Genomic DNA, 113,915 nt, shown 5'->3' with positions numbered 1-113,915 from the left:
GTTCACCCGGATCGTCCTGGCCACCGTCGCCACCGAGCTCGGCGCCAAGGAGCAGGCCATCCTGCTGTACGACGCACGCCTGGGCGATCACGACATCACCGAGAGCGTGCTGCAACTGCGCGCCCGCCGGATCGACGGTGTCATCGTGATCGGCACAGGTACGTCGTACCCGACACCGTCCATCACCGAGCGGTTCGAAGTACCGGTGATCTACGCGTTCACCTTCACCGAGGACCCGACCGACGTCACGATCACCTCCGACGACGCGGCGATCGGGCGACTCGCGGCCAACCACTTGATGTCGAAAGGCCGACGCCGGCTCGCGCACATCACCGCGGAGCCACACGACCACGCCGCCCAGCGTCGAGCCCAGAGCGCCACTCAGGCGCTCACGGACGCCGGACTGGAGTGGGCAACGCCGGTGCGCTTCGGGCGCTGGCGCGAGGACTGGGGTGAGGTCGCGGCGCGTGAGGTGCTGGCCGAGGTGCCCGACGTCGACGGGATCTTCTGCGGCAGTGACGCGATCGCCCGCGGCGCCGAGCGGGTCGTGCGGGCCAGTGGCCGACGGGTGCCCGAGGACGTGTCGATGATCGGCGTGGACAACTGGGAACAGCTGATGCACGACCAACGCGTGACCCGGCACCTGACCACGATCGAGGTCGGGCTCGAGGAGATCGGCCGCCGCGTCGCGGCCCAGCTACTCGACCCCAACCCCGAGCCCGGCATCCAGTACGTCACCCCTCAGTTGGTGATCGCGGAAACGGTCTGATCGTCCTCGTGGATCGAGTAGCGCGGGCTGAACCCGAGGAGGTCGCGCGCGCGGGACGTGTCGACCAGTGCATCCCGTCCGGCGACAGGACGTCGTACCGGGACTGTCGGTGCGTAATCGCGCAACAGCTCTTCTGTTGGGCGGTCGATCAGGACGTCATCCGCGGCCAGCCCGACCACGTGCGCTCCGGTCGCCGGTGACTCCAGTGCGGCGATGATTGCCCGGACGCCGTCGCGGAGATCGAGATAGGCCCAGCCTTCACGCGCCATCGTGGACGGGTCGCGCTCGGCGTTGGCCGCGAATCTGCGCAGCTGTTCGCGAGATTTGACCAGTGGAAAGCGCAGTGCGATCACGTTGACGCCCCACCGCCGCCAGGCCATCCGGGCACTCTGTTCGTCCACACTCTTCGACAACGAGTACGCATCCGCGATGTCCGCACGGATGTCCTCGTCGAGCGGGTAGTACGCCGGCAGGACCGGATGCACGTTCATCGGTACGCCGAACGCGTTGATGCTGCTCGCGATCACCACCCGGCCGACCCCCCGCTGCCCTGCCTGAGCGAGCACGTTGAACGTCGCCGTCACGTTGTTGTCGAACACCTCCTCCGGCGTACCCAGGCTGGGATGCGGAATCGCCGCCAGATGCAGTACGGCGTCCACCCCGTCCAGTGCGGTCCCGACATCGGCCACCGAACGCGCATCGCCGACCAGCGAGCGGTCCGCCGTACTGGCGTGGTCGTAGCGCAGCGACAGGCCGGTCACGCCGTACCCGGCGTGCCGGAGCCCGGCGACCGCCGCCCGGCCGATGGAACCATCCGCACCGGTGACCAGCACCCGCCTCACGCCTTGATCCCTCCGGACAGACCGACGCCACGCAGGAACGCCCGCTGGAAGACCAGGAACAACGCCACCGGGATCAGCAGGGCCAGGAACAGACCCGCCAACTGGATGTTGAGCTCCGTCGCCCTGGCGATCTTCGGCAACGCCACCGAGACCGGCTGCAGATCGGGATTCGTCAGCACCAGCAGAGGCCACAGATAGTCCTTCCAGGACGAGATGATGCTGAGCAGCAGGACCACGCCGAGGATCGGGCGCGACAACGGCAGGACGAGCGAGGTGAAGACCCGCAGTGAGCCGGCGCCGTCGATCCGGGCCGCCTCGAAGTACTCGCGCGGGATGCCGTCGAAGAAGCGCTTCACGATCAGCACGTTGAACGCGCTGGCCGCCGGCGGCAGCCAGACCGCCCAGAACGTGTTCGTCAGGTTGCTGTGCACCACCGGCAGTTTGAGCACGGTCAGGTACAGCGGGACGAGCGAAACGATGTGCGGCACGAAGAGCGTGACCAGGATCGCGGCCGACAACCACGGTCCCCAGCGCGGCCGGAGCACACTCAGCACGTAGCCGGCCGTCGTACAGACGATCAGGGAGGCGAGCGCCGTACCCGCCGCGATGATGCCGGTGTTGCCGAGGTAGTAGCCGATGTGGCCTTGCTGCCAGGCAGTGGCGAGGTTCTGCCACTGCACGTGTCCCGACGGGAAGAACGCGAGTGGTTGCCGGATGCTGTCCTGGGTCGGCGAGATCGCTGCCTTGAGCAACCAAAGGAACGGTCCGAGGCCGGCCACGAGCAGTCCGGCGAACACCAGGACCTGACCGATGAGGAACGGCACCCGGACCCGCGTCTGCCTGCGGTCCGCGTCCGACAGCGCGCCACGCTCGCTCATTCTGTACTCCAGCCACGCGTGGCCAGCTGAAAGACAGCCGACAGTACGCCGAGTGCCACGGCCAGCAAGACGCTGAGCGCCGTCGCGGCACCGTAGTCGCCATTGACGAAGGCGTAGTTGTAGATCAGCAGGAGGATCGTTGTGGTCGATCCCTGCGGCCCTCCGCCCGTGAACAACAAGGGCTCGGTGAAGAGTTGCATCGTCCCGATCACCTGCAGGAGAAGCATCAGCAGCAGCACTCCGCGCAGATGCGGCAGCATCACGTGCCACACCCGCCGGAACACGCCGGCGCCGTCCAGCTCGGCCGCCTCGTACAGATCAGCTCGGACCGAAGTCAATGCAGCGAGGTAGATGATCACTGCGTTGCCGGCACCGGCCCAGGTCGCCTCGAGCACGATCGACGGCATCGCCGACCCCGGACTGTCCAGCCACAGGAACGGTCCGAGGCCGACCCACCCCAGGATGGTGTTGAACATCCCGTTCGGTGACGGGTCGTAGAAGAACCGCCACAGCAGGATGGCCACCACGGGTGGGGTGATCACCGGCAGGTACGCGAGTGTCGTGTACGCCCAGGACCGGCCGCGCAGCTCGGACAGGAACATCGCCAGCAGGACCGGCAGCGGGAAGCCGAAGAGCAACGCCAGCAAGGTGAACCAGACTGTGTTCGCGGCTGCCTGACCGACACCCGGGTCGGTCAGGACGTACCGGAAGTTCTCCAGCCCGACCCAACGCACCGGATCGATCAGGTTGGTCTGCTGCAGGCTCATCACCAGCCCGCGGACGATCGGGCCCCAGGAGAAGACCACGAAGACCACGAGTACCGGCAGCGCGAACACCACTGCCGGCACTCCGTTGCGCAGGCGCCGGATCAACTCAGCGCCCAAGCTTGGCGTTCACCGTGGCAGCGGCCTTGGTCAGCAGCGCCGGGATGTCGGCCTTCGCGTTGCCCAGTACGGTCTGCACAACCGGATCGAGGGCGGCGTACACCTCCTGTGCCTTCACAGGCGGCTCAGGGATGATCTTCTGATCCGCTGCGACCTTCGTGTACGCGGCGAAGTTCTCCAGCGGGACGTTGACGTACGGCTTGATCCAGGAGTTGTACGTCGCGTACTGGTCCGCCGCGACCACCGGTAGACCTGGCACACCGACAGGCAGCTTCCCGGCCACACTGGTCTTGGCACTCGTCACAGCGGCGTCCTGGTTCACGTACTTGTTCAGGTAGTTGTACTTGATCCACTTGATCGCAGCGGCCCGTTCGGCGTCCGTCGTACTCGGACTGACGACCTGCACGCTGCCACCGCTGAGGGTGCCGTGATCGCCGCCCTGCTGGGGCATCGGGCCGATGCCGAACGACGACGCCTTCAGCCCGTTCGTCTGGACCAGCGTGCGATAGGAGTCCGGTGCGGCCATGTACATGCCGATCTTGCCGGCCGAGAAGGCTTTGGAGATGCCGTCGATGTCGTAGAGCACCGCCTGGCCCATCGACTTGTCGACCCACTTCATGTCGTGCAGCGCCTGTAGTGCGGCCTTCGACGGCGCATCGTCGAACGACGCCTTGGTGCCGTCGGCGTTCTCGATCGTGCCGCCGAACGCGTAGGTCTGGGTGGTGAACATCCAGCCGCCGGTGTTGTTCGTGGTCATCTGCGCGTAGCCGGCCTGATCGGTCGCGGCGGTGATCTTCTTCGCGTCCGCGCGGACCTCGTCCCACGTCGTGGGCGGCTTGTCCGGATCCAGGCCGGCCTTGGTGAACAGCTCACGGTTGTAGACCAGCCCCACCGAGTACGCGGCCGTCGGAACGGCGTACACGTTGCCCGCCTGGTCCTGGGCGATCTTCAGCACGGTCGGATTCAGGTCCTTCAGCAGCCCGTCGTCCTTGAGCGCCTTGGTCAGGTCCGCGACCTGCTTGCGCGCGATCATGCCCTGCGGCTCGGTGAACGGCACATTCAGTACGTCGGGGAGCTGGCCGCCGGCCGCCTGGGCCTGGAACGTGGTGGGGTCCCAGAGCGTCTCGACCGGGTTCAGCTTGATGTCTGGGTTCGCCGTCTGGAAGTCGGCCACCCTCTTGTCGAACGCCGCCCGGTTGGCCGGGTCGGAACTACTGGGACGGTCACCGACCGTGATCGTCACCTGTCCACCCCCACCGGAGTCACCGGACGCGGAAGGTGCGCTGGAGCAGGCCACCAGTCCTGCCAGCGCCATCAGGGAAGCGGAAACCACTGCGGTGGAACGGATTGCGGTTCTGGTCATCGGAACTCCTCAGCGGGCCTGCACCAGACGATGGTGCTCAGGGCGATCGGCGAGCCGATCGTTCCGCAGAGTAGCGCAAGCGCTTTCGCAAATACTAGACCTCAGCCCCGGTCGGACGTGTGGTTGTCCAGCGCGGCCGCTACTGCTGGTCGAGGATGACGGAGCGGGTGAGGCTGCGGGGCTGGTCGGGGTTGAGGCCGAGGGCGAGCGACTTCGCGACGGCGACGCGCTGGGCGACGACGAGAGACGCCATCGGGTCGAGGTCCGGGTGGTGGACGACGGTCGCACCGGTGGCGGCAACGTCGTCGAGCAGACCCGCCGGCGGCTCGCCGAAGATCCAGACGCCGCGACCGGGCTGGGCGATCGCGATCGGGCCGTGCCGGTAGTCCATCGCCGGGTAGGCCTCGGTCCACGCCGACGCGGCCTCACGCTGCTTCAGCGCGGCCTCGTGGGCCAGACCGATGGTCCAGCCGGTCCCGACGTACGTGACCTGCTCCAGCTTGGCCAGCTCGTCCACGTCGATGGTCAGGGCGGTCTGAGCGTCCGCGGCGGCCTGCGTGAGGTCCTGACCCAGCGATGCGCGCAGCAGTCCCAGCGTGGTGGTCGCGAACCGGGTTTGCACAACGGACTGCTCATCGGCGAAGTCCAGCATGATCGTCTGATCGGCCAGCTCGACGATCGGCGATCCCGGCGTTGCGGTGATCGCCACGGTCGGGAGGTCGGTCGCGCGGATCAGGTCCAGCACCTCGGTCGTCGTCCCCGAGCGGCTGATCACGACGATGGCGTCGTACTGGCGATCCGCCGGGAACTCGGATCCCGCGAAGGCGTCGGTCTCGCCGTGCCCCAGGCTCTCGCGGAGTACGGCGTACGCCATCGCCATGAACCACGACGTGCCGCAGCCGACCGCGGCAACGCGCTGACCACGCTGCGGAAGTGCTCCGCCGTACTGCGCGAAACCGTCCGAAACCTGCCGCCAGAGGTCAGGCTGGGTGGCGATCTCGGTGGTCACGAAGGGGCTCGCCGCTGGGCTCACCGCTGGGGTCTGGGTCATGGTCGTCTCCACGCTTGTGCTGGGCATGTCCTGGGCTTGTCATGGTCGAAACTGCTCGAACGTGATCGAATGGTGCCAACCAGCCCCACCTCGGCTGACTGATTGTGTGAAGGAGGAGCCCCGGGTGAAGCGTTATGAACGCCTGAACACCTTGCTCGAGTCGCTCGCCGAGAAGGGCGCCATCGACGTCGACGAGCTCGCCGAGCAGTTGCATGTGTCCGCGGCGACGATCCGGCGCGACCTGGACCACCTCGGGAAGCAGCAGCTCCTCACCCGGACCCGCGGCGGCGCGGTCGCCAACGCGGTGTCGTACGACCTGCCGCTGCGCTACAAGACTGCGCGTTTCGCCTCCGAGAAGCAGCGCATCGCGCAGGCGGCGGCCACGCTGGTGCGGCGCGGCATGGTGATCGGGATGAACGGCGGGACCACGATCTCCGAGGTGGCGCGCACGCTGGCGACCCGGCCGGAGTTGTCGGCCGAGCACGGCGAGCCGGCGTTCACCCTCGTCACCAACGCGCTGAACATCGCGAACGAGCTGATCGTGCGGCCGCACGTGAAGATGGTGCTGACCGGCGGCGTCGCGCGGCCGCAGTCCTACGAGATGATCGGGCCGCTGTCGCACCGGATCCTGTCCGACCTGTCCCTGGACATCGCGTTCATCGGCGTGGACGGGATCGACGAGACCGGCGCCACCGCTCATCACGAGGGCGAGGCGAACATCAACCAGCTGATCGTCAGCCGGGCCGCCAAGGTCGTCGTGGTCGCCGACTCCTCCAAGCTCGGGCAGCGCGCGTTCGCCCGGATCTGCGAGCTGAGCGAGATCGACACCCTCGTCACCGACGCGCAGGCCGACGAGTCCCAGCTGACCGTGTTCAAGGAAGCCGGGATCGACGTCATCCGCGCCTGACCGCACTCTCATCGCCCGCACCTCCCGGGATCCTCCGCGCCTCGTTCAGAGGCTCCAAAACCTGCTCAGGTCGATCATATCTGATTCAAGGAAGATAGTTATGAGCAGGAGTGCGCAGTCTCAGCGCGGGAGACACGGAATGCGGACTCGGTGCCGCTAGGCTTCGGACCAGGATGAGGAATGCAGCGGCGCGACACTCGGCAGATCTTTGGGAGGGCATCATCGCCACCGGCATCGACCCGACGTCCTGGGCGTACGCCGAGGACTACACCGGCGAGGACGAAGTCGTCACCGGTGCACGGGCGAGCGCGCAAGAAAGCGGAGTCGCCCCGATCGGCCCCGGCACGGCCGCCGCGCTGAGCCTGCTGGCTGCCGGCGTGGGCGCGAAGGCAGTCGTCGAGATCGGCACCGGCACCGGCGTCTCCGGGCTGGCGCTCCTGCGCGGGATGCGCACCGACGGCAGCCTCACCACCGTCGACATCGACGCCGAGAACCAGCGCCTGGCCCGCAAGACGTTCCTCGACGCCGGCGTCACGTCGAACCGCTTCCGCCTGATCGCCGGCGCCGGCCTGGACGTGGTCACGAGACTCACCGACGGCCACTACGACCTGGTCTTCTGCGACGCCGACCGCCGCGAGAACACGGCGTACCTGCACGAGGCCCTCCGCCTGCTCCGCCCCGGCGGCGTCGTAGCCTTCGCCGGCATCCTCACCGGCGGCCGGGTAGCCGACCCCGCCCACCGCGACCCCGACACCACCGCCCTCCGCGACCTGATCCGAGCAGTCCGCGAAGACGACGACCTGGTCTCAGCCCTCCTCCCCACCTCCGAAGGCCTCCTAACCGCCGCCAAACGCCTCCCCTAAGCCAGCCACACAAAGAGTGACTGCGTCACACCGACGGTGACGGTGCAGGCTGAAGAACATGCTAAAGAAACCAACAAACATACTAAGATGTCCGGTGATTAGTATGTTTATCGGTTTCTTTGGAGGAAGCGCTGCGCCGGCATCAGTTGCCTGCGCGGTGCTGAGCGGCACCAGCGCGGGCGGTTTCGGGTCAGCCGGTGAGGCGGGTTAGTTCGGTGGTTAGTTGGTGCCAGGGGTCGGTTCGGGGGTCTATGAGTTCGTAGTGTCCGCAGTCTTCTACGCGGATGAAGTGGGCGGTGGGGTGTGCGCTGAAGTAGGACTCGGTGACGGCGATCGGGACGACGGTGTCGTTGCGGCCGTGGATCAGAGACACCGGCGCGATGGACGGCGGCAGGTGGACGGGGTCGAGGTCGTTGCGGACGCCGCTGCCGATGAAGTCCTGTACGGCGCCGTCGTCGAGGCCCAGCCGGTCAGCCATCAGGAGGTCGGCGACCGGCGCGAGCGCGATCAGAGCGCGCAGACGGACCGGATTGAGCGTCGCGGCGGCCCACATCGCCAACTGCCCACCGGCGGAGTGACCGATCAGCACATAGCCGGCGTGGACGTCGACCAGGTCGGGCAGCGCGTCGAGCGCCGTACGAACGTCAGACGTCGTGAGGTCGGGGTTACCGGGCTCGCGGCGGTACTCCAGCGACACCACCGGCCAGCCGAGGTCGGAGAGGGCGGCACCGAGCGGCCGCAGATGCGTACGGTCGTAGTCCGGCCGCCAGAAACCACCGTGCACCAGCACAACCAACGGCCGGTAGTCCTTCGCGTGCCAGTGATCCATCACCTGGAGCGCATGGTCGCCGTACCGGAGCTCCTCGTCGGGCTCCCGGGCCTTCCGGGACAACACCGATCGGTCTTCACTCATTCGGACCTCCCGAGATAGCGAAGAGCGTTGGTGGACAGCAGTTTCAGCTGCTGATCCGCGGTCAGGAAACCGGCCTTCCGTACCACCTCCCCGACCGGCCGCTCACCCAATGGATAGGGATAGTCACTGCCGACCAGAACGCGATCTTCCCCCACGGTATCCACAAGAAGCCGTAAAGGCGCTGATTCGAACACCACCGTGTCGACGAAGAACCGGTCGAGGTAGTGCGACGGTGGATGCTCGGAGCAACCACGCACGATGTCCCCGCGCCGGTGCCAGGCGTTCTCCAGGCGCCCCAGCCAGAACGCGAAACTCCCACCGCCATGGGCGAAACAGATCCGCAGGTACGGCGGAAGCGCGTCGAAAGCACCTCCGAGGATCATCGCGATCAGGGACAGATGGGTCTCGGCCGGCATCCCGGTCAGCCAGCGGGCCATCCACCGATCCAGCCGCGGACCGCCCGGCATGTCCCACGGATGCACCAGCACGGGCATCCCGGTCTCGGCGCAATGGTTGAGGAAGGCAACGATACCGGCATCGTCGAGATCCTTGTCGCCGACGTGATTCCCGATCTCGACACCGGCATGTCCGGCGGCCCGGCAGCGATCGAGCTCGGCGCAGGCCGCCTCCGGATCCTGCAGCGGCACCTGGCAGAACGGCACGAACCGGTTGTCCCCGGCAAGCGTCTCCAGGGTCAGATCGTTGAAGATCCTTGCCAGCTTGACCGCCTGCGCGGCCGGCCGGTCGTACCCGAAGAACACCGGCGTCGGCGACACCACCTGGACATCGATGCCGTCGGCATCCATATCCGTCCGACGGGCGCCCGGATCCCAAGCCTGTGGTCCGATCGGGCGGAACTCGGTCTCGCCGATCATGATCATCGCCGCGCGCTCGGAGTCGATCCGCAGCCACGGCCACCCGTCCCCGCCACACGCCGCCGCCAGATCCGGCCACCCGTGCGGGACCAGGTGGGTGTGAACGTCAACCGTCACGCGACACCCCGGCCGGTCGCCACGCCTAGCCCTTTCCCGGGTGCACCGTGCCGCAGTTCGGGCACGTCCGCGCTTCCTCGCTCTCGTAGAACGCCTTGAACACCGGCGGAAGGTCGGCGACGATGTCGTTCACCTGCAACTCGACCTCGTGCACGATCGCGTTGCAGTTGGCGCAGTACCAGCGGAACTTCTCCAGCGTGCCCTGCTCACGGACCCGCTCGATCACCAGGCCGATCGAGTCCGCGTCACGCTGCGGCGAGTGCGGCATGCTCCGCGGCAGCACCCACAGCTCCCCCTCGTTGATGTCGACCCGGGCCGGTCCGTCCTCGGTCATCACGTCGACGTGCATGGTGCCTTTGATCTGGTAGAAGAACTCCTCGTAGGGATCCACGTGGAAGTCGGTGCGCTGGTTCGGCCCACCCACTACCATCGTGATGAAGTCGTCGCCGGTCGGGAACATCTGCTTGTTGCCCACCGGCGGCTTCAGCAGATGCTTGTTGTCCTCGATCCACTCCGGAAAGTTCGTCGACTCCAGCTTCGCCATGCCTACTCCTCCTCCGCACGCCGCGGGATCGCCGCGATGCCGGATATCTCGATCAGCAACTGTGGATGCGGCAACTGATGAACAGCGACGGTCGTCCGAGCGGGACCGGACTCGTCGAAGAATTCCCCATACACCTCGTTGTACCCGCCGAAGTCGTTCATCGACACCAGGTACGTCGTCACGCTGACCAGATCATCGAGGCCCGCCCCGACCGCCGCCAGGATGTCCGCGATGTTCTCCAGCACGGCCCGGGTCTGCACCCCGATATCGAGCGCCACCGTCCCCAACGCATCGACGGAGGCGCCGGCAATCGTGTTGTCCGGCAACCGGCTCGACGTCCCCGAGACGAACGCGAACCCACCCACGACCTTCACATGCGGAAACCGCCCCCGCGGAACCGCCTTCCCCGCCACCACCTTCGCCGCCATCACGTTCGCATCAGCCACGAGAACACCTTGCCCCACGACTTCGCACCCGCCAAGGACCCACGACTCACGCCGCGTCGCCCGGTCCGGCGGCCTCGGCTACCATCGGACCTCCGTGGTCGCGGGACCGCAGGGCATGGACCGGACGAGCTGCCGAGGACGGAACTGGGGGCCTGAGGGTGGGCGAGCGGAGACCTTCCCTGCAGGATCAGATCCGGGCCCGGCGCAACGTCGTCTTCGTCGGGCGCGAGGAGCCGCTGGCCCTGTTCGAGCGCAATCTGGTCCTCCCGGCATCCGACCCGCGGCGCCGCTTCGTCTTCAGCGTGCACGGCACCGCCGGCGTCGGCAAGACGACGCTGGTCCGGCGCTGGCGACAACTCGCCGACGAGCACGGCTGCGCGACCGGAGCCGTCGATCAGGCGTACGACGTACCGTCGGCGCTCGAACAACTTGCGAGCACCCTGGCCGACTCCGGCCACGAGTGTGCCGGGTTCAGCCGGAAGCTGGCGCAGTACCGCAAGGCCCGGCGGGCCGTCGACGCCGATCCGAACGCTCCGACCGGCATCTCGTCGCTGCTGACCCGCTCGGCGACCCGGATCGGTCTGCGCGCGGTGGACGGCATCCCCGTGGTCGGCGCGGTCACCGGCGAGATCGACAAGCAGGAAGCGGCGCTGCTGGTCGACCAGGCCCGTGCCTTCCTCGCGCGCCGGTTCGGCCGCAAGCACGATCCCGACCTCCTGCTCGAGCCGATCGAGATCCTCAGTACGGCCTTCGTCACCGACCTGTGGCAGCTCGGCGAGCGGCCGCTCGTACTGTTCGTCGATACCTTCGAGGAGACCGGGACGTTCCTCGACGACTGGCTCCGGCAGTTGCTGGCCGGCCAGTTCGGTCACCTCCCCGAAGACACCGTCCTGGTGCTGTCGGGCCGGCGGCCGCTGGACGCCAATCTCTGGGCCGACTACCTGGACATCCGCGCCGATGTCGAGCTGCAGGTGTTCACCGACGCCGAGGCGCATGAGCTCCTCGCCGCCCGCGGTGTCGTCGATGCCGCGACGGTGGACCTCGTCCTCGAGCTGTCCGGCCGCCTCCCGGTGCTCGTCGCCATGCTGGCCGCGACCGTGACCGACGGGACGGCGGGTACGACGGATCCCACCGACACCGCGGTCGACCTCGCCCTGAAGGGATTGTCCGATCCCGAACGACGCGCCGCCCTGGACGCCTCGCTGCCCCGCCGGCTGGACCGTGACACCCTCACGCTCGCGGCGGGTCCGACCGCCGACTTCGAGTGGCTGCGCAGGCTTCCGTTCGTCGTCGCCCAGACAGACGGCTACTACTTCCACCCCGTCGTCCGGACGGCGATGATTCGCTCGTTCCGCCGCGCCGGCCCGGGCGACTGGCCGATCCGCCACCGTGCACTGACCGATCACTACCGGACCAGGCAGGAACGGCTCGGGGTTCCGGCCGGGGAGGAGTGGAAGGACAACCGCTGGCAGGACCTGAAGCTCGAGGAGACCTACCACGACCTGTGCGCGAGCGGAGCGCCCGCGCTGCAGAACGCCCTGCACGGGTTGATCCAGGTCTATCGCTGGACCGCCGACCGCACGATCCGCTGGGCCCGCACGATCGCGCAGGCCGGGCACGATTCGGGGGCCGAGGTGATCCAGGCCCGCGGCGAGCAGCTCGGTGCGTGGCTGCTCGGTGGCATCCGCGGCGAGCTCGACCTGCTCGACAACCTTGCCGGCGATCCGACGATGGACAAGTCGCACCGGTGGCTGACGCTGCTCGCCCGCGTCGCACTGCACACCAGGATGGGTGAGCACGAAGCCGCCCTGCGAGATCTCGATCGGGCCGACCTGCTGTACGCCGCCGGCGCGGCGAGCCTGGAAATGCGCGGAGCGACCCTCGGCAAGCTCGGCGATTACGACCAGGCCTTGGTCGCGCTGGACGCGGCAGTGCGGCTGGCGCCGAACTACAGCATCGCCGTCGCCGGCCGGAGCGAGGTCCACCGCCTGCTGAACCAGTACGACGCGGCGCTCGCGGACATCGACCGTGCGATCGCCCTGCGCCCCGCGGATCCGTCGTACGTCTCGTCCAGGGGACTGCTCTACGCGGACCTGCACCGCAACACCGAAGCGAAGGCCGATCTCGACCGGGCCGTGGCGCTGGCACCGACCGAACCGGCCTGGCTGACCCTGCGGGCCGACTTCCTCAGCGAGCTCGGCCGGTTCACCGAGGCCTTGGCCGACCTCGGCCGGGTCCTGGACCTCGAGCCGAACTCACCCGTCGCTCGCCTCAACCGGGCCGTCCTCCTCACGGCCCTGGGACGACGCGACGAAGCACTCGCCGACTTCGACCACCTGTCCGGCCCGGAGTTCGGCGACGAGGTGACGCTCCTCCGAGTCTGGATCCAGTTCTCCGCCCAGGACCCGGCCGACGGGATCGCGGAGCTCTCCCGGTTGATCGACCAGGACCCGAACGACGCCTTTCTGCACGGCAGCAGAGGAGTGATGTATCACGCCGCGGGCCGGCTCGACGACGCCCTGCGAGATTTCGGGCGCGCGCTCGAGCTGGATCCTGACGACACCAGCACGCTCAGCACCCGGGCAGAGGTCTACGCGGAGCTCGAGAGGTTCGCCGAGTCCCTCGCCGATCTCGACCGGGCGCTCGAACTGGAACCGCGGTCGGCTCGGCTCCGCGTCGTCCGCGCGAACGTCCGGCACCAAGCCGGCGATCACCGCGGGGCACTCGCGGACCTGGACCGCGCCGCCGAGCTCGAGCCCGAGTCCGCGGAAGTGTTCAGCGCGCGCGGATCGCTGCTGGCCGACGACGATCGGGCCCTTGCGCTGACCGAGCTGGACCGGGCGATCGCACTCAATCCGGACGATCTTCCCGCCCTGGCCAAGCGAGCCCAGATGCAGATCTATCGGGGCGACTTCCAGGCCGCACTCGAAGACTTCGAGAGCATCCACCGGATCCTCCCGCACGAACACTCGGTCCTTGCGCTCCGTGCCTGGGCGCACAGACTCCTGGGCAACGCGGACGCGGCACGCCGCGATCTCGACCAAGCCGTCCAGCTCGCTCCCACCCACGGGCTCACCCTCGGCATGCGCGGTGACTTCTTCCGCCGACGCGGCGACTACCCTGCCGCGGTCAGCGACCTCACCCGGGCGATCGAGCTCGCCCCCACCCGCGCGTCGCTCTTGATCGGCCGGGGCCAGACCTACCTGGCCATGGGCCACTATCCGGCGGCCACTGCCGACTTCACGCGGGCCGCCGAGCTTGAACCCTCGAACGGCGATGCCTGGTACAGACAGGCCTTGTCGTGGTTGTACCAAGGCGCTGAGGACACTGCCCGGCCGTTGCTCGAGCAGGCGGTTGCGGCATCGGTCACCAAGCTCGGGGCGGATCTGCCCGATGATGTTCCCGGCCGGCTCGACGCACTGCGTGGGCTTCAGGGCGACGAGCGAGATCGCCTCCTGCTCGTGGTCTTCGCGACCGCGCTGGGGTATCCAGACGCCGCCGACAGACTGCTGGCGGACCTGATCGCCGCCGGGGCGCCCGCGAACGTCGTGCCCGACGTGATCACGGATCTGCGCGAGCTCGGCGCTTTCGTCGGTGCCGACACCGTGGCCCCGTTGATCGCCAGACTGACCCGGAGCTGATCAGGTCAGCTCGATGCAGACGTTGGTCAGTTCGGAGTAGAAGTCGAGGGAGTGTCTGCCGCCTTCGCGGCCGACGCCGGAGAGTTTCATGCCGCCGAAGGGGGTGCGGAGGTCTCGGAGGAACCAGGTGTTCACCCAGACGATGCCTACGTCCAACGCGGGTCCGGCGCGGTGGGCGCGGCCGACGTCGCGGGTCCAGATAGTTGCCGCCAGCCCGTAGTCCGAGTCGTTCGCGAGTGCGTACGCCTCGTCCTCGTCGTCGAACGGCGCAATATGGCAGATTGGGCCGAAGACCTCCTCGCGGTTGGTCCGGGCGTCGGCCGGCAGACCGGTCACCACGGTTGGTTGCACGTAGCAACCACCGTCGCGGGCGTCGCCGAACGACGGTACGCCGCCGCCCGCGAGCACGTCGGCGCCTTCGGCCCGGGCGAGGTCGTAGTACGAGAGCACCTTGTCGCGGTGCTGTTTCGAGATCAGCGGCATGTTCATCGTGGCCTCGTCGCTGGGCCACCCGAAGCGCAACTCGTCGGCCCGCGCAGCCAGCCTGGCGGCGAACTCGTGGAAGATCGGGCGCTCGACGTACAGGCGCTCGGTGCACAGGCAGACCTGCCCGCCGTTGGTGAAGACCGAACGGACCGAGCCCTCCACCGCGGCGTCCAGATCGGAGTCGGCGAAGACGATTCCGGCGTTCTTCCCGCCGAGCTCGAAGGAGACCGCCTTGACCCGATCCGCCGCGACCTTGGCGATCGCAGTCCCGGTGGCGGACTCGCCGGTGAACGTGATCGCGTCCACACCGGGATGCCGGGTCAGGTACTCCCCCGCCGACGACGGCCCGAAACCGTGCACGAGGTTGAAGACACCAGGCGGTACGCCGGCCGCCGCCATCACCTCGGCCAGTACGGTCGCCGACGCCGGCGTCTCCTCGGACGGCTTGACCACAACGGCGTTGCCGCAGGCAAGGGCCGGCGCGACCTTCCACGTCAGCAGCAGCAGCGGCAGGTTCCACGGTACGACGATCGCCACCACACCGACCGGCTTCCGGACGGCGTAGTTCAGCGCCCGTCGCCCGTCCGCCAGGACGGTCGGGTACGACTCGTTCGCCGCGGTCGTGGCGAAATCGGCGAAGGCCCGGAAGTTCGCCGCACCCCGCGGGATGTCGAGCGTCCGGGCCTGACTGATCGACTTCCCGGTGTCGCCGACCTCGGCCGCCACCAGGTCTTCGAACCGCCGTTCCAGCTCGTCCGCGACCCGCCGCAGCACGGCGGCTCGTTCTTGCTCGCTCATGGACCCCCACGGGCCCTTCAACGCCGCCCGAGCAGCCCCGACCGCCGCGTCCACGGTCCCGGCGTCGGCCTCACAGACATCGAAGATCTGCTCCCCGGTCACCGGGCTGAGCTTCGCGAACGTCGACGGACTCTCGACGAACTCACCGGCCACGAAATGCCGCAGCAGCCCGACCGAGTCGGGGCGGCCCGTCAGCAGCGACGGCGACCACAGGCTCATCGGCGTCTCCGCATCCGCGCCAGCGTCATCAAGGCCCCGACGGCGGCGAGAGCGCCCGCTCCCAGCAGTTGATGCTGGCGATGCACGCGACGCTGCACCTCGGCGTACGGCGTGTTCGAGAACGACACCAACTCGTACCGCGAGACGTACGTGCCGGGCAGGAGTCGTTCCAGTCCGTGCTCGACCCGCTTGGTCAGCCGGAACACCAGAGAGGCCACCTTGTCGCGCATCTCGACGAAGTTGGCCAGCGCCATCTCCGCGATGGCCTCGGTGTTCTCGCGCCGTCGGGCCTCGAACAACGGCAACGCCCGCGCCCACGACCCACCGGTGTCGTCGAGGCAACGGTTCAGCTCGACGACATCCTCGAACGCACAGTTCGCGCCCTGGCCGTAGAACGGGACGATCGCGTGGGCCGCGTCACCGATCAGCGCCGTACGGCCGTGTGCCTGCCACGGCAACGTGTGGACGGTGCCGAGCACACCGACCGGGTTGTGCAGGTAGTCGTCGACGAGATTCGGTGCCAACGGCAACAGATCCGGGTAGTTGACCCGGAAGTGCTCCTCGATGTCCTTCGAGGCCACCAGCGCATCGAAGGATCCGGACGGCCAGAAGAGCGTGCAGGTGAAGGAACGGTCCGGGTTGGGCAGGGCGATCATCATCGAGGTCCCCCGCGGCCAGATGTGCAGGGCGCCGGGATCGAGGGCGAATTCCCCTTGGGCGGCAGGGATCGAGAGCTCTTTGTAGCCGTAGTCAAGGAAATCGACATCTTCGGCCACGATGCCCTCGGCAAGCAATTGCTCCCGCACCGCGGAGCCCGCACCGTCCGCCCCCAGCACCACATCAGCGCTGACCGAGACCTTCCCCGACGGCGTCGCGAACACCATCCGGCCGGCCTGGGAGTCCAGCTCCACGAGCCGATGCTCGAAGGCGACCGAGACTCCGGGAGCGTCCGCAGCCGCCGACAGCAGCGCGTTGTTCAGCACACCCCGGCTGATCGAGTTGATGGCCCGATCGCCCGCCACCGAATACTGGTGGAAGTCCAACGGTCCTGAGACCGGATGGATCATCCGGCCCCTCATCGGCAGCGCGTCCGCCATCACCTGGTCGACCAGGCCGATCTTCCGCAACGCGTTCAGCCCGCGCTCGGAGATGGCCAGGTTGATCGAGCGGCCGCGTTCGGCCTGGGCGACCCGCGGGTCCGGGCGACGCTCGTACAGGGCAACCGTCAGGCCGCGACGCGCCAGAAAGCACGCCAGCAGACTTCCCGTCAGCCCCGCTCCGACGATCGCGACCTTCATGCCGGCACCACCTCGGCCAGGGCGGACGCGGCCCGCCAGCAGTCGTGATAACTCGAGTACAGCGGCACCGGTGCGAGCCGCAGGACGTCGGGCTCGCGCGCATCCGCGATCACGCCGTACTCGAACCGCAGGCGCCGGGCCAGCTCACCCGCCCGCATCCCGCTGATCCGCAACGACAACTGCGCACCCCTTCGCGCCGGATCGGACGGCGTGATGACCTGCCCGATCGTCACCTCGGTCAAGAGCTTCTCCAGGTACGACGTCAAGCGCAGGCTGCGTTCGCGCAGCGCCCCGATCCCGATCTTGTCGAAGATCTCCAACGACGTCCGCACCGGGCTCATCGAGAAGATCGGCGGGTTCGAGACCTGCCAGGCATCCGCCGACGCCGGCGGCCGGCATTCGGCCGTCATCTCGAACCGCGTGGACGCCTCCGTACTCCACCAACCCTCGAACCGCGGGAGCGAGGCGTCCAGATGCCGTTCATGCACGAAGGCAGCGGCCAGCGCCCCGGGCCCGGCGTTGAGGTACTTGTACGAGCACCACGCGGCGAAGTCCACACCCCAATCGTGCAACGACAACGGCACATTCCCGGCCGCATGGGCCAGATCCCAGCCGACAATCGCCCCAGCGGCCTGGCCGGCCGCGGTGATCGTGGGAATGTCCATCAGCTCACCGGTCAGGTAATTCACCCCGCCGAGCAGGACGAGGGCTACGTCGCCACCCAGTTGCTCGACGACATCCGACGTACGCAGACTGTCTTCGCCGGGCCGTGGCCGCAGCCGGATGATCGCGTCGTCGGCGTCGTACCCGTGAAAGCGGGCTTGCGAGCGGACGGCGTAACTGTCGGACGGGAACGCCGAGTCCTCGATCACGATCCGATGCCGTGACGGGGTCGGACGGTAGAACGAGACCATCAGCAGATGCAGGTTGACGGTCAGCGAGTTCATCACGACCGTCTCCTGGGGCAGCGCACCGACCAGCCGGGACGCGGGGCCGGTGAGCAGCTCGTGGTACGGCAGCCACGGCCGATCCGCGTCGAGATGCCCTTCGACGCCCAGAGCGGCCCAGGCGTCCAGGTCCTCGAGGAGCTCGTCGCGGGTCGCCCGAGGGCGCAGACCTAACGAGTTCCCGGCGAAATACGCGACCTCGGGGTAGTCACCGCCCTGTGCCGGGGGTACGTCGAACAGCTCGCGATGCCCGGGGTCCGTGACATCAAGCTCGCGTGCCTCGCCCTCAGCGCTCACGCCTCGGCAACCTCTTCCGCCGCCACCTCAGAATCCGCCGGCGCAGGCTCGGCCGGCTTCTCCGAAACCACCGGAGGAGCCTCGATCACCTGGCCCTTGCCGAGCACGGTCACGCCACCCTTGGACACGGTGAAGCCTCGCGCCCGGTCGTCGTCGGGATCGACACCGATCTCGACGCCGGCCGGGACGACCACGTTCTTGTCCAGGATCACGTTCTTGAGGACGGCGTTCGCACCGATCTTGCAGTTGTCCATGATCACCGAGCGCTCGACCCGAGCCCCCGAGCTCACGACCACGTTGGACCCGATCACGGAATGGTCCACGCACGCGCCCGAGACGATCGACCCCTGGCAGACGATCGACTCGCCGACGGTCGCGTTGTCGGTGAACTTCGCGCCCGGCAACTGCGGGTGCGAGGTGAAGATCGGCCAGTCCGAGTTGTAGAGGTTGAACACCGGCTGGATCGAGACCAGGTCCATGTGTGCCTCGTGGTACGAGTCCAGCGAACCGACGTCGCGCCAGTACGAGCGATCGCGATCGAGCGCACCCGGTACGTCGTTCTCCTGGAAGTCGTAGACCCCGGCCTTGCCCTCGGCAACCATCATTGGGACGATGTCGCCGCCCATGTCGTGGCGTGACGCCGGGTTCGCCGCGTCCTTCTTGAGCGCCTCGACCAGGACGTCCGCGCTGAAGACGTAGTTCCCCATCGAGGCGAACGTCTCGTCCGGCGAGTCCGGCAGCCCCGGTGGATCGGCCGGCTTCTCCAGGAACTCGTCGATGACATGCCCGTCCGCGCCGGTCTTGATCACGCCGAACTCGGACGCCTCCACCCGCGGCACCCGGATCCCGGCCACGGTCACGCCGTTCCCGCGCTGGATGTGGGCCGCGACCATCGTGGAGGCGTCCATCCGGTAGACGTGGTCGGCGCCGAACACGACGATGATGTCGGGCTGGAAGTCGTCGATCAGGTTCATCGACTGGTAGATCGCGTCCGCGCTGCCCTGGTACCACTGCGGGCCGAGCCGCTGCTGCGCGGGCACACAGCTGACGAAGTTGCCCAGCAGCGTGGACATCCGCCAGGTCACCGTGACATGGCGGTCCAGCGAGTGGGACTTGTACTGCGTCAGGACGAACAGGTTCCGGATGCCGGCGTTCACCAGGTTCGACAGGACGAAATCGATCAGGCGATAACTGCCCCCGAACGGGACGGCCGGTTTGGCCCGGTCCGCCGTCAGCGGCATCAGCCGCTTCCCCTCACCACCGGCCAGCACGATACCGAGAACTCTGGGCGCCTTTGCCATGTCCGCACCTTAGCTCCGAGAGCCCGGAGGCATAAGCGGTTGCGAGTGTCGCGACACTGTAAAGATGCCGATCCTCGTCGTACCGACCGTTGCCGTTCACTCGTCGTTCCTGGCGGCTTGGGACGAGTTCGGGCCGGCGGAGGACCGGTGGATGGGCGCGCGGACGATCCGGGCCGACGAGGAGGAGTGGAGCCGCGAGCAGGCGACCGACCCGGCCGAGTTCGCCCGGATGGTCGAGGCGATCCGGACCGAGGCCGACGAGGAGACCGAGCTGGCGCCCGGACTCGTGCACCAGACCGTGCTCTGGTTCGTCGACGGCGTCGAGTTCCTCGGCCGCCTCTCGATCCGGCACGAGCTCACCCCGCCGCTGCTCGAGCTCGGCGGTCACATCACGTACGGCGTCCGCCCGTCGGCGCGCCGCCAGGGCCACGCCACCCGGATGCTGACCCAGGCCGTCCCGCTCGCCGGTGGTCTCGGCATCGATCCGGTGCTGGTGACCTGCGACCTCGACAACGTGGGCTCGCGGAAGGTGATCCAGGCAGCCGGCGGCGAGCTGGAGGACGAGCGACACGGAAAGCTTCGTTTCTGGGTACCGACACAACTGGCGTGATGTCCTATCGTCAGGCTCATGAAGGTGGCGATCCTGACGCGTGAGTTTCCTCCGGACGTGTACGGCGGGGCGGGGGTGCACGTGGACTTCCTGGTCCGCGAGTTGCGCCGCCTGATCGACGTGGACGTGCACGCCATGGGCGAGCCGAGGCTCGGTGCGACCGCGCACTCCGAGGACGACCCGCGGATTCCGGACGCGAATGCGGCGCTGCGGATCCTGTCCACCGACCTGACCATGACGGCCGCGGTCGGCGACGCGCAACTGGTGCACTCCCACACCTGGTACGCCAACATGGCCGGCCACTGGGCCAAGCTCCTGTACGACGTCCCGCACGTGGTGACTGCGCACTCGCTCGAGCCGCGCCGCCCGTGGAAGGCCGAGCAGCTCGGCGGCGGCTACCGGCTCTCCAGCTGGGCCGAGCGGACGGCGTACGAAGCTGCCGATGCTGTGGTCGCGGTGAGTCGTGGGATGCGGGACGACGTACTGGACTGCTACCCGTCGATCGATCCGGCCAAGGTCCAGGTGATCTCGAACGGGATCGATGCCGACTTCTACCACCCGGACCCGTCGACGACCGTGCTCGAACGGCTCGGAGTCGACCTGGACCGCCCGTACGTGACTTTCGTCGGTCGCATCACCCGGCAGAAGGGCGTCCCGCACCTGCTCCGCGCCGGACTGCGCCTCGACCCGTCGGTCCAACTGGTCCTGCTCGCCGGCGCGGCCGACACGGTCGAGCTGAAGGCGGAGACCGACGCGCTGATCGATGACCTCAAGCTGGCTCGTGACGGCGTGTTCGTGGTGTCCGAGATGCTGCCGCGCGACGAGGTCCGGCAGGTCCTGACGCACGCACTCGCCTTCTGCTGCCCGTCGATCTACGAGCCGCTCGGCATCGTCAACCTGGAGGCGATGGCCTGCGAGACCGCCGTCGTCGCCAGCGCGGTCGGCGGCATCCCCGAGGTGGTCGACGACGGTGTCACCGGCACCCTCGTTCCGTACGACGAGAACGACACCGACACGTTCGAGCGCGCCCTGGCCGCGGGCATCAACGAGCTCGTCGACAACCCCGCCAAGGCCGAAGCGATGGGCAAGGCGGGCCGGGTCCGGGCCGTCTCGGAGTTCGGCTGGGACGCGGTCGCGGATCGCACCGTGCAGCTCTACAACAGCCTGCTGGGGTAGACAAAAGCCCACCTAGGCCCGGGGGTCCTCCCCATTCTTGCGGGCGGTCCGGGACGGTTGAGTTGGGGGCATGACACCTCGACTGACCAAGATCGTTGCAGCCTCGCTCTCCGGCGCTGCCCTGATTGCCATGCCGCTCTCGGCCTTTGCCTCTGTCAGCCGGCCGACGCTGTCGGAGGCTGCCGTCACCAGCGTTCATGCCCAGCGCGGCTCGCTCGTCTCCTCGGTCCCGATTGCCCACCTGACGGCGGCCCAGCTCGACGCCGCCGCGAGTGACTTCGCCAACTCACCGCCGGCTCGGTACGGCGTCACCGTGTACCGGCTGATCTACCGCACGATCGACGTCAACGGACGGCCGACGACCGCCAGCGGGATCGTCGTGCTGCCGGACGGGCGCCGGGGCGCACTGACCGCCGCCGAGTACCTGCACGGGACCAACGCGACCAAGGCGTACGTCGCCTCCGTCAGCGACACCTCGACCGACCGGCTGGTGACCACGCTCTTCGCCGGCGCGGGCCTGGTCGGCGTCGCGCCCGACTACCTCGGGCTCGGGCTCGGGCCGGGACTGCACCCGTACATCGACACCAAGAGCGAGACCACCGCATCTGTCGACATGTTGCTCGCGGCCCGTTCCTTCGCGGCCGAGCACGGCGTCGCGCTGAAGCGGGACGTGCTGGTCACCGGCTTCTCCCAGGGCGGCCGCGCCTCGATCGGGCTCGGCCGGGCGCTGAGCCGCGGCGAGGCCGGGCCGTTCCGGCTCGGCGAGCTCCGGGCCGTCTCCGGACCGTACGACCTGCTCGGCAGCGAGATCCCCGGGATCTTCGACGGCCGGGTCGCGCCGGCGACAGCGGCGTTCTACCTCGCGTACTTCATCACCACCTGGAACCGGACCGTCGGGCTGTACGACGACCCACGCGAGGCTTTCCAGGCGCCGTACGCGACGACGATCGAGGGGTTGTTCGACGGCACCCATCCCGACGAGGAGATCCTGAAGGCACTGCCGGACTCGCCACAGAAGCTGTTCACGCCGCAGTTCCTCCAGCGAATCGAGCACCCGACCGGCCGCTTCCTGCAAGCGCTGCGCCAGGCCGACCAGATCTGCCAGGACTGGACGCCGCGCGTGCCGGTGCACCTCTACAACGGCACCAAGGACACCGACGTCGTCCCCGTCAACGCCGACGTCTGCGCGAACGAGCTCCGATCCCGCGGCGCGCAGGTGACCGTGCACTCGATGGGTCCGGTCGACCACTTCGGTACGGCGTTCGCGGCGTACCCGGAGATCGTCCGCGCCTTCGCTCGCCGCGCCTGAGCCTGTGCCCTCCCAGTACCAGGATCAGCGGGGTACTCCCTGTCCGACCCCGCCGGACCAACAGTGGGAGGTATGACAAATCCAACCATCACCCTCGCCGACGACCTGACCATCACGCGGATGGGGTTCGGCGCTATGCAGCTGGCCGGACCGGGCGTCTTCGGCCCGCCGAAGGACCGGGATACGGCCCTCGCCGTGTTGCGTGAGGTCGTCGAGCTCGGTATCACCCACATCGACACCAGCGACTTCTACGGCCCGACCGTCGTCAACGAACTGATCAAGGAGGCCCTGTACCCGTACCCGGCGGACCTGCACCTTGTCACCAAGGTGGGGGCCCGCCGGGGTGACGACGCCAGTTGGAACCCGTCGCTCGAGCCGGACGACCTCAAGCGCGCCGTGCACGAGAACCTCGAGCACCTCGGTCTGGATGTTCTCGACGTGGTCAACTTCCGGTCGGCCGCGCGCCTGGGCCACAGCGACGACTCGATCGCCGAGCCGTTCACCGCGCTGGTCGAGCTGCAGCAGGAAGGCCTGATCCGGCATCTCGGCCTGAGCGGCGTCACGGTCGCCCAGATCCGTGAGGCCCAGGCGATCGCCCCGATCGTGACCGTGCAGAACCTCTACAACCTGGTCCAGCGCGACGACGACGACGTGGTCGACTACTGCGCCGAGCACAACATCGCGTTCGCGTCGTTCTTCCCGCTCGGTGGCTTCAGCCCGCTGCAGTCCGAGACCCTGGCCAAGGTCGCCGCTCGCCTCGACGCCACACCGCAGCAGGTCGCGCTCGCCTGGCTCCTGCAGCGATCCTCGACCAGCGTCGTCATTCCCGGCACCTCCTCGATCGCCCACCTCCGCGAAAACACCGCCGCAGCGGAGCTCGTCCTCCCAGCAGACGCCATCGCAGAACTCGACACCATCGGCGACCAGGGGTGAGTTAGATGCCGGCGGTGGGGCCGGCGGAGGTCAGCCACGTGGTGAGCAGGCGGGCGCCGGCTCCGGTGGCACCGGTCGAGTACTCGAAGCGGTCGGACGGGGACTCCGCGATCGACGACAGGTCGAGGTGGGCCCAGGGAAGATCGCCCGTGAACGCCTTCAGGAAGAGGGCGGCGGTGATCGACCCCGGGCCCTTCGAGCTGTTCACGGAGTCGGCGATCGGGGTCGCGATCAGCTCCTCGTACTCGCCCGGCAGCGGCATCCGCCACAGCTCCTCGCCGGAGACGCGACCGGCGTCGGCGAGGTTGTCGGCCAGGGCGTCGTCGGTCGCGAACATTCCGCCGTACAGCATCGATCCGAGCGATACCTTGATCGCGCCGGTCAGCGTGGCGATGTCGACGAGGACGTCGGGCTTGAGCTCCTTGACGGCGTATGCGAGCCCGTCGGCCAGCACCAGCCGGCCCTCGGCGTCGGTGTTCTTCACCTCGGTGGTGCGGCCGCCGTAGTGGCGGATCACGTCATCCGGGCGGAACGCCGTACCCGAAGGCATGTTCTCCGCGGCGCAGATCAGGCCGGTCACCTTGACCTGCGCACCGAGCTCGCGCAGCGCGGCCATGGTCGCGATCACCGAGCCGCCGCCGGTCATGTCGCGCTTCATCGAGACCATGCCCTCGCGCGGCTTGATCGACAGGCCACCGGTGTCGTAGGTGATGCCCTTGCCGACCAGGACGACGTACGGCGTGTCCTTCTTGGCACCCTGCGGCACATAGTCGAGCCGGATGAACCGCGGCGGCCGGGTCGAGCCCTTGCCGACGGCGAGGATGCCGCCGAACCCTTCCGCGGCGAGCTTCTTCTCGTCCCAGACCGTCACCGCGAGGCCGGACTCCGCGGCCAGCTCGGTGGCGCGGGCGGCCAGCCAGGCCGGGTCCTTCTCGTTCGACGGGGTGGTCGCGAGCTGCCGCGCCAGCCAGCCGGTCCGCCCGATCACGACGCCGCGATCCAGGGCTGACTGGCGGGTCGCGTCCGAGCCGTCGGTCAGGGTGAGGCGGGTCAGGATCGGCTTGCCCGGATCGATCGTCTTCAGCGTGTAGGTGAACGAGCCCAGCACGACGCCTTCGGCGAACGCCTGCAGCCCGGCATCATCGATGCCCTCAGCAACAACCGTGGTCAGCTCGTCCTTGCCGCGGCCGAACCGGGCGATCGCCGCACCGGCGTGTCGCAGGTCCTTCGCCGTACCGGCGCCGGCCCCGACCAGCAGGACCTCGGCCACGTCTCCGGTCAGCAGCGGGTACGACGCGGTCGCGCCGGCCGATGGCGTGAAGCCGGTCGCCTGCTGAGCCTCGAGCAATCGGTCGAGATCGACACCGAGGCGTTCACCGGCCTCCTTCGCCACGCCCGGCAGGCCGTCCGCACCGACCACGAACACCCAGGTCGGGGCGCCGTGCACCGGCAGGCCAGGCTGCCAGGCGACGGCCGGAAGAGTCGGGAAGGAGGGGGAACTGCTGCGGCGAGCCACTAGGACGACCTCACTGGTGTGATCAAAGGCTGGTTGTGCCCGGATGCTGGATGTGCGGCGCTGGATGTATTGGACGACGTTCTATTTGCGGGATAACCGTAACGACCCCGGCCGGTGCCGGAAAGGGCACCCACCGGGGTCGAAGTGATGTGGCTGAGGTGCGAAGGCACCCCCGGAGGAGTCGGTCAGCCGACGACTGCCTTGAGCGCGTTGCCGAGCTCGGTGGCTTCGTCGGCATTCAGCTCGACGACGAGCCGACCGCCGCCCTCGAGCGGAACCCGCATCACGATCCCCCGGCCCTCCTTGGTGACCTCGAGCGGACCATCGCCCGTCCGCGGCTTCATCGCCGCCATGCGCGCACCCCTTCCCAGTGTCGGTGTTGAGCGACGACACCGCGCCGGGAACCGTCGCCGGCGCCGTTGCGGTGATGCGCCGTCGGCGCGTATCGCAGTGTGTATCGCACCCCATTATTCCCGATCCCAGGCCAAGGCCGTGCACCATACGGCAGACTCAAGTCTTGTGCACGCCCGTTCAGCCCTTTTCGACCTCTACGGCGACCACCTGCGCGCGCGTGGCGCGCAGGCCCCGGTGGCCGCCCTGGTCCGGCTGCTGGCGCCGCTGCGCGTCCATCCACCGGCGGTCCGCACCGCCGTGTCGCGGATGGTTCGCCAGGGGTGGCTGGAGCCGGTCCGCCTCGATGGCCAACCCGGTTATGCCCTGACGTCCCGGGCGCGTCGCCGCCTCGACGACGCGGCCGCCCGGATCTACCGCACGGCTCCCGACGGGACCCCGGTCGCGAGCGGTGCGGAGGGGTCCGGCGACTGGGACCGGCACTGGCACCTGGGCATCCTCCGCGAGGTCCCGAACGCTCGCCGCCGCGACCAACTCGAGAGCCAACTCGCCTTTCTGGGTTGGGCTCCGCTGTCCGGCGGCGCCTGGGTCGGGCTGCGCAACGACGCCGAGGTCGACCAGATCCTCGGCATGGAAGGGATCGCCGCGGACCGCTTCCGGGCACCGATCGACGACGGCGCGGTCGAGTTCGCCCGCCGGGTCTGGCGACTCGACGAGCTCGGTGCGTCGTACGACGCGTGGCTGATCGAGGCGAAGCGGCTGGTGGACGGCGCCGGGCCTGAATCGACGACCGGCACCTCCGACGAGCAGGCGTTCGCCGTACGGTCCGAGCTCGTGCACGAATGGCGCAAGTTCCTGTTCCGGGATCCCGGGTTGCCGGACGAGTTGCTGCCGGACGACTGGGCCGGCACGCGGGCGGCCGAGTTCTTCGATTTTCACGCCGAACGACTGAGCCCCGCGGCCGGGCGTTTCGTCGACAACTGCCTGACACTGCACTGAAATTCTCACCGACTGTCGAGGAGCTGACCACGATGAGTGACTCTGTTGTCTACACCGTCGCCGAGGGCGTAGGCACCATCACACTGAACCGTCCGGACGCGATGAACGCGCTCGACATCGCCACCAAGGTCCTGCTCCGCGACACGATCCAGGCCGCCGCCGAGGACAGCGCCGTACGCGCTGTGGTCCTGACCGGGACCGGGCGGGCGTTCTGCGTCGGGCAGGACCTGAAGGAACACATCGGACTGCTCGAGGCGAACGACACGGACGCGCTGTGGAGCACGGTGCCGGACCACTACGCGCCGATCGCCCTCGCACTGACCGAGATGCCGAAGCCGGTGATCGCGGCCGTCAACGGGGTCGCGGCCGGAGCGGGCGCGTCGATGGCGTTCGCGAGCGACTTCCGGATCGTCGCGGACACGGCCGGCTTCAACCTCGCCTTCACCGGGATCGCGCTGTCCTGCGACACCGGAATCTCCTGGACCCTCCCCCGCCTGATCGGCCGGGCCAAGGCGCTCGAGCTCCTGTACTTCCCGCGCACGATCCCCGCTGCCGAAGCCCTCGACCTCGGCCTCGCCACCTCGGTCGTCCCCGCCGCCGACCTGGCCGGCACCGCAGCCGAGCTGGCCGCGAAGCTCGCCGCTGGCCCAACAGTCGCGTACGGCGCCGTCCGCCAGTCGGTCAACTACTCGGCCACCCACACACTCGCCGAATCCCTCGCCTTCGAAGCCACCCGCATGCAACTCACCGGCGACACCGCCGACCACCACAACGCCGTCGCCTCCTTCGTAGCCAAACAAAAACCAACCTTCCAAGGCCACTGACCCCGTCCCTCACCAACGACCCGCCTCTCCCACCGGCTCGCACCTCCCTGCCAACAACCTGTCTTCCCCCACTCCGCACTGCGAGCAGAACCGGCTGCCCCCACCACAGGCCAGAGGCCTCAGCGGTGAACTGGGGTTTGTCTTTGCTCTTGTAATCGTTTACGTAAGCGATTACAACGTGGGTGTGAGGAAACTGCTGCTGCCTGTCCTGACCGCCGCCACGCTGGTCGGGAGCTTCGTCGTACCCGGCTCGGCCGCTGCGCCCAGCGACCAGCCTGCCGTCGTCCGGCCCGGGACCATCACCGCCGCGAGCCTGCGATCACCCACGCTCGGCGAGAACATCGACTACAACGTCTACCTGCCGGCCGGATACGCCGAGTCGACCCAGCGGTATCCGGTCCTCTACCTCCTGCACGGGCGCGGCGACTCGATGGCGGCCTGGACGCAGGTGAAGAGCCGCCTCGACGAGCTGATCGGATCCGGCGAGATCCCGCCGACGATCGCGATCATGCCGGACGCGCCGTGGAGCAACCGCGCCGGCTGGTACGTCGACTCGGCGTACACGGGCTCAGATCCGGGCCGGCCGGTGGAGACGGCGTTCTTCCGGGACCTGGTGCCGTCGATCGACGCGGCGTACCGGACGATCGCGGACCGGACCGGGCGGGCGATCGCCGGATACTCGATGGGTGGCGCGGGGGCGTTGCGTTACGCGCTGGCACATCCGGAGGTCTTCGGTGCGTCGATCGTGCTGAGCCCGGCGGTGTACTTCCCGTTGCCACCGGCGGATTCGAGCACCCGGGAATTCGGTGCCTTCGGCAAGGGTAAGGATCCGTTCTCGGAGGCGGCGTACCTGCGGCTGAACTGGCCGGCGGCGCTGAAGTCGTTCGCGGCCAAGAAGTTGCCGTCGCACCTGTACATCGCGGTCGGCGACGACGAGTACAAGAACCCGAAGGCGATCGACGCCACCCACGACCTCGACTTCGAGGCACACATCGTCTTCAACCAGGCGGTCCGGGTGCCGAACCTGACCTCGGAGTTCCGGGTCGTCGACGGCGGACACGACTGGGACGTCTGGGGACCGACGTTCGCCGACGGCGCGAAGTACATCTTCCAGTACCTCGGAAAGCCACCGGCCACGCCGATGCAGGCGACCATCACCGGCACGCCGGGCGACGATCGCGCCGGCGGAATCGCAACTGATGCCTCAGGCAACATTTACCAGGCAATGGCGGTCGCCGGACCACTCGACGGGCAGCCCTACGCCGGCGGCACGGACATCGCACTGACCAAGACCCGGCCGGACGGAACCCGCGAGTGGACCCGCTCACTCGGGACCAGTGCGACAGAACGCCCGTACGGCGTTGCCGTCGACGACTCCGGTCGCGTGGTGGTGACTGGGTACACCGGAGGCGATCTCGACGGGACGCATGCCGGGAATGCTTCTGATGATGGGTTTGTGGCTCAGTTCGATGCTGCGGGCAACCGCCGGTGGCTGACGCAGTTCGGCGTACCCGGGGTTGCTGATCGGAGCTACTCGGTGGCCGTCGACGGATCCGACATCTACGTGGCCGGCTACACGAAGGGCTCGTTGGGTAGCGCGAACCAGGGCGACAAGGACGTGTTCGTTGCTCGGCTCGATGGTGACGGCCGGCTGGTGTGGTTGCGGCAGGTCGGGAGTGCGGGCGAGGACAAGGGGATGGCGATCGCGGTCTCCGACGGTGCCGTGTATCTGGCGGGCATGACGGCGGGTGCGCTTGGTACGTCGGCCGGCGGGATCGACGGGTTTGTCGCGCGCTACTCGACGGCCGGCGAGCCTGCCTGGGTGAGGCAGTTCGGGACGGCCGCGTCCGACGAGGTGTGGGGGCTCGCGGGCGACCCCGCCGGCGGTGTCTATCTGACCGGCTACACCGCGGGCGACTTCTCCGGATCACTCATCGGGGACAAGGACTTCATCGTTGCCCGGGCCGATGCCGACGGCGTACTCACCTGGCGGGACCAGTTCGGTACGACGGGGAACGACAAGGGTGCCGCGGTTGCGGTCGACCCGGCCGGCAACGTGTATGTGGGCGGATTCACGGATGGAGCGTTGGGGACGCCACTGGGGAAGTTCGACGCGGTGCTGACCAAGTACGCCGGCGATCACACCCGGGTCTGGACCCGTCAGTTCGGGACCGCCGACGACGATGCCGCCGATCCCTTCGCGGAGGCCAACCTGTACCTCACAGCGACGCCGACGCGAGCTCACCTGTCGGGCTTGACCGGCACCGACGTCTTTCACACGACCTTCGGCCCGACCGGCGAAAACTCTGCCTCTTAAGGAAAGTCAAGGGTTCGTGGAGGTTTGGTGGGCCCCCCGACCGCGTTCCGGCCGGGCGAGTCACGGCCGGACCAACCACCTGACAGCCGGGGGTGCCCGAAGAACACCTCATCACGTTCTGTGCCCCGAATACAACTCGGTCAGCCGTTTGTCTTCACTCATTTTCGAGATTCTTCAGGGCCGCTTGCAGATGCACATGCAGGCTGCACGTGCAGGCGCCGGATGCAGCTGAAACTCAGCGGGCGATGCAGGTGGAGAGGTGATCGTTGACGATGCCCGTTGCCTGCATCAACGCGTAGGCGGTCGTCGGTCCGACGAAGACGAAGCCCTTCTTTTTCAGGCCTTTCGACATCGCGACGGACTCAGGCGTGGTCGCGGGGACGTCGGCGAAGGTCTTCGGAGCCTTGTGGTCGGACGGCTGGAACGACCAGAGGAACTCGCTGAACTCGCCGTCGCCGAGCTCGAGCATCGCGCGCGCGTTGGAGATCGTCGCGTTGATCTTCAACCGGTTGCGGACGATGCCGGCGTCGGCCATCAAACGTTCGAAATCCGCGTCGCCGAACTTCGCGACCGCCTCGGGATCGAAGTGCGCGAACGCGGTCCGGAAGTTCTCCCGCTTGCGCAGGATCGTGATCCACGACAGCCCCGACTGGAACCCCTCCAACGTCATCCGCTCGAACAACGCGATGTCGTCGCGGATCTCCTTGCCCCACTCGTTGTCGTGGTACGCGATGTACTCCGGCGCCGAGGTCGCCCACCCGCACCGCGCCAACCCGTCCGGCCCGATCACCGTCATCCCGCCACCTCCCGCACCAACCGCCGCAACGAAACCCGCATCATCCACTCGAACCCCACCCGAACCACCGGCCAGACGGCCACCCCGACCCGCCCGAACGGCGGCACAACGTCCTCACCCCAGGTAAACCTGGACCGCCCACCACCAGCAGACCCCGCCGGGCCCCCTGCGGACGTTGCATCTGCGGGAGACCTCGCACCTGCCGGGGACGTGGGATCTGCGGGGGACGTCGCACCTGCGGGGGACGTGGGATCTGGGGTTGAGGTGGGCGTGACTGTGAAGGTTCCCGTGCCGCGGACGACCTTGCCCAGGTGTTTCACCGTGCATTCGCGCGGTGGGTCCCAGTGTGTGATGACCATGTCGTCAGTGAACCCCACGGCACCGACAGAAGTCCGGGCCGCGACCCCACCGCCGACACCGCTGCCGCCGTTCTCGGTCGCCCAGACCCGCGTGAGCAGCATCCACCGCGACTGCCGCTCCCAGTCCATCACGACGTCCCACGCGGCCTGCGGATCCATGTCCAGCTCGATCGACGCCTCCGCGTGACACCTGCCCTCGGAATCCATCACCCGAGTAGATCAGTTGGGCCGACGATAAGCATTCTCACCAGGCGCCGCACTGTGCCGCCCCGGTACGCCGTCCCCCTCGCCATCCCCGGACTCCCCGTTCCCCCCAGCCTCGGCCTGCGCCCCGGCAGGCGGCCAGAACTGCCACCCCTCAACCTCACGCTCCCGCCCAAGCTGCCCACCCATCTGAGGCACCCCCTGCTCCTCCCAAGCCTGCTCTTGCTCCCCCCGAGCCCGCCGCCCCTCCCGAGCCTGCTCCTGCGCAGGCTCCTGCTGAGCCTGCGCATGCTGCACCGGCTCCTCCTGCTCCCAGGCCTGCTGCTGCACCGCCTCCTGCTCCACCGGCTCCTGCTGGGCAGGCTCCCGCTGAGCCTGCGCATGCTGCACCGCCTCCTGCTGCTCCCAGGCCTGCTGCTGCACCGGCTCCTGCTGCACCGGCTCCTGCTGAACCGGCGCATGCTGCACCGGCTCCTGCTGAGCCTGCACATGCTGGACGGGCTCCTGTCGACCAGGAGACTGCTGCTGGTTCTCCGCGGAGTACGCGGCCGGCTCTTGCCGAAACGCCACGGGCGGCTGTGAAGTCCAGTGCTGCTGATCAACAGCTTCCTGCTGGGGTGTGGGCTGCGGGTAGTCGGGTTCTGGTGCTGGTGGTTGTGTGGACGGGTCAGACGGCTGCTGCCACTGCGGGGACGGTGAAGGCAGAACCCACTGCGGTGCAGGCTGCGCCTCGGTCGGCGGCTGCACTGCCATCCCCGGCTGCTGGTCAACCGCGAACTCCTGCGTGGTCTCCTCCACCGACTCCGGCTCCTCCACCCGGAACCGCAACGCAGGCTGCTGCGGCGCGACCTGCGCGGCCGACTCCTCGGCCGACTGCTGGTTCCACGGGAACTGCGGTCCAACAGACTCCGGCGCCAGATACTGCTGCTGGTCCACCGTCGGCTGCTCCACCGCGGACTCCTGCCCGTACGGCTGCTCCGCCGGCTGCCCGCCCCGCGGCTCAACTACCGGAACTGGCTGCGGCTGCTCGACACCAACCTCCGACCCCTCAGCCTCCCGAAACCACGGCTCCGGCTGTCCCTCAGCTTGCTCCGTGTACGGCTCAGCCTCCTGCACAGCAGTCTCCGGCTGCTCCGCGTACAACGGGAGCTGCTGCGCAGCAGGCTCGGGCTGCTGTGCGTACGACGTGGGCTGCTGCGCAGCGGACTCGGGCTGCTACGTGTAGGACGTGGCCTGTTGGGAGAAGGACTCCGGCTGTTGCGGGCCCTGCGCAGTGGGCGCAGTGGGCGCGGGTGGCTCGGGTCGCTCGGTGGGTGCGTCGGGGTGCTGGTCGGGTGTCTCGGGCGGAGGGGGTGGGGTCTGGCGGGAGGGGGTGGGGTGGGTTTGGGCTTCTAGGAGGGCTCGGGCTTCGGCCTGGAGGCGTTCGTACTCGTTTGCTGCCTCTGCGTGGGTGCTTTGGGCGACCTCTTGGGTGTCCGGCTCCTCGTCGGTGGGAGCGGCTCGGAGGGCTGCCAGCTGCTCGGCGGTGACCGGGTCTGCGCCGGTCGAAGGGCCGGAGCGGGCGGGTTCGACAGACGTCGCAGCGGCGTCGGCTGCGGCGTTTGCATGAGGCGTGTCGGCGACAGTCTCAGCGGGCTGCGCACCGGACTGCGGTACCGGCTCGGCACTGGGCTGGGCGACAGGTCCAGCAGCTGGGGCGGGCGGCTCAGGCAGGTCGGCGGCTGGGGCGGGCGGCTCAGACCGGTCGGTGGCTGAGACGGGCGAGGCGTCGGGCTCGGGCACCTCGGCGGTGGCGGCTGAGACGGGCAGCTCGGCGGTTGCGGCTGAGACGGGCGCGGCTGAGGTGGGCGCGGCTGAGGTGGGCGCGTCGGCGGGGTCAGGCTCGGGTAGTGCTGCGGCCTCGGCTGGGTGGGTTGGCGGGGGCTCGGGGAAGTCGCCGCCGACGAGGATGGGTTGTTGGGTGCCGGTGTCGTCGAAGTCTGCCGGGTCGTAGCGGCCTCGGGAGGTGAAGCGGGCTCCGTCGGGTGCCTCGACGATGGGGGCGACGGCGCGTTCGAGGTCGGCGATCCGGCGGTCGCGCTCGGCGACCTCGCGGGCGACGCGTTCGAGGAGCGTGTCGACCTCGTCCATCCGGTATCCGCGCAGCCCGACAGCGAACCGCGCCGTCTCGATGTCGTCGGAGGTGAGCGCTTGCCGCGCGGGGACAGTCATGTCGGGCCGGTCGTCGTACGCCGTACTCATGGCACCCCAACGACCCGAGGCGACCACCGCGACAGCCCCGATCAACACCACCACGATCAACCCGAAGAACCACATCACGGGACCGATCGTGCCATGCCGAGGAAGTCACCTGCACAATCGGAGCCCGATTGCGCGTTCAGCGAAGCGTACGACGCAGGCGCACGGCGGAAGGCGATCGGACGAACTCAGCTCCCGTCCGACCCCAACCGGTGGGCTTCCCGCCGGGCTCGCGCCTCCGGGTTGTCCACCTCGGCGATCTCACGGGCCGCCGTCTCGGCAGCCGACGCGGCCGCCGCGTCCGCCGCCTCGCCCGACTTGATCACGTAGCTGATCGCCTCGTCCACATCGTCGGTGATCGTGAACATCTCCAGGTCCGCCTCGGAGATCTTCCCGTCCGCCAGCATCGTGTCCCGCAGCCACGTGGCCAGCCCGCCCCAGTACGACGTACCGAACAGGACGACCGGGAACGACGTGACCTTCCGCGTCTGCGCCAGCGTGAGCGCCTCGAACAGCTCGTCCAGCGTGCCGAACCCACCCGGCATCACCACGAACCCCTGCGCGTACTTCACGAACATGGTCTTGCGGGTGAAGAAGTACCGGAAGTTCATCCCGATGTCGACCCACTCGTTCAGGCCGTTCTCGAAGGGCAGCTCGATACCCAGCCCGACCGACACGCCGCCGGCCTCGGAGGCGCCCTTGTTCGCCGCCTCCATCACGCCCGGTCCACCGCCGGTGATGACGGCGTACCCGGCCTCGACCAGCTTCCGCCCGGTCGCGACCGCGGCCGCGTACATCGGGTCGTCCGGCTTGGTCCGCGCCGACCCGAACACGCTGATCGCCGGCCCGAGCTCGGCCAACATGCCGAACCCCTCGATGAACTCCGACTGGATCCGCAGGACCCGCCACGGGTCGGTGTGCACCCAGTCCGACGGCCCGCGGCTGTCCAGCAGCCGCTGCTCGGAGGTGGAGTGCTGCACCTGATTGCGCCGCATCACGATCGGCCCACGCTGCTGGCTGATCGGACGGTCGGGGTGGATCGCGGGTTGGTCCATGGCTCCAGGTTAGGACTTGACCGGGAGCCGGCGGCTGTCTACGCGCGGGCCGTCAACCAACTCCTCAACCGCTGTTCACACTGCTCGATCTCCGCCTCCGGCACGAATTCGTCCTGCTTGTGCGCGTACAGCGGGTCTCCCGGCCCGTAGTTCACCGCCGGTACGCCGAGCAAAGTGAACCGGGCCACATCCGTCCATCCGAACTTCGGCTGCGGCTCGCCCCCGACCACCTGCAGGAACGCCGCCGCGGCCGGACGCTCCAGCCCGGGGAGCCCACCGGGCGCGGAGTCCGTCACGACCACGTCGTACCCCTCGAACACCTCGCGCAGGTGCGCCTCCGCCTCGGCCTCCGACCGGCTCGGCGCGAACCGGTAGTTCACCTCGACCGTGCACAGATCCGGTACGACGTTCCCGGCGACGCCACCACGGATAGCGACCGCGTTCAGCCCCTCGCGGTACTCGAGTCCGTCGATCGGCACCCGCCGAGGCTCGTACGCCGAGAGTCGCGCGAGCACGTCGCCCGCGGCGTGGATCGCGTTCGACCCCATCCACGAGCGCGCCGAGTGCGCCCGCTCGCCACGGGTGGTGACCTCGATCCGCATGGTCCCCTGACAGCCGGCCTCGACCACCGCGTTCGACGGCTCCATCACGACCGCGAACACGCCCTCAAGCAGCTCAGGATTGGACTGCGTCAGCTTGAACAGCCCGTTCCGCTCGGACTCGACCTCTTCGCAGTCGTAGAACACGTACGTGATGTCGCGGTTCGGCTCGGACAGAGTCGCCGCCAACCGCAGCCCGACCGCGACGCCGCCCTTCATGTCGCAAGCACCGAGCCCGTGGATCACACCGTCCGCGCGGCGGGCCGGGAGGTTGTCGTTCAGCGGGACGGTGTCCAGATGACCCGCGATGACGATCCGCTCGTGCCGGCCGAGGTCTGTGCGCGCGACGACCGTGTTCCCGTGCCGGAAGACCTTCAGATGCGCGTACGCCGACAGCGCAGCCTCGACCGCGTCGGCAAGCGTCTCCTCGGTCCCGCTGACCGAGGAGATGTTGACCAGCGCCTCCGTCAGGTCAGGTCCGGACACGGTCAGGTCGAGCTTGCTCATCAGGCGTCCTCCGCCGGCGGTAGGAATACACAGAATTCGTTGCCCTCGGGATCGGCGCAGACGTGCCAGCCGATCTCGTCGTCCTTGGGCCGCAGCAGTGTCGCACCCGCATCGAGCACCGGCTGCAGCGCGGGCGCGGTGACGTCCCAGTGGATCCGATTCTTGACCGTCTTCGGCTCGGGCACCGGCACAAAGACCCAGTACGGGAACGGCAGGCCCGGCACGTTCTCCAACCACCGGTACGGCGCGCCCGGCCGACTGGACACCGTGCCGCCGACCACCTCCGACCACCAGCGCACCTGTGCCTCCGGATCGACGGAGTCGACCACGAGCTCCATGAGCCGGTACGCCGCAACCGTCTCGCGCACGAATCCGCAGAACTCACCGCCCTCCGGATCCTCCATCACGGTCCACTTCTGCTCGTCCGTCGCGGGCGATTGCACGGTGGCTCCCGCGCGTTCCAGGTCGGCGATCGCGCCGGTGTGTACGTCGAGGTGGACCCGCTGCTTCACAGTTGGCGGCTCGTCGACCTTGTTGATCCAGATGGTCTTCTCCGGCACGTCCCCGACCAGCACGTGCGGGTGGTCGGCCGGCGAGGTCAGACCCAGCGTGCTCCCCCAGAACGCCGTCATCGCGCTCGGGCACGTCACGTCCACACACAAGTCCTTAAACCGCGCGACCGTCATAACACCAAGGCTATAGCCGACCACCGCCGGTTAATCCGAGAGCGGGCACCCGAGCGAACAGGTGACCAAACTTCTAGGGTGGGCTCGTGACCGACCTCCGCAGCAGGCTGCGCGCAGTTCCGACGCTGACCGGGACCCCGCCGTCGTGGGATCCCGAGCAGGCCCCCGAATCCCCGCAACCGCTCTTCGTCGACTGGTTGTTGTATGCCGTCGACCACCAGGTCCCCGAGCCGTGTGCTGCGACGCTGTCCACAGTGCGCGCCGACGGCCGACCGAACGGCCGAGTACTCATCCTGAAGGACCTCACCGCGGACGGCTGGCAGTTCGCGTCCTCCGCGACCAGTCGGAAGGGCGAGGAGCTTGCGGCCTCGCCGTACGCCGCTCTGACGTTCTACTGGATCCCACTGGGTCGGCAGGTCCGCGTACTGGGGACAGTCGAGCCCGCCGATCCGGAAGAGTCGGCGCGGGACTTCCTGGCGCGTCCGGTGCCAGCGAAGGCCGAGGCGTTGGCCGGGCGGCAGAGCGACGTACTGGATGACCCTGCTGACATCGATGCCGCGGTAGCTGAGCAGACCGCGCGGCTGACCGATGAGCCCGGGCTGGTTGCGAAGAACTGGACGCTCTACACGCTGCGTCCCGACGAGGTGGAGTTCTGGCAGGCCGATTCGGACCGTCGGCACCTGCGGCTGCGCTACCACCTGGACACCCCCGATCACTGGACCAAGGAGCGACTGTGGCCCTGACCGACGTCAAGACCATCGCTGCCGAGCTGATCAGCCTGGTGGCAGACATTGACGACCAGACGGCTCGAGCCGACTCAGGACTCCCTGGCTGGTCCCGCGGTCACGTGATGACCCACATCGCCAACTTCTCCGAAGCCATGACCCGTCAGGTCGAGGAGGCCCTCCAAGGCGGCCTGGTCGAGGTGTACGACGGAGGCCGCCCGGCCCGCGACGCCGCCATCGAAGCCGGTGCCGACCGCCCCGCCGCCGAGCTCAGCTCCCACCTGACCCAGGCCGTCACCACACTGCTCGCGTCGTGGGAGAAGGTCAGCCCCACCGACTGGCCCCTCCCGATCCTGCATCGCAACAGCAACCTCTCCGCCGGGCTCCAAGCCACCTGGCGCGAGCTGACGATCCACACTGCAGACCTCAACCTCGGCTACACCCCAGCCGACTGGTCCCCGGACTTCTGCCGGCACCTGCTCGACTTCCTCACGCCACGCACACCGGACGGCATCCACCTGATCCTGGAACCGACCGACAGCACCAGGTGGGAGACCGGATCCGGTGAAGAACGAGTCCTCACCGGCACTCTCACCGATCTCACCGCCTGGTACGCCGGTCGCACCCCTCCCAACCCGATCCACGGCCAGGCCCCCGATCTCCTGTCCTGGCCGTGAACACACTCATCCGACGGTGAAGTCGTCCACCTGGATCCACGTGTCGACATTCGGCGCGTTGAAGCCGGCGTAGACCGTCAGCTCATGGACGCCCGCAGGGACAGTGACCGTGACCTCGTGGTGGACGTAGCCCGTGGACGCTCCGAACGTGGTTGAGGCCAAGTCCGCCGTACCGGATCGCACTCCGAACCGGCCCTGGTTCGCCGGGAGGCCGGCGGACGCGTTCACCCAGGCGCCGAAGGTGTACGTGGCGCCTGGCGTGACGGGCACGGTCTGGTAGAGGTCGCTGAAACCGGTGCAGGTACACCGGATCCACCCGTTGTTGGCACCGGAGTGCGCAAAACCGAGTCCTCGGTCGACACCGTTGGCCGCGACCCCCTCGAACTGCCAGGCAGGCTTACCGCCACCCGTCCCCTCGAAACCACCGTCAGCCAACTGGGCGACGTACCGAACCGCCACCTCGGCGACTGTGCTGTACGAGCGCGTCCCACCAGGCAGTCCGATCACCCGCACGCCGTCTGCCGTCACAGCCGGGAACGTGAGTGTGTACGTCGTATTCGCGCCGGCCGACGCATCACCCGGGTACGCCGGTGACACCGTCTGCGAACCCACCTCAACCCATGCACCGTCCTGGCGAACCTGTACGCGCGGACGCCCGGTGAAGAAGCCGCCCTCCGCCGACACCGCCCCGGACGTGAACTCGACCCGGTTCACCTTGTGCTTGGTGGGCCAGGTGTAGCCCCACCACGACGCGCCCTTGACCTCGTCGTCGAAGTCGCTCTCGCTCCCGGTCGCCGCACCGTCGTCCATCAGGGCAAGGCTGCCCGATTGTGTCGACTTGGAGATCGCCACCGCGCCAGAAGCCGGCGCCGCGAGGTTGTCAGCGCCCGGCAGGTTGTCGGCGGGTGCGTTCGACGACGGCGTCAGGACGAGCTTGCGCAGGTTGAAGTTGTAGACCGACGTCCCGATCCCTCCCCCACCGCACGGACACACGTTCGCCTGCAGGTACATCGTCTTGCCGTCCGGCTGGATGAACTTCGAGGGGATCGTCACGCCGTACCCGCCGTACTTCGAGGTCGACCACGGATACCCGCCGAAGTCCTGGCTCAGGAAGTGCTTCCACGGCCCCCACGGTGTCGGCGACTCGTAGAACTCGAAGGTGTACTCGGTCCAGGACGTGTAGACATATCGCTTCTGCTGCGGGAGGTAGGTGACTCCGCCCTGGCTGATCACGCTGAGGTTCGACGCGTTCGTCCCGTACGTCTGGGCGTACAGCCGACGTGTGTCCGTCAGCACAGGCTTCTTGTCGCGCACCCGAGACGACCAGCCCGAGCCGGTGTAGAACTTCCATGCGCCGCGATCCTGCACCTTGTTGTTCGGCACCCGAGCGAGGAAGACGCTCTGCGGATCCGCGACCGTGTCGTCGAACGAGTCCCGCCAGTTCCCGTCCAGCCCGTAGGCATAGACGTAACCGTCGGGCGCCAGTGCACCACCACGACCGAAGTCCGCGAACCAGATCGTCGTGAACACATGGTCGGAGAACATCGGCTTGCGCTTGTCCCACGTCCAGGTCCGGCCATGATCGGTCGACTTCAGAATCGTCGCCGCCGGTACGTCGTTGAAGTCCAGCGCGAGATCTTGTACGGCCAGGTACAGCGTGTCCCCGACACACACCATCCCGGTCGGCTTGCGGTTGTAGCCGGCGCCACTCCAGACCGACCCGACGCTGCGCGCGATCGTTGCCCCGGACAACTTCCCGGGCGTGTTCCCGCTGATCTCGCTGACCGCGATGTCGGCGAAGTCCTGGTCCAGGCTGAATCCCTTGCCGTCGCCGTTGGCGGCGTACAGCTTGTCGTTGCCGGCCCAGCAGGACGGCCAGAGGTCGCCGTCGCTCGGGCTCGGCGTGCCCGTGGTCGCGACCTGGACCGTGCCGACCGGGGTGGTCGACGGGACCGGCGGCGAGGAATGGTTCAGGAACGACGCCGCACCGAAGATCAGCGGAAGTACGGCAAGCAAAGCCCCACGCTTCATAGCACCTCTCTTGAGTGAGTCCGGTCCTACTTGAGACCGGTCGTCTTCATCGCGTCGACCAGGCGGCGCTGGCCGGCGACGAAGACCACGACCGTCGGGACGGCCGCGATCACGGCAGCCGCGAGGATGAGGTTCCAGGCCGAGGCGTACTGCCCCTGCATGCCGGACACGCCGAGCTGGATCACCCGCAGGTCCGGGTTCCGGGTGATGGTGAGCGGCCAGAGGAACGCGTTCCAGTTGGCCAGGAAGAACAGCACCGACAGCGACGCGAGCACCGGGCGACTGAGCGGGAGGATGACACTCCAGTACCGCCGCCAGTAGCCGCAGCCGTCCAGGTCGGCCGCTTCCTCCAGCTCGCGCGGGATGTTCAGGTAGTACTGGCGGAGCAGGAAGATGCCGAAGGCATGGAAAATACTCGGCACGATCAGCCCGGCGTAGCTGTCCAGCAGCCCGAGCTGCTTGGCTACCAGGAACAGCGGCACCAGGATCACCGGCAGTGAGACCAGCAGCGTCGACATGATCCCCGAGAAGATGATGCCGCGGCCGGGGAACCGCAACCGGGCCAGCGCGTACGCCGCCATCGAATGGAAGAACAACGCGATCACCGTGACCGAGACGGCCACGATCGCGGAGTTCAGCATGAACCGCGGCAACGGGATCTTCAGCAACACGTACTGCAGGTTGTCCAGCGTCCACGTCGACGGCCACCCGAAGTTGAAGACGTCCTCGGCCGGCTTCAACGCGCTGATCAGGATCCACACCAACGGCGCGACCGCGACGATGGCCAGGACGTGAGCGAGGATCGGGAAGAACGCCCTAGTCTTCATCGAAGCGACCTCCGCGGGTGAAGGCGAACATCAGACCGGTCAGGATCACGAGCAGTGCGACGACCACGGTGGTCAGGGCGGCGGCGTACCCCATGTTGTTGAAGGTGAACGCCTGCTCGTAGATGTAGAGCACAACCGTGCTGGTCGCGCGGGCCGGACCACCCTTGGTGAGCACGTAGACGAGGTCGAACGCCTGCAGGCCGGTGACCGCACCGATCGTCGAGTTCACCACGACGAAGAAACTGGTTGGTCGCAGCAACGGCCAGATCACGTACCTGAATCGTTGCCAGGAGCCCGCACCATCGATCTCCGCGGCATCCTCGAGCTCCTTCGGCACATCCTTCAGGCCGGCCAGGAAGACCAGCATCTGATAGCCCATCAGGAACCAGACGCTGATCACCACATAGGTGCCGAGGGCAAGAGACGGCGTACCGAGGAACGACACGTCGCTCAGGCCGAACGGCGCCAGCAGTTTCGACAACGCACCCCGCTTGTCGACCAGGAGGAACTGCCAGATCAGTCCGACCACGACCAGGCTGACCACGTTCGGCAGGAAGAACGCCGACCGGACCCAGCCGATGCCCTTGAAGTGGTTGCGGACCAGCATCGCCAGCGCGAAACTCACCACGAAGGCGATCGGCACGAACGCGACCACGTACGTCGCGGTCACCTTGAGCGAAGCCCAGAGTTGGTCGTCACCGGCCATCAGCCGGTAGTTGTCGACGCCGACGTACTGATAGTTGCCGAAGCCATCGACCTTGAAGAACGCGACGCCGAACGCGAGCACCATCGGCAGCGCGACGAAGATGATCAGGCCGATCGTGTCCGGCGCGAGGAAGGCGTACGCCGCCAGCGCCTCGCGCCGCTTCCTGGTCATCCCCGCCTTGGGCTTGGCCCGGGAGCGAGCCATCGGCTTGGACGGTGGGGCTGTCGTGGTCACCATCAGCTGATCGGTGCGCCCTGGTAGGTCTTCAGGAACGTGTCGATCTTGGCGGCCGCATCAGCCGCCGCCTTGCCCGGATCGGTCCCGTTCAGCTGGCAGGCCTGGATCGCGTCCGCGATCGGCTGGTACACCTCCGGTGGGAACCGCGGCTCCGGCTTGCCGGTCGGCGCGATCTCGCCGACGAACTTCTTCAGCACACCCTCGCCGAACGCGCCCTTCGCGTCGGCCGCGGCCTGGACGGACTTGCGGGGCGGCACGTTGGTCTTCACGACCGTGTTCCACTGCCGTTGCCGTTCGATGCCCGCGGCATCGGTCGAGCCGAGTGCCCAGGTGATGAACTTCGCGGCCGCCTCGGGATTCTTGCCCTTGGAATTGGCCACGAAGGCCCAGCCACCCAGGTCGGTGGCCGGCTTGCCGCCGTCCGGGGTCGGGTGCGGAATGATCCCGTACTTGACGTTCTTCGCCTTCGACCGCAGGTCTGCGACCGCCCAGATCCCGCTCTGCTGCATCGCGGCCGCACCGGACCCGAGGTTGGACACGACGTCACCGCCGCCGTCACCGAGCGCCTTGCGCGGAGCGACCTTGTGCTTGATCGTGTCCTGCCAGAACTTGAGTGCCTGGACTGCGGCCGATGAGTCGAACGCGACCTTGCCGTCCTTGATCGGCGAACCGTCGCCCTGCCAGAGGAACGGATACCAGGTGAAGTTCTGGTAGTAGCCCGGCGTCGTCTCGAACATCACGCCGTACCGGTCCTTGCCGGTCAGCTTCGCCGCGATCGCGAGCGTCTGGTCCCAGGTCGTCGGCAGGTCGGCCTCCGACAGGCCCGCCTTCTCGAACGCGGGCTCGCTGTAGTACATCGCGAGCGGCTCGATCTCCATCGGGAGGCCGTACACCTTGCCGTCCACGCTGCGGGCCTCGAGCAGGCCCGGGAGGTAGTCGGCCTTCGCGTCCGCGGACAGCACCGGACCGAGGTCCTGCAGGACACCGCCGTTGTAGTAGCGGAGGAAGTCACCCGGACTGATCAGGAAGATGTCCGGGCCTTGGCCGGACTGGAACGCGGTCTGCAGCGTGCTCCCGTTCAGGTAGTCCTTGCCGGGGATGTAGCGCAGCTTGACCTTGACGTCGTTGTTCTTGTTCCACTCGTCGACCGTCGACACGAACCACTTGCTCTGCGGTCCTTGGTCGTCGGACGGCCCGTAGAAGTTCCAGAACGACATCTCCTTGCCGTCACCGCCGGACGAGTCGCCACCGCAGGCCGACAGCAGCGGGACGCCGGCGGTGGACACGGCGAGGGTGCCGAGGCCGCCGCGAAGAACGGAGCGGCGGCTGAGTTTTCGGGCAGGGGAGGGTAATGCGGCCATCGGAGTGCTCCAGGGGTGTGGTCGAGCGGGCAGTTCTCACGGCTCAGCGGGCAAGAAAAGGGGCAATCGATTTCTCGCAATGTACGAGCGAGGTCGTGGCCGGTCAAGAGTTGAGCCGCCGCCGATGTGGTGACGGGGACGAGTTCTTGACTGCAGGCAAGGGTTTCGCCGCTGATTTCAGCCGTTGACACCGCCGTACGGGACTGCCTACTCTGCGTCTACTTCCTGGAAATCGATTTCTGACCAATCCTCAGCTGAGAGGCGCCGGGATGCCAGTTGTGCCGAACCGTGCGATCGCCCACCGCACGGCCGACGAGCTGCCCAAGGACCTGGTGGCGCGCGGATTAGAGGCGGCGCGCCACGCGATCGAGACCGAGGCCGCGGCCGTGTCGGCCCTGGCCGATCGACTCGACGGCGTTTTCCTGGAGGTTCTGACCGCGGTCGCTCGCTGCGAAGGTCATCTGGTGGTGACCGGGTTGGGCAAGTCGGGACTGGTCGGCCGCAAGATCGCCGCCACCTTGGCGAGTACAGGTACGCCGGCCACCTTCATCCACTCCAGCGACGCCCTCCACGGAGACTCTGGTGCGGTCACGGCTCACGATCTTGTCCTGGCACTGTCCGCATCCGGTGAGACCGCGGAGGTGTGTGCGTTCGCGCGGATGCTGAGGGATCGCGAGATCCCGGTGATCGCGATGACGGGCAGCGAGCACTCCACGCTGGCCGGGTTGGCGACATACACACTGGACACGATGGTTCTGCGGGAGGCGGATCCGCTGAACCTCGCGCCGACCGCGTCGACGACGGCCTCGCTGGCGATGGGTGACGCGCTGGCGTGTGCGCTCGTCGTACTGCGGGAGTTCAGTCATCACGACTTCGCGCGGTTCCATCCGTCCGGTGCCTTGGGCAAGCGTCTGCTGGGAGACGAGGCATGAGCCGGTACGATGTGTGTGTACTGGGATCGTTTATGAAGGACCTGGTGGCCTCGGCGGAGCGCCGGCCGTTGCCGGGAGAGACCTTGCACGGCACGGGATTCGCGGAGTTCCTCGGTGGCAAGGGCGTGAACCAGGCGATCGCGGCCGCGCGGATGGGCGCGCGAACGGCGATCGTCGGGACCATCGGCGCGGACCGATACGGCGAGGAGTTCCTGGAGTTACTCGCATCCGACGGGGTCGACACGTCGTGGGTCGTCCGGCATCCGTCCTTGGGCACCGGAGTCGGACTGCCGCTCGTGCTGCCGGACGGCGGGAACTCGATCATCATCGTCTCCCGGGCGAACGCGGCGATCACGCCCGCCGACGTCGAGGCGGCGGCGGAGGTTCTCACTGCGAGCAAGGTCCTCAGCGTGCAACTGGAGCTCCCGGTCGAGGCGAGTCATACCGCCCTGCGACTCGCCTCGGACGCGGGCGTGACGACGATCCTGACCCCAGCGCCGGTCCGCGGGGTCGACTCGACGGTGGCGTCGTACGTCGACATCCTGGTCCCGAACGAGATCGAGGCGGCCGCGCTGACCGGACTCGACTGCGACGACTCGACCCAGGTGCCGGTGATCGCCCGCCGGCTCGCCGACTCGTGGGACCTGCGGGGGTGTGTGGTCACGCTCGGGGCGCGTGGTGCGTTCGTCGTCGACCGGGCGACCGAGGTCGAGGTCTGGGTCGATGCTCACGCGGTCGCGACGGTCGACACGGTCGGCGCGGGTGACGCGTTCTGCGGTTCGCTCGCCGCGTCCCTCGCCTCGGGCGCGGGTTTGGTGGACGCGGTTCGACTGGCGAACGCCGCCGGCGCCCTGTCGACAACCGTCAACGGCGCCGCCGACTCGGCCCCGGCTCGAGCCGCGGCCCTCGCGCTGCTGGACGGCACTGTCGTGGACGGCGCGGCCTTCAGCCTGGGCTCACAGTCGCCGTGAGATCCTTTGCTCTGGATCGGGGTTAGAGTGCGATCCAGACGACCAACGGACCTCCAGCGGGGAGCGGGCATGACCACGATCTACGACGTCGCGCGTAGGTCAGGTGTGTCGCCGGCGACCGTCTCGCGGGTGCTGAGCGGCCGTCGCAACGTCGATCCGGAGCTGTCCGAGAAGGTCCGCGCCGCGGTGGCCGAGCTCGGCTACCGTCCGAACGGCGTTGCCCGCAACCTGCGCAAGTCCAGTACGAACCTGTGGGCCGTGGTCATCTCCGACATCGAGAACCCGTTCTTCACCTCGCTCGTGCGCGGACTCGAGGATGTCGCCCAGACCGAGGGTTACCACGTTGTCCTGTGCAACTCCGATGAGGATCCGGCGAAGGAGGCGGCGTACGCGTCCGCTGTTCTGACCGACCAGATGGCCGGGGTCGTCATCTCCCCGACGAGTACAGCCGAGGGCGTGCAGCTGCTCGCGGAGGCGAAGCTCCCGATGGTGCTCATCGACCGTCGGGTCGAGGGCGTCGAGGCCGACACCGTGCTGGTCGACAACGAGCATGGTGCGCACGAGGGCGTCAAGCACTTGATCGATGGCGGCTACCGGCGGATTGCCTGCATCACCGGGCCGCGCAAGGTCAGTACGGCGATGGACCGGCTGGCCGGTTACCGATCAGCGCTGCGGGCCGGCGGGCTCCGCTACGACAAGGACCTGGTCCGGCACGCCGACTTCCGCGAAGCCGGCGGGTACGCCGCGATGGAGAGCCTGCTCGCGCTGCCCGAACCGCCCGAGGCGCTGTTCGCCACCAACAACCTGATGACGGTCGGCGCACTGGAATGCCTTGCCAAGAAGGGCCTCCGGGCACCCGACGACATCGCCGTCGTCGGCTTCGACGACATCCCGTGGGCGGACCTGGTCGTTCCCAGCCTCACCACCGTCGCCCAGCCGACCTACGAGCTCGGCCGGACCGCCGGCCTCCTCCTCAAAGACCGAACCGCCTCCCCCGGCCGCCCGCCCTCCACAGTCACCCTCCGCACCGAACTCCACATCCGAGCCACCTCAGCCCCCCGAGCCACGTAGCAACACAGGGTGACCTTCGGAGCCGGTATTTTCCGAGGCGTGAGCAACGAGCGGATAGAGCAGGTTCAGGCGGTACTCGACGGCGTCCTCGGGATGACCGCTCCGCCGCACGACCTGCTGGCCGCTGCCCAGCGTGGGATCGACAAGATCGACCAGATCGCTTCGACCGCCCCGGAGGTAGCCGAGGAGATCGAGTTGCTGGATCTCTGCGAGCCACTGGAGCAGCTGGTCGAGGAGCTCCAGGACGTCATCGGCGAAGCATCCTGAGACGGAGTTGACCTTGACCGAGAACACCACGCCCGCTGCCGGCGGCACCTCCCGTTCCCAGTTTCCTGGCCTCTTCGGACTGCTCGACGACCTGCACCGGGAGGTGGCCGCGCGGTTGCCGGAGGCGGCGCCGTCCGACACGAAGTACCGAATGACCAGGTTCGGCCGGACCCGTGTCACCAAGGACGGGCAGGTACAGGTCGGCCGTCGCGACGCCGAGGTGCTACGGCAGTTGGCCGAGCGGACCGGACCGATCGACGACCCGAAGCAGTACGCACGAACCACTGCGGCCCTCGAGAACGTGATCGCCGCGCAGGCGCAGCTCATCGCGAACCCGACCGGCCGTTCGCACGACCGCTTCCACCCCCGGATCTTCGTGCAGGAGGCTGCCGACGGTACCGCGGGCGCGGCGGTCGCCGGCGCCGCCTTCGGAGTCGGCGACGCGATGCCGAGCGAGCCGTTGACCGGGAACCTTACCGACGTGCCTCAGATGCTGTCGTTGATCAGCAAGCCCATCGCGGACGCCATGCACCTGCAGTCACCGTGGCAGGTCGGCGTCGCGGTCGGCGGGGCCGTGGCCACGCTCGCGGTCGCCAATGCCTGGAACGAGGCTCGGAGCAACGAAGTCCTGGAACGCGGCGTCGAGCGAGCCTGGGCGCAGACGCAGGGCCCGGCTATCTGCAAGGGCCTCGGCGTGGCCGATCGACTCCCTGGCGTGGCCGCGAAGTTCAGCGGAGCACGGCTCGACGGGCCGACGGCGACCGCACATCAGCTCGGTGGCCAGCTCGGCGCCTACACCGAGCAGGACAAGGCGGCCGCGCTGACGGCGGTCGTCCAGGCTCAGCCGGCCGACCGAGCCGCCGCCGTGGTCAACACGCTGATTCAGGCAAGCACCCTTGAGGACGTGGCACCCCAGACTCGGGCACAGGCGGCCGAGCGGGTGTACGACGCCATCCGCGATCAGGGAACCTGGTCGGGTAAGGGCAGGTCGATGGTCAACGGCGCCATCATGGCAATCATGCGAGACGCCCCGGAAGGCGCGTCCTTGGTGACGGTGCTACCGAAAGCCGCCGGCCTGCACGCCGCCGCCGACCCAGCCCAGTCTCGGACGATACAAGTTGCCCTGGGCGACTACCCGCAGCCCGGGAGCGTGCCGGCCGAGCAGACCGGCAGCGGACCGCAGCCGGCTGACGGCACCCGGACAAACCTCACCCAAGCCACTCGAGACACGACGAGCGAGCGCTAGTGGAGGAGCTCCACCTGCGCGAGGGTCGCGGGCTCGGTGAGGGTCAGGCGGTAGTGCTGGTAGCTGTCTGGGGTGGGGATGGTGAAGGGGCGGGTTTGGCGGCGCCAGGGGAAGGTTTGCCCGGTTCGCTCGTCCAGGACGGACCAGGTGGTGCCGTCGGGGGATGCCTCGAGGAGCCAGTCGGTGGGATCTCCGGCGGAGTGGCCGGACGTCAGCGTGTAGGAGGTCGCGGTTGCCGCTTCGGGAAGCGACCAGGTGATGGGCGACTCGACCAGGGTTTCGGTGGCCGAGGTGTCGTCGAAGAGCGGGTTGGCCGGGTCGGTCGGGATCAGATCCACCAGCGGTTTGGCGACCGCGTCATCCGTGGTGAGCGCCGGCGGTAGGTCGAGAGTTCCCCAGTCGGACGGCTCCGGGCCCAGGACGAAGTCGATCTGACCGGCGGCGCGGAGTTCGGCGTCGGTGATGGATGCCACCGGCAACTGCTTGCCGTCGACCCGGACCTCTTGGACGTAAGGGTGTTCGTGGTTGGCGGCGGTGATCACGATCGGCTCGCCGCCTTGCGGGGTGACCACGGTCCGCGCGAAGAGCGGGGCGCCGATCGCGTACTCGGGGGCACCCACACGCAACGGATAGATGCCTAGGGCACTGAAGAGGTACCACGCGGACATCTCGCCGTTGTCCTCGTCGCCCGGGTAGCCCTGGCCGATCTGTTCGCCGACGAACAGCCGGTCCAGGACCTCACGGACGATCGCCTGCGTCTTGTACGGCGTACCGGCGTAGTTGTAGATGTACGCGATGTGGTGCGCCGGCTGGTTGCTGAAGCCGAACTGGCCCATCCGGACCGCCTGCGCTTCGAGCATCTCGTGGATGACGATCGAGTAGGTGCCCTTCTTCACCGCGAGCTCCGGCGTCGCGAAGAACTCGTCGAGCTTCGCCTCCAGGCCGCGCGGTCCGCCGTACAGGTTGGCCAGACCGCGGCCGTCGTGCGCGACGTGGAACGCGAAGTTCCAGCCGTCGGTCTCGGTGAAGTCGCCACCCCACTCGCACGGGTCGAACTCCTCCGGCGTCTTCGCGAACCGCCCGTCCGCGCGACGCCCCTGGAAGAAGTTGATCGCGGGGTCGAAGAGCAGGACGTAGTTCAGCGAACGACGACGCAGGTACTCCGCTTCCTCCCGCAACTGTGCGCGCCGCTCGACCGGCACCGACGGATCGTCCGCCAACCGCGAAGCCATCAGGGCCAGCCCGAAGTCGTTGAGATACGCCTCGAGCGCCCACGACACGCTCTCCTCGGTGTCGGTGCTGACGTAGCTGGCGAAGAACCCCGTCTCGACTCCCTTCCGCCCGACCTCCGTCGCCTCCGGTGCGACGGTCGCGTTGCGCAGACCCGCGTCGTACGTCGCCAACGGGTCCGGCAGCGGAACACCCTTCAGATAGGCGTCCGCGAACGCGACATCGGAGCTCGTCCCGGTCATGCAGTCGGCGTAACCGGGCGACGACCACCGGGCGATCCATCCACCGTCGCGGTACTGCTGCACGAAGCCGTCCACCAGCTCAGCGGTCAACTCCGGGTACAGGAACGCGTACGCCGGCCATGCGGTCCGGTAGGTGTCCCAGAAGCCGCTGTTGACATACATCTTGCCGGGTTTGACGACCGCGTTGCCGTCGGCATCGATCGGGACGACCGGGCTCGCGTAGCGGTACTCGGGCTCGTCCGCTGTCCCGGCGTTCTCGAACTGTGAGTTCGGGTAGAGGTTGAGGCGGTAGAGGTTGCCGTAGACCGTGCGCAGCTGCGGCTCGGTCGCGCCTTCGGGGCGGATCACCTGCAGGCGCTCGTTCCACGCCTGGTTGGCCGCCTGCTGGATCTCGTCGAAGCTGCGGCCTTCGAGCTCGAGCTCGAGGTTGTGGCGGGCCTGGTCGACGCTGATGAACGACGTCGCAATTCTGAGTACGACGTCATCCGCCGCGAATGTCGCCGCGCGTGCGTTCTTCCGGCCGCCGGCAGCCGGCCCGAAGGTCGCATCGACGGAGAAGACGCCGTAGCAGTACATCTGGGTGCGGCCGGTCTCGGCGCCGTTCTCGACCCAGCCGGTCAGCGCGGTCCCGTCGTACTCGAAGCCGTTGTTGTCGTCGATCCCGTCGAAGACGAGGTGCCGCCCGGCCGCCTCGGCGGGGAACGCGAACCGGAAGATCGCGCCATGATCGGTGGGTGCCAGTTCGGCGCGTACGCCGTTCGCGAGCTGGACCGAAAACAGATCCGGCCGGGCGATCTCGTCATCGTGGCTGAAGGCAACAGCTCGTTCGACCGGGTCACCGAGCGGCTCGGCCGCGGCGACCGGCATGATCGTGAGCTGGTCGCGGTCCCCCATCCACGGGCTCGGCTGATGCGAGAACGTCAGGCCTTGGAGCTCGGGACGGTTGTCCGCGTTGTTCGTGCGCTGGTACTCGTACGGCCAGCGATGGGTCGAGGCGTCGGTCACCGGAGTGAGGAAGTTGAACCCGTTCGGCCAGGCCGTGATCGGCAGCGTGTTGCCGCGGGAGAAGTCGTGGCTGGCGTTGGTCCCCCGGCGGGTGTCGACGTACGCCGCCAGGTCCGACCCGTCGAGCCTCGCCGGAGCCGGGCCGATCTCGACGTCATCGATCCAGCCCTGGAAGTCTGCGGGAGCGTCGACGACGAGCAGCACCTGCGCGACGGCCTTACCGGCGGCCGCGGACAGATCGACCTGCACGTCGTTCCACTGGTCGGCGTACAGAATCTTCGCCGCACCCTGCCCGGCGGCCGTGAGCGACACCCCGTACTGATCCGCAACACCCAGCTTGGACAACCGCGACCCGTCGGCGAACACCAGCTCCACCGCCGCGTACGTCGCCGCATAGCTCAGCTGCTCGTCCAGCTCGGGATAGATCTTGTACCGCAACCGATCCCCCGCAGCAATCGTCACCCCCGCGAGCGGCCACTCGAGCCCGGCTTCAGCCCGCCCGGCCGACCCCGCGTATCGAGTCGCCTCCACACTGCTGAATCCGCCCTCGACACTCGTCCGCCCACCCGGCCCGCCACCCACCTCAATATCCACCCGCGCAATGCTACGTTTCCCCACCACCCGCCACGCCGAGGTCCGGAAGCCGAACCATTCCCCGCTGACGATGCCCCCGGCGACGGTACCGGTGTCCTGCAGCAGGAACATGCCGTGCTGTCGCTCATGGTTGAGTGCCTTTCCGGGGAGCAGGTTCAGGTGGAATGGAAGAGGCGGAAGTGGTGGCCGAGGAATCGGTTGGTTTCTGGTGGGGTGGGCGCGGCGTGGTACTGGGTGGCTTCGGCGAGGAGTGGGGCGTCGGAGACGACGCCGCGGGTGGCCAGCCGTTCGTACTCGGCCCACGAGGACAGCAAGTAGTTCTCGATGTGGACGCCAGGCTCACGCAGGCTCTGGAAGATTCCCCAGTGCATCGCGCCGTCGCGCTCGCGGATCTCGCGGACGCGGCGCATCGCCGTACGGAACGCGTCGAGATTCTCGGGCGCGATCTGGTACTCGACGGTCACGAAGACGGGACCGTCGTCCGGGTCCAGCCGGGCATCGACGTACGGCGTCTCCGTGTGCAGCGGGCCGCTGTCCACGGCCTCGACCGCGCTCAACCGCAGGACGCGCGCCAATCCGATGTTGACGAGCATCCCCACCCCCGCCGCGATCAGCGTCGTGGTCACACCGAACCGTCCGGCCACGAAACCCCACCCGGCTGCGCCCGCGGCCATCGAGACCGCGAACACGAGCTGATAAACGGCCAGCCCCCGACCACGCACCCAGTTGGGTAGGACGGTCTGCGCCGCGATGTTGAACGTCGACGTGGTCGTCAGCCCCGCGAACCCCGCCACCAGCAGGACCGGGAACGCGGCCCACAGCACGTGCAGCTGAGACAGCACGAACAACGCCAGCGCATACAGCGCCAAGGCAACCATCACCAGATGCTCGTGGTTGAACCGCTTCCGGAGTCGGGGCAACAACATCGATCCGGCCACCCCACCGACCCCGAGACTGCCGAGGAGCAAACCGTACTGCCCGGCACCGGCTCCCAACCGAGTCCGGCTGACGACCGCGAGCAGGGCAGGCACCACGGTGAAGCAGAGCGCGTACCCGGCCGCCCGCGCGAGTACGACGTTCAGCTCCGGCGCATGCCGCACGTAACGCGCCCCGGACCGCATCGCGCCCAGCACATGCTCGGCCGGCAGTTGCGCCACCGACGCCGGACGCCGCCAGAAGAACGCGACCGCCACCAACCCGAGGAACGACACCGCGTTGAAGGCGAACGCCGCACCCGGACCGGCGATCGCAACCAGCCCGCCACCAATCGCCGGGCCGACCGCCTGCGTCAGCGTGAACGACGTCGAGTTCAACGCGATCGCATCCGGCAGTCGATCGCGATCGACCAGCTCCGGCGTGACCGCCTGCAGCACTGGCGCGCCGAGCGAAGCCCCGACCGACAAGAGCAGCGTGAGCAGCAACAACCCACTCGGCCTGGCGCCGCCGGTGAATGCGAGCCCAGCGAGTACAGCGGCGACCACGGCCTGCATCGCCTGGGTCACCACGATCAGGCAGCGCCGGTCCACGACATCGGCCAGCGCGCCCGCCGGCAACGCCAGCAGGAACGTCGGCACCGACGCCGCCGTCAGCAACAACGCCACCGGCGCGGCCGAGGTGGTCAGCGAAGTCATCAACCATCCGGCCGCGACGAGATGGATCCACGATCCGAGGTTGGAGAAGAGCCCCGCGATCCAGAACGCCCGGAATGTGGGCAGGCCGAGCGCCGACGGCTTCGGTGGTGCGGCCGCCGGCGATTCGGTGTCAGCAGACATACGGCGCGCCCCTCGGTCAGATGATCGTCGTGGGCACGATAGGCACGCCCGAACGGCGTCGTAATGTACGTTCTTGCGCCGCCTGGGCCAGCAGTTTTGCTCTCTGCCGGAAAGCTTCGGAGTCTGCTCCGCCGCCGGGTTACCGTCGCAAGTGACGCGGCCGGGCGGGAGGACATGGATGATCGCGAACGGCGAACTTCTCGACGATCTGATCCTGGAGTCGTACATCTATCCGGCCGGCCCCGCCGGGACCACTCCCAGCCATGCGCACGAGGGCTACCAGATCTCCTTCGGTGACGGCCCCGCCTGCAGGTACAGGTACCGCGGTGGCTGGCATGTCGTCCCACCCCACACGCTGTCGGTTCTGATGCCCGGCGAGGTCCACCTGGCCGTGGAGTTGGAGGACCGCCCGGAAGAAAGCAGCTACCAAGTGCTGTACGTCGATCCACGCAGGGTGGCGGACTTCGCCGCCGAGCTCGGCGGCCGGCCGAGCGGCACTCCGACGTTCGACGACGTCGTTCTGGCCGATCGCGACCTCATCACGAACTTCCAGCACCTGCACCTGCCGTCGACGCGGCTGGGGCTGGATAGCGGTGTGCGTTCGCTCCTCGCGGGTCTGATCGCGCGACACACCGATCACCCGGTCGATCCGCCCCCGGTGGCCGGGCCGCGGCACGCCGTTCGGATCGTCCGGGAGTATCTCGAGGAGAACTTCGCGGCGAACGTCTCGCTCGAGAAGTTGGCCGGAGTGGTCAACCTCAGCCCGTTTCACCTGGCGAGACTGTTCCGCCAAGAGGTCGGCATGCCGCCGCACGCCTATCAGCTGCAGCTTCGCGTGACCCGCGCCAAGCGTTTACTGCTGGAAGGTGTGCCGGTGAGCGACGTCGCCACCGAGACCGGATTCTTCGATCTCAGTCACTTCACCAGGCACTTCAAACGACACGTCGGAGTGACACCGGGCAACTACATGATCGAGAAAGTGACGTGATGGGTGCGACCCGAGAACAGCTGACCACGTTGTACGACGCCGCCCTTGCCCTCCGTGATGCCCCGGGCAACGAACCTGTCTCCGCCGTACTGACCCGATCGGTGCTCCGCCCGTTGGCCGAGCTCCTGCCCGACTACCAAGGCACGCCGACCGGCCAGGCCACGGTGTGGGACCTCACCCTCATCGCGACCAAGCTCCGTCTGCTCCCGGATCCGGAGCCGCAGTTGCTCGAGGCAACTGCCGCCTTGCAAGGGCTCGTCGGCGACGACCAGCTGGAGGAGCTGCGCGGCCTCGAAGCCGACCTGCCCGGTGAGATCCGGACCGCGCCGAACGGCCCGTACCTGCTGACCAACGTGGACGAGCTCAACGACTACCTCGGCTGTCCGGTCGCGGCCCGCCCGCAGCTCGCGTTGTGCCGCTGCGGTGGATCCAAGTCCAAGCCGTACTGCGACGGCACCCACGCCGAGATCGGCTTCACCGATGCGAAGAGTCCAGATCGAGTGCCCGACCAGCGGGACACGTACGTCGGCTTGCAGGTCGACGTGTTCGACAACCGCGGCATCTGCCAGCACTCCGGACTCTGCACCGACCGGTTGGCCACGACGTTCCGGCAAGGGCAGGAGCCGTTCGTCGCGGCCAGCGGCGGCCGGATGGACGAGATCATCCGCGCGGTCCGGGACTGTCCGTCCGGTGCCCTCAGCTACGGCATCGACGGTGTCGAGGCACGCGCCGAGGTCGACCGGCACGGCAGCCGCCAACCCGCGGTCGAGATCACCAAGGACGGACCGTACCGAATCACCGGCGGCATCCCGCTGCACGACGGCGACGGTCAGGACGTGCCGCGCGCCATCGGCTCCTCGCGCGAGCACTACGCGTTGTGCCGCTGCGGCCACTCGCAGAACAAGCCGTTCTGCAGCGGCATGCACTGGTACGTCGACTTCCACGACCCGGCGCCGTCCGAAGAGCCGACCATCTTCGAGTGGTGTGGCGGCCTGCCGGCGTTCACGCGGATGACCAGACTCTTCTACGAGAAGCACATCCCGGCCGATCCGGTACTGGCGCCGGTCTTCGCGTCGATGTCCGCGGACCATCCACAACGCGTCGCTGCCTGGCTCGCCGAGGTCTTCGGCGGCCCGAAGGCCTACAGCGGCGAGTACGGCGGGTACTCGCGGATGATCGGTGAACACATCGGCAAGGGCATCACCGAGGAGCAGCGGACCCGGTGGGTGCAGCTGTTGTTGCTGTCGGCAAAGGAATCCGGCATGCCGAACGACGCCGAGTTCCGCTCGGCCTTCGGCTCGTACATCGAGTGGGGCTCCCGCCTGGCCGTGGAGAACTCGCAGACCGAGTCGAAGCCGCCGATGAACATGCCGATGCCGCACTGGGACTGGACCACCGCCGCCGGCCCACCCGGCAGCCGCATCTCGGCGCTCGCTCCGGCTGAGCAGAGCGACGAGCCGGCACCGGTCCTCCCCGGCGCGGACGAGGCCGTCAGCTTCGCCCAGCACATCAAGCCGTTGTTCCGCAGCTCGGATCGCAAGTCGATGAGCTTCGCCTTCGACCTGTGGTCGTACGACGATGTCCGCCGGCACGGCGAGGCCATCCTCGACCGGGTCCGAGCCGGCAGCATGCCCTGCGACGGCGCCTGGCCCGCGGAGTACGTCACCACCTTCGAACGATGGCTCCGTACCGACACACTCCCTTAGCCCGACGGCGCGGGGCGGCCGTAACCACCGCTCCAGCTCGCAAGTGCGGTGGTGACGGGACGTTCGCACTCCGCCATCGTCACGAGAGTTGCTCGACCAGGTCTTCGAGTTCGGCCCGCAGCGGGGCGATCCAGTCCTCCGAGCCGGGGATCGTGCGCACGCCTTCGGTGACCACGAACGCGAGCGCGCGCAGGCAGAAGCAGGCGCCACCGACGAGCAGTTGGCGGTCGACCAGGAACGGGTCGGCGCCGGCGGCCTCGACGTACCGGGCGACGATCGGGCCGCGATCGTGGCCGAGGGCAACGGCATCGCGGATCAGCGTGTAGAGGTCGCTCAGCTGCGGCGCGACGTACGCGAGCGGCCAGTCGACGACCGTCCAGGTAGTGCCGTCCGTGACCAGGTTCTTCGGTACGAAGTCGCCGTGCACCACCCGCAGCGGCGCATCGCGGTGAAGCCCGGCGAGCGCCTCCGTCAGCGGGTCGAGGTCGACCTCGATCCGGCCGATGCGTGCCCCGAGCTCCTTCACCAGCTCCGGCGGGAACTCACTTCTTCCGTCGACCTCGGCACCTCGGATCCTTGCCACCAGCGACGCCGCCGCCAGGAACCCCTCCGCCGACGGCTCCTGTTCCAGGGTCACCCGCCCTACATCCGCAAGCACGAGTACGTCGCCGTCGGCGTAGATCAGCTCCGGTCCCGGCAATCCCAGCGGAACCACGAACCGTTCGTACGACCTGCCCTCACCGGATTGCGCGTCCGTGCCGCGTTTCACGATCACGCTGCGCAGCCCGTACGACAGCCGCCACACCTCGGACGATCCCCACTGCCGCAGCAACTCTCCGTGCACAGACGAGATCGCCGGCGCCTCGGTTGCCCGAAGGACTGGAACCCGCGGAAGCCAGTCAGGAAGCACCGAACGAGTAGATCACGGCGATCACCGCACGAAAACTCAAATACCGATCGGGGTGCGGGGCGTACACGTGCATCTGGCAGGCTTGAGGGTATGACCGAGAACGACACGCACGCCTGGGGCTTCGGCCTCGCCACCGTCACCGCCGCGGGCAACGTCCTGGACGTCTGGTACCCGGCGCCCGAGCTCGGTTCGCAGCCGGCCGACTCCAAAGCTCCGGCCGAGCTGATCGCGGCCGAAGGCAACGACGGGCTCCGGCAGGTTCGGCACGAAGTCGTCGCCACGCAGATCGTGCTGGACCAGGCTCCTGTCGGCACCGCGGACGCGTACCTGCGGCTGCACCTGCTCTCGCACCGCCTGGTCAAGCCGCACGGCGTGAACCTCGACGGCATCTTCGCCGCCCTGCCGAACAACGCCTGGACGTCGCTCGGCCCGGTCCCGGTCGACGAGATCGAATCCGTCCGGCTCCGGGCACGCGCGGCCGGTCAGCACCTGGCGGTGACGAGCGTCGACAAGTTCCCGCGGATGACGGACTATGTCGTACCGTCCGGGGTCCGGATCGGTGACGCGGACCGGGTCCGGCTCGGCGCGCACCTCGCCGAGGGGACGACGGTCATGCACGAGGGCTTCGTGAACTACAACGCCGGCACGCTCGGGACGTCGATGGTCGAGGGCCGGATCGTGGCCGGGGTCGTGGTCGACGACGGCAGCGACATCGGTGCGGGCGCGTCGATCATGGGCACCCTGTCGGGCGGCGGCAAGCACGTCATCTCGATCGGCAAGCGCTGCCTGCTCGGCGCGAACGGCGGTACCGGCATCTCGCTCGGCGACGACTGCGTGGTCGAGGCCGGCCTGTACGTGACCGCCGGCACCAAGGTCACCCTCCCCGACGGCAGCGTGGTGAAGGCCCGCGACCTGTCCGGGCAGCCGGGTCTGCTGTTCATCCGGAACTCGGTCACCGGCGCGGTCGAGGCGCGGCCGCGCAAGGGTGAGGGCATCACGCTCAACGAGGCCCTCCACGCGAACGCGTGATCGTCGGTACAACTTGCGAACGCCTGGTCGTTCGAAAGTATGAGTCTGCCAACCAACGTGAGACAGCACACGTCAACCAGTTCGTGATCAGTCGATCGGAACCTCGTGCGCGTGCTCACACGTTGGGAGCGATATGTCGGTGAAGCGTGGTGCTGTGGTCGCGGTGAGCGCCGTTGGCGTGCTCGCGCTGGCTGTCGGCGCCGGCATCGCGTGGATCGGCGGCAAGAACCTCGGCTCGATCATCCCACCGCCCGAGCAGTGTGAGGCGACGGTTGGCGGGCAGACCGTCGTACTGGATCTGGAGCAGGCCGAGTCGGCGGCGATCATCGCGGGTGTCGCCGTACGGCGTGGTCTGCCGGCGCGGGCGGCCACGATCGCTTTGGCGACGGCGTACCAGGAATCCGGAATGCGGAATCTGCAGCACGGGGACCGGGATTCGCTCGGGCTGTTCCAGCAGCGGCCGTCGCAGGGTTGGGGCACGGTGTCGCAGGTGCGGGATCCGCACTACGCGGCCGGCAAGTTCTACGACGCCTTGGTGAAGGTGAAGAACTACCAGAAGCTCGCGATCACCGTCGCGGCCGATGCGGTGCAGCACAGCGCCTTTCCGAACGCGTACGCCGATCACGAGGCGGACGCGCGGGTTCTGGCGTCGGCGTTGACCGGGCAGGCGCAGAGTGTGTTCGCCTGCACGGTGAACCCGGAGGACGTACCGGTGCAGACGATCGGCAAGAACGGGCTGACGCCGCGCGCAGACCTCGTCCGGAAGGACCTCCTCGCAACCTTCGGCAAGCTGTCGACCGGCGGCTACGAGCCCGGTGGGGTGTCGACCGGCCACATGGAGGGCTCGGCCCATTACGACGGCCGGGCCGTTGACGTCTTCGTCCGCCCGATCACGAAGGCCAACACCACCAAGGGCTGGGCCATGGCGCAGTACCTGGTGGCCCGCGCGAAGCTCCTGAACATCCAGACCGTCATCTTCAGCGACAAGATCTGGACCGCCGGCTCGAAGTCCGACAACGGCTGGCGCGACTACACCCCACCCGAACGCTCCGGAGACCCCAAAATCCTCCGCCACCTCGACCACGTCCACGTAGACGTCACCAAGCAGTAACTCCGCGGCGACCGACCTACTGCCGCCTCCGACGGTCCGCGCGAACTGCCGTCCCAGCCTCCCGTCGTTCGCGCGAAGGATACGAACGATGCCCAAATCGGTCGCCGCTTCGCGGCGGCTGATTCTTACCGCCTCCGGCGGGCTGCGCGAACTGATGGCCCGCCGCTCAACTCGTTTGCGCGACGGGGATGTGGGTGCCGCGGTCTCCGGGCTGCGTGATCGTGCCAGTCGGCGCGGCGTGCGTCAAGGGCGCCTTCGGCGTCGCTGCGCGATCTTCGACCCTTGACCCACACCACCCCGACCAGGAAAGACCGCAGCTATGCCGGAGCCGCTGACCAGAGCGGTCGCGCGCGGGATGTGATCACGGCGCCCGACTGTGGAGAAGCTGACGAGCCGGGTCCGGGTGGGGCGCCGCACGTATTCACGGTGGTGGACTGTGGTGAGGCCGACGAGCCGGGTCTGGGTGGGGCGCTGGCGTGTTCACGGTGGTGGACTGTGGTGAGGCCGATGGGCCGGATCTGGGTGCGGTGCCGGCGTGTTCACGGTGGTGGATCGTGGTGAGGCCGACGGCCAAGGGTCCGGCTGGGTGCGGGGTGATCACCGCCGGGGATCGCGGTTCGGCTGACGGCGCCAGTGCGACCGGCGCCGACCCGGTCGCACCGGCCGGCGTTGTGTGCGCCCGGCTCGCCCCCAACACGAGCGGATAACCCTCCGACTTGAGGGTTCTCACGTGGTGCTAGAGCAGACAACCCACCACTCACGGGGTTATCCGCTCGTGTTGGGCCGCGGGGTGCCTGGTGCTGGATGCCTGGTGCTGGATGCCTGGTGCTGGGTGTATCGAGTCGTGGCGTTTGGTTCGGGCGGGATATTCGAGTCGTGGATTTCGGCGCTGGATTTCGCGTGTCGATGACCCGGATCCACGACTCGATGCCCGGGCAGGGGCGGGTCTCGTGATGTGACCGGGATTGTCCAGGTGGCGGGATTCGGGGCCCGGAGCGGCCGGTCCGCGGGAGATGGGCACACCTTGTGGCGGGTGTGAACACGATATTTCCTGTGTCAGCCCACCAGTAGTTGTGTCACCATCCGACACCCGTCCCGCCGGCGGACCAGGATCAGCCAGTACACCGGCTGCCGCCCCCAACCACACCGAACCAGACCAGCCCGGGTCCACACCGAACCAGACCAGCCCGGGGCCACGCCGACATCACGGATTCACATCACCTGGCTCATAGCTCCCCGCGGGATCCGCGTAGCTGCGTCCTTCCCTGATCGCGGCGGTGTGGGTCAAGGGTCGAAGATCGCGCAGCGACGCCGAAGGCGCCCTTGACGCACACCGCCGCGATCAGCACCATCACGCAGCGGAGCCCGCGAACCACAGTCCCTCCGCAAGACCCCGACACCACAGTCCGCTCGGCGCACACCACATGAGCGGGCGGATCCGGGATCCGCGCCCCCGCCGAAGGCGGCAACAGTCAGCGGCCGCGTAGCGGTGTCCGATCCCGCACCCGCCGGAGGCAAGCAGCCGCCGCGAAGCGGAGGCAAGACGGCCGCCGGACGCGGAGGCAAGACAGCTGCCGCGAAGCGGTGACGGCGGCACCTGAGACAGCGCGAGCGTGGGATCGGTTGGCCGGGTGTTATGGCGAAGCGGGACGTCCCGGAGGACGTCCCGCTTCGTAGCTCAGTGGATGGTGCGTGCTTGCTTACTCGTCGTGCTCTTGGGGCGGCAGGGCGGCGATGAAGGGGTGGTCCTTGTCGATCTTGCCCATCTTGGATGCGCCGCCTGGGGAGCCCAGGTCGTTGAAGAAGTCGACGTTCGCGGTGTAGTAGTCCTTCCACTGCTCCGGGGTGTCGTCTTCGTAGTAGATGGCCTCGACCGGGCAGACCGGCTCGCACGCTCCGCAGTCGACACATTCGTCAGGGTGGATGTACAGCATCCGGTTGCCCTCGTAGATGCAGTCGACGGGGCACTCCTCGACACACGCGAGGTCCTTCAGGTCAACACACGGCTGCGCGATGACGTAGGTCACTGCTACTCCTCCTATATGGCAGGCAAGCGCAGCTGATCCTGGGGTGCTGCGATGCGGTGGTGCACTGTCTTTCTAGTATCACGGTAGTCCTTCACCCACTCTGCCAGGAGTCCGCATCGTGTCAGGCCTGAGTGCCCGTGATATCGGCCACCGTGTAGTCGTACGGCACCGGATTCCGGGCGGTCTGACCGACGTGATCGGCGTACTCCAGGCCTGGGAGCCCGGCCACCTGGCCGTGCGCCACGCCGACAGTAGTGTGCACCAGATCGGTGCCGGAGACATAACAGCCGCGAAAACCGTCCCGGAACTGCCGCTGCGACCGGTCGACGTCGAGCAACTCTTCCTCACGACCGCACTGGGCCGGCCGGCGGTCGAGACGGTGTACGTCGGGCACTGGTTGCTGCGGGCATCGTCCGGCTGGACCGGCCGGGGCAACTCGCTGTTACCAACGGGCACCCCAGGGATGCCCGTAGCTGAGGCGCTCAAGCAGGCCGAGGCGTTCTACGGCGAGCGCGGACTCCCACCGCAAGCCCTGATCCGTCTCGGCAGCCCGCAGGCCGACGAACTGACCAACGCAGGCTGGGTCGACGCCCGCCCGGAGCAGTCCGACGTACTGGTCATGCACACCACCCTCGACCACGTGAATGCCGAGCCGGAGTACGACGTACACGTCGCAGAACACCCCACCGACGCCTGGTACGCGACCGCGTTCGACGGCCCGGTGCCAGAGCCCGCCCCGAAGGTGCTGGAAGGCGCCCCGAAGGCAGTCTTCGCCTCGATCACTCTCGCCGGCGAAACGGTCGCGGTAGGCCGGGGCTCCATGACTGGCCACTGGCTCGGCATCGACGCCATCCGCGTGGCTGCGTCGCACCGCCGCCGAGGCCTCGGTACGGCGATCGTCCAAGGCCTGGCCCGGTGGTCCGGCGGAGAGGGCGGCCGCCGTACCTATCTCGAGGTCCTGCTGGAGAACACCGCCGCCATGGCGACCTACAGCCGCCTCGGCTACCGAGAGGCCTACCGCTACCGCTATCTGACCAAGCGATGAGCCGCCCCGGCACCAATCAACGTCAGAACGACAAACCCGGCTAGTACGACGCTCAACGCGCGACTGGGGTCACTGGCCAACGCAGCGTAGGTAGAACCGGCCAGGGCGACTCCGAGCGCGCCGGATAGCTGTGCATTGGTGGCGACGACTCCGGACAGGTCAGAGGCGTACTGCGCGGACATGCTCGACGTGACCGCGCCGATCAGCGTGTTGGCACTGATCCCGAGACCTAGACCGCCGATGCCCAGCAGAACAAAGAGAAGCGGTCCAGTCCGGCCACCGGAGAGTAAATAGGTCATAACTGCCAGATACCCCACGGCCAGGACCAGGCAGCCAACAAACGGCATCCACCGCGCACCCCTGCGCAGTTTGGGCAAGATCGGCCCGGCCACCCCGAATGCGGCCACCCAAACAACCATGGCGAACCCTGAGTACGCCGGGCCCTTGTGTAGACCACTCTGGAGATAGAGCGCGAGCACGAAGAGCAGGGCGAAGTACGTGCCCGTCGTGCAGGCGTGTGCCAGCAGACCGGCACGGACAGACCGATTGGCGAGGACCTGACGGGCGATGAGCGGACGACCGCCACGGGCGGCTGCCCGGCGTTCGCCGTACTCGAAGAAGGCCAGGGCTGGGAGACTCAGGATCAGGCAGAGCCAGGACCACGCGGGCCAACCACGCTCGGAGCCCAGCAGCAGCGGAACGATGACGAGCAGGACAGCGGTGGACAAGCTGAGTACGCCGGTGAGGTCCATGCGGTCACGCTGACCGGCCGGGTCGGCCGGAAGCCGACGGCAGGCGGCGATCGCCAGGGCCATGCCGATGGGGACGTTGACGAGGAAGATCGGACGCCAACCGGTGCCGAAGAGGTCTGCCGCGATCAGCACGCCGCCGAGCAGTTGACCGAGGACGGCACCTCCGGACAGCGCGATCGAGAAGTAGCCGAGGGCTTTCAGACGATCGCGTCCCTGGAAGTGGAGCTGAATGCCGCTGAGTACCTGCGGGACCATCAGCGCAGCCCCGGCGCCCTGGACGAAGCGGGCGACGACGAGGCTGACGATCTCCGGCGCGAGCCCGCACGCGAGCGAGGCCGCGGTGAACACGGTCAGCCCGAGCAGAAACGTCCTGCGGTAACCGAACGACGAGCCGAGACGGGCGCCGGTGATGAGCAAGACCGCGAAGGCGACGATGTACCCGGACACGACCAGGCCGACCGCGCCCTCGGACGCATGGAGGTCGGCGGCGATCGACGGGCCGGCGATGTTCGCGACCGCGATGTCGACGTTCGCCATGAACTGGCCGGTGAGCAGGACGGCCAGGACGGCGGTCCTGCTCGTGGTCGGAGCTACTTGGGTCTGTTCCACGATGATGGAACGGTGTGAGGCGGGCCGAGTGTGAGGGCGTTACGCTCAGGGACCATGGCGGATCACGTGGTGGAGCGACCGGAGTACGCCGGGGACTTCGAGGGAACGGTGCACGTCGAGTACACCCCGCACCCGGACGACGGAGTGGCGGATCCGGGCGAGATCGTGTGGACCTGGGTCCCGTTCGAGGAGGATCACCACCGCGGCAAGGACCGCCCGGTGCTGGTGGTCGGGTCGGACGGGGCGTGGCTGCTGGCGCTGATCCTGACCAGCAAGGATCACGACCGCGACGCCGCCGACGAGGCCCGCTGGGGGCGGATCTGGATGGATATCGGCAGCGGCCCGTGGGACCGGGAAGGCCGCCGCAGCGAGGTTCGCCTCGACCGCGTCCTACGGATCGACAAGTCCGACGTACGCCGCGAAGGCGCCGTCATCGACGAGCCACTGTTCAACCAAGTCGCCGCGGAACTCCACAAGATCCACCGCAGCTGACCCACCGATCAGCTTGGCGGGCGGGTGCTGTTGGTGGTGCTGGGCCTGACCTGGCCGGGCGGCGGAGTGGTAGTACCCGGCGGCGGGGTAGTGCCCGGCTTCGGGCCGCACCGGATGTCGTCGGCCGCGTTGTAGTGCGTGGTGAACTGCTCGGTCTTCTTGCGTACGCCGTTCTGCGCGAAGTACCGGTAGATCGTGATGTCGAAGCCCTGGCTCGGTGCTTGCACCTTGCAGCCGGCCGCGGTGTTGTAGACCACGTTCGGCGCCCGGAAGTTGGTGCGCTCCGACTGCCCGGCGGTGATCTGCCAGACCTTCGTGCCCCAGATCTTCACGGTGAGGCTGCCCTGGCTGCCCGGTGTCGACGCGGTGAAGATGGTCTGGACCAGGATCCCGTGACCGGAGTCGTTCAGGAACTTCAGATCCACCGACGGCCAGGCAACGGTGGCCTCGCGGCCGACCGGGTAGCGGCTGATGTAGACGCTGTGCGCCTTGTGCTGGACATCCTTCAGCCCGGCGAAGAACGCGGCGTTGAAGGTCGTGGTCGCCGACTGCGACACACCGCCGCCCAGGTCGAGCACGAACTTCCCGCCGCTGATGATGTTGCCCTCGGTGAACCCGTTCTCCTTGGTCCGCTCACCGACGATCTTGTTCAGGCTGAACGTCTCGTTCGGCTTCAGCAGCGTGCCGTTGATCTTCGCCGCCGCGGTGCCGATGTTGGTGTTGCGGTACGGCGCGTGCGGGAAATGGGTGGTGAACTCACCCATCACCTCTTTGATGCCCAGGGCACCGGCCTGCTCGGTGGTCACCGTCGCCGGGGTGTGCGCGAGCCCGATCGAGGCACGGCGTTCGCCGGCCGGCTTGGTCAGCACGGACAGGATCGCCGGACCGACCTTGGTCCGGTCGACCACCATCCCGTCGATGGCCGGGACGACCTGCGGCTTGGCGCCGACGATCTGGACGGTCGCGTCCTTCGGCAGCGTCTCCAGAGCCTTGAATCGCTTCTGGAACAGGGGTTCCAGCGCCTTGGCATTCAGCGACGGCGTAATGTCGCCGTCCTTCGCGGTCAGCGTCAGCGCGGGCGCGAACTCGGCCGGCTGCAGGTCGACCGACTTCGATCCGACCGTCAGCCGGATCGGGCCGGAGACCGCCGGCTCGGCGTACTCCTTCATGGCCTTGTCGATCGCGTCCGTCCCGGCCTGCGGCTTGGTCACGCTGACCGGAAGGTCCTTCGGCTGGCCGTCGGAGGGATAGGCGGCAGCCACGGCGTCCGAGGCCTTCGCGGTATCGAGGGCGAGGCCGTCGGCCGGCTCGTGCTGAACCGCCTTCGCGCTGACGAAGGTGATCGTGCCTTCGGTGGCCGGGCGGTTCACCTGGGTGGCGAGCTTGTCGACGGCCGCCTTCAGCTTCGCGTCGTCCTTGCTGACGACGGGCTCGATCGCGCTGCCGCCGGCCAGGGCGTGCCAGATCCGGCCCGGGGCCAGGCTGCGGCCCGCACCTGCGGCGGCCACGGTGGCCTCGAGGTCCACGGAGAGCCCTGCGTCGGCCGGCTTCACCTGGAACGTCGACTCGCCCGCCTTCAGCGCGATCGGCGCCGCCATCCGGTCCTTGAGGCCGGCCTCGAGCTTGGCCTTGGCGTCGGCCTCGGACAGCCCGCCGACACCGATGCCGAGAACGGTGGTGTCACCGGGGATCTTGTCGCCGGCGAACGCGAACGCGGCGCCGTACCCCACCACGACCACACCGAGCCCCGCCGCGGCGATGATCCCCGCGAGCTGCTTTCTCCCCACCGGAAAGAGTCCTCCTGCTCGAGCCGTCGTCAGGCTGCGCCTGCACGAAACCCCGCGCGACACTCAGCGCGGGCACAAGGGCACATCCTACGGGAAGGGGCAGACCGATCAGACCGTTGGGGCAGGCCCAGCCTGCCCCAACGGACCCCGCTGCTCACGCTCTGCCGAGGCAGCGATCACGCCCCGGCGTCGGGCAACTTCCGGTAGGCGCTCGAGTGGTAGATCAGCGCGTCCGGGTCCGCGGGCTCGCCCAGCCCCAGGCTCAGCACCTCACCGACCACGATCGTGTGGTCGCCGCCCGGGTACGTCGCCCAGGTGCGGCACTCGAGCCACGACAGCGCACCCTCGACGAGCAGGCATCCGGTCTTCGGGCCTGCGGCCGTACCGATCCCGTCGAACTGACTGCGTAGGTCGCGTCCGGACCGGGCGAACCGATCCGCGATCGCGTGCTGGTCCCCGGCGAGGACCGAAACGGCCCAATAGCCACAGTCCAGTACGGCGTCGTGCATCCGGACGCCCTTGTCGACGCAGACCAGCACCAACGGCGGATCCAGCGACACCGACGTGAACGCGCTCGCGGTCATCGCATGCGCGACACCGTCCTGCAGCGTGCTCATGATCGTGATCCCGGACGCGAACCGGCCCAACGCCGTACGGAACTCTGCCGCCTGAAACTCAGCCACTCGGCAACTCGGTCACTCGGCCTTCTAGAGGCCCGCGAACAGGTCGTGCTCGAGGCCGTCCGGGCCAGGCGCGGCCGTGCCCTTGACCAGCCGGTACGGCTCGGAACCCCAGATCTGGTTGCCGAAGTTGTTCGACAGCGCGAAGAAGGGTCCGTCGACGGTGATCTGGGTGGCGTGCGCCTTCATCGCATTCATCTTGCGATCCAGGAAGTCGTCGCCGTCGATCACGCAGTCGATCAGCCGGTCCGGCGTGATGAACGGCCCGAGCTCGCCGTCCGGATCCATCCCCTCGAACGTCGTGGTGTCGCCGGCCTCGCGCAGCATCCGCAACTGGGACCGCATCCGCGACTCCGCCATCGCCACCCAGTAGACCTTTTGGATCGCCCAGGCCTCGCCGAGGTCCTCACGGTACGAGCGGGCGCCGGCCAGGTCGGCGGCGTACATCGCGACCCGGTGGGCCTTGATGTGGTCCGGGTGGCCGTAGTTGCCGTACTGGTCGTAGGTCACCAGCACCTGCGGCCGGATCTCGCGGATGATCGGGACCAGGTCGTCGGCCGCCGCGAGCAGATCGGCCTGCCAGAAGCTGTCCTTGCGCGTCTCCGGGGGGACGTCGGCGTTGCCCTCCTCGTTGTAGATCATCCCGGTGTCGCGGTACTTGCCCGGGCCGCCGAGGAAGCGGTGGTCGGTGACGCCGAGCTCGGCCATCGCGTCGGCCAGCTCGCCGATCCGGTGCCGGCCGAGCTGATCGTCCTGGTCGGCGGCCAGGTGCGCCAGGTCCGGGACCAGCACCTCACCCTCTTCACCGAGCGTGCAGGTGACCAGAGTGACGTGGGCGCCCTCGGCGACGTAGCGCGCCATCGTCACGCCGTTGTTGATCGTCTCGTCGTCCGGGTGGGCGTGGACCAGCAGGAGCCGGCGTTCTGGAAGCTCAACCATGCCGAAAGCCTACGTCGACCCCCGGACAGAAAGCTGTGGCCGGACAGACAGGAACCTCCGGAGTTTGCCCAGCCGGAGTTTGCCCAGCCGGACTTGTTAGCCGAAGCGGCGGACGAGGAGGCAGCCCGCCTGGAAGCGGGACTTGGCACCGAGGCCGAGGATCAGCGCGCTGATCTCGGCGCGCACGGTCCGCAACGACAGGCCCAGCTCGCGCGCGACCGCGGCGTCCTTGGCGCCGGTGGACATCATCCGGCCGATCGCGATCTGACGGCTGGTCAGCTCCCTGACCGCAGCCGGCGTCCGCCGCCGCGATCCGAGCTCGTACACCTCACAGATGATCTCCGGTGCGCCATCCGTCTTGAAGATGGCCTCTTTCCGTACAGCCGGCACGGCCTGATAGACCGACATTCCTCACTCCTCCCCAGAAGCTTTCAGGGGTGGATTCTGTCTGGTTGGTCTAATCGGGCACCAGGTACAACCCATACAAACAACCCATACAGTTTCTGAGCGTGAGCCGCCGACAGCGCTCCGGAGGCTCGCGACGGTGTGATTTCCGACACTCACAGCCGGCTCTGCAACTCCAGAACGAACGGCCGGTCCGGAACCAGCCAGTCCAGTGCGACCAGCTCCGCCGCTCCGAACCACCGGAGTTCGGCGTGCTCCCGGCGTACCGGTTCGCCGTCGACGATCGTCGCCAGGTAGACGCGGAGCTGGTACTGCTCGGAGATCTTCACGGTCGGCCCGAGTGAGGCGCCGACCTTGATCTCCAGGTCGAGTTCCTCGCGGATCTCCCGCACCGCCGCCTGCTCCTCGGTCTCCCCCGGCTCGACCTTCCCGCCGGGAAACTCCCAGCCACCTTCCGGCCCTGACCGGTACGCCGCCAGCACCAGCCCATCCCGGACGACGGCCACCCCCACAACAATCTGCATTGTCGTGACTCTGCCAGAAACTGTCCGTGCCCTTGGGCAGGATGGGCGCATGCCGTTGCAGAACAGGGTTCTTCCCACTCAAGAGATCGTGGCCGAGCCGGGCCGCGGTCTGCTGATGGGCAACCGCGGCAGCCTGCACAGCCCGGATCGCCGCCTCGGCACGACCCGCTGGCGCTCGAAAGCCTGGATCTGCTGCGTCCTTGACTGGAAGGGCATTCGACGCGATCCGATGCCATCGGGACGCTGGACCGCATTGTTCTTCTTCGATGAAGCCGTCGCCCTCGCAGCCGGCCATCGACCATGTCATTACTGCCGTCGCAGGGACTTCCTCCGCTATGCCGGCGCCTGGGCGAAGGGCCGCGACCTCGACGAGCGTCCGCGCGCCGCCGCGATGGACGCCCAACTCCACAGCGAACGCGTCGAACCACGCACCCGACAGCAACGCACCACGATCCAGGACCTCGCCGAGCTCCCCGACGCCACCATGATCCGGTACGACGGACGCCCGGCGCTCGTCCTCGATCACCAGGTCCTGCCGTGGTCCTGGCAGGGGTACGGCGATCCGCTCGAACCGCCCGGTCTGCGCGAGGTCGTCGTCCTCACCCCACCCGCGAATCTCGTTGTGCTGAAGGCCGGATTCGTTCCATTACTCCACCCGTCGGCACGTCGCAACTGAGGTGACCCTAACCCGGAACACGCCGTACCGAGGGGGCTTCCGTTGGGCGCTCGGCAGGGGCAAAGTGTGCCCATACTGACAGCTACATAACCATCACTGGAGTCGGCATGGGTGCTGGAGACATGGGTGCGGACAACAACAGCGTCGCTGCCGTCGTCCGCGCGCTCGAGGGGCTACACGGTGCCGTCGCTCGATTGAGCCAGGAGTACGGTGACACCCTCGGCATCCGCCGACTGGTGTCCGATGTGGCCCGGCTGAACGACGACCTCGCAGAGCTCGGCCCACCCGACCCCCGGCACAGACCCGGACCCGTTCCGGAGGAACTCGAGGAGATTCCCGACGTGGAGTATGACGCGTCCATGTGGACCGATGCGGAGCACGAAGGCTTCGGCGCACCTGATAGGCACGCCCCGTGAACGAGCGCAGCGAGAGAACCGATAAGCACAGTGGCCAAAAGCCAGCAGAATCGCCCGCAGCGAAGCGAGGACGATTCTGATGGCGACTGGGGTAAGCGCTCCCGGCCGCGCGCAGGTCGGTGTCAAGACCGTTCGATCGGACCGTTGGTGGCTGGCGCCGCTGCGGATCGGCGTGATTCTGCTGTTCTTCATCGTCTACGCGACGATCCGGATCTTCATGAACAAGTGGTACTGGGTCGATTCGTACCACTACCTCACTCCGCTGTACTCGCCGTGCGTGACCAGCAGCTGCGTCGAGGGGTCGAGTCACCTCGGCACCTGGTTCGGCAACTTCCCGCGCTTCCTGCCGTTCAGCCTGATCACGTTCGTGATCCTGGCCGGCTTCCGCGGTACGTGCTACTACTACCGCAAGGCCGGCTACCGGTCGCTGTTCTTCGCCCCGGCCGCGTGCGCGGTCCCGGAGCCGCACAAGAACTACACCGGTGAGCGGAAGTTCCCGCTGATCGCGCTGAACCTGCACCGCTACTTCTTCTACGGCGCGCTGGTCTTCGGTCTGCTCAACGTCTACGACGGCATCAAGGCCTTCCACGGCCAGGACGGCGGCTTCGGCATCGGCCTCGGCACCCTGATCATCTGGGTGAACCTGGTTGCCCTGTGGCTGTACACGCTGTCCTGCCACGCCTGCCGGCACATCGTCGGCGGCCGGCTGAAGAACTTCTCCAAGCACCCGCTGCGCTACCGGTACTGGACCTTCGTGTCCAAGCTGAACCCCAAGCACGGAACCTTCGCGATGACGTCGCTGTTCACCGTGATCCTGACCGACGCCTACATCATGGCGCTCTCGGCGGGCTGGTTCTCCGACCTGCGCATCCTCAACTGACGACCAGGAATTTCGAGATATGACTGAGCTGGAACGACACTCCTACGACGTCGTCGTGATCGGGGCCGGCGGCGCCGGCCTGCGTGCGGCGATCGAGGCCCGCGAGCAGGGCAAGCGCACCGCGATCATCTGCAAGTCCTTGTTCGGCAAGGCGCACACCGTGATGGCCGAGGGCGGCTGCGCGGCCGCGATGGGCAACGCGAACTCCAACGACAACTGGCAGGTCCACTACCGCGACACCATGCGCGGTGGGAAGTTCCTGAACAACTGGCGGATGGCCGAGCTGCACGCCCAGGAAGCCCCCGACCGCGTCTGGGAGCTGGAGACGTACGGCGCGCTGTTCGACCGGACGCCCGACGGCCGGATCAGCCAGCGCAACTTCGGCGGCCACACCTACCCGCGGCTCGCGCACGTCGGCGACCGGACCGGCCTCGAGCTGATCCGCACGCTGCAGCAGAAGATCGTCTCGCTGCAGCAGGAGGACTTCGAGGCGACCGGCGACTACGAGGCCAACCTCAAGGTGTACGCCGAGTGCACGATCACCGAGCTGATGAAGGACGGGGACGCGATCTCCGGCGCCTTCGGGTACTGGCGTGAGTCCGGGCGGTTCGTGCTGTTCGACGCACCCGCGGTGGTGCTCGCGACCGGTGGCGTCGGCAAGTCCTTCAAGGTCACGTCGAACTCCTGGGAGTACACCGGCGACGGGCACGCGCTCGCGATGCGGGCCGGCGCGACGCTGATCAACATGGAGTTCATCCAGTTCCACCCGACGGGCATGGTCTGGCCGCCGTCGGTGAAGGGGATCCTGGTCACGGAGTCGGTCCGCGGCGACGGCGGCGTACTGAAGAACTCCGAGGGCAAGCGGTTCATGTTCGAGTACGTCCCGGACGTGTTCCGCGCGCAGTACGCGGAGACCGAGGAAGAGGCCGACCGCTGGTACAAGGACCCGGACAACAACCGGCGTCCACCGGAGCTGCTGCCGCGCGACGAGGTCGCCCGCGCGATCAACTCCGAGGTCAAGGCCGGCCGCGGTACGCCGCACGGTGGTGTGTTCCTGGACGTGTCGACCCGGCTTCCGGCCGAGGAGATCATCCGGCGGCTGCCGTCGATGCACCACCAGTTCAAGGAGCTGGCGGACGTCGACATCACCGCGGAGCCGATGGAGGTCGGCCCGACCTGTCACTACGTGATGGGTGGCGTCGAGGTCGTCCCGGACACCGCCTCGTCGAGCGTGCCCGGACTGTTCGCGGCCGGTGAGGTCGCCGGTGGCATGCACGGCTCGAACCGGCTGGGGGGCAACTCGCTCTCCGACCTGCTCGTCTTCGGGCGGCGCGCGGGCATGGGTGCCGCTCTGTACGTCGACAGCCTGCAGGAGCGGCCGAAGATCGACGAGGCCGACGTGGACGCGGCGGCGGCCGAGGCACTGGCGCCGTTCGAGCTCGAGGGCGGGGAGAACCCGTACACGATCCACCAAGAACTGCAGCAGTCGATGAACGACCTGGTCGGCATCATCCGCAAGGAAGAGGAGATGGAGCAGGCGCTCGGCCGGCTCGCCGAGTTCCGCGGCCGGATCGCGAAGATGACGGTCGAGGGCCACCGGCAGTTCAACCCCGGCTGGCACCTCGCGCTCGACCTGCGCAACATGCTGACCGTCTCGGAGTGCGTGGCCAGGGCGGCGCTGATGCGGCAGGAGTCGCGCGGCGGCCACACCCGCGACGACTTCCCGGGCATGAATGCCGAGTGGCGTAAGAAGCTGCTCGTCTGCACGCTCAACGCAGACGGCAGTGTGACCGTGACCGAGGAGCAGCAGATCCCGATGCGCGAGGACCTGCTGGAGCTGTTCGAGGTCGACGAACTGTCGAAGTACCTGACCAAAGAGGAGTTGCCCGCCACATGACCTACAAAGGGAAATTCCGCGTCTGGCGGGGTGACTCCGAGGGCGGTGAGCTCAAGGACTACGAGGTCGAGGTGAACGAGGGCGAGGTCGTCCTCGACGTCATCCACCGGCTGCAGGCGACCCAGACGCCGGACATGGCGGTGCGGTGGAACTGCAAGGCCGGCAAGTGCGGGTCCTGCAGCGCCGAGATCAACGGCATGCCGAAGCTGATGTGCATGTGCCGGATGAACACGTTCGAAGAGGACGAGGTCGTCACGGTCACGCCGATGCGCACCTTCCCGGTGATCCGCGACCTGGTCACGGACGTGTCGTTCAACTACCAGAAGGCCCGCGAGATCCCGGCCTTCAAGCCGCCGGCGGACGTGAAGCCGGGCGACTACCGGATGCAGCAGGTCGACGTCGAGCGCTCGCAGGAGTTCCGCAAGTGCATCGAGTGCTTCCTGTGCCAGGACACCTGTCACGTGATCCGTGACCACGAGGAGAACAAGGAGAGCTTCTCCGGTCCTCGGTTCCTGATGCGGATCGCCGAGCTGGACATGCACCCGCTCGACGCCGCCGACCGGCAGCACGCGGCCCAGGAGCAGCACGGCCTGGGCTTCTGCAACATCACCAAGTGCTGCACCGAGGTGTGCCCCGAGCACATCAAGATCACCGACAACGCCCTCATCCCGATGAAGGAACGCGTCGTCGACCGCAAGTACGACCCGATCGTCTGGCTCGGCAACAAGATCCGCCGCCGCCCCGCCTAACTCGCACCCCCGCTCCCCCGCTCCCCCGCTCCCCGCCCGCCCTCCTCCTCCCCAATTTGCCTGGCAGACCAGGCAAATTGGGGGTTTGTGACCCGGAACCACGGTCACAAACCCCCAATTTCGTGGGTCGACCCACGAAATGCGGGTGGGAGGGGCGGGCGGCGGCGGGGTGGCCGTTCGGGGGCAGACCGAGGGGCCGTTCACTCGGGTGGGGGAGCCGGTTGGGCCGGGTGAGCACCTAGGGTTCGGCGTATGGGTGTCGTGTTCGCGGGGTTGTTCAGCCTGTTCGTGTTCGTGGTCATCTTCGTCCCGGTCGCGCAACGGCTGCTCGGAGTGCGGTTCGGGTTGTTCCGGATGGCGCTGGGCGCGGCGCTCACGCTGTCGGTGTTCAGTCCGATCGCCAACGCCATGGTCGGCAAGCTGCCGTTCGACGGTGGGAACGGGGCCGCGGTCGCGTTCATCGCACTGACCGCCTTGTGCGCGATGCTCGCCGGGCTGATCTTCCTGGTCCTGGCCGAGGCGCTCGTGCCGACCGGATCGTTGCCCCGGGCCCGTGATCTGCGCCGGGACCTGACCGGCCGGATCGCGCGGACCAGGCGGTACCTGCAGATCCTCCGGATCGCACTCAAGCGCGGCCTCGGCCCGTACCTGCGCGGCCGCCGTCGCCCCGGCCGCGAGAACGCCTCCGGCCAGGCGGAGCTGGCTCGCTCGCTGCGACTGGCCCTCGACGAGGCCGGTGTCACGTTCGTCAAGCTCGGCCAGGTCCTCTCGACCCGCAGTGACATCATCCCGCTCTCGGTCGCGACCGAGCTCAGCCGCCTGCAGGATCAGGTCACCCCAGCCCCCTGGCCAGCGATCGAGCAGGTCCTGACCGAGGAGCTCGGCGCGCCCCCACAGCAGGTGTACGCCGACTTCGACAACGAGCCGCTCGCGGCCGCATCCGTCGCGCAGGTCTACACCGCTCGGCTGCCGAACGGGCCGCGCGTGGTGGTCAAGGTCCAGCGACCCGGCATCGCTGCCGTCGTGGATCGGGACCTCGACATCGTCCGCCGGCTCGCTCGGCTGCTCGAACGCAATACCGACTGGGGTCGCTCGATGGGTGTCCGGGCTCTCGCCGACGGGTTCGCCGACGCGATGCGCGAGGAGCTCGACTTCACCGTCGAGGCCGGCAACATGACCACGGTCGCGGCCGGCCAGTCGATTGCCGGTAGCAACGACCTCGTCGTACCCGAACTGTATCCGAAGCAATCGACCCGCCGGGTCCTGACCATGCAGCGACTCGACGGAATCGGCCTCGGCGGTGCGGCCCAGGCGATCGCCGACCGCGGCCTGGACGCGGCCCGCCTCGGTCGCTCGTTGTTCGACTGCCTGCTCGGCCAGGTCGCGATCGACGGCGTGTTCCACGCCGACCCGCACCCGGGCAACTTCCTCCTGCTGACCGACGGCCGGATCGGCATGCTCGACCTCGGCTCGGTCGGCCGGCTCGACCCGGCGACTCGCGAGGCGTTGCAGCGCTTCCTGCTGGCGATCGACCGCGGCGATCCGGTTGCCGCGACCGACGCCCTGCTCGAGATCGTCTACCGCCCCGACGTCATCGACGAACGTGCCCTCGAACGCTCGGTCGGCCAGTTCATGACCAAGCACCTCGCCGCCGGGGCTGCGCTCGGGCCTGCGATGTTCAACGACCTGTTCAAGATCATCACCTCGCACGACCTCGGCGTACCGCCTGAAGTGGCCGCGGTCTTCCGGGCGCTCGCCACGATCGAAGGCACGATCACGCGGATCTCCCCCGGCTTCGACTTGGTTGCCGCGTCGCGCCAGTTCGCGGCGGCCCACGTGACGGACCGCCTTGCGCCCGACGCGATACGTCGTACGGCGACCGACGAGCTCGCGTCGTTGTTACCCATGCTGCGAAGGCTTCCGCGCCGGATCGACCGGATCGCGGCGGCAGCGGAGAGCGGACGGCTGGGCCTGAACGTCCGCCTGTTCGCGGACGAACGCGACCGCCGGCACATGACCGGCCTGCTGCACCAGGTCCTGCTCGCGATCCTGGGCGCGACGGCCGGGCTGATGGCGGTCCTGCTCCTCGGTACGCCGGGCGGCCCGAAGGTCACCGACTCGATGAGCCTGTTCCAGCTCTTCGGCTACAACCTGCTGGTCATCTGCGCGGTGCTCGTCCTGCGCGTGCTCGTGCTGGTCTTCCGTCTCCCCGAGAACCGCTCGTCTTGACTTCAAGTCCACTTGAGCTTCGACGATAGCGGGCATGACCTCCACCGTGTCCGTCGACGCCCCTCGTCCACGGCTGTTCAACGGCAAGCACCTGCCGCTGGTTCTCGGCGTGATCGGCCTGGTCACGCTCGCCGCGCTCGAGAACAGAGCCGTCGGTACGGCGTTGCCCACGATGGTCCGCGAATTCGACGCGCTGGGCAGCTTCGGCCTGGCCAACGCGGCCCCGAACGCGAGCTACCTGATCTCGCTGGCGATCGCCGGCCTGTGGTCGGATCGGCGCGGCCCGATCCCGACGCTGCGCGCAGGCGCGATCGCGTTCGCCCTCGCGCAGTTGCTGGTCGGGACCGCGGTCGGAATGCCGATGGTGATTGCGGGGCGACTGCTCAGCGGTCTGTCCGAGGGCCTGATCGATGTGTCCCTCATGGTCCTCGTCGCCCGCGCGTTGCCGGACGTGCTGCGGCCGCGGATGTTCTCGCTGTTCGCCGCGATGTGGATCCTGCCGTCGGTGCTGGGTCCGGTGCTGACCGGCGTGGTGACGGAGCAGTTCGGGTGGCGCTGGGTGTTCCTCGGCGCGGTCGTCCTGCTGATCCCGACCTGGCTGCTGCTCGGGCCGGCGATGCGCCAGTCGCTGGACACCCCGACCCCCGAACGGACCGCTGATGAGACGGCTGAGCTCGAGGCCTCACGCTCTATGGTCCCGTGGGCGTTCGCCGCATCGGTCGCGCTCTTCTCGATGACGTTGGCCGGTGACCATCTCGCGGCACATCCGGTACTCGGCGGGATCACGATCCCACTGGCGTTGGTGATCCTCGCGGTCGCCGCCGTCCGCGTGATGCCGAAGGGGACCTTCGTCGCCCGGCCCGGGTTCCCGGCTGTCGTCGCCGTCCGCGGGCTCGGTGGCGCGGCGTTCATGGGCGCCGGCGCGTACCTGCCGCTGCTGCTGACACTGCAGCATCACTTCAGCCCGGCGGAGGCCGGGTTGTCGCTGTCGATCACCGGCGTGAGCTGGGCGTTCGGCTCGTGGTTGCAAGGCAGAGAACACGGAATCGCCCGCGTCACCGTACTGCGGACCGGCCTCGCCTTCATGACCGTGGGCACGCTAGGCGCTTCCCTGCTGGCCTGGACCGATGCGACCGCGTGGTTGGGGTTGAGCAGCTGGGCGATCGCGGGGATCGGGATGGGCCTGAGCTCGTCAAGCCTTTCGGTGCTCACCTTGGATCTGTCCGACCACAACAACTCCGGCCGCAACAGCAGCGCCGCCCAGATGTCCGGCACGATCAGCGTCGCGACCGCACTCGCAACCAGCGGCACCCTGCTCGCCTTCAACGCCGACAACCCGCGGCCCTGGGTCTTCGGCTCGATCATCACCGCGGGTGCGGGTGTCGCCCTACTCGCCCTACTCGCTTCACTCCGAGTACGGCACTCTGCTCGATAAACCGCCTCCTCCCCCGGCCACCCGGGCCGAACGTCCACTGATCGAAACAGACCACGTATGAGCGCCTATTAGCAGCTCCGCGGCCTCTACGCTGCTCGCGTGAATTCGACGGCAGGCCGTAAAACCTCCAAGCTCGTTCCGCTTCTCGTCATCGGCATCATCGTCGGGTACATCGCCGGGATCGGACTCGTGATCGCCGGCGGTGCCCAGAAGTCCAAGCTCGGCAACCAGTACAAGGTGCAGTTCCTGGGCGAGGGTGACACCTGCACCAAGTCGCTGCCGGCCCACTTCGACCTCAAGACCGGCAAGGCGATGGGCTGCACCTCGCTCGACTACAGCTTTGTGGCCTCCGTCGAGTTCCCCGGCTTCAGCGACGCGGAGTCCGCCCGGATCACCGCCCTGGCCGCGGGTCTCGGCGCGGGCGAACTCACCAAGGACGAGCAGGGTCAGATCCAGACCGAGGTCGACAAGGTCGCGGCGAGCAAACCGGAGAAGGCGCACTACTCGGGGTTGTGGGGCAGCAACCTGCAGTTCGTCGGTGTCGCCCTGTTCGTGCTCGGCATCCTGGCCGCCGTCGCCCTCTGGCTAACCGTCCGCCGCCGCAAGCCCGCCGCACCGGCTGGCATTCGGGAAACAGATTGAGGTCTAGAGTGGCCGTCATGGCTGAGCTGCTGACGGATGACCAGATCGATCTTGCGGTCCGCGACCACCTGCCGGAGTGGAAGGTCGTGGACGGAGAGTTGGTCCGCAGCGTCACCAAGGACACGTTCCTGGACGGCATCCGGCTCGTCGCGACGGTCGCCCAACTGGCCGAGTCGATGAACCACCACCCGGACATCGACATCCGCTACACCACCATCACGTTCAAGGTCAGCAGCCACGAGGCCGGCGGCATCACCGAGGACGACCTCGTCCTGGCCCGCCACATCGACACCGCGGCGGGCTAGCTCCACGGAAGTCCCCACCGACACCGCGGCGGCCCGCGCAACCGGAAGTCCGCTCATCGACACGTCGGCGGGCCGGCCAACCGGTAGTCCGCCCATCGACACGGCGGCGGACTGATTAACTGGAAGGATTGTTACCTTTGGTGGGTGACGACTGCTGAAGAGTTCCGGCTGCTGGGCTTCGACGACGCCGATCGAGAGGCGGCCGAGGCGTTCGCCGCGGATCCGGCGGTGGTGAAGGACCTGGCTGATCAGATCCGCGCCGCGATCGGGAAGTTCGGCAGCGAGCCGGAGCTGCGCATGCCGGAGGACAACCGGAACTCGGTGCAGGCGTTCCTGGACACCGTGCCGGACATCCGCCGGTTCCATGCCGAGCGCGGGATCCCGGACGACATCAGCTGGGCCAGCCTCGCGGATCTCGGCCAGCAGTTGAAGGTGAGCCGCCGGACGCACGGCGAGTACAGCCTGGAGACGCACTGGTGGCTGACGATCGCCTGGACCGGGCAGATCTACGCGCTCGGCCGGCTCCAGTTCCTGCTGCACCAGGTCGAGGCGGACCGGCCCGTCCCGGGGACCGAGCCGGGCGAGTGGGTGATCGGCGTACACATCCCGGAGACCGGTCCGCTGACTCCCGAGGTGGTCGACGACAGCTTTGCGCAAGCCCGGGAGTTCTTCGCCCGGTACTTCCCCGAGTATCCAGTGCAGACCGCCGACCTGTGGTCCTGGCTGATCGATCCCTACCTGCTCGACAACCTTCCGCAGGACTCGAACATGGTGCGGTTCGGCCGCCGGTTCACGCCGTACGCGGAACCGACCGACAGCCAGGACGGCGCGATCTTCTTCACCTTCCGCCGCCACGGCACGGAGAATCTCGATGAGCTCCCGCAGGACACCACCCTGCAGCGCCTCGTGGTGAAGCGGATCAAGGACGGCGGCACCTGGCAGAGCGGCTACGGCTACCTGCGGCTATGACGGACGGTTCCGCCCACTCGGTACGCCGTACTTCGCGAGCCAGCTCGTGAGTTCGATGTTGCTCACGCAGCGGACGTCGGGCTGGACGCAGGTCTCCTTGACGAAGTCGGTCAGGGCATCGGAGTAGACGCTGTTGTTCCAGCGGTTGAAGTGGTTGCCGAGGAACAGCGGCGGGTTGCCGTTGGCCCGGGACTTGGCGAGTGCCTGGCGGTACGTGGCGAGGACCTGCGCCTTGAGCGCAGGCACCTGGGCCACCGGTGCGACCTTCGTGCCGGTCTGGCTGAACCACAGGTTGTAGTCCATCGACAGCGTCGTTTTCTTGGTGCCGGCCAGCGTGACCGATTGCAGTGGGAAGTTCCACAGGCCGTCGACCTTCTTCGGCCAGGCGATGTAGCCGGTCGCGGAAGCGTCGTACAGCATGCCGCGGCTGACCATCGCCGCCCGGTACGCCGGTCGATTGCCTTCCAGGCACGGTGTCCGCATCCCCTTCACGGTCGAGGGATCGAACGGCGGTTCAACCGTCTTCCCCGCAGCCAGGGTCGGACCGGTCCGCAGCATCTGGTCGAACGCGCCGAGCTCCGCGGTCCACTGCGCCGACGTCCACCGGCCGATTCCGGTCTTTCCGCAGAAATGCCCGTTCGCGTGGGTGCCGATCTCGTGGCCTTCGGCGATCGCCTGCCGGAGCACCGTCGTACGGGCGAGCACGCTGCTCGGGTCGCCCCAGCCGATCTCCGAGGCGCCGGGCTGGTGGAACGGCGGTTTGTAGTCGGTGCGATGGTCTCCCGGGTACAGGTACGGGCCGGAGAGGAAGAACGTCATTCGCGCGTTGACCTGCTTCGCGACCGCCCGCCAGCGCGACCAGAGCGGCAGGTCGCCGGCGCCGTCGAACGAGACGACCACGAAGAGCGGCGGTTTGCCGCTCTTCAACCGGCCCGGGAAGGTGCGCGTCACCGGCGCGGCCGCGGGCAGCTTCACACCTGGAGTAGATGGCGTCTGGCTGGGCGACGGCGACGGGGACAGAGACGGCGTCGGGGTGGGCTTGGGAGTGGGCGCAGGGGTCGGAGTAGCACGCGGGATCGGTGACCCCTCGAGCGGCACATCCGCGCAGCCGACGGCGACCGCCGCCAGGACCAGCGCGACGCCGACGAGATTCACTGCGGGCCTCACCACGTCCCTACTGACGCATGCGGGCCTGGTCGAGTTGGCCCGGGACACGCAGCCGCCGGGAAACCCGGGGGTCGATCGTTAGGCGCTTGTGATCTTCGCCGCGCGACGCTTGACGGCGATCCGGCGGGACGTCTCGATCACCAGGCCGAGCCCGGACGCCAGGCACAGGCTGAACGCGAGCGCCTTCAGGGAGTCGTGCGCGAACGCGTCCCCGCCGATGTAGCCGAGCAGCGCGACGTACGTGTAGGCGACGGCCACGCCCGCGATGGTGAAGACGATGAACTTCTTGAACGAGTACCGGGTCGCGCCCGCGGTCAGCGTCGCGACCATCCGCGCGCCGGGGATGTAGCGGACCGTCATCAGGATCAGCCCACCGCGAGCGTGCAGAGCACCCGAGACTTTGTCGTACATCGCTTGTCGGCGCTGCTGCCGCTTCATCCAGCGGTGCAGTGCGGGGCCGGAGCCGCGGCCCAGGAGGTAGCAGGTGCACTCACCGATCACGGAGCCCACGGTCGCGACGAGGATCACGAGCAGCAGGTTCTGATGCCCGACTGCCGCGGCCATCCCCGCGGTCACAACCATGCCTTCGCTCGGGACCACCGGGAAGACGGCGTCGATGGCAGCGGCCGCGAACAGGATCAGCAGCAGCCAATGCGAGGCCATGGCCAACCCGAGCAGGTGTCGCGAGACCTCCATCAACTCCGTCACCGGAGACAGCATGCCATCTCGCTCCAATTCCGTCGCAATTTCATCGGTGTGATTCGGTCCTGGTTCATCCGATGTTCAGTGATTGCGTCTGGCTGTGCTCATGGCGCGACAGCCGGTCACAACCGGACCGGAAGTTCGGCGATGGCGTTCATCAGCAGGGCCGGATGCCGCACCGGGTCCCGATCCGGCTCGGCGAGCCGGAGGTCGGGGAAGCGCTCGAACAGCATGCCGAGCGCGACCCGGCCCTCCAACCGGGCCAGCGGCGCGCCCAGGCAGTGGTGCAGACCGTGTCCGAAGGCGAGGTGCGCGGTGTCCGTCCGGGTGATGTCGAACTCGTCCGCCCGATCGAACCGGCGTTCGTCGCGGTTCACCGGCAGCAGCGCGAACACGATCACCTCGTCGGCCTCGATCCGCTGACCGCCGATCTCGATCGGGGCCTTGGCGAAGTACGGGATCGCCGCCTGCAGCGGACCGTCGTACCGCATGATCTCTTCGACCACGGCCGGCAGGCGCTCCGGCTCGGCCTTCATCAGCGCGAGCTGGTCGGGATGCTTGAGCAGGGCGTAGACGCCGATCGTGAGCAGGTTGACCGTGGTCTCGTGGCCGGCCGTGATCAGCAGGAAGATCATCGAGGAGAGCTCGTCCGCGCTCAACTGGTCGCCCTCGTCGCGGGCCGCGATCAGTGCGGAGAGCAGGTCGTCGGCCGGCTCGGCGGTCTTCTGGGCGATCAGCTCACGGATGAACGCGACCATCGAACTCGTCGCGTGGGTGTACTCCTCCGGCGTGTGCATGACCGCGGTCACCGCCACGTGCGACCACCGGCGGAAGTCGTCGCGGCGGTCCGCCGGGATGCCGATCAGCTCGGAGATGACTGTGATCGGCAGCGGGTAGCTGAACGCGTTCACCAGGTCGATCGGCTGCTCGGCGGCGGCCATCCCGTCCAGCAGACCGGCCGTGATCTCGCGGATCCGCGGCTCCAACGCGTCGATGCGCCGACGCGTGAACGCGGCCGTGACCAGCTTGCGCAGCCGGGTGTGGTCCGGCGGGTTGGCCAGCAGCATGTGTCGGTCGGTCGCCCGGACGAGATCCTCGGAGGTGTAATCGCGATGCGGGGCCTCGAACGGCGAGCGAATCACGTCCGGATGCGCGAGCAGCGTGCGTGCTTCGGCGTACCCGGTGACCAGCCAGACCGGCACTCCGGTGAACAGGGTCAGGTGCGTCAGCGGGCCGTCCGCTGCCAGGTCGGCGAAGCCCTGGTGCCGGGCGATTCCACTGGTCATTACGAACGGCTGCGTCACACCCGCGAGCCTACGTTTCAGAGGGACCACCCAGGTGCTCGGCGAGCTCCGCACGGGAGTGGATGCCAAGCTTCGCGTAGACCTTGCGGAGGTGGTACTCGACGGTCTTGGGGCTGAGGAACAGTCTGGCGGCGGCCTCCCGGATGCTCTGCCCGTCGGTGAGCAGTACGGCGATCTGTCGCTCCTGCGGAGTCAGCTCGTCCACAGTGCTCGGCACTCTGCGCCGTGCGGTCTCTCCCGTCGCCTTCAACTCCGCAGCGGCCTGGTCGGCCCAGCCCGCGGCACCCAACGCATCAAAGTCCGCCACGGCCTGGCGCAGCTGGGTCCTGGCATCCACGCGTCGTCGTACGCGCCGCAGCCAGCCGCCGTAGGCCAGCCGCGTCCGAGCCAACTCGAACGCGTCGAGAGTCTCCGCATGCCACGCCAAGGCGCGCTCAAAGTCGGGCTCACTCTCGTCGATCAGCGCACGTGCTCGGGCGGCTCGCGCAAGGGACCACGGCTGTCCCTTGGCTTCCGCGAGTACGGCGTACTCCCGTGCGACGCCGGCGGCCTGGTCGGGCCGGCCAAGCCGCAGGTAGACCTCGACCAACTCCGGTGCGGGCGACAGGTCGGCGTCTTTGAGACCGTTGGCCGCCAGTACGTCGACCAGCCGTTCGTACTGCGGTAGTGCACTGGCGGGATCGCCACGACCCAGCTCCAGGTCGCCCAACGCGAACAACGACCAGACCGTGCCCAGGTGGATCTGCCGGTCCACACAGATCCGCAGAGCCTCCGCTGCGAAGGTCTGACACTCCGCACTCCCCTGGTGCGCGGCCAGCCACGCCTGTCCGGCCAGATTCATCGCCAGCTCGGTCGTCTGACCGGTCTCACGCGACAGGCGGATGCCTTCGTCGTACGACGTCACCGCATCGGCCCACCGGTCAGTCGTGGCATCGTCACGGGCCAGCACGAACAGCAGACCGGGCAGTGTGGCGAGTGCCAGCTGTTCACGTCGTTCCACCATCGCTTGTTGCAGGAGCGCGCGTCCGTCGGTGCTCTCCCGCAGGAACAGCGCCGCGATGACCATCCAGACCTGTCGGCGGCGGTCGCGGTCCAGCTCGTTCGAGGGCGCGAGCGCGACCGCCGCACGGATCTGACTCGTTCCGCCTTGGCCGGCGAGGATCTTGGCGACACCGCTGGCCAGCATGCCGATGATGCGGGGTCCGGCACGTTCGACCGTGGGCAGCAGCCGGTCGATGTCGTGCGCGACGTCCAGGCCGCCGGTCGCGTCGCACAAGCGAAAGCAAGCTCCGACGGCGTCGACGAGCAGCACCGTGGCCACGGCCGGATCCTCACACTCCGCGGCGGCCGCGAGCAGGATGTCTCGTGCTCGGGCGGGAGATCCACATTTGACGGCGATATCGGCGCGGATCTCCTGGACGCCGATCCGCACGGGCCGCGGCGGATCCAACAACAGTGCATCGTCGAGAAGCGCGTCGGCACGGTCAGCCAGGCCGGCAGACCAGGCCGCCTCGCCGGCCGCGACGAGTCGGAGCGCTCGGTCCGACAGTTCGCCGCTGAGGCGTGCGGCGCGTTCGTAAGCAGTCGATGCGACCGCGTGGGCGCCACGGTCGGCGGCGTGCTCGCCCGCGACGACGAGTCCGGCCGCCACCTCGTCGTCTGTGCCCAGAACCGCCTCGGACAAGTGCCACGCGCGTCTGTCCTCGTCCGGCGTGACGCGAGCCACCGCCCGGTGCACGGTACGACGCTCTGCCGGTTCCGCACTCGTGTAGATCGCGGACCGGACCAACGGATGCCGGAACTGAACCTCTCCGTCGCGAATGGCAACCAGCCCGGCCGACTCGGCCTCCTCCAGCACAGCGACCGGTACGTCGAGCGTCGCGCACGCTCTGGCCACCGCGCCGAGCTCGCAATCGTCGACCGCGGCCACAAGCAGCGCGATCCGCGCCTCTGCGCTGAGCCGGTTTGCCCTTGTCGTAAAGGCTTCTGCGAGCAGCGCTGGGACAGGCAGCGGGACGCCGGGCGGCATGCGATGAAGCTGGTCCGGATCATCGGCGAGTTCGAGCAAGGCCAAGGGGTTGCCTGCGACCGTCTGGTGCAGTCGTTCGACCAGCTCACCCGGTAGGTGCCGAACGATCTGTCGGGCCGCATCCAGCGGCAGTCCGTCGAGCTGCAGGGTTGGTAGGTCCGCATCGGCGAGGGGGTGCGGCTCGTTGGTCCGTGCGGCGATCAACAACACGATCGGGTCCGCCACCAGGCGCCGAGCCGCGAACAACAGCGCCTCTGCTGACGGGCGGTCCAACAGATGTGCGTCATCGACGATCAGGGCCAGCGGCGCGTCTTCGGCGTACCGGCAGATCAGGCTGAGTGTGGCCGCACCGACGGCGAACCGATCCGCGGGCACGCTCGGTCCTCTCTGCAGTGCCAGTGCGGTGGCGAGCGCCACCTGTTGTGGTCCGGGCAGACGATCGAGTCCTGCGAGTGCAGGTCGTAGGAGCTGGAGCAGTGCGCCGAAAGGGATCTCCTGCTCGGCCTCGGTCCCGCTGGCCCGCAGGACGCGCAGTCCGTCGGCCTGCGCGGCGGACTGGTCGAGGAGAGCGGTTTTGCCGATGCCTGCTTCGCCGGTGACAAGCAGGACGCCGGAGGCACCGACCCGCGCCCCCGCGATCAGCTGCTCGATCACCCGGCGCTCGGTCTCCCGCCCGATGAGCATCTCCGCAGTGTGCACCAGGTGCCCCACCTGATGCGACGGTCGAGCGTTCGTCCATAGGTTCGCACTACACATCTCAGGGGGAGGAAGCAAATGACTGTTGCAATCGATGGCGAGAAGTTGATGGGCCTCGTCTACCGGGCCGTGGACGAGGTGGGGGCGACGCTCAACGCGGCGCTAGTGGTGATGGGCGACCGACTCGGCTACTACCGAGCGCTCGCCGACCACGGCGCGACCACTCCGGGCGAGCTGGCCGAACGGACCAACACCAGCGAGCACTACACGCGCGAATGGCTCAACGCACAGGCAGCGGGCGGCTTCGTCGAGTACGACGCGAGCACCGGCCGTTACACGATGCCGCCGGAGCAGACTGTCGCGTTGACGGATCCGACGAGTCCGGCGTACCTGCCTGGGTTCTTCCAGATCGCGCTGGGGACTGTGCAGCACACGACGGAGACGATCGAGGCGGCCCGTAGCGGTGCGGGTATCGGATGGCACGAACACACGTCCGACGTTCACATCGGCTGCGAGCGGTTCTTCCGGCCGTCGTACAACGCGAACCTGCTGACGAGCTGGCTGCCCGCGCTCGACGGCGTGGTCGCGAAACTGGAGAACGGCGCGACGGTGGCAGACATCGGGTGTGGGCATGGGGCATCCACGATCCTAATGGCTGCCGAATTCCCCCGGTCCACGTTTGTCGGGTCCGACTACCACCAGGCGTCGATCGAGACCGCTCGCCTGCGTGCGGCCGAGGCGGGAGTGGACGACCGCGCTCGGTTCGAGGTTGCGCCGTCGACCGGCTTCAGCGGGTCGGGGTACGACCTGGTCACGACGTTCGACGCCCTGCACGACATGGGCGACCCGGTCGGCGCCGCCCGCCAGGTGCACGAGTCACTGGCACCGGACGGCACCTGGATGCTGGTCGAGCCGATGGCCGGCGATCACGTAGAGGACAACCTCAACCCGGTGGGCCGTGCGTACTACGGCTTCTCCACGCTCCTCTGCACGCCGGCCTCACTCTCACAACCCGTAGGCCTGGCCCTGGGCACCCAAGCCGGACCGTCCCGCATCCGCGACGTCACCACCGCCGCCGGGTTCACCCGGTTCCGCACCGTCGCGGAGACACCGTTCAACCTGGTCTTCGAGGTTCGGCCCTAGACCTTGACAGAATAGTTCACCAACTGGTGAAGTGTTGGCGTGCTGACGTCGACCTTCGGGGCACTCGCCGACCCGACCCGGCTGGCCATCGTGAGCCGGCTGAGTCGGGGCGACGCCACGATGGGCGAGCTCGCCGAACCGCACCAGCTCACCTTGCCGGCAATGACCAAGCACGTCGGGGTGCTGGTGGAGGCGGGGCTGGTGACCCGGCGGAAGGTCGGCCGGACCGTGGTCTGCACGATCCGGCCGACCGCCTTCGCCGAGGTCCAGGAGTGGCTCGGGGACCTCACGTCGTACTGGAACAGCACCGTGGACCGGTTGGAAGAACTGCTGCGAGGGGACGACGGGCGTGGAGACTGAGATCCGGATCGAACGGGTGCTGCCGGCAACGATCGGGAGGGTGTACGACGCCTGGTCCCGAGCGGAACTGCTGACCCGGTGGTACTGCCCCAACCCGGCCTGGGAGCTGAAGGTCCAGGCCGACGTCCGGGTCGGCGGTGACTATGTCGTCGAGATGGGACCGCATGTTGTCCGCGGCACCTATCTCGAGGTGGAACCGCCGTACCGGTTGGCGTTCAGCTGGCGGTGGGACGGCGACGAGGACGAGCCGACCCGGGTCTCGGTCGAGCTGTCCGAAGTCCCCGACGGGACGCGGATGCTGCTGACTCATACCGGGTTCGCGACGGCCGAGGACGCTGCGAACCACCGGATGGGCTGGGAGCCGGAGCTGGGCCGGCTGGCCGAGTTGCTTACCGTTCGACAGCCCGACCCCGTAGTCGATCGAGGGTGACGACGAGGACGACGGTTGCCACGAGCAACACCACGGCCTCGGCGGCTGCGGTGAAGGCCTGACCTCGATCGGTCAGCGCGAAGATGCTGACCGGCAGGGTCCGCCACGAGGCCGGGTAGACCATGATCGTGGCACCGACCTCACCCATCGAGAGAGCCACTGACAGGCCGGCCGCCGAGGAGATCGCGGGCAGCAACATCGGCAGCCGGACGCGCCACAGCACCCGGGCGGACGATGCGCCGAGCGACGCCGCGACATCGGCGTACGACGGATCGATCCGTTGGAGGGCGGCGCCGACCGTTCCGTAGCTGAAGGCAACCATCAGGACCAGGTGCGCGATCACCACGATCCACTTGGTGCCGTTGAGGAGGATCGGCTGCCGGGAGAACGCGACCAGCAGGCCGAGCCCGACCACGACCGACGGTACGGCGATCGGCAGGTTGTGCAACGCATCCGCAACCCGAGCCAACGGAGTCGGTGCGCCATGCGCCGCCAACGCTCCCCAGGTGCCGACTGTGACCGCCAACAACCCACCCAGGAACGCGGTCTGCAGACTCACCGACAACGAAGCCAACTCGTCACCCGACAACGCCGCCCGCAGATGCGCACCGGTCGGATCGGTCGGGAGGACGCCGTTCCACGAGCCGGCGAACGCCGCCGCGATCACCACCAGGAACGGCGCAAGCACCAGCACTCCGAACACCACCGCGAACGCGATCCAGGTGATCGCCTTCCCACCTCTAGTCCAGACGAGCACGACGACCTCCCAGTGCCATCCGCAGGACGGTGTACAAACCGAGCGACAACGCGATCTGTACGACGGCGATCACGCAAGCACCCGGATAGTCGAACAGCACGATGCCCTTGGTGTGCACGAGCATCGGCAGCGTGGTCGTGCCCTTCGCGCCCAGGAACAACACGATGCCGAACTCGTTGAGCGTCAACAGCAGCGTCAGGCTGCCGCCGGCCACCAGCGCCGGCCGAACCTCCGGCACCACGACCTGCCGCAACACCCGCCACGGACCGGCACCGAGACTCGCGGCCACCTCCAACTGGGCCCGAGGCAACCGACTCATTGCCGCGAGCAACGGACGCATCACGAACGGCGTGTAGAACGTGACCTCGGCCAGCACCACGGCCCACGGCGACGTCAGGAACCCACCGGCCCGCAGGATCCCGGTCGTGCCGTAGATGAAGGTGAACGACAACGCCACCAGGAACGACGGCAGCGCGAGCATCGTGTCGACCAGCCCGGCCACGACCCGCGCACCCGGGAACGGCACGAAGCTGATCACGACCGCGAGAAAGGTCCCGACGAGCAGGCAACCGATCGTCGAACACACCGCGATCTGGATCGTCCGGACCAACGCGTCCCGGAACTCCGCCGAACCGATCACCGTGCCCCAGGAGCCGATCGACTCCTCGGCCACCAGCACCAGCGGATAGATCACCAGCACGGCGATCAGCAGGAACGGCGGCACCAACCACAACGACCGCTTGTCACTCCGCTTTTGGTTGCTGACGGCAATTGGTGTGGTCAGCGCCTCGACCGCCATCAGCGTGTCTCCGCGGGAACCAGGCTGCACGCCTCAGCCGGCAGCACCATGGACACCGGCGCACCCAGTTGAGGCACCTGGCCATCGGCCGGCAGATCGATCCGCACCGACACGTCCGGAAGTCCGTCGATCGAGCAGGTGAGCTGGTTGGACGCCCCACGCCACTGCGCCGCGACCAACCGACCGGGCAGGCCCCCCTCGGCGAGCTTGATCGCGTGCGGCCGGATACACAACAGTTCCTTGCCGGGAATCGCCCGTACGCCGGGAAGCACGTGACCGGCCACCTTGACACCATCGCCGAACGGCTCGACCGGCAACAGGTTCGCACCGCCCAAGAAGGACGCCGTGAAGGCCGACGGCGGAGCGGCGTACAACTCGGTGGCGGGAGCGATGTCGACCAGCCGGGCGTCGCGCATCACGGCGATCCGGTCCGCGAGCGCGAGCGCCTCGGACTGGTCGTGCGTGACATAGACAATCGCGACGTCCGGCACTTCGCGGCGTAGCTTCTGCAGCTCGCCGAGCATGTCCGCGCGCAATTGCGCGTCGAGCGCGGCCAGCGGTTCGTCGAGCAACAGCACCGGCGGACGGATCGCGAGCGCCCGCGCGATCGCGACCCGCTGCTGCTGACCACCGGAGAGTTCCCGGGGAAACCTGCGTGCGTACGCCGTCATCCCCACCATCTCGAGCATCTCGGCGACCCGCCTGGTCACCTCCGCCTTCGGCTTGCGGGCAGCCCGCAGGCCGAAGGCGACGTTGTCGGCGACCCGCAGGTGCGGGAATAACGCGTACTGCTGCACGACCACCCCGATCCCCCGCCGCGACGGCGGGAGACCGGTGACGTCCTGACCGGCCAGGCTGACCCGGCCGCGGGTCGGCCGGACGAAGCCGGCTACCGCCTTCAGCGCGGTCGACTTGCCCGAGCCCGACGGCCCGAGCAGGGCGACCGTTTCACCGGCCGCCACTGTCAGGTTCAGCCCTTCCAACGCCAACGTGGGGCCGAAGTGCACCGTCACGTCATCGAGTCGGACGGTCATCCGATCGCCTTGTTGTAGGCGGCAACATCCGCGTCGAGGTCGCTGAGCACGGCGGTCCAGTCCGGCTGGTAGACCTCGACGCCGGTCATCGCCTTCTGCACGGCCGCGAAGTTCGCGTCGGTCGGCTTGACGTCGTCGCGCGCGGGGATCCCGTACGCGTCGCCCGAGACGGTCTGCTGCGCGTCGGTGGACAGCAGGTACTCCATCAGCTGCTTGCCGCCGTCGGCGTTCGGGGCGCCCGCCCCGAGACCCATCACGTACGGCAGTGCCAGCGTGGACTGCTTGCCGTCCTTGCCGGCCGGGAAGAACACGCTGAATGCGGATTTGTCGACAGCGATCGAGGTGAGGTTCATCTGCACGTCGCCGTTCGCGACCAGCAGCTCGCCCTTGCTGACCTTCGGCTGCAGCTTGCCGGTCGAGGCCGACGGGCCGACGTTGTTCGGCTGCAGCTTGGCCAGGTAGTCGAGCGCGCCCTGCTTGCCGAGCAGGTGCTGCAGCAACAGCAGTACGGCGGTGCCGTCACCGGCCTGACCCGGGGTCGAGTACTGCAGCTTGCCCTTGAACCTCGCGTCGAGCAGGTCGTCGAAGGTCTTCGGCGTTCCGGCCTTCGCGTTGGCGATGAAGCAGAGGTAGTTGTCCACGACCGCCACGTAGTCGTCGCCCTTGACGCCCTTCACGTGCTCGCTGCCGGGTACGTCGTACTTCTGCAGCAGCCCGTCCTTGGACGCCTTCTGGATGAACGGCGGCAGCGTGACCACGACGTCGGCCTGCGGGTTGGACTTCTCCTTCTGCAGCCGCGACACCACCTCGCCCGAGCCGGCCTCGACCGACTGCACCTTGATGCCGGTCTTCTGGGTGAACGCGTCGAATCGGGTCTTGTACCAGTCGGCCAGGCCGTCGGCGGTGTAGACGGTCACGGTCTTGGTCGCGTCGCCGCCGGTGGATGCGGCACCGGTCCCGCCACAGGCGGCAACGCCGGTGAGCACGAGAGCGGCGGCGAGCAGGGTCTTCAGAGCCTTCACTTCTCCAGCTTTCGATCGAGGAGCAGGCCGGGCAGGTCCCGGACCGACTCGAGGACGTGCGTTGCGCCCGCGGCTGTCAGAGCTTCCGCGGTGTGGGCGCCGGTACGGACGCCGGCGACGATCCCGGCACCGGCCGAGACTCCCGACGTCATGTCGTAGGCGGTGTCACCGGCCACGGCCACGTTCGCCACGGCATCGGCTTGCAGGTCGAGCACGGCCTTCAGGACCAGGTCCGGGTACGGCCGGCCGCGGCCCGCCTGGGCCGGGCACAAGGTGAGGTCGGCCAGGTTCTCCCAGCCGAGGGCGGACAGGATTCGGTGTTGGGTGGACTCGGAGAAGCCGGTGGTCAGGCAGACCTTGAGGCCTGCCTCCTGCAGTTGCCTGATCGCGTCTTCGGCACCGTCGATCGGGCTGCAGTAGCCGTCGTCGACGAGAGCCGCATACGCGGTCTCGAAGGCCTTGTTCGCCTGCTGGGCGGCGTCCTCGGTCTCGACCAGGGCCCGGAAGACGGTGATCTTCGACTCGCCCATGGTGGCGCGGACGTAGCCGATCATCCGGTCGTACTCGGGTGTTCCCACCTCGATGCCCTGGGCACCTATCGCGGCGGTGAAGGCGCGTTCGACGAGTCCGTCGTCGGCGACCGTCGTACCTGCCATGTCCAAGACTGCCAGCTGGATCATTGGAAACTCGCCTCCGCGATCGCCGGGGACATGGTCATGCCGCGCCCGCCCGGCCCTGTGACCAGGTGGACGTTCGGTGCGACTTCCCGCCGTACGACGATCTCGTCGCTGGTGGCCTGCGAGTAGACGCCGGCCCAGCGCCGGACGATGCTCGGCAACGGGCGGCCGAGGATGCGCTCGACGGTCTGCTGCAGGTACTCGTACGGATCGTTCTGTACGTCGAAGCCGAAGGGCTCGGCGTATTCGTGGGTGTCACCGATGGTCAGACCGCCGTGGGTGCGCTGGACCATCAGCAACTGCATGAAGTTGTCCTTGGCAACTGTTGCCTGCGGCTCCAGTTCCTGCACGGCCGCACCGTTGTACGCCGGGTAGTAGCGGAAGCTGTCCGCGTCCGCGACGGCGGTGGTGAGGGTGTCGTCGAGCGGCGCGGTCTGCATCATCTGCAGGCGGACCCGCCGTACCGGCAGGTCCTCGGTCAGCTCGCGGATCAGCCCGCTGTGCCAGGCACCCGTGCAGAGGAAGACCAGGTCGCCGCTGTGGGTGTGCTGGTGATCGTCGACGATCCGTCCGCTCTCGACCGCCCGCACCTCCCTCCCACCGAGGAACTCGTACCGGCCGGACTTCTCCAGCTCCTTGCGCACAGCGGGAAGAACCTCGCGCGGTTCGACGATGGCGTCCCGCTCGCACCACAGCGCACCCTGCAGGTCGCCCTTCAACGCCGGGTTGCGCTCGCGGGTCTGTTCCGCATCCAGGACCTGAAACCCGCGCGCCGCGGCGTCCGGGCGGGCGGCGGCCGCTTTGGCCACGGCCAGCTCGGCTTCGTTCCGGCAAACGGTGAGCGATCCGGCCGGACGGAAGCTGATCCCCGGTACCTGCTCCCACAGCTCCCGGGCCCGGAGCGCCACGTCGATCTCGGCGCCGTCGGCGCGGCCGCTGACCCAGACCAGTCCGAAGTTCCGCACACTGGCGCCGCGAGCCTCCAGTTCGCGCTCCACCTGCAGCACCTCGTGCCCTCGCCGTACCGCTTCCCAGGCGTGCAGCGTCCCGAGCACGCCACCGCCGACCACAACCACCCGCACGCGCATCTCCCTTGCTCAACTTGGCCCAAGATTGGTCCGGACCAATGAAGAGAGTGTGCGACCTGGTTGACCGGCGGGTAAACCGGCAGCGAACAGTCGGGCTCAGGCTTTGTTCACGGCCTGCTTATGCCTGCTGATTGGCCGGCTTATGGCCTGAGGGTCGCGCGGAAGCCGACGCGGTCGCCGCGGAAGAGGGAACGGACCGCCTCGATCGGTTCACCATCGGCGTCCCGGCTGGTCCGGTGCAGGAGCAGCATCGGCAGCGACTGGGTTGCCTTCAGCAGATCGGCCTCGCGGGGCGTCGCGATCACCGTCTCGACCAGCTCCTCACCCTCGCCGAAGCGCACCCCGAGCTCGTCGGTCAGACACCGGTACAGCGACTCGGTCGGCTGGACGAGCTTTTCCCGCAAGGTCGGGAAACGCTGCACCGACATGTACGTCGTTTCGATCCCGATCGGCTGCCCGTCCGCGAACAGGACTCGCTCCAGCCGATGCACCGGGTCACCCTCGGCGATCTTCAGCTTCTCGGCGAGCTCGGCATCCGCGGGGACCTCGTCGAACACCACCACCTCGCGGCTCGGCGTGTGACCCTGAGCGCGGAGTGCCTCCATGTAACTGACCAGAGCCAGCGGCTGCACGAGCTTCGGCGTCGCCACGAACGTGCCCTGCCCCTGCCGCGCCCGCAGCCGCCCGTCGGCGATCAGCTCCCGGATCGCCTGCCGCATGGTCCACCGAGAGACCCCGAACTCCTTGGCCAGCACCCGCTCCGGCGGCAGCGCCGCCCCCTCCCCGAGCCGCTCCACCACCTCGACCAACCGAGTCTTCACGACGAAATGCAACGGCACGCTCACCCAACCGACTCTAGTCGAGCCCCCAGCCCATCCAGCCCTCCGACAAACCTCAAGCCCCGGGGTGGCAAAGGTCGAGCCCCGGGCGGCAACCCGGGGCTCAGATGGACGGATGGACAGGTGGTGGCTGACTCAGCTGCCGGACTTGCGCCGGAACTGGCGCTTCTGCTTGTCGTTGTGCGCGTCGCCGACGCCCTCGCGCTTGGTCCCGGACCCCGGGTGCGCGTGGTTGCCCGCGTTCTTCTTCTCGAGCGCTTCACGGAACTTCTTCTGCAGATCGTCCGCCGGCGTGCTGGACTTGTCGCTCATACCGTCTCCTTCACAAACCGTCAGGCGTACCCACCCACGCTAACCGAGTGTGAGCACGGACCGCGACTGGATAACTGCGGGCCTCAGGCCGATCCAGCGCGGACCCGGTAACGATACCGGAGCGGCGATTCGCCACCTTCGCGTCGGCCGAACGGCTGTGGGACCTGAGTGAGCAGCTCATCAAGCGGTAGGGCAATTCGGGTGCGGCGAGCTGGCGGGGTCGCGGATACTGCTGGGCGTGGCGATGCACGCGGGACAGCTGGACGTGACAACGGATCTGGTGAGTCTTCTCGTCGGATCGCAGTTTCCTGCGTGGAAAGGTCTGGCGATCCGAGCCGTGCCGTCGCCAGGGACCGTGAACGCGTTGTTCCGGATCGGCGATGGGCTCGTCGCGCGGTTCCCGATCCAGCCGGGAAGTCCGGACCGGATCCGCAAGGAGCTCGAGGATGAGGCGCACGCAGCACGCCGGCTGCACGCGATCTCGCCGTACCCGACGCCGGAGCCGATCGCGATCGGCTCGCCGGGCGCGGGGTATCCGTTGCCGTGGGCCATCAACAGCTGGCTCGACGGCCAGAACGCTTACGACGCCGACGTCGCGGGCTCGACGCCGTTCGCCGCGGATCTGGCGCGGTTCGTGCTTGCCTTGCGCGCGGCGCCGACCGAGGGGCGCGTGTTCGGCGGGTCGTGGCGCGGCGGCGTACTGACGTCACAGGACCAGTACGTCGCCGACGGGTTGGAACGCAGCCGCGGCATGATCGACGTCGACGCGCTCGCCCGGCTCTGGGCCGAGCTTCGGACAACGCCGCGGACCGAGCCCGACGTGTGGACGCATCGCGATCTGATGCCGGGCAACCTGCTCGTCGCGGACGGCCGACTCGCTGGGGTGATCGACGTGGGTACCTTCACGGTCTCGGATCCGGCGATGGATCTGCAGCCGGCCTGGAATCTGCTGAACGCCGAAGCGCGATCGGCGTTGCGTGCCGCGATCGGCAGTGACGACTCCGAATGGCGACGCGGGATGGGCTGGGCGTTCGCCCAAGCGATCGGCTGCCTCTGGTACTACGTCGAGACCAACCCGATCATGTCCCGGACGGCCCACCACACCCTGTCGGCACTACTCACTGCTTCGTAGCAACGAACACGAACTCCTTGCCCGGCCGGTCCGGAGCCTCCCGCACCTCGTCGACCGTGAACCCGTCAAGCGTCACCTCGTCGCGCTCGCGGAACCACAAGGTCGAGTCCGAAGTCAGTACGACACCGTCCGACGCGAACACATACGTCCCTCGGAACGAGACGTACGGCAGCTCCACGCTGATCAAGTCGCTCCAGCTCTCCACCGAATCGCCCCCGACCGACGTGACCCGATGGGTCTTGTCGCGCGTCCACTCCTCCCAGGCCCGCCGCGCCGGATCCCGCGTCTCGAACACGAACCGCCCACCAGGCTTCAGCGCAGCCCGTACGCCGTTCACCGTCGCCGACCACTGATCATCGGTCCGGAACACCTGCGCGACATTCCCCGTCATCACCGCAAGGTCGGCCTGGAGCGGCGGCAACGTCGTCGCGTCACCGTGGATCCACCGCACCCGATCGGCAAACTCCTTGCCTCGGGCAACCTCCAACGACGCCTCCGCCGGATCCACCCCGACCACGTCGACCCCGTCGCGCGCCAGCAGGCAAGCGAGCTCCCCCGTCCCACACCCGACATCGAGAACCTGCCGAGCCCCGAACTCGCTCACGATCGCCACATAGTGCTCCAGATCCCCACGTCCCGGATCCAACGCATCGTAGATCCGGGCCAACCGGCGTACCGCAAACAAGTCGTCAGGCATACGACGACGCTAGCCCGGTCAGGCTGGTCGCGGCGACCGGATTTCACTGGGCCGCGGTCACGACGTGGCACCGGTGTAGCGGCGGAGGCCTGCTCTCCAAGCCAGGCATGCGAGTCCCGCAGCACCGGCCGCCGCGACCACGCCGGCCGCGAGCACGCTGAGCCGCCCGCCGCGGAGTAGAGCAGCCGTTGGCACGGATGCGATCAACGCCATCGGGAAGACGTAGGTGAGGATGACGCGAAGCGGTCGGGCGAAGACGTCGGTCGGATACCGCCCGAGCTGCCAGGCGGAGTGATAGAAGACGTCGAGCTGCAGTTTCGGCGCCCAGAACGCGAGGCACGCCAGCAGCACACTCAGCGCCCACGTCACCACCAGCGCCGCACACACCAGCAGCAGCCAACTGAGGACTCCACCCACACTCGGCGGTTCGCCGGACACAGCGATGCCCCACCCGAGTACGCCGATGCCCAGCACGAACTGGATCAGTGCCAACGGCGACGACAGCGACAGACTCGCCAGGAACAAACTCGATGCCGGCTGCAACAAGTACCCGTCGAGCTTGCCGTTGCGGATCCCGGTATCCGGGAACCAGGCCAGATTCGGATCGATGAACGTCCCCCGCAGCCCGGTGATCAGCTGATAGGTCCCGATCAGCACGAGGAACTCCGCCTTCGACCAGCCCGCCAGGCTGTCCGCGCGGGTGAACACGATCAGCACCGCGGCTATCGCCGTACCGAGACCGGTGAAGGCCAGCAGTACGTCGAAGGCCAGATTGATCCGGAACGCGACGCTGCGCCGCAGTGACATCGAGAAGCCTGCACCCAGCAGGCGAAGCAGCTTCACGAGCCCACCGCCGTGTATCGACGGACGCCGGCTCGCCAGACCGCCGAGACGATCACCACGAACACCACCACCCAAACGAATTGGTATCCGAGCGCTGTGGCGATCGATCCGCCATCGCGCGTGCCGGCCGCGATCTCCGCCGGGAGACCGTTCATGCCGTAGAACGGAGACGCCTCTGCGATCCGGCGCCACACCTCCGGCAGGAGGCCAACGGGTGCCGCCGTACCGCCGAACAGGAAGATCAGCTGACTGCCGAACCCGACGACCGCATGGACCCGATCGGTCCAGAACGCCGTCATCGACAAGAGGAACGTCCACAAGAAGACCAGTGCGGCGGCCAGAACGATGCAGGGCAGGCTGAGCAGCACCGAACGCCAGGCGAAGCCCGCATGGAGCGAGAATCCGGTCAGCAGCACGATCGGAGCGCCGAGAAGAGTCAGCCACGCGCGGATTGCGAGGTTCTCGCCGAGTACGCCGATGACGACGGGCTGCGGCCGGAGGAGTTCGTGGCTGAGCGTTCCGTCGTAGATGCGTTCGGAGAAGGTGTGCTGCTCGAACGACTCGGTCATGAGCGTCACGAGGATGATCGCGACGTAGTACCGCGCGATCGACTGGTCATCGGGGTAGACGGCCGACCAGACGAACAGTCCGATCAGCGGTGCGATGACGGCCTGTACGACGAGCGTGAGCAGGAACCACCACGCGCCGGACCAGTCCAACACCTGCTGGCGGATACGGAACCCGAGCAGTACGGCGGTCCTCATCGCGGCTGCTGTTCGTCAAGGCCTTCGCGGTACGCCCGGTCGATGACCTTCTCCAGCGGCGGTTCCTCGACTGACAGGTCGACAACGTCGAGTGCCTGGAGCAGTCGCCCGGTCGTCTGCGCGACCTCGTCCCGCGCGACCCGCAACACCCACACCCCCTCGGAAGACTCGACCACCTCACCGAACTCCGCCGGATCCGCATCACCGTTCGTCGCAATCCGGATCAGCTTGTACGGCGACAACCGTGCGGACAGTTCCGCGAGCGGTCCGTCGTACTTGACGTGGCCTTGATCGATCAGAATCAGCCGCGGACACAACGACGCGACGTCGGCCATGTAGTGGCTGGTCAGGAGGACAGTCGCGCCGGTCTGCCGGACATAGTCGGCGACGAACTCGCGGATCTGGCTGCCCGCGGTGACGTCGAGCCCGATCGTCGGTTCGTCCAGGAACAGGACCTCCGGGCGATAGATCAGCGCCATCGCCAGTCCGACGCGCATCCGCTCGCCGAGGCTCAGGGCACGGAGTTGCCGCTCGAGGAGAGGCTCGAGTTTCAGGAGCTCCTCCAGCTCGGTGAGCGTACGGCGGAAGTCCGGGCGGGGGACGTCGTACAAGAGGCGCTGGTACTCGAGTGAATCGAGCACTGTGAGTTCCTGCGAACCGCCGACCGGCTGACTACCGCGGACGAAGGCGATCCGGGTCAGGAAGCCGGCCCGCCGCTGCCACGGAACGGACTCCAGCACGCGCACCTGTCCGCCGGTCGGATGAAGGATCCCGGACAGAATCTTCATCGTGGTGGTCTTGCCTGCGCCGTTCGGGCCGATGAAGCCGACCACCTCACCCGGCTCGATCGTGAACGACACCTCGTCGAGCGCCTGGACCACCTTGTATTCGCGCCGGACGACGGAGGCCAGCGCTGCCTTGAGACCGCCCTTGCGGACGGGAGCTTTGTAGGACATGGACAGGTCGTCCACCTCGACAACAGTCATAAGCGCGACCGTAGGAAGAAAAGACGCCAGCTGATGGCTTATTTTGCTGGCATAGTCGAACCATGCGCGCCGAACGCCTCCTCCGGCTCCTGCTGCACCTGCAGACCCGCGGCCAGTCGACCGTGGATCAGCTCGCAATGGCCCTGGAGGTTTCGCCCCGGACCGTCCAGCGCGATCTGGATTCGCTGAGTGTGGCCGGCGTACCGGTGTACTCGATTCGCGGGCGTGGTGGTGGGTGGGCGTTGCTGCCCGACTACCGCAGCCGCCTCACCGGACTGACGCCATCGGAGGTGATGTCGGTCTTCGTCGGCGCGACCGCTCACGTACTCGCCGACCTGGGCATCGACGCCTCCAGCGATCAAGCCATGACCAAGCTCATCGCCGCTCTGCCGGAGGTCGTCCGCCGCGACGCCGAATTCGCCCGCCAGCGCCTCCTGATCGACCACGCCGGTTGGGACGACCGCCGCGAAACCCCACGCTGGCTCGACCTCTGCCGCCAAGCAGTCTGGGAAGAACTCCAACTCCAGATCACCTACCGCAAGCCGTCCGAGCCCTTCACGGTCGCTCCGTTGGGCCTGGTCGCGAAAGCCCGCACCTGGTACCTGGTCGCCGCCCGCTCCGACGGCGATCTACGCACCTACCGGTTAGGCCGAATCACGTCAGCGTCCCTGACCTCCACGCCTTTCACCCGCCCCACCGGCTTCGACCTGACCACCTACTGGTCCGCCGCCCAAGAGGCTCTGCGCGCCGCCAGACCGACGTACCCCATCGTCCTCCGCGTCCGCGAGCGCGCCATCCCCCGCTTCCGCCCCACCAGCCCCATCCTCCCCGCCGCCGAACCAGGCTGGTGGATCCTCCACACCGACCTCGAAAACCCCGACGAAGCCTGCGCCACCGTCCTAGCCCAAGCCGGCGACGCCATAGTCCTCTCCCCACCCGCCCTAACCACCCAAGTCCACACCGCCGCCACCCAAATCACCCAATCCCACTAACTCCGCCGCACCTCACCATGTCGCCGTACGTCGACACCTCCAAAATGTCGCCGTACGTCGACATTTGTATTCTGTCGCCGTCCTGAAGCCGGCCATCGAGGGACTCAACAACCACGACCTCAACGAACACCTCTGTCTGGCGGCGATGCGCGTCGCCGGACTGCTCTCAGTTCGCAGCAGCGTTGAGCGATTCGAGGACCAGTGCGCAATCGTCGTCGCCCGGTAGGACCGGTTGATCCGGGACGGTCTCCAGTTGCGCATCCACCAGGAAGACCTCTGCCAGGCGCTCGGCGTGCACCCGGCGCGGAAGTACCAGAACGAAGGCGGTCCGGGGCCCCGGGAAATCGCTGCTCTGTTTCGGCGGATCATGCCGCGAGCAGACGCCCACGAGGCCACGACGCAGTTCGTCGACGCCCTGGTGTGGAACTGGATCATCGCCGGCACCGATGCACATGCCAAGAACTACTCGCTCCTGCTCCTCGGAAGCCAGGTCCGGCTCGCGCCGTTCTACGACGTCGCCTTGGCGCTGCCCTACACCTCGATCCCCGAGCAGAAGCTACGTCTGGCCATGAAGTTCGGCACCGGATACCTGGTCAACCCGGCGGGCAGCCCCTGGACCCGCCTGGCCTCCGACCTCCAACTACCAGAAGACGAGGTCCGCGCCCACGCCACCCACCTCATAGCCGCCGCCCCCGACGCCTTCGCCACCGCCGCAGACCCCGCCGTCCGCGCCCTAGACACCCCACTCCCCGCCCACCTAACAGCTCTAATAACCCAACGCACCACCCACTGCACCAAGTACCTCTAGCTTGCGAGTCCGAAGTCAACTGGCGTCGGAGTACGCGAGGTGAAGCCCGCAGTGCAAGCACTCGAAGAGGTAGGCCGTCATATCCCCGTCAACAGACAGGCGGCCGATCCAGTCCATGGCCGCAGAACCATCGAGTCCTAGCTCGTTGGCCTCGAGCCGCAGAGCCAGCATGGCGCCCGAATCGTGTTGGACCTGCTCCCAGCCCACCCGGCCAAGGTATGCGGCTCCGTCGTCGCAGTGGTAGAGCCAATGATCCTGCTGCCACGCGTAGTAGCCCGGCGTCCGCCGCGAGATCTCATCCAGGACAGCCGCAGGGACGCCATCCGGCACCCCCCACCCAACATCCGTGAACTCAGCCGGCCCATGAGCCCCAACCAGGCGATCTGCCGCAGTCCCGTCTGCGATACACCCGAGGCAGATCTCCTGAAGCTGTACGCCGTAAACCGGACCCTCGTACCGAAACCCCGTCTTCTCGCCGCAGAGGCCGCACGCGCCCTCACTAGCGACAGCAGACCCGGTACCAACCGGATCCGGATGATACCGAAAGCCAGGGACGGTACTCATCCCCTGATTCTCGCTCCAGGACGCAGCGGCGCGCACTAAGCTTGTAGCGTAAGACGGATTGTCTTACGCTGGCAGTATGGCTGACACGATCACGATTCGCAGTGATGCGGAGACCGAGCACGCGCTGGATGTTCTGACCCACGACGGCAGCTCCCGCTCGGCGGCTATCCGGCAAGCCGTACTTGAAGCCGCACTGCGCAAGGAGCGGGCCGCGGCGATGCGTCGCGCTGTACTGCGGATGCCGCTCGGAGAGCCCGACGGCGTCGACATCGGCGCCGAGATCGCCCGCGACCGCGAAGACAGCCGCGGATGATCTATCTCGACTCGGCCGCCATCGTGAAGCTCGCCCACGCCGAGGCCGAGACCCAGGCGTTGCGCGACTGGCTCGACGAACGGGCTGAGACCGGGTGGACAAGTTCGGTTCTCGCTGAGATCGAGTCCTCGCGGGCACTGGCCCGCCACGCTCCGGAGGCCGTCGCCCGCCTCCACCCCGTCCTCGACCTCATCAAACTGGTGGAACTGGACGCCGGCATCCGCATCCTCGCCCAGACCGTGAAACCGGCAACCGTACGAAGCCTGGATGCGATCCACCTGGCAACAGCACTCCGCATCCGCGCGCAGCTCACCGCATTCATCACCTACGACAAACGCCTCGCCGACGCCGCCCAAACCGCCGGCCTCACCGTCACCATGCCCGCCTAACGCCCCACACCACCAGTCGTCTTGACCGAATCAGCCGCTAAGGAAAGAGAACGGGGACAGTCAGACGTTGAAGCGGAATTCGACTACGTCGCCGACAGCCACTCACACCCCCGCGGGGATGTTTTAGAGGGTTATTCATAACCCAGAGAAGAAGAGCAAGGAAAGAAAAACAGGGACGGAAAAGATAGAGTGGCTGGGTGCCTGGCAGGCCCGGTGCGTAGGTGCGGCCAGTCGGTGGTCGGCGTGTGAGGGGCGCAGCGGCTCTCACCGCATGCGAGGGATCGGGGCTGCCGAGGACCAGTCGGTGAGTGAGCGGGTTCTCCCGGCCATCACAATCTACGGCCCTGGTGGATGTTCGGCGTGAGTCGCCTGCTGGACGACGATTGTGATGGCCTGGCGGTCCGGGTGTGTCGGGAGTGCAGCGACGCGCCCGTGGGTGCGGCATCAGGGCTGACAAGCATCAGTTGCTGAGTGAGCGATCTCCAGGCCATCACAATCTGTGGTTCCGGTGCAGGTCAGGCGTGAGCCCGTCGCTGGTCGGAGATTGTGATGGCCTGGAGAACCAGGTGCGGATGCTGTGAACGCTCACATAACCCGTCCGGATCCTCGACGAGCCGGCCGAGCGTTGACTGCGATGCGACGACGAGAGCGGCGACCGTCCCGGCGCCGACGGTAGTGGGCCACCGACCTCAGCCAGGGCACCCAGCCCCCTCTCTATCCTTTCTTTCCTTTGTCTTTTCTTTATATCTTCCTTGCTCTTGTTCTTGTTCTGGGTCTTCAGTACTTCTGAATAACCCTCTTTAGACGTTGAAGCGGAATTCGACTACGGCGCCGGCGGCCACTCACACCCCCGCGGGGATGCTTTAGACGTTGAAGCGGAACTCCACGACGTCGCCGTCTTGCATTATGTAGTCCTTGCCTTCCATGCGGACTTTGCCGGCGGCGCGGGCGGCGGTCATGGAGCCGGCTTCCATCAGGTCGTTGAAGGAGACGATCTCGGCCTTGATGAAGCCGCGTTGGAAGTCGGTGTGGATGACTCCGGCCGCTTCGGGGGCGGTGGCGCCGCGCTTGATGGTCCAGGCTCGGGATTCCTTGGGACCGGCGGTGAGGTAGGTCTGCAGGCCCAGGGTGTCGAAGCCGACTCTCGCGAGTACGTCGAGGCCGGGCTCCTCGATGCCCATCTCGGTGAGCATCTCGCGGGCCTCGTCCTCGTCGCCGAGCTCGACCAGTTCGGCCTCGAACTTCGCGTCCAGGAAGATCGCCTCGGCCGGCGCGACCAGGTCACGCATCTGCTGCTTGAGCGGTTCATCGGCCAGCTCGTCCGCGTCGCAGTTGAAGACGAACAGGTACGGCTTGGCCGTCATCAGCATGAGCTCGCGGATCGCGTCCCGGTCGATGTCGGTCGCGATGATCGGCGTACCGGCCTCGAGGTGCTTCTGCGCGGCCCGGACCGCCTCGAGCACGACCGCGCTCTCCTTCTTCAGCCGGGATTCCTTCTCCAGCCGCGGGATCGCCTTCTCGACGGTCTGCAGGTCGGCCAGGATCAGCTCGGTCTGGATCGTGGAGATGTCGTCGGCCGGCGAGACCTTGCCGTCGACGTGCGTGACGTCGTCGTCGCGGAACACCCGGGTGACCTGGCAGATCGCGTCGGACTCACGGATGTGGCTGAGGAACTTGTTTCCCAGCCCCTCACCCTCTGAGGCTCCGCGCACGATGCCGGCGATGTCGACGAACTGCACGGTGGCCGGGATCACCTTCGCGGAGTCGTACAGCTCGGCCAGCTTTCCCAGCCGTGCGTCCGGTACGCCGACCACTCCGACGTTCGGCTCGATCGTCGCGAACGGGTAGTTCGCGGCGAGCACGTCGTTCTTGGTCAGTGCGTTGAACAGGGTGGACTTGCCCGCGTTGGGGAGCCCGACGATTCCGATGGTGAGTGCCACGGGCGACAAGGTTACGCGGCCAACCCCGCCGTACCCCAATTCAGCCGTCGGCTCCGATGATTCGGCCGCCAAATCCGGCCCGATCGCTCAAGCCGCGCTTCAGATCAGGAACGCCTCCAGCTCCGCCGCATACCAGCGGCTTGTACGACCGATCGAACGCATACCCAGCCGGCCGCACACAGCCAGCGACGCTGCGTTGTCAGGGCGAACCACCGCGTAGATCTGACCGAGACCCGCCTTGAACCCGTGCGCGATCGCACCTCGCGCGGCCTCGGTCGCGAGCCCCCTCCCCCACGCATCGGGGTGAAAGTGCCAGCCGACCTCAACCTCGCCTTTGCTCGCCGTACCGTCCGAGGGCTCGGGCAGCGGCACTAGTAACACTGTCCCCGCGACGATGGCGGTCGAGCGCTCTTCCACGGCCCAGACGCCGTACGTCTCGTCTTGGCTGCGCTGGTTCCAGCGTTCGATCGTCTTCGCGGCCGCGTTGCGGTCAGCCATCACCCGCGGCTCGGCGCCGAGCCAGCGCGACACCTCCCAGCGGCGATAGATGTCGAACACCCGGTCCTCGTCCGTGTCCACCCACTCACGCACGAGGAGCCGTTCTGTCTCGTAGACCACTCTCGGATCCATCCCGGCACCTCCACTGCGCTTTCCGTTGATCTATCTGGCCGAACCAGCCGAGGGCAAGTAACGTCTCCCATCTGTGACCAGTTGGAGCAGGAACGCCGGATTCGCATCACGCTTCGTGTTCGCGTGCGTGCAACTCCTGCGGTTCGGGTGGCTCGAACTCGTGTCGTGCTTGTTCGCGGGCTGCCTGTTCTTCGGCCTCGCGATCTCGAAGTACATCGATCTCCCGATCGCCCGGTACGACGCCCTGCTGATCTACTGTGTCGGTTTGACCCTCCTGTTCTGGGTGGTGCGCCTGGAGACCTGGCGTGAGGTCGCGGTGATCTTCGGCTTCCACCTGGTCGGGCTCGGGCTCGAACTGTTCAAGGTGCAGATCGGGTCATGGCAGTACCCCGGTGACGCGGTCACGAAGGTCGCCGGAGTGCCACTCTTCGCCGGCTTCATGTACGCCGCGGTCGGCAGCTACCTCTGTCAGGCCTGGCGGCGTTTCGACCTCCGGGTGAGCGGCTACCGCCCGATCCAGACCACGCTCCTCGCGGTCCTCATCTACGCGAACTTCTTCACCCATCATTGGCTCCCCGACCTGCGCATCCCGATCGCGATCGGCCTGCTGGTCGTGCTTCGTCGTACCTGGGTCTTCTATACCGTCGGTCCGCGGCGTTATCGCATGCCACTGGCGTTGTCGTTCGCACTGATCGGCTTCTTCCTGTGGATCGCGGAGAACTTCGGCACGTTCCTGGATGCGTGGAACTATCCGGACCAGGTGAATGTGTGGCACCTGGTCCATCCGGCCAAGTTCGGCGCGTGGTCTTTGTTGGTCAGCATGAGCTTCGTCCTGGTCGCCACCGTCAAATCGCTGGAAGGCCGCCTCTACCACCGCGGCCTGCCGGCCACCGTCGCGACACCACAGGCGACAACGATCACCCCGGCCGACCTCGACGCAGCCGAACAAGACACAGCCGACCACGACGCACCCTGAACACGACACGGCTGAACTCGACGCAGCCGACCTCGACGCGAGAAACACCGACGCGAGAGCACGTGCCGCAGCACGTCTCGACGCAACAGGTGCTGACACACGAGGGCTCGATGCGAGAAACCTCCACGCACCAGGCATCGACGTACCAGCTCTTCAGGCATCACCCCTTCAGGCACAGCTTTTGAGTCATCGCCCGTTCAGGCATCAGCTCTCCGGGCATCACCCCCTTCAGGCATCAACTCTCCAGGCGTCAGCTTTGAGGCATCAGCTCTTCAGGCGTCAGCTTTTGAGGCATCACCCCTTCAGGCAATGACTGTTGAGGTATCGACTCTTGACGCGACTGGCGTCGATGCGACGGAGATCACGCCGATCAACGGCGCGTCGACTGACAGCGATCCGGCTGAGATCTCACCGCAACATCGGAACGCCAACCAGAGCGAGCGGTAGCGCGTCTCTTCTGGTGTGAGGCTCCTTCGGGGGAGCGACTGGGGAAAATCCGCCTGATTTTGCAAGGGAGCATCATGTCCCGAAAGTTCGCTGCATTCGTCGCGTCCGGTGTGGCGTTGGCCATCGTCGTGGGGTCGTTGCTGGCCCTGGCGATCGGGCATTCGCGGCAGCCGAAACCAGCCGTCGCGACCACGCAGATGTCGTCTGTCACGCCGTCGAACGCGACGCCCGGCACACCCTCGGAGACACCGACCGAGACTCCCAGCATCAACGCACCGCCGTCGACGCCGCACCGTCCGGCCCCGAACCCGACCGCAGCGTTTGCCAAAGGCAACAAAAAGGTCGTCTTCCTGAGCTTCGACGACGGGCCGGACCCGCTCTGGACACCGAAAGTCCTGCAGACACTGGCGAAATACGGCGCCCACGCGACCTTCTTCGAGCTCGGTGCCATGCAGGCCGCCCACCCAGGGCTGCGCGAGCAAGTCCTTGCCGCAGGCAACACCATCGGCAGCCACTCGATCACGCACCCGCAGCTGACCGCGATCTCGGCGGCCAAGCGGCATCACGAGATCTTCGACGGACCGAAGTCGACCTGCTTCCGGCCGCCCTACGGCGCGTCGAACCCGAAGGTCCGCGCCGACATCAAGGCGGCCGGCATGGTCCAGGTCCTCTGGGACGTCGATCCCCGCGACTGGGCCCGCCCCGGCACCCCGGCGATCGTGCACAACGTCCTCACCCACGCACACAATCACAACATCATCCTCTTTCACGACGGTGGTGGAGACCGCTCGCAGACGGTCGCCGCGCTGGACAAGGTGCTGTCCATCCTCAAGGCCCAGGGCTACAGCTTCCCGGCGATGGACTGCTGACTTTCAGCTTGCCGTCCGAACGACGCCCGCACCCGGAACTGAGTCGGCATTCTCTCGGCACTTTTCCGGACCTCCCGGCGATTCGGTGAAAACTGTCGGTGGAGTTCGGCACTATCGGTGACATGACCGGTACGACGATGATGTTGCTGCTGCTCTTCCTCTTGGTCGGGCTGTTGCTGGGAGCTGTGTTCGGCGTGCTGTGGGTGCGCGGGCGGGACGGGGTCTCGCTCGCGCGGGTGACCGCCGAGCGCGACGCGGCCGAGGATCGAGTCGTCGAGCTGACGCAGGAGCGGACCACGGTAGGCCAGCAGATGGGTGGTCAGGCCGTCGTCAAGGAAGCGCTGGATCGCCTGCACACACAGCTGAATCAGCTCGAGAAGGGGCGCGCGGCCTGGCAGAGCCAGCTCCATCAACAGGTCAGCGATATGCGGATCAGTGGCGAGGCGCTGCGGCGCGAGACTGCGTCCCTGTCGACCGCACTGCGAAAACCGCAGGTGCGTGGTCGCTGGGGAGAGCTGCACCTACGCCGGACTGTCGAGCTGGCCGGCATGGTCGCGCATTGCGACTTCACCGAGCAGGCAACGACGGTCGGTGAGGACGGCGTGTTGCGACCGGATCTCGTGGTGAGACTTGCCGAGGGCAAGAATCTGGTCGTTGATTCGAAGGTGCCGCTGGCCGGGTTCCTCGAGGCGACGGAGTCGGACGACCCGGACTTCCGCGAGGATCGGTTGCGGGCCCATGCCCGACACATGCGGACGCACATCGATCAGTTGGCGTCCAAGGCCTACTGGACCCGGCTGTCGCCATCACCGGAGTTCGTCATCCTGTTCGTGCCGGGCGAATCGTTCTTGTCGGCGGCGCTCGACGTGGAGCCGTCGTTGCTCGAGTACGCCGCTGAGCGTCGGGTGATCCTGGCGACGCCGACGACGCTGATCGCGACCTTGCGTGCCGCGGCGTACGCGTGGAACCAGTCGGCGTTGACCGAGTCTGCCCAGCAGGTGTTCGAGCTCGGGCGCGAGCTGTACGAGCGGCTCAGCACGATGGGCGATCATCTCGGTCGGGTCGGGCGATCTCTGACGTCCGCGGTCGAGGCGTACAACGGCACGGTCGGATCCTTCGAGCGACGTGTCTTCAGCACCGCTCGCAAACTGCGCGACCTGCACGTCACCGAAGCCGAGCTCACTGCGATGGAATCCATCGAGGCATCCGTCCGGCCACTGACCGCACCGGAGTTCCTGGCCGTCGAAGAGACCAACCCCACCAGACGCTGGCCCCCAGCCCCCACGGCCCTCCCCGCCACCGACCACCCACCCCAAACCTCAACAGGCTGACCGAGGCGGCCATCGCCTACCCGGTGCCGTGCGCCAAGCTGCCCGCTGCGTACACGGGCCTACCCACATCCCCACCCCGGCGCAGCCTGTGCGGATACCCGGCTGCTCACGCGTCCCTGGCCGTGTTCCGACCCGTGTGTGCTCCACCCACCCATCAACCCGAATCGCTCGGTCAGGCGTGCAAGGTGGGGCGGTAGGTGAGTTCTTGGGTGTTGGCGTCGAGGGTTCGGCTTTCGAGCAGTTCGAGATCGAAGTCGGCGGCGTTCTGGAAGATGGGGAACCGCCCGGTCTGACCGGTGATGACCGGGAAGACGGTGAGCTGGATGCGGTCGACCAGGCCGGCTGCGAGCAGGGCGCGGTTCAGGCTCAGGCTGCCGTGGGAGCGGAGCGGTACGTCGGACTCCTGCTTGAGGCGGGTGATGGTCTCGATGGCGTCGCCGACGGCGATGGTTGCGTCGGGCCAGTCGAGGGGACCTTCGAGGGTGGACGAGACGACAGTTGCGGGCAGGTCTCTCAGCTGCCTGATCCAAGGATCGAGGGCCTCGTCGGGGGCTGCGGACAGCATCTCTGAGTTGATTCGGAATGTGTTGGCACCGAAGACCATTCTCTGTTCCTCGGCGTACTGGGCGCGGCGGCGCTCGAGAAACTCCGGCCCTTGTTTGCTCCAGTAACCACCCCAATCACCCGCGTGGGAGCCGAAGCCATCGAGGCTGGAGAAGACGTCGAAGGTGTAGGTCGCGGTCACGATGCACCCCTTGAGTCCAGCGGCGCCCTGATGAGCGGCCGTCTACCCGTACTACGAACGCATCGCCCCCGATCCGACACCGAGTAGACCGGCGTCAGGCGAATTCGACAGTCGACAGCCGCGGGCCGGCGTCGGCTGCATGCCGGCGGCGCACGGGTCCCGGCGGCGGCACGACTTTGTGCACCACATCCGTACTGCTGTGCGTCTGGCGTGCGGACCTCGTGCACAAAGTCGGTGGTGAGGAAGCGGGGCGGACGGGACGTTCTAGTCGGTGTGGCGTGCGGCGGTGGGGCGTAGCGGGTGGCCGTCGGTGGTGGCAGTCGGCGGAAGTAGCCCGGCAGCGGTCGTCCGGAGACTGTCGGCGGTCATGGTCGCGGCACTCGGAGTGTCGGCCGGGTTCTCGCGCCGGGTTGGGTTGCGGAAGGGGAGTGTCCGGAATGAGGGATAGCGTTTGGGGTATGGAGAGCGAAGTGTTGGGGGAACCGCCGGTTGCGGGGTCTGAGGTTGAGGTTTTGTTGGGGGCGCTTGAGCGGAATCGGCGGACGTTTGGGTGGAAGTGCGGTGGGCTTGATGCGGCTGGGCTGGCTGCGCGGCATGCGCCGTCGACTATGAGTTTGGGTGGGTTGCTGAAGCATCTGGCGTTGGTGGAGGACGACTACTTCACCGGGCGGCTGCATGATCGTGAGCTCGGTGCTCCGTGGGACGGCGTGGACTGGGATGCCACGCCGGATTGGGAGTGGGAGAGCGCGGCGGATGACTCGCCTGAAGAGCTGATGGGGTTGTGGCAGGACGCTGTGGAGCGGTCGCGTAAGGCGATCGCTGAGGCGTTGGCCGGCGGCGGCTTGGATCAACTCGCGAAGCGGGCCGGGCGGGGCGGGAAGGCGCCGAGCCTGCGGTACATCCTCGTGGACGTCATCGAGGAGTACGCCCGCCACACCGGGCACGCAGACATGATCCGCGAATCCATCGACGGCCTCGTCGGCGAATCCGCCGGATAAACGGTCGGGCCGACCGCGGGGCAGGGTTTGGGGTGGAGGTTGGGTGGGGTGGCGGAAAGCCGACAGGGGTGGGGTGTTGACAGTTTGGGGTTGGGTTGGGGAACTATGAGAGCGCTCTCTTGGTCGTTCGGCGGTCTACCGTCCCTCGTCGTTCGGACCTGAGCGCCGGTTCGGGTACCGCTGCGGCCTGGTGGTGCGGTGGGTGGGTCGGCCGGCGCTTCGCCTTCTCATAGGGACTGACCTGAGGAGGAACTGTGCGGATCAGAATTCCAGCGTTGGCGATCGTCGCGGTCGTGGCGAGTATGGCCGGCGTGCTGACGGCAACAGCGCAAGCGGCAACAGGCGATCGGGCTACAACAGGCGATCGGACTGCAACAGGTAAGCAGACGACAACAGGTCAACAGGCAGCAACAGGTCAACAAGCGGCGACAGGCCAACAGGCGGCTACAGGTCAACAACAGGCGGCGAAGGCAGCGGCTGTGCCGGCGACTATTCCGTTGGTTGTCACCAACAACTCGGGCCGTGGCGGCGCGGTCTACGTCTACAACTTGGGCACGAACCTGGCCACCGGGCAGCAGGGCTGGGCCGATGCCGGCGGCAACTTCCATGCCTGGCCTGCCGGCGGGAACCCGCCGACGCCCGCGCCGGATGCGTCGATCGCCGGTCCGGCCAACGGGCAGTCGATCACGATCCGGATGCCGAAGTTCTCCGGTCGGGTGTACTTCTCGTACGGACAGAAGCTCGTCTTCAAGTTGACCACGGGTGGGCTGGTGCAGCCCGCCGTACAGAATCCGACGGATCCGAATCGGAACATCCTGTTCAGTTGGTCGGAGTACACGCTCAACGACAGTGGGCTGTGGATCAACAGCACGCAGGTCGACATGTTCTCGGCGCCGTACGCCGTCGGGGTCAAGGCGGCTGACGGCACCACCAAGACCACCGGCCACCTGAAGCCCGGCGGGTACAACAACTTCTTCAACGCACTGCGCAACCAGCCCGGCGGCTGGGCGAACCTGATCCAGACGGCACCGGACGGTTCGGTACTGCGGGCGCTCTCGCCCCTGTACGGCGTCGAGACCGGAGCACTCCCGGCGAACGCGATGGACGACTACGTGAACCGCGTGTGGTCGAAGTACAGCACCCAGACCCTGACGGTCACGCCGTTCGGGGATCAGCCGAACACCAAGTACTTCGGACGCGTCTCCGGCAACGTCATGAACTTCACCAACAGCGCGGGCGCCGTCGTCACGTCGTTCCAGAAGCCTGACGCGGCCAGCATCTTCGGCTGCTTCAAGCTCCTGGACGCACCGAACGACCAGGTGCGCGGGCCGATCTCGCGGACGCTGTGCGCCGGGTACAACCGCTCCACCCTGCTGGTCAACCCGAACCAGCCTGATCCGAACGCGAGCAACTTCTACCTCGACGTCGTCACCAACCACTACGCGCGCAAGATCCACGCGCAGATGGCGGACGGCAACGCATATGCGTTCGCCTTCGACGACGTCGGCAACCACGAGTCCCTCGTCCACGACGGCAACCCCCAGCAGGCCAATCTCATCCTCGATCCGTTCAGCTGACGGACCGCTGCGAGCGCCCGGGTCCTGGGAGGGACCCGGGCGCTTGACGCCGGACGTACCCGGTGACACCTTCCCGAAGGTGGACATGCAGCACGGCCCGCCGGTGAAGAGAGCGATCGTGCCGGTTGGCGTGGAGCGAGCGTTCGAGGCGTTCACAACGGGCATGTCCGGCTGGTGGCCACTGCGGTCGGCAAGCGCCGGCGAGGTGCGGTTCGAGGGAGCCGTAGGCGGTCGAATCATCGAGTACGGCGACACCGGCACCCCGGCGTGGTGGGGCACAGTGTCGGACTGGGATCCGCCCACATCGCTCAGCTTCACCTGGCACCCGGGCAGCGACCCGCAGCAGGCCGGACACGTGACCGTCACGTTCACACCCATTGGCGGCGGCACTGAGGTGAGGCTGGTGCACAAACGGCGCGCCAAGGCACGGGCTGACTACGACACCGACTGGGACTACGTCCTCGCCCAGTACGCCGCAGCACAGTAGTCACCCGGTCAGAGCGCTCGACTTCCGTCCCGCAGGCAGCTGATAGTGGGCAGATGGTGAACGCTCCGGTTGATGCTAGTGCGCTCGAGGCCTCGCTGCGGCCACACGGTGAGTCGGTCATGCTGCCACGCGAGGCGTACACAGATCCCGCCGTACTCGCCTGGGAACGAAGGCACTTCTTCGCTGGGAGCTGGACCTGCATCGGCCGCGTCGACGAGTTGGCCGGCGACACCACCCATCGCGCCATCACCATCGGCGACATCGCGGTGGTGCTGACCTTCGGGGACCAGCCGAGAGCGTTTGCCAACACCTGCCGGCATCGCGGCCACGAGTTGCTCCAACGCGACGAGTCCAGCGACCGGCGAGCCATCGTCTGCCCGTATCACGGCTGGTCGTACGAACTCGACGGCGCCGTGAAGGCAGCACCCCGAATGGGTGACAGCTTCGATCCCACGCCGTACAACCTGGTCGAGTTGCCGACCGAGAGGTGGCACGGCTGGCTGTTCGTGAACGCGACCGGTACGGCGTCGTCGTTCGCCGAACACGTCGGTGGGCTGACCGAACTCGTTGCCCCGTACGCGCCGGAAACCCTGGTCCTGAAGGCACGGCACCAGTACGACGTGGCGTCGAACTGGAAGACGATCGTCGAGAACTATCACGAGTGCTACCACTGCCCGCTGATCCATCCCGAGCTGTGCAAGGTGTCGCCACCGACCTCAGGCGACAACTGGAATCTTCCCGGCGCGTGGGTCGGTGGTCTGATGGACCTGCGCGACGACGCCGAGACCATGTCACTCGACGGAAGGTCGCGTGGCGTGCCGCTACCCCAAGTGGATCCGCGCCGGGTCAACTACCTCGGTCTGTTCCCGAATCTGCTGATCTCGCTGCACCCCGATTACGTGATGACGCACCGGATGGAGCCGCGCACGCCGGGCCTGACCGCGATCGAGTGCTCGTGGTACTTCCGGCCGGAGGTGACGGATCCGTCGTACGCCGTGGAGTTCTGGGACATCACCAACCGTGAGGACTGGGCCGCGTGCGAGTCGGTTCAGCGCGGTGCCGAGTCCCCGCACTTCCGGCCTGGACCGCTCGCGCCGGCCGAGGACGCCGTGTACGAATGGGTCACGATGATTGCCCGCGGATACCTCGGCAAGGCGCTCGGCACTCAGTAGCGGGCGCGGTGAAGCATCGCTGATATGGAATTGACATTCCTGGCGGTGACGGTGGCCTGAGCAACGCTCAGAGCCACGAAAGGTGTCCCACCATGAACCGCCTCACCGCCGCAGCGGCAACTGTGCTCGCTGCCGCGACCATGGCCACCGGCCTGGCCGCGTGCTCGAGCTCTGACAACAAGGCGGCCGGACAGAGCACCCAGCCGACGGGCGATCCCGCCACTGCGACGTCACCCGCAGACCCAGCGAGCGCTCCGACCGACGACCCGGCCGCCACGCCCACGGACACTCCGACGGACACGCCGACGGAGAACCAGCCGGCGGCGTCAGGTGGTGGGAAGCCCTGCGACGACGAGAAGTTCGTCGTGGATCTCGTCAAGAGCGTGCGGGAGGGGCAGGCGCCGGACGACCCGGAGGCGGCCTCGCAACGCGTCGGCCAGTGGCTGAAGGAGATTCCGGCCGAGATCACCAAGCCGGGCGAGGCGATGGCGTACGTGATCGTTGCCATGCGGCATCCAGGCTCGGCCGCGGTCGGCGGTCTCGGCACCGACGACATGTTGGCCGACATCGCTCAGCTCGACGCCTGGTACGCGAAGAACTGCTGATTACCACACTATCGGGGGAGAACATCCAATGAGAACCATGATCCGCGCCGCTGTCCCAATCGTTGCCCTAGGCACGCTTCTGCTCGGCGCGACCGCCTGCTCCGACTCCCAGCCGGCGGCGGCGAACCAGCCCGCCCAAGGCGCGCAACCGGGCGCAGGGAGCACACCGACCAACGGCGGTACGACGCCAACCGGCAGCGGCACCCCATCCGACGGCAGCACACCCACCGATGGCAGTACGCCCACCGATGGTGGGACACCAACTGACGGTGGCGACCCGAGCACCGGTTCGACGGACAAGCCTGCCGGTGGCGGCGGCGACGCGTTCTGCAAGGAGATCCTCGTGGAGGCCACCAAGATGGCCGATCTCGACTTCACCGACGCGTCGAGCGCCGAGGCCTCGCAGGCTCTGGTCGAGCCGATGACCAAGCTCCGCAACGACGCACCCGGCGAGATCAAGTCGTCCATGGACGTGGTGCTGCAGGTCCTCCAGAAGGTGGCCTCCGGGCAGGCGCCCGATACCGACCTCGCCACCAAGTACGCGGCGGCCGACAAGTCCATGACCGATTGGGCGATGGCGAACTGCCAGGGAGTCGAGGGCTTCGGTGGCTGATCAACCTCTCCGGCCGCGCCGGATCACTCCGCACCACTACGCCAGCATGCCGCAGCACTTCGCCAGCACGAGCCAGTCGCAAAGGAACGAATCCATGTCTGAGAACGCATCCCTGTCCGAGGCCAAGCGCCGTTGGACCGCTTTGACCCTGCCCGACAAGCTGACCGTCCTTGCCGGCGGCATCTGCTTCATCGCCTCCTTCCTGCCGTGGTTCACGGTCAGCTTCCACGTGAAGAACCTGCCGAACGCCGGCGGTGCGTCCACGTCGGCGTGGAACGTCGGCTTCGGCGGGTGGTTCCCCGTCGTACTGCTCACCGCTGTGGCCGTGGCCGTGGTCGTCCGCGGTGTCGGCGCCCTGCCGATCCAGTCCGCGAACACGCTCCGGATCGCCCAGCTCATCGCTCCCCCGGCCGCCGCGGTCATCATCCTGATCCGCTGGGTCAGCTTCCCGGGTGGATCGTCGGTCTACGGCTCGTCCGGCGCCGGCTTCGGCCTGTTCATCGGTCTCGCGGCCGCACTGCTCGGCTGCGTGGGCTCGTACGGCGTACTCAAGCACCGCACCAGCTGAGCACCCCAAGCGGCGCCCAGCTGACGTTCTCTCCCCAGCTGGGCGCCTTCAGACGGTCCAGGCGTGGTCGGAGGTGCCGGTGGTGGGGAGGCCGGCGGCCTTGAGGTCGGTGCGGAGCTCCCGGGGCAGGGCGAATGTCAGGCTCTCCTCGGCCGCAGTGACCTCCTCGACCTCGCCGTATCCACGCTCGGCCAGCCAGTCCAGGACGTCACGGACCAGGATCTCCGGCACGCTCGCTCCACTGCTGACGCCGACGGAGTCGACGCCGTCCAACCAGGACTCGTCGATCTCGGCGGCGTAGTCGACCAGGTAGCCGGCCTTGGCGCCGTGCTCGACGGCGACCTCGACCAGGCGCACCGAGTTCGACGAGTTGCGCGAACCGACGACGATCATCAGATCGGTCTCCGCAGCCAGCTTCTTCACAGCGGCCTGGCGGTTCTGGGTCGCGTAACAGATGTCGTCGCTCGGCGGGTCCTGCAGACTCGGGAACCGCTCGCGCAGCCGTCGCACGGTCTCCATCGTCTCGTCGACCGACAGCGTGGTCTGGGACAGCCAGACGACCTTCTCGGGATCGCGGACCGTCACATTCGGTACGTCGTTGGGCCCGTCGACGAGGTGGACATGCTCCGGAGCCTCACCGCTGGTCCCGATGACCTCCTCGTGACCCTCGTGACCGATCAGCAGGATGTCGTAGTCCGTGGCGGCGAACCGCTTCGCTTCCTGGTGCACCTTCGTCACCAGCGGGCAGGTCGCGTCGATCGTCTTCAGCTGCCGCGCAGCGGCCTCCTGGTGCACCACCGGGGCCACGCCGTGGGCCGAGAAGATCACCGTCTCACCCTCGGGCACCTCAACGGTCTCGTCGACGAAGATCGCGCCACGCGCCTGCAGCGTCTGTACGACGTGCTTGTTGTGCACGATCTCCTTGCGCACGTAGACCGGCGGCCCGTAGAGGTCGAGCGCCTTCTCCACCGCCACAACCGCCCGGTCCACGCCGGCGCAGTAGCCGCGTGGTGCAGCGAGCAGCACCCGCTTGGTACGCACGGCGGTCGTCGTTCCAGTGTCGTCAGGCTGGGCAGTCACGACCCCCATCGTACGGGCCGGATTCAGCGCCTCCGGATCCGTACCACGTGCGAAACCGCCAGTGCGAACGTACAGATCGCCACCGCCAGGGCGGCATCGCCGAACGAAGTGAGTCCCGGTCGCGGACTGGCCGTCCCGGGCTTTGTGATCAGCATCACGACGATCAGAGCCGCGAGTACGGCGACAGCCCCCGGGACCAGCGCGGTCCGGGCCGGCCGGAAGCTCGCGTAGGCGAGCAAGGCGATCATGGAGCCCATCAGCAGTACGCCGATGATCGCGGGACCGCCGCTCTCCCGCCCGGCCATCTCCCACAGCGTCCCGTACTCCGGCGGCAGGATCGGCTGAAACGAGATCACCACCGACACCACCGCCAGCGGCCCGTAGAGCCGCGCGTACCCAGCAGCATCCTGCTCGTTCACCAGCACAGCATGACGACCCAGAGGTCCACCCACCACCACCGTTGCCGCAAGCAACCGATAGGCAAGGAAAGAAAGGACAAGGGAAAGGCGACCCGACATCCAAGGGCGGAGGGCGGGAGAGGACCGCAGTCGAGGAGCCGTCCGCCCTGTCCGGACGGCTCCCCCGGGAGGTGTTACCTGACGTCAATTCTGCGTGCGGAAGTCCTTGCCCGCAAAGGGTTTTCGGCTCTTGTGTTGGATGTGTTGGTTGATTGGTCGCCGCTTCGCGGCGGCTGGTCCGTTTGCCGCCTTCGGCCGGGGGGATGGCTCTTGTGCGCTCAGGTGGTGTGCGCGAGCGGGGTGTGGTGATAGCCGGGTGCCCAGGAGGTGATGGGGTCGGTCGGTGTGGATCCGTGCCTGGTGTGGTTCGGTGCAGAGTCTGGTGATCGGGCCGGTCCGGGTCCAGAATCCCGCTACCCGGACACGCCCGGCCACATCACGAGACCCCGGCCCGCCCGGGATGTCGAGTCGTGGATCCGGGTCAGGAATCGGCGGCGAGATTCGCCGATATCCACGACTCGATATCCCGGCCCGAACCACTCGCCACGACTCGATGCG

General features: G+C 67.8%; 110 protein-coding genes and 1 pseudogene (1 of these 111 running past the window's edge). 53 read left to right on the top strand and 58 right to left on the bottom strand.

Translation table 11 applies throughout. The features are described from left to right. Nucleotides 1–769, top strand: the 3' portion of a protein-coding gene (locus ACWF4Z_RS24530; protein ID WP_452245466.1) for a LacI family DNA-binding transcriptional regulator. 227 nt of this gene lie to the left of the window's left edge; 769 of the gene's 996 nt are visible here — the last part of the coding sequence; its start codon lies off the left edge, out of view; the stop codon is at nt 767–769. On the opposite strand, the gene ACWF4Z_RS24525 is transcribed toward ACWF4Z_RS24530, so the two are convergent. The 5 genes from ACWF4Z_RS24525 to ACWF4Z_RS24505 form a co-directional block, all read right to left on the bottom strand. Then, nucleotides 742–1,611 (bottom strand): NAD-dependent epimerase/dehydratase family protein, encoded by an 870-nt coding sequence (locus tag ACWF4Z_RS24525; RefSeq protein WP_452245465.1) that lies wholly within the window; start codon nt 1,609–1,611, stop codon nt 742–744. The two genes, ACWF4Z_RS24530 and ACWF4Z_RS24525, sit on opposite strands and share 28 nt — an antisense overlap. Beyond that, entirely contained in the window at nt 1,608–2,489 is an 882-nt protein-coding gene (locus ACWF4Z_RS24520; protein WP_452245464.1) for a carbohydrate ABC transporter permease, read from the bottom strand. The genes ACWF4Z_RS24525 and ACWF4Z_RS24520 overlap by 4 nt, the downstream gene beginning before the upstream one ends. Then, nucleotides 2,486–3,373, bottom strand: a complete 888-nt coding sequence (locus tag ACWF4Z_RS24515) for a carbohydrate ABC transporter permease (RefSeq protein WP_452245463.1) — start codon at nt 3,371–3,373, stop codon at nt 2,486–2,488. The genes ACWF4Z_RS24520 and ACWF4Z_RS24515 overlap by 4 nt, the downstream gene beginning before the upstream one ends. Next, on the bottom strand, nt 3,363–4,736 hold the full coding sequence (locus tag ACWF4Z_RS24510; RefSeq protein ID WP_452245462.1) for an extracellular solute-binding protein: 1,374 nt from the start codon (nt 4,734–4,736) through the stop codon (nt 3,363–3,365). The genes ACWF4Z_RS24515 and ACWF4Z_RS24510 overlap by 11 nt, the downstream gene beginning before the upstream one ends. Before the next feature lie 139 nt (nt 4,737–4,875). Continuing rightward, nucleotides 4,876–5,787: an SIS domain-containing protein gene (locus tag ACWF4Z_RS24505; RefSeq protein ID WP_452245461.1), complete on the bottom strand. Its 912-nt coding sequence runs from the start codon at nt 5,785–5,787 to the stop codon at nt 4,876–4,878. 124 nt (nt 5,788–5,911) lie between these two features. Here ACWF4Z_RS24505 and ACWF4Z_RS24500 point away from each other — a divergent pair, with 124 nt between their 5' ends. Then, nucleotides 5,912–6,694 carry a DeoR/GlpR family DNA-binding transcription regulator gene (locus tag ACWF4Z_RS24500; protein WP_134108530.1) on the top strand — a complete coding sequence of 261 codons (783 nt, stop codon included), beginning with the start codon at nt 5,912–5,914 and terminating at the stop codon, nt 6,692–6,694. Nucleotides 6,695–6,867: 173 nt separating this feature from the next. Further along, a complete protein-coding gene (locus tag ACWF4Z_RS24495; RefSeq protein WP_452245460.1) occupies nt 6,868–7,557 on the top strand; it encodes an O-methyltransferase in 690 nt (229 codons plus the stop codon). Between the two features lie 190 nt (nt 7,558–7,747). Here the strand turns inward: ACWF4Z_RS24495 and ACWF4Z_RS24490 are convergent, their stop codons facing one another. The 4 genes from ACWF4Z_RS24490 to ACWF4Z_RS24475 are packed head-to-tail and all read right to left on the bottom strand — an operon-like array spanning nt 7,748 to nt 10,452. Continuing rightward, entirely contained in the window at nt 7,748–8,470 is a 723-nt protein-coding gene (locus ACWF4Z_RS24490) for an alpha/beta hydrolase family protein (RefSeq protein ID WP_452245459.1), read from the bottom strand. After that, on the bottom strand, nt 8,467–9,462 hold the full coding sequence (locus tag ACWF4Z_RS24485) for an amidohydrolase family protein (protein ID WP_452245458.1): 996 nt from the start codon (nt 9,460–9,462) through the stop codon (nt 8,467–8,469). The genes ACWF4Z_RS24490 and ACWF4Z_RS24485 overlap by 4 nt, the downstream gene beginning before the upstream one ends. Before the next feature lie 25 nt (nt 9,463–9,487). Beyond that, on the bottom strand, nt 9,488–10,006 hold the full coding sequence (locus ACWF4Z_RS24480) for a 3-hydroxyanthranilate 3,4-dioxygenase (protein WP_452245457.1): 519 nt from the start codon (nt 10,004–10,006) through the stop codon (nt 9,488–9,490). Between the two features lie 2 nt (nt 10,007–10,008). Then, complete coding sequence (locus ACWF4Z_RS24475) at nt 10,009–10,452, bottom strand: RidA family protein (protein WP_452245456.1); 444 nt, start codon at nt 10,450–10,452, stop codon at nt 10,009–10,011. 158 nt (nt 10,453–10,610) lie between these two features. Between ACWF4Z_RS24475 and ACWF4Z_RS24470 the strand changes: the two genes are divergently transcribed. Further along, nucleotides 10,611–14,093, top strand: a complete 3,483-nt coding sequence (locus tag ACWF4Z_RS24470) for a tetratricopeptide repeat protein (protein ID WP_452245455.1) — start codon at nt 10,611–10,613, stop codon at nt 14,091–14,093. Here the strand turns inward: ACWF4Z_RS24470 and ACWF4Z_RS24465 are convergent, their stop codons facing one another. The 4 genes and pseudogenes from ACWF4Z_RS24465 to glgC all read right to left on the bottom strand — a co-directional run. Continuing rightward, nucleotides 14,094–15,596 carry a 2-hydroxymuconic semialdehyde dehydrogenase gene (locus ACWF4Z_RS24465; protein ID WP_452245454.1) on the bottom strand — a complete coding sequence of 501 codons (1,503 nt, stop codon included), beginning with the start codon at nt 15,594–15,596 and terminating at the stop codon, nt 14,094–14,096. After that, the gene (locus tag ACWF4Z_RS24460; protein ID WP_452245453.1) at nt 15,593–16,894 is read right to left on the bottom strand and encodes an FAD-dependent oxidoreductase; all 1,302 of its coding nucleotides are present in this window, start codon (nt 16,892–16,894) and stop codon (nt 15,593–15,595) included. Before ACWF4Z_RS24460 ends, ACWF4Z_RS24465 begins: the two co-directional genes overlap by 4 nt. Further along, complete coding sequence (kynU, locus tag ACWF4Z_RS24455) at nt 16,891–18,138, bottom strand: kynureninase (protein ID WP_452245452.1); 1,248 nt, start codon at nt 18,136–18,138, stop codon at nt 16,891–16,893. The genes ACWF4Z_RS24460 and kynU overlap by 4 nt, the downstream gene beginning before the upstream one ends. A 92-nt stretch (nt 18,139–18,230) precedes the next feature. Continuing rightward, a pseudogene (gene glgC / locus ACWF4Z_RS24450) lies at nt 18,231–19,439 on the bottom strand (glucose-1-phosphate adenylyltransferase); the annotation flags it as partial. Nucleotides 19,440–19,503: 64 nt separating this feature from the next. Here glgC and ACWF4Z_RS24445 point away from each other — a divergent pair. From ACWF4Z_RS24445 to ACWF4Z_RS24430, 4 genes are all read left to right on the top strand, one after another. Next, complete coding sequence (locus tag ACWF4Z_RS24445; protein WP_452245451.1) at nt 19,504–20,049, top strand: GNAT family N-acetyltransferase; 546 nt, start codon at nt 19,504–19,506, stop codon at nt 20,047–20,049. An 18-nt stretch (nt 20,050–20,067) separates the two neighbouring features. Further along, on the top strand, nt 20,068–21,225 hold the full coding sequence (gene glgA / locus ACWF4Z_RS24440; RefSeq protein WP_452245450.1) for a glycogen synthase: 1,158 nt from the start codon (nt 20,068–20,070) through the stop codon (nt 21,223–21,225). A 70-nt stretch (nt 21,226–21,295) separates the two neighbouring features. After that, complete coding sequence (locus ACWF4Z_RS24435) at nt 21,296–22,534, top strand: hypothetical protein (RefSeq protein WP_452245449.1); 1,239 nt, start codon at nt 21,296–21,298, stop codon at nt 22,532–22,534. A 72-nt stretch (nt 22,535–22,606) separates the two neighbouring features. After that, the gene (locus ACWF4Z_RS24430; RefSeq protein WP_452245448.1) at nt 22,607–23,467 is read left to right on the top strand and encodes an oxidoreductase; all 861 of its coding nucleotides are present in this window, start codon (nt 22,607–22,609) and stop codon (nt 23,465–23,467) included. Between the two features lies 1 nt (nt 23,468). Here the strand turns inward: ACWF4Z_RS24430 and ACWF4Z_RS24425 are convergent, their stop codons facing one another. Further along, on the bottom strand, nt 23,469–24,983 hold the full coding sequence (locus ACWF4Z_RS24425) for a leucyl aminopeptidase family protein (RefSeq protein WP_452245447.1): 1,515 nt from the start codon (nt 24,981–24,983) through the stop codon (nt 23,469–23,471). A 185-nt stretch (nt 24,984–25,168) separates the two neighbouring features. Then, entirely contained in the window at nt 25,169–25,336 is a 168-nt protein-coding gene (locus ACWF4Z_RS24420) for a DUF3117 domain-containing protein (RefSeq protein ID WP_012923066.1), read from the bottom strand. Nucleotides 25,337–25,502: 166 nt separating this feature from the next. Here ACWF4Z_RS24420 and ACWF4Z_RS24415 point away from each other — a divergent pair, with 166 nt between their 5' ends. The 3 genes from ACWF4Z_RS24415 (at nt 25,503) to ACWF4Z_RS24405 (ending at nt 29,474) form a co-directional block, all read left to right on the top strand. After that, nucleotides 25,503–26,333, top strand: coding sequence for a PaaX family transcriptional regulator (locus ACWF4Z_RS24415; protein WP_452245446.1), 831 nt, complete (start codon nt 25,503–25,505; stop codon nt 26,331–26,333). A 32-nt stretch (nt 26,334–26,365) separates the two neighbouring features. Then, nucleotides 26,366–27,157: an enoyl-CoA hydratase/isomerase family protein gene (locus tag ACWF4Z_RS24410; RefSeq protein WP_452245445.1), complete on the top strand. Its 792-nt coding sequence runs from the start codon at nt 26,366–26,368 to the stop codon at nt 27,155–27,157. 184 nt (nt 27,158–27,341) lie between these two features. Further along, on the top strand, nt 27,342–29,474 hold the full coding sequence (locus ACWF4Z_RS24405; protein ID WP_452245444.1) for an alpha/beta hydrolase-fold protein: 2,133 nt from the start codon (nt 27,342–27,344) through the stop codon (nt 29,472–29,474). A 235-nt stretch (nt 29,475–29,709) separates the two neighbouring features. Here the strand turns inward: ACWF4Z_RS24405 and ACWF4Z_RS24400 are convergent, their stop codons facing one another. The 7 genes from ACWF4Z_RS24400 to ACWF4Z_RS24370 form a co-directional block, all read right to left on the bottom strand. Next, the gene (locus ACWF4Z_RS24400) at nt 29,710–30,270 is read right to left on the bottom strand and encodes a DNA-3-methyladenine glycosylase I (protein WP_452245443.1); all 561 of its coding nucleotides are present in this window, start codon (nt 30,268–30,270) and stop codon (nt 29,710–29,712) included. After that, nucleotides 30,267–30,758, bottom strand: coding sequence for a hypothetical protein (locus ACWF4Z_RS24395; protein WP_452245590.1), 492 nt, complete (start codon nt 30,756–30,758; stop codon nt 30,267–30,269). The genes ACWF4Z_RS24400 and ACWF4Z_RS24395 overlap by 4 nt, the downstream gene beginning before the upstream one ends. Before the next feature lie 90 nt (nt 30,759–30,848). Beyond that, entirely contained in the window at nt 30,849–31,949 is a 1,101-nt protein-coding gene (locus ACWF4Z_RS24390; protein ID WP_452245442.1) for a hypothetical protein, read from the bottom strand. 99 nt (nt 31,950–32,048) lie between these two features. Further along, the gene (locus ACWF4Z_RS24385; RefSeq protein WP_452245589.1) at nt 32,049–33,149 is read right to left on the bottom strand and encodes a DivIVA domain-containing protein; all 1,101 of its coding nucleotides are present in this window, start codon (nt 33,147–33,149) and stop codon (nt 32,049–32,051) included. Nucleotides 33,150–33,259: 110 nt separating this feature from the next. Continuing rightward, on the bottom strand, nt 33,260–34,126 hold the full coding sequence (locus ACWF4Z_RS24380; RefSeq protein WP_452245441.1) for an LOG family protein: 867 nt from the start codon (nt 34,124–34,126) through the stop codon (nt 33,260–33,262). A gap of 38 nt (nt 34,127–34,164) precedes the next feature. Continuing rightward, entirely contained in the window at nt 34,165–35,232 is a 1,068-nt protein-coding gene (dapE, locus tag ACWF4Z_RS24375; protein WP_452245440.1) for a succinyl-diaminopimelate desuccinylase, read from the bottom strand. After that, complete coding sequence (locus tag ACWF4Z_RS24370; protein ID WP_452245439.1) at nt 35,232–35,888, bottom strand: VOC family protein; 657 nt, start codon at nt 35,886–35,888, stop codon at nt 35,232–35,234. The genes dapE and ACWF4Z_RS24370 overlap by 1 nt, the downstream gene beginning before the upstream one ends. 116 nt (nt 35,889–36,004) lie before the next feature. Between ACWF4Z_RS24370 and ACWF4Z_RS24365 the strand changes: the two genes are divergently transcribed. Then, entirely contained in the window at nt 36,005–36,661 is a 657-nt protein-coding gene (locus ACWF4Z_RS24365; protein WP_452245438.1) for a pyridoxine/pyridoxamine 5'-phosphate oxidase, read from the top strand. Then, on the top strand, nt 36,652–37,320 hold the full coding sequence (locus tag ACWF4Z_RS24360; protein ID WP_452245437.1) for a maleylpyruvate isomerase family mycothiol-dependent enzyme: 669 nt from the start codon (nt 36,652–36,654) through the stop codon (nt 37,318–37,320). Before ACWF4Z_RS24365 ends, ACWF4Z_RS24360 begins: the two co-directional genes overlap by 10 nt. A 6-nt stretch (nt 37,321–37,326) precedes the next feature. Here the strand turns inward: ACWF4Z_RS24360 and ACWF4Z_RS24355 are convergent, their stop codons facing one another. The 4 genes from ACWF4Z_RS24355 to ACWF4Z_RS24340 are packed head-to-tail and all read right to left on the bottom strand — an operon-like array spanning nt 37,327 to nt 42,482. Next, a complete protein-coding gene (locus ACWF4Z_RS24355; protein WP_452245436.1) occupies nt 37,327–39,351 on the bottom strand; it encodes a DUF4185 domain-containing protein in 2,025 nt (674 codons plus the stop codon). Nucleotides 39,352–39,377: 26 nt separating this feature from the next. Further along, nucleotides 39,378–40,178 carry a carbohydrate ABC transporter permease gene (locus ACWF4Z_RS24350; RefSeq protein WP_452245435.1) on the bottom strand — a complete coding sequence of 267 codons (801 nt, stop codon included), beginning with the start codon at nt 40,176–40,178 and terminating at the stop codon, nt 39,378–39,380. Next, nucleotides 40,168–41,121 carry a carbohydrate ABC transporter permease gene (locus ACWF4Z_RS24345; protein WP_452245434.1) on the bottom strand — a complete coding sequence of 318 codons (954 nt, stop codon included), beginning with the start codon at nt 41,119–41,121 and terminating at the stop codon, nt 40,168–40,170. Before ACWF4Z_RS24345 ends, ACWF4Z_RS24350 begins: the two co-directional genes overlap by 11 nt. Beyond that, on the bottom strand, nt 41,121–42,482 hold the full coding sequence (locus ACWF4Z_RS24340; protein WP_452245433.1) for an ABC transporter substrate-binding protein: 1,362 nt from the start codon (nt 42,480–42,482) through the stop codon (nt 41,121–41,123). Before ACWF4Z_RS24340 ends, ACWF4Z_RS24345 begins: the two co-directional genes overlap by 1 nt. 269 nt (nt 42,483–42,751) lie before the next feature. On the opposite strand from ACWF4Z_RS24340, the gene ACWF4Z_RS24335 reads away from it, so the two are divergent. From ACWF4Z_RS24335 to ACWF4Z_RS24315, 5 genes are all read left to right on the top strand, one after another. Further along, a complete protein-coding gene (locus ACWF4Z_RS24335; RefSeq protein ID WP_452245432.1) occupies nt 42,752–43,414 on the top strand; it encodes a KpsF/GutQ family sugar-phosphate isomerase in 663 nt (220 codons plus the stop codon). Then, entirely contained in the window at nt 43,411–44,385 is a 975-nt protein-coding gene (locus ACWF4Z_RS24330) for a ribokinase (protein WP_452245431.1), read from the top strand. Before ACWF4Z_RS24335 ends, ACWF4Z_RS24330 begins: the two co-directional genes overlap by 4 nt. Nucleotides 44,386–44,454: 69 nt before the next feature. Next, the gene (locus ACWF4Z_RS24325; RefSeq protein WP_452245430.1) at nt 44,455–45,456 is read left to right on the top strand and encodes a LacI family DNA-binding transcriptional regulator; all 1,002 of its coding nucleotides are present in this window, start codon (nt 44,455–44,457) and stop codon (nt 45,454–45,456) included. Between the two features lie 39 nt (nt 45,457–45,495). Then, on the top strand, nt 45,496–45,723 hold the full coding sequence (locus ACWF4Z_RS24320; protein WP_452245429.1) for a hypothetical protein: 228 nt from the start codon (nt 45,496–45,498) through the stop codon (nt 45,721–45,723). A gap of 13 nt (nt 45,724–45,736) precedes the next feature. Then, nucleotides 45,737–46,969, top strand: coding sequence for a hypothetical protein (locus ACWF4Z_RS24315; RefSeq protein WP_452245428.1), 1,233 nt, complete (start codon nt 45,737–45,739; stop codon nt 46,967–46,969). Here ACWF4Z_RS24315 and ACWF4Z_RS24310 read toward each other — a convergent pair. Both ACWF4Z_RS24310 and ACWF4Z_RS24305 read right to left on the bottom strand, forming a co-directional pair. Further along, on the bottom strand, nt 46,966–50,040 hold the full coding sequence (locus tag ACWF4Z_RS24310) for a GH92 family glycosyl hydrolase (RefSeq protein ID WP_452245427.1): 3,075 nt from the start codon (nt 50,038–50,040) through the stop codon (nt 46,966–46,968). The two genes, ACWF4Z_RS24315 and ACWF4Z_RS24310, sit on opposite strands and share 4 nt — an antisense overlap. A gap of 155 nt (nt 50,041–50,195) precedes the next feature. Then, entirely contained in the window at nt 50,196–51,812 is a 1,617-nt protein-coding gene (locus ACWF4Z_RS24305; RefSeq protein ID WP_452245426.1) for an MFS transporter, read from the bottom strand. A 178-nt stretch (nt 51,813–51,990) separates the two neighbouring features. Here ACWF4Z_RS24305 and ACWF4Z_RS24300 point away from each other — a divergent pair, with 178 nt between their 5' ends. Together ACWF4Z_RS24300 and ACWF4Z_RS24295 are read left to right on the top strand one after the other, a co-directional pair. Then, nucleotides 51,991–52,800 carry an AraC family transcriptional regulator gene (locus ACWF4Z_RS24300; RefSeq protein WP_452245425.1) on the top strand — a complete coding sequence of 270 codons (810 nt, stop codon included), beginning with the start codon at nt 51,991–51,993 and terminating at the stop codon, nt 52,798–52,800. After that, nucleotides 52,800–54,506, top strand: coding sequence for a CDGSH iron-sulfur domain-containing protein (locus ACWF4Z_RS24295; RefSeq protein ID WP_452245424.1), 1,707 nt, complete (start codon nt 52,800–52,802; stop codon nt 54,504–54,506). The genes ACWF4Z_RS24300 and ACWF4Z_RS24295 overlap by 1 nt, the downstream gene beginning before the upstream one ends. A 79-nt stretch (nt 54,507–54,585) precedes the next feature. Here ACWF4Z_RS24295 and ACWF4Z_RS24290 read toward each other — a convergent pair whose 3' ends face one another. Continuing rightward, the gene (locus tag ACWF4Z_RS24290) at nt 54,586–55,416 is read right to left on the bottom strand and encodes a phosphotransferase (protein ID WP_452245423.1); all 831 of its coding nucleotides are present in this window, start codon (nt 55,414–55,416) and stop codon (nt 54,586–54,588) included. A gap of 90 nt (nt 55,417–55,506) precedes the next feature. On the opposite strand from ACWF4Z_RS24290, the gene dapD reads away from it, so the two are divergent. The 3 genes from dapD to ACWF4Z_RS24275 all read left to right on the top strand — a co-directional run bounded on the left by dapD (nt 55,507) and on the right by ACWF4Z_RS24275 (nt 57,842). Further along, nucleotides 55,507–56,445, top strand: a complete 939-nt coding sequence (gene dapD, locus ACWF4Z_RS24285; protein WP_452245422.1) for a 2,3,4,5-tetrahydropyridine-2,6-dicarboxylate N-succinyltransferase — start codon at nt 55,507–55,509, stop codon at nt 56,443–56,445. A 133-nt stretch (nt 56,446–56,578) separates the two neighbouring features. Then, nucleotides 56,579–57,556, top strand: coding sequence for a hypothetical protein (locus ACWF4Z_RS24280; protein WP_452245421.1), 978 nt, complete (start codon nt 56,579–56,581; stop codon nt 57,554–57,556). Nucleotides 57,557–57,644: 88 nt separating this feature from the next. Continuing rightward, entirely contained in the window at nt 57,645–57,842 is a 198-nt protein-coding gene (locus ACWF4Z_RS24275) for a hypothetical protein (RefSeq protein WP_452245420.1), read from the top strand. A gap of 1,414 nt (nt 57,843–59,256) precedes the next feature. On the opposite strand, the gene fdxA is transcribed toward ACWF4Z_RS24275, so the two are convergent. Then, the gene (fdxA, locus tag ACWF4Z_RS24270) at nt 59,257–59,583 is read right to left on the bottom strand and encodes a ferredoxin (RefSeq protein ID WP_131285641.1); all 327 of its coding nucleotides are present in this window, start codon (nt 59,581–59,583) and stop codon (nt 59,257–59,259) included. 118 nt (nt 59,584–59,701) lie between these two features. Here fdxA and ACWF4Z_RS24265 point away from each other — a divergent pair, with 118 nt between their 5' ends. Then, nucleotides 59,702–60,628: a GNAT family N-acetyltransferase gene (locus ACWF4Z_RS24265; protein ID WP_452245419.1), complete on the top strand. Its 927-nt coding sequence runs from the start codon at nt 59,702–59,704 to the stop codon at nt 60,626–60,628. Here ACWF4Z_RS24265 and ACWF4Z_RS24260 read toward each other — a convergent pair. Further along, complete coding sequence (locus ACWF4Z_RS24260; RefSeq protein WP_452245418.1) at nt 60,610–61,989, bottom strand: MFS transporter; 1,380 nt, start codon at nt 61,987–61,989, stop codon at nt 60,610–60,612. The genes ACWF4Z_RS24265 and ACWF4Z_RS24260 overlap by 19 nt on opposite strands. 54 nt (nt 61,990–62,043) lie before the next feature. On the opposite strand from ACWF4Z_RS24260, the gene ACWF4Z_RS24255 reads away from it, so the two are divergent. Next, nucleotides 62,044–62,481, top strand: a complete 438-nt coding sequence (locus ACWF4Z_RS24255) for a type II toxin-antitoxin system PemK/MazF family toxin (protein ID WP_452245417.1) — start codon at nt 62,044–62,046, stop codon at nt 62,479–62,481. Between the two features lie 8 nt (nt 62,482–62,489). Here the strand turns inward: ACWF4Z_RS24255 and ACWF4Z_RS24250 are convergent, their stop codons facing one another. From ACWF4Z_RS24250 to ACWF4Z_RS24230, 5 genes are all read right to left on the bottom strand, one after another. Continuing rightward, entirely contained in the window at nt 62,490–64,268 is a 1,779-nt protein-coding gene (locus ACWF4Z_RS24250) for a VanW family protein (protein ID WP_452245416.1), read from the bottom strand. Between the two features lie 176 nt (nt 64,269–64,444). Further along, entirely contained in the window at nt 64,445–64,951 is a 507-nt protein-coding gene (locus ACWF4Z_RS24245; RefSeq protein WP_452245415.1) for a flavin reductase family protein, read from the bottom strand. Nucleotides 64,952–64,975: 24 nt separating this feature from the next. Further along, nucleotides 64,976–65,887 carry an N-acetyl-1-D-myo-inositol-2-amino-2-deoxy-alpha-D-glucopyranoside deacetylase gene (gene mshB, locus ACWF4Z_RS24240; protein WP_452245414.1) on the bottom strand — a complete coding sequence of 304 codons (912 nt, stop codon included), beginning with the start codon at nt 65,885–65,887 and terminating at the stop codon, nt 64,976–64,978. Between the two features lie 96 nt (nt 65,888–65,983). Beyond that, a complete protein-coding gene (locus tag ACWF4Z_RS24235; protein WP_452245413.1) occupies nt 65,984–66,295 on the bottom strand; it encodes a LuxR C-terminal-related transcriptional regulator in 312 nt (103 codons plus the stop codon). Between the two features lie 152 nt (nt 66,296–66,447). Further along, the gene (locus ACWF4Z_RS24230) at nt 66,448–66,816 is read right to left on the bottom strand and encodes a (deoxy)nucleoside triphosphate pyrophosphohydrolase (protein WP_452245412.1); all 369 of its coding nucleotides are present in this window, start codon (nt 66,814–66,816) and stop codon (nt 66,448–66,450) included. Nucleotides 66,817–66,865: 49 nt separating this feature from the next. Between ACWF4Z_RS24230 and ACWF4Z_RS24225 the strand changes: the two genes are divergently transcribed. The 10 genes from ACWF4Z_RS24225 (at nt 66,866) to ACWF4Z_RS24180 (ending at nt 77,014) form a co-directional block, all read left to right on the top strand. Beyond that, entirely contained in the window at nt 66,866–67,492 is a 627-nt protein-coding gene (locus tag ACWF4Z_RS24225) for a hypothetical protein (protein WP_452245411.1), read from the top strand. A gap of 107 nt (nt 67,493–67,599) precedes the next feature. Then, nucleotides 67,600–67,908 carry a hypothetical protein gene (locus ACWF4Z_RS24220; RefSeq protein ID WP_452245410.1) on the top strand — a complete coding sequence of 103 codons (309 nt, stop codon included), beginning with the start codon at nt 67,600–67,602 and terminating at the stop codon, nt 67,906–67,908. Nucleotides 67,909–67,987: 79 nt separating this feature from the next. Continuing rightward, a complete protein-coding gene (locus ACWF4Z_RS24215; RefSeq protein ID WP_452245409.1) occupies nt 67,988–68,788 on the top strand; it encodes a hypothetical protein in 801 nt (266 codons plus the stop codon). Nucleotides 68,789–68,807: 19 nt separating this feature from the next. After that, nucleotides 68,808–70,685, top strand: coding sequence for a fumarate reductase/succinate dehydrogenase flavoprotein subunit (locus ACWF4Z_RS24210; protein ID WP_452245408.1), 1,878 nt, complete (start codon nt 68,808–68,810; stop codon nt 70,683–70,685). Beyond that, nucleotides 70,682–71,434: a succinate dehydrogenase/fumarate reductase iron-sulfur subunit gene (locus tag ACWF4Z_RS24205; RefSeq protein ID WP_452245407.1), complete on the top strand. Its 753-nt coding sequence runs from the start codon at nt 70,682–70,684 to the stop codon at nt 71,432–71,434. Before ACWF4Z_RS24210 ends, ACWF4Z_RS24205 begins: the two co-directional genes overlap by 4 nt. A gap of 252 nt (nt 71,435–71,686) precedes the next feature. Beyond that, the gene (locus ACWF4Z_RS24200; RefSeq protein ID WP_452245406.1) at nt 71,687–73,663 is read left to right on the top strand and encodes an ABC1 kinase family protein; all 1,977 of its coding nucleotides are present in this window, start codon (nt 71,687–71,689) and stop codon (nt 73,661–73,663) included. Between the two features lie 34 nt (nt 73,664–73,697). Beyond that, nucleotides 73,698–75,098: an MFS transporter gene (locus ACWF4Z_RS24195; protein WP_452245405.1), complete on the top strand. Its 1,401-nt coding sequence runs from the start codon at nt 73,698–73,700 to the stop codon at nt 75,096–75,098. A gap of 99 nt (nt 75,099–75,197) precedes the next feature. Then, entirely contained in the window at nt 75,198–75,740 is a 543-nt protein-coding gene (locus ACWF4Z_RS24190) for a hypothetical protein (protein WP_452245404.1), read from the top strand. Nucleotides 75,741–75,757: 17 nt separating this feature from the next. Continuing rightward, complete coding sequence (locus tag ACWF4Z_RS24185; RefSeq protein ID WP_452245403.1) at nt 75,758–76,045, top strand: 4a-hydroxytetrahydrobiopterin dehydratase; 288 nt, start codon at nt 75,758–75,760, stop codon at nt 76,043–76,045. Nucleotides 76,046–76,189: 144 nt separating this feature from the next. Then, on the top strand, nt 76,190–77,014 hold the full coding sequence (locus ACWF4Z_RS24180) for an acyltransferase domain-containing protein (protein ID WP_452245402.1): 825 nt from the start codon (nt 76,190–76,192) through the stop codon (nt 77,012–77,014). On the opposite strand, the gene ACWF4Z_RS24175 is transcribed toward ACWF4Z_RS24180, so the two are convergent. The 4 genes from ACWF4Z_RS24175 to ACWF4Z_RS24160 form a co-directional block, all read right to left on the bottom strand. Continuing rightward, the gene (locus ACWF4Z_RS24175) at nt 77,009–78,184 is read right to left on the bottom strand and encodes a hypothetical protein (RefSeq protein ID WP_452245401.1); all 1,176 of its coding nucleotides are present in this window, start codon (nt 78,182–78,184) and stop codon (nt 77,009–77,011) included. The two genes, ACWF4Z_RS24180 and ACWF4Z_RS24175, sit on opposite strands and share 6 nt — an antisense overlap. A 75-nt stretch (nt 78,185–78,259) precedes the next feature. Further along, nucleotides 78,260–78,889: a DedA family protein gene (locus ACWF4Z_RS24170; protein ID WP_452245400.1), complete on the bottom strand. Its 630-nt coding sequence runs from the start codon at nt 78,887–78,889 to the stop codon at nt 78,260–78,262. Nucleotides 78,890–79,005: 116 nt separating this feature from the next. Further along, nucleotides 79,006–80,187 carry a cytochrome P450 family protein gene (locus ACWF4Z_RS24165; protein WP_452245399.1) on the bottom strand — a complete coding sequence of 394 codons (1,182 nt, stop codon included), beginning with the start codon at nt 80,185–80,187 and terminating at the stop codon, nt 79,006–79,008. A gap of 10 nt (nt 80,188–80,197) precedes the next feature. Next, complete coding sequence (locus ACWF4Z_RS24160; RefSeq protein ID WP_452245398.1) at nt 80,198–82,900, bottom strand: helix-turn-helix transcriptional regulator; 2,703 nt, start codon at nt 82,898–82,900, stop codon at nt 80,198–80,200. A 90-nt stretch (nt 82,901–82,990) separates the two neighbouring features. Between ACWF4Z_RS24160 and ACWF4Z_RS24155 the strand changes: the two genes are divergently transcribed. The 3 genes from ACWF4Z_RS24155 to ACWF4Z_RS24145 are packed head-to-tail and all read left to right on the top strand — an operon-like array spanning nt 82,991 to nt 84,845. Then, entirely contained in the window at nt 82,991–84,055 is a 1,065-nt protein-coding gene (locus ACWF4Z_RS24155; protein WP_452245397.1) for a methyltransferase, read from the top strand. A gap of 39 nt (nt 84,056–84,094) precedes the next feature. Continuing rightward, on the top strand, nt 84,095–84,415 hold the full coding sequence (locus tag ACWF4Z_RS24150; RefSeq protein WP_452245396.1) for an ArsR/SmtB family transcription factor: 321 nt from the start codon (nt 84,095–84,097) through the stop codon (nt 84,413–84,415). Beyond that, complete coding sequence (locus ACWF4Z_RS24145; protein ID WP_452245395.1) at nt 84,405–84,845, top strand: SRPBCC family protein; 441 nt, start codon at nt 84,405–84,407, stop codon at nt 84,843–84,845. The genes ACWF4Z_RS24150 and ACWF4Z_RS24145 overlap by 11 nt, the downstream gene beginning before the upstream one ends. On the opposite strand, the gene ACWF4Z_RS24140 is transcribed toward ACWF4Z_RS24145, so the two are convergent. The 8 genes from ACWF4Z_RS24140 to ACWF4Z_RS24105 form a co-directional block, all read right to left on the bottom strand. Then, nucleotides 84,805–85,602 (bottom strand): ABC transporter permease, encoded by a 798-nt coding sequence (locus tag ACWF4Z_RS24140; RefSeq protein WP_452245394.1) that lies wholly within the window; start codon nt 85,600–85,602, stop codon nt 84,805–84,807. The two genes, ACWF4Z_RS24145 and ACWF4Z_RS24140, sit on opposite strands and share 41 nt — an antisense overlap. Then, nucleotides 85,586–86,401 carry a 2-aminoethylphosphonate ABC transporter permease subunit gene (locus ACWF4Z_RS24135; protein ID WP_452245393.1) on the bottom strand — a complete coding sequence of 272 codons (816 nt, stop codon included), beginning with the start codon at nt 86,399–86,401 and terminating at the stop codon, nt 85,586–85,588. Before ACWF4Z_RS24135 ends, ACWF4Z_RS24140 begins: the two co-directional genes overlap by 17 nt. Further along, nucleotides 86,401–87,435 (bottom strand): ABC transporter ATP-binding protein, encoded by a 1,035-nt coding sequence (locus tag ACWF4Z_RS24130; RefSeq protein WP_452245392.1) that lies wholly within the window; start codon nt 87,433–87,435, stop codon nt 86,401–86,403. The genes ACWF4Z_RS24135 and ACWF4Z_RS24130 overlap by 1 nt, the downstream gene beginning before the upstream one ends. Beyond that, nucleotides 87,432–88,457: a 2-aminoethylphosphonate ABC transporter substrate-binding protein gene (locus ACWF4Z_RS24125; protein ID WP_452245391.1), complete on the bottom strand. Its 1,026-nt coding sequence runs from the start codon at nt 88,455–88,457 to the stop codon at nt 87,432–87,434. Before ACWF4Z_RS24125 ends, ACWF4Z_RS24130 begins: the two co-directional genes overlap by 4 nt. Beyond that, the gene (locus ACWF4Z_RS24120; RefSeq protein ID WP_452245390.1) at nt 88,454–89,137 is read right to left on the bottom strand and encodes a phosphonatase-like hydrolase; all 684 of its coding nucleotides are present in this window, start codon (nt 89,135–89,137) and stop codon (nt 88,454–88,456) included. The genes ACWF4Z_RS24125 and ACWF4Z_RS24120 overlap by 4 nt, the downstream gene beginning before the upstream one ends. Next, complete coding sequence (locus tag ACWF4Z_RS24115) at nt 89,134–90,216, bottom strand: TIGR03364 family FAD-dependent oxidoreductase (protein WP_452245389.1); 1,083 nt, start codon at nt 90,214–90,216, stop codon at nt 89,134–89,136. The genes ACWF4Z_RS24120 and ACWF4Z_RS24115 overlap by 4 nt, the downstream gene beginning before the upstream one ends. Before the next feature lie 146 nt (nt 90,217–90,362). Further along, entirely contained in the window at nt 90,363–91,067 is a 705-nt protein-coding gene (locus ACWF4Z_RS24110; RefSeq protein WP_452245388.1) for a GntR family transcriptional regulator, read from the bottom strand. Nucleotides 91,068–91,196: 129 nt separating this feature from the next. Next, nucleotides 91,197–91,373, bottom strand: a complete 177-nt coding sequence (locus tag ACWF4Z_RS24105) for a DUF5302 domain-containing protein (RefSeq protein WP_452245387.1) — start codon at nt 91,371–91,373, stop codon at nt 91,197–91,199. Nucleotides 91,374–91,617: 244 nt separating this feature from the next. Between ACWF4Z_RS24105 and ACWF4Z_RS24100 the strand changes: the two genes are divergently transcribed. After that, on the top strand, nt 91,618–92,505 hold the full coding sequence (locus tag ACWF4Z_RS24100) for an aminoglycoside phosphotransferase family protein (protein WP_452245588.1): 888 nt from the start codon (nt 91,618–91,620) through the stop codon (nt 92,503–92,505). Here ACWF4Z_RS24100 and ACWF4Z_RS24095 read toward each other — a convergent pair. The 4 genes from ACWF4Z_RS24095 to ACWF4Z_RS24080 are packed head-to-tail and all read right to left on the bottom strand — an operon-like array spanning nt 92,492 to nt 95,795. Beyond that, nucleotides 92,492–93,202, bottom strand: a complete 711-nt coding sequence (locus tag ACWF4Z_RS24095) for a class I SAM-dependent methyltransferase (protein WP_452245386.1) — start codon at nt 93,200–93,202, stop codon at nt 92,492–92,494. The two genes, ACWF4Z_RS24100 and ACWF4Z_RS24095, sit on opposite strands and share 14 nt — an antisense overlap. A gap of 57 nt (nt 93,203–93,259) precedes the next feature. Then, nucleotides 93,260–94,045 (bottom strand): ABC transporter permease, encoded by a 786-nt coding sequence (locus ACWF4Z_RS24090; protein ID WP_452245385.1) that lies wholly within the window; start codon nt 94,043–94,045, stop codon nt 93,260–93,262. Continuing rightward, nucleotides 94,042–94,809, bottom strand: a complete 768-nt coding sequence (locus tag ACWF4Z_RS24085; protein ID WP_452245384.1) for an ABC-2 family transporter protein — start codon at nt 94,807–94,809, stop codon at nt 94,042–94,044. Before ACWF4Z_RS24085 ends, ACWF4Z_RS24090 begins: the two co-directional genes overlap by 4 nt. Continuing rightward, a complete protein-coding gene (locus tag ACWF4Z_RS24080; RefSeq protein ID WP_452245383.1) occupies nt 94,806–95,795 on the bottom strand; it encodes an ABC transporter ATP-binding protein in 990 nt (329 codons plus the stop codon). Before ACWF4Z_RS24080 ends, ACWF4Z_RS24085 begins: the two co-directional genes overlap by 4 nt. 62 nt (nt 95,796–95,857) lie before the next feature. On the opposite strand from ACWF4Z_RS24080, the gene ACWF4Z_RS24075 reads away from it, so the two are divergent. Further along, the gene (locus tag ACWF4Z_RS24075; protein WP_452245382.1) at nt 95,858–96,787 is read left to right on the top strand and encodes a helix-turn-helix transcriptional regulator; all 930 of its coding nucleotides are present in this window, start codon (nt 95,858–95,860) and stop codon (nt 96,785–96,787) included. A gap of 292 nt (nt 96,788–97,079) precedes the next feature. Continuing rightward, entirely contained in the window at nt 97,080–97,595 is a 516-nt protein-coding gene (locus ACWF4Z_RS24070; RefSeq protein ID WP_452245587.1) for a HipA domain-containing protein, read from the top strand. 15 nt (nt 97,596–97,610) lie between these two features. Here the strand turns inward: ACWF4Z_RS24070 and ACWF4Z_RS24065 are convergent, their stop codons facing one another. Next, a complete protein-coding gene (locus ACWF4Z_RS24065) occupies nt 97,611–98,159 on the bottom strand; it encodes a CbrC family protein (RefSeq protein WP_452245381.1) in 549 nt (182 codons plus the stop codon). Between the two features lie 76 nt (nt 98,160–98,235). Here ACWF4Z_RS24065 and ACWF4Z_RS24060 point away from each other — a divergent pair, with 76 nt between their 5' ends. Then, nucleotides 98,236–98,472 carry a hypothetical protein gene (locus ACWF4Z_RS24060; protein WP_452245380.1) on the top strand — a complete coding sequence of 79 codons (237 nt, stop codon included), beginning with the start codon at nt 98,236–98,238 and terminating at the stop codon, nt 98,470–98,472. Next, nucleotides 98,469–98,861 (top strand): type II toxin-antitoxin system VapC family toxin, encoded by a 393-nt coding sequence (locus tag ACWF4Z_RS24055; RefSeq protein ID WP_452245379.1) that lies wholly within the window; start codon nt 98,469–98,471, stop codon nt 98,859–98,861. The genes ACWF4Z_RS24060 and ACWF4Z_RS24055 overlap by 4 nt, the downstream gene beginning before the upstream one ends. 863 nt (nt 98,862–99,724) lie before the next feature. On the opposite strand, the gene ychF is transcribed toward ACWF4Z_RS24055, so the two are convergent. Next, nucleotides 99,725–100,801 (bottom strand): redox-regulated ATPase YchF, encoded by a 1,077-nt coding sequence (ychF, locus tag ACWF4Z_RS24050; RefSeq protein ID WP_452245378.1) that lies wholly within the window; start codon nt 100,799–100,801, stop codon nt 99,725–99,727. 99 nt (nt 100,802–100,900) lie between these two features. Further along, nucleotides 100,901–101,431 (bottom strand): GNAT family N-acetyltransferase, encoded by a 531-nt coding sequence (locus ACWF4Z_RS24045; RefSeq protein WP_452245377.1) that lies wholly within the window; start codon nt 101,429–101,431, stop codon nt 100,901–100,903. Between the two features lie 73 nt (nt 101,432–101,504). Here ACWF4Z_RS24045 and ACWF4Z_RS24040 point away from each other — a divergent pair, with 73 nt between their 5' ends. From ACWF4Z_RS24040 to ACWF4Z_RS24030, 3 genes are all read left to right on the top strand, one after another. Further along, nucleotides 101,505–102,407 carry a DUF817 domain-containing protein gene (locus ACWF4Z_RS24040; RefSeq protein ID WP_452245376.1) on the top strand — a complete coding sequence of 301 codons (903 nt, stop codon included), beginning with the start codon at nt 101,505–101,507 and terminating at the stop codon, nt 102,405–102,407. A gap of 521 nt (nt 102,408–102,928) precedes the next feature. After that, complete coding sequence (locus ACWF4Z_RS24035) at nt 102,929–103,723, top strand: polysaccharide deacetylase family protein (protein ID WP_452245375.1); 795 nt, start codon at nt 102,929–102,931, stop codon at nt 103,721–103,723. 98 nt (nt 103,724–103,821) lie between these two features. Then, nucleotides 103,822–105,054, top strand: coding sequence for a DNA recombination protein RmuC (locus ACWF4Z_RS24030; RefSeq protein WP_452245374.1), 1,233 nt, complete (start codon nt 103,822–103,824; stop codon nt 105,052–105,054). A gap of 172 nt (nt 105,055–105,226) precedes the next feature. Here ACWF4Z_RS24030 and ACWF4Z_RS24025 read toward each other — a convergent pair whose 3' ends face one another. Beyond that, nucleotides 105,227–105,799 (bottom strand): dihydrofolate reductase family protein, encoded by a 573-nt coding sequence (locus ACWF4Z_RS24025; RefSeq protein ID WP_452245373.1) that lies wholly within the window; start codon nt 105,797–105,799, stop codon nt 105,227–105,229. A 437-nt stretch (nt 105,800–106,236) separates the two neighbouring features. Here ACWF4Z_RS24025 and ACWF4Z_RS24020 point away from each other — a divergent pair, with 437 nt between their 5' ends. The 7 genes from ACWF4Z_RS24020 to ACWF4Z_RS23990 all read left to right on the top strand — a co-directional run bounded on the left by ACWF4Z_RS24020 (nt 106,237) and on the right by ACWF4Z_RS23990 (nt 111,819). Further along, nucleotides 106,237–106,797: a DinB family protein gene (locus ACWF4Z_RS24020; RefSeq protein WP_452245372.1), complete on the top strand. Its 561-nt coding sequence runs from the start codon at nt 106,237–106,239 to the stop codon at nt 106,795–106,797. A gap of 479 nt (nt 106,798–107,276) precedes the next feature. Then, nucleotides 107,277–108,374 (top strand): glycoside hydrolase family 64 protein, encoded by a 1,098-nt coding sequence (locus ACWF4Z_RS24015; protein WP_452245371.1) that lies wholly within the window; start codon nt 107,277–107,279, stop codon nt 108,372–108,374. Nucleotides 108,375–108,417: 43 nt separating this feature from the next. Then, a complete protein-coding gene (locus tag ACWF4Z_RS24010) occupies nt 108,418–108,861 on the top strand; it encodes an SRPBCC domain-containing protein (protein ID WP_452245370.1) in 444 nt (147 codons plus the stop codon). A 53-nt stretch (nt 108,862–108,914) separates the two neighbouring features. Continuing rightward, a complete protein-coding gene (locus ACWF4Z_RS24005; protein WP_452245369.1) occupies nt 108,915–110,033 on the top strand; it encodes an aromatic ring-hydroxylating oxygenase subunit alpha in 1,119 nt (372 codons plus the stop codon). Between the two features lie 92 nt (nt 110,034–110,125). After that, nucleotides 110,126–110,638 carry a hypothetical protein gene (locus ACWF4Z_RS24000; RefSeq protein WP_452245368.1) on the top strand — a complete coding sequence of 171 codons (513 nt, stop codon included), beginning with the start codon at nt 110,126–110,128 and terminating at the stop codon, nt 110,636–110,638. Nucleotides 110,639–110,666: 28 nt separating this feature from the next. After that, the gene (locus ACWF4Z_RS23995; protein ID WP_452245367.1) at nt 110,667–111,251 is read left to right on the top strand and encodes a hypothetical protein; all 585 of its coding nucleotides are present in this window, start codon (nt 110,667–110,669) and stop codon (nt 111,249–111,251) included. 94 nt (nt 111,252–111,345) lie between these two features. Beyond that, nucleotides 111,346–111,819: a hypothetical protein gene (locus ACWF4Z_RS23990; RefSeq protein ID WP_452245366.1), complete on the top strand. Its 474-nt coding sequence runs from the start codon at nt 111,346–111,348 to the stop codon at nt 111,817–111,819. A gap of 48 nt (nt 111,820–111,867) precedes the next feature. On the opposite strand, the gene ACWF4Z_RS23985 is transcribed toward ACWF4Z_RS23990, so the two are convergent. Both ACWF4Z_RS23985 and ACWF4Z_RS23980 read right to left on the bottom strand, forming a co-directional pair. Next, nucleotides 111,868–112,908 (bottom strand): 4-hydroxy-3-methylbut-2-enyl diphosphate reductase, encoded by a 1,041-nt coding sequence (locus ACWF4Z_RS23985; RefSeq protein WP_452245365.1) that lies wholly within the window; start codon nt 112,906–112,908, stop codon nt 111,868–111,870. 14 nt (nt 112,909–112,922) lie between these two features. Next, entirely contained in the window at nt 112,923–113,318 is a 396-nt protein-coding gene (locus ACWF4Z_RS23980) for a hypothetical protein (protein WP_452245364.1), read from the bottom strand. Nucleotides 113,319–113,915 lie beyond the last annotated feature (597 nt).

This window comes from Kribbella sp. NPDC055071, from assembly GCF_053608045.1.
Note: the sequence above shows the minus strand (reverse complement) of the source record. Positions and strands in the feature narration are given on the sequence as shown.

Coding starts and splice junctions, on each gene's coding strand:
- ACWF4Z_RS24065 (WP_452245381.1), bottom strand. CDS start 98,159: ATGAGTACCGTCCCTGGCTTTCGGTATCATCCGGATCCGGTTGGTACC.
- ACWF4Z_RS24000 (WP_452245368.1), top strand. CDS start 110,126: ATGAACCGCCTCACCGCCGCAGCGGCAACTGTGCTCGCTGCCGCGACC.
- ACWF4Z_RS24160 (WP_452245398.1), bottom strand. CDS start 82,900: ATGCTCATCGGGCGGGAGACCGAGCGCCGGGTGATCGAGCAGCTGATC.
- ACWF4Z_RS23995 (WP_452245367.1), top strand. CDS start 110,667: ATGAGAACCATGATCCGCGCCGCTGTCCCAATCGTTGCCCTAGGCACG.
- ACWF4Z_RS24045 (WP_452245377.1), bottom strand. CDS start 101,431: ATGGATCCGAGAGTGGTCTACGAGACAGAACGGCTCCTCGTGCGTGAG.
- dapD (WP_452245422.1), top strand. CDS start 55,507: ATGACCGAGAACGACACGCACGCCTGGGGCTTCGGCCTCGCCACCGTC.
- ACWF4Z_RS24295 (WP_452245424.1), top strand. CDS start 52,800: ATGGGTGCGACCCGAGAACAGCTGACCACGTTGTACGACGCCGCCCTT.
- ACWF4Z_RS24185 (WP_452245403.1), top strand. CDS start 75,758: ATGGCTGAGCTGCTGACGGATGACCAGATCGATCTTGCGGTCCGCGAC.
- dapE (WP_452245440.1), bottom strand. CDS start 35,232: ATGAGCAAGCTCGACCTGACCGTGTCCGGACCTGACCTGACGGAGGCG.
- ACWF4Z_RS24345 (WP_452245434.1), bottom strand. CDS start 41,121: ATGGTGACCACGACAGCCCCACCGTCCAAGCCGATGGCTCGCTCCCGG.
- ACWF4Z_RS24080 (WP_452245383.1), bottom strand. CDS start 95,795: ATGACTGTTGTCGAGGTGGACGACCTGTCCATGTCCTACAAAGCTCCC.
- ACWF4Z_RS24275 (WP_452245420.1), top strand. CDS start 57,645: ATGCCCAAATCGGTCGCCGCTTCGCGGCGGCTGATTCTTACCGCCTCC.
- ACWF4Z_RS24480 (WP_452245457.1), bottom strand. CDS start 10,006: ATGGCGAAGCTGGAGTCGACGAACTTTCCGGAGTGGATCGAGGACAAC.
- ACWF4Z_RS24520 (WP_452245464.1), bottom strand. CDS start 2,489: ATGAGCGAGCGTGGCGCGCTGTCGGACGCGGACCGCAGGCAGACGCGG.
- ACWF4Z_RS24490 (WP_452245459.1), bottom strand. CDS start 8,470: ATGAGTGAAGACCGATCGGTGTTGTCCCGGAAGGCCCGGGAGCCCGAC.
- ACWF4Z_RS24410 (WP_452245445.1), top strand. CDS start 26,366: ATGAGTGACTCTGTTGTCTACACCGTCGCCGAGGGCGTAGGCACCATC.
- ACWF4Z_RS24495 (WP_452245460.1), top strand. CDS start 6,868: ATGAGGAATGCAGCGGCGCGACACTCGGCAGATCTTTGGGAGGGCATC.
- ACWF4Z_RS24445 (WP_452245451.1), top strand. CDS start 19,504: ATGCCGATCCTCGTCGTACCGACCGTTGCCGTTCACTCGTCGTTCCTG.
- ACWF4Z_RS24005 (WP_452245369.1), top strand. CDS start 108,915: ATGGTGAACGCTCCGGTTGATGCTAGTGCGCTCGAGGCCTCGCTGCGG.
- ACWF4Z_RS24395 (WP_452245590.1), bottom strand. CDS start 30,758: ATGGACTGGGAGCGGCAGTCGCGGTGGATGCTGCTCACGCGGGTCTGG.
- ACWF4Z_RS24100 (WP_452245588.1), top strand. CDS start 91,618: ATGCACGCGGGACAGCTGGACGTGACAACGGATCTGGTGAGTCTTCTC.
- ACWF4Z_RS24435 (WP_452245449.1), top strand. CDS start 21,296: ATGACACCTCGACTGACCAAGATCGTTGCAGCCTCGCTCTCCGGCGCT.
- ACWF4Z_RS24225 (WP_452245411.1), top strand. CDS start 66,866: ATGCCGTTGCAGAACAGGGTTCTTCCCACTCAAGAGATCGTGGCCGAG.
- ACWF4Z_RS24205 (WP_452245407.1), top strand. CDS start 70,682: ATGACCTACAAAGGGAAATTCCGCGTCTGGCGGGGTGACTCCGAGGGC.
- ACWF4Z_RS23990 (WP_452245366.1), top strand. CDS start 111,346: ATGTCTGAGAACGCATCCCTGTCCGAGGCCAAGCGCCGTTGGACCGCT.
- ACWF4Z_RS24510 (WP_452245462.1), bottom strand. CDS start 4,736: ATGACCAGAACCGCAATCCGTTCCACCGCAGTGGTTTCCGCTTCCCTG.
- ACWF4Z_RS24195 (WP_452245405.1), top strand. CDS start 73,698: ATGACCTCCACCGTGTCCGTCGACGCCCCTCGTCCACGGCTGTTCAAC.
- ACWF4Z_RS24220 (WP_452245410.1), top strand. CDS start 67,600: ATGGGTGCTGGAGACATGGGTGCGGACAACAACAGCGTCGCTGCCGTC.
- ACWF4Z_RS24385 (WP_452245589.1), bottom strand. CDS start 33,149: ATGTGGTTCTTCGGGTTGATCGTGGTGGTGTTGATCGGGGCTGTCGCG.
- ACWF4Z_RS24400 (WP_452245443.1), bottom strand. CDS start 30,270: ATGACGGTGATCGGGCCGGACGGGTTGGCGCGGTGCGGGTGGGCGACC.
- mshB (WP_452245414.1), bottom strand. CDS start 65,887: ATGGTTGAGCTTCCAGAACGCCGGCTCCTGCTGGTCCACGCCCACCCG.
- ACWF4Z_RS24230 (WP_452245412.1), bottom strand. CDS start 66,816: ATGCAGATTGTTGTGGGGGTGGCCGTCGTCCGGGATGGGCTGGTGCTG.
- ACWF4Z_RS24380 (WP_452245441.1), bottom strand. CDS start 34,126: ATGGACCAACCCGCGATCCACCCCGACCGTCCGATCAGCCAGCAGCGT.
- ACWF4Z_RS24130 (WP_452245392.1), bottom strand. CDS start 87,435: ATGACCGTCCGACTCGATGACGTGACGGTGCACTTCGGCCCCACGTTG.
- ACWF4Z_RS24355 (WP_452245436.1), bottom strand. CDS start 39,351: ATGAAGCGTGGGGCTTTGCTTGCCGTACTTCCGCTGATCTTCGGTGCG.
- ACWF4Z_RS24300 (WP_452245425.1), top strand. CDS start 51,991: ATGATCGCGAACGGCGAACTTCTCGACGATCTGATCCTGGAGTCGTAC.
- ACWF4Z_RS24105 (WP_452245387.1), bottom strand. CDS start 91,373: ATGAGCGACAAGTCCAGCACGCCGGCGGACGATCTGCAGAAGAAGTTC.
- ACWF4Z_RS24095 (WP_452245386.1), bottom strand. CDS start 93,202: ATGCCTGACGACTTGTTTGCGGTACGCCGGTTGGCCCGGATCTACGAT.
- ACWF4Z_RS24035 (WP_452245375.1), top strand. CDS start 102,929: ATGTCCCGAAAGTTCGCTGCATTCGTCGCGTCCGGTGTGGCGTTGGCC.
- ACWF4Z_RS24200 (WP_452245406.1), top strand. CDS start 71,687: ATGGGTGTCGTGTTCGCGGGGTTGTTCAGCCTGTTCGTGTTCGTGGTC.
- ACWF4Z_RS24020 (WP_452245372.1), top strand. CDS start 106,237: ATGAGGGATAGCGTTTGGGGTATGGAGAGCGAAGTGTTGGGGGAACCG.
- ACWF4Z_RS24430 (WP_452245448.1), top strand. CDS start 22,607: ATGACAAATCCAACCATCACCCTCGCCGACGACCTGACCATCACGCGG.
- ACWF4Z_RS24255 (WP_452245417.1), top strand. CDS start 62,044: ATGGCGGATCACGTGGTGGAGCGACCGGAGTACGCCGGGGACTTCGAG.
- ACWF4Z_RS24505 (WP_452245461.1), bottom strand. CDS start 5,787: ATGACCCAGACCCCAGCGGTGAGCCCAGCGGCGAGCCCCTTCGTGACC.
- ACWF4Z_RS24420 (WP_012923066.1), bottom strand. CDS start 25,336: ATGGCGGCGATGAAGCCGCGGACGGGCGATGGTCCGCTCGAGGTCACC.
- ACWF4Z_RS24120 (WP_452245390.1), bottom strand. CDS start 89,137: ATGATCCAGCTGGCAGTCTTGGACATGGCAGGTACGACGGTCGCCGAC.
- ACWF4Z_RS24340 (WP_452245433.1), bottom strand. CDS start 42,482: ATGGCCGCATTACCCTCCCCTGCCCGAAAACTCAGCCGCCGCTCCGTT.
- ACWF4Z_RS24060 (WP_452245380.1), top strand. CDS start 98,236: ATGGCTGACACGATCACGATTCGCAGTGATGCGGAGACCGAGCACGCG.
- ACWF4Z_RS24330 (WP_452245431.1), top strand. CDS start 43,411: ATGAGCCGGTACGATGTGTGTGTACTGGGATCGTTTATGAAGGACCTG.
- glgA (WP_452245450.1), top strand. CDS start 20,068: ATGAAGGTGGCGATCCTGACGCGTGAGTTTCCTCCGGACGTGTACGGC.
- ACWF4Z_RS24335 (WP_452245432.1), top strand. CDS start 42,752: ATGCCAGTTGTGCCGAACCGTGCGATCGCCCACCGCACGGCCGACGAG.
- ACWF4Z_RS24465 (WP_452245454.1), bottom strand. CDS start 15,596: ATGAGCCTGTGGTCGCCGTCGCTGCTGACGGGCCGCCCCGACTCGGTC.
- ACWF4Z_RS23985 (WP_452245365.1), bottom strand. CDS start 112,908: ATGGGGGTCGTGACTGCCCAGCCTGACGACACTGGAACGACGACCGCC.
- ACWF4Z_RS24155 (WP_452245397.1), top strand. CDS start 82,991: ATGACTGTTGCAATCGATGGCGAGAAGTTGATGGGCCTCGTCTACCGG.
- ACWF4Z_RS24305 (WP_452245426.1), bottom strand. CDS start 51,812: ATGTCTGCTGACACCGAATCGCCGGCGGCCGCACCACCGAAGCCGTCG.
- ACWF4Z_RS24075 (WP_452245382.1), top strand. CDS start 95,858: ATGCGCGCCGAACGCCTCCTCCGGCTCCTGCTGCACCTGCAGACCCGC.
- ACWF4Z_RS24085 (WP_452245384.1), bottom strand. CDS start 94,809: ATGAGGACCGCCGTACTGCTCGGGTTCCGTATCCGCCAGCAGGTGTTG.
- ACWF4Z_RS24215 (WP_452245409.1), top strand. CDS start 67,988: ATGGCGACTGGGGTAAGCGCTCCCGGCCGCGCGCAGGTCGGTGTCAAG.
- ACWF4Z_RS24325 (WP_452245430.1), top strand. CDS start 44,455: ATGACCACGATCTACGACGTCGCGCGTAGGTCAGGTGTGTCGCCGGCG.
- ACWF4Z_RS24210 (WP_452245408.1), top strand. CDS start 68,808: ATGACTGAGCTGGAACGACACTCCTACGACGTCGTCGTGATCGGGGCC.
- ACWF4Z_RS24235 (WP_452245413.1), bottom strand. CDS start 66,295: ATGTCGGTCTATCAGGCCGTGCCGGCTGTACGGAAAGAGGCCATCTTC.
- ACWF4Z_RS24135 (WP_452245393.1), bottom strand. CDS start 86,401: ATGGCGGTCGAGGCGCTGACCACACCAATTGCCGTCAGCAACCAAAAG.
- ACWF4Z_RS24280 (WP_452245421.1), top strand. CDS start 56,579: ATGTCGGTGAAGCGTGGTGCTGTGGTCGCGGTGAGCGCCGTTGGCGTG.
- ACWF4Z_RS24055 (WP_452245379.1), top strand. CDS start 98,469: ATGATCTATCTCGACTCGGCCGCCATCGTGAAGCTCGCCCACGCCGAG.
- ACWF4Z_RS24460 (WP_452245453.1), bottom strand. CDS start 16,894: ATGAAGGTCGCGATCGTCGGAGCGGGGCTGACGGGAAGTCTGCTGGCG.
- ACWF4Z_RS24350 (WP_452245435.1), bottom strand. CDS start 40,178: ATGAAGACTAGGGCGTTCTTCCCGATCCTCGCTCACGTCCTGGCCATC.